92 protein-coding genes, 2 tRNA genes, 1 other RNA gene and 1 pseudogene (2 of these 96 cut by a window edge) are annotated in these 115,343 nt (G+C 64.5%); 30 read left to right on the forward strand and 66 right to left on the reverse strand.

Going from position 1 to position 115,343, the window contains the following annotated elements:
• The 3 genes and pseudogenes from BPSG_RS05910 to BPSG_RS05920 form a co-directional block, all read right to left on the reverse strand.
• Nucleotides 1–155 carry the 5' portion of a YbdD/YjiX family protein gene (locus tag BPSG_RS05910; protein WP_033502177.1) on the reverse strand. Its footprint begins 61 nt before the window's first position, so 155 of the gene's 216 nt are visible here — the first part of the coding sequence; the start codon lies at nt 153–155; its stop codon lies off the left edge, out of view.
• Nucleotides 152–2,509, reverse strand: a complete 2,358-nt coding sequence (locus BPSG_RS05915) for a carbon starvation CstA family protein (protein ID WP_033502176.1) — start codon at nt 2,507–2,509, stop codon at nt 152–154. Before BPSG_RS05915 ends, BPSG_RS05910 begins: the two co-directional genes overlap by 4 nt.
• Before the next feature lie 178 nt (nt 2,510–2,687).
• Nucleotides 2,688–3,428 (reverse strand): annotated as a pseudogene (locus BPSG_RS05920) (ABC transporter ATP-binding protein); the annotation flags it as partial.
• Between BPSG_RS05920 and BPSG_RS08725 the strand changes: the two are divergent.
• Nucleotides 3,366–3,578 carry an ASCH domain-containing protein gene (locus tag BPSG_RS08725; RefSeq protein ID WP_330934873.1) on the forward strand — a complete coding sequence of 71 codons (213 nt, stop codon included), beginning with the start codon at nt 3,366–3,368 and terminating at the stop codon, nt 3,576–3,578. The pseudogene BPSG_RS05920 and the gene BPSG_RS08725 sit on opposite strands and share 63 nt — an antisense overlap.
• Nucleotides 3,579–3,601: 23 nt before the next feature.
• On the opposite strand, the gene BPSG_RS05930 is transcribed toward BPSG_RS08725, so the two are convergent.
• From BPSG_RS05930 to BPSG_RS05950, 6 genes are all read right to left on the reverse strand, one after another.
• Nucleotides 3,602–4,048, reverse strand: a complete 447-nt coding sequence (locus tag BPSG_RS05930) for a GNAT family N-acetyltransferase (protein ID WP_026643217.1) — start codon at nt 4,046–4,048, stop codon at nt 3,602–3,604.
• Nucleotides 4,049–4,124: 76 nt separating this feature from the next.
• Nucleotides 4,125–4,397 (reverse strand): hypothetical protein, encoded by a 273-nt coding sequence (locus tag BPSG_RS08860; protein WP_238548926.1) that lies wholly within the window; start codon nt 4,395–4,397, stop codon nt 4,125–4,127.
• A complete protein-coding gene (locus tag BPSG_RS08865; protein ID WP_225531329.1) occupies nt 4,381–4,689 on the reverse strand; it encodes an AAA family ATPase in 309 nt (102 codons plus the stop codon). The genes BPSG_RS08860 and BPSG_RS08865 overlap by 17 nt, the downstream gene beginning before the upstream one ends.
• Before the next feature lie 65 nt (nt 4,690–4,754).
• A complete protein-coding gene (locus BPSG_RS05940) occupies nt 4,755–5,153 on the reverse strand; it encodes a putative quinol monooxygenase (protein WP_051591936.1) in 399 nt (132 codons plus the stop codon).
• Nucleotides 5,154–5,216: 63 nt separating this feature from the next.
• Entirely contained in the window at nt 5,217–5,522 is a 306-nt protein-coding gene (locus BPSG_RS08870) for a MarR family transcriptional regulator (RefSeq protein ID WP_236822915.1), read from the reverse strand.
• Between the two features lie 266 nt (nt 5,523–5,788).
• Nucleotides 5,789–6,253: a nucleoside 2-deoxyribosyltransferase gene (locus tag BPSG_RS05950; RefSeq protein ID WP_026643218.1), complete on the reverse strand. Its 465-nt coding sequence runs from the start codon at nt 6,251–6,253 to the stop codon at nt 5,789–5,791.
• A gap of 167 nt (nt 6,254–6,420) precedes the next feature.
• Here BPSG_RS05950 and BPSG_RS05955 point away from each other — a divergent pair, with 167 nt between their 5' ends.
• The 7 genes from BPSG_RS05955 to pgl all read left to right on the forward strand — a co-directional run bounded on the left by BPSG_RS05955 (nt 6,421) and on the right by pgl (nt 14,067).
• Nucleotides 6,421–7,878 (forward strand): aspartate ammonia-lyase, encoded by a 1,458-nt coding sequence (locus BPSG_RS05955; RefSeq protein ID WP_026643219.1) that lies wholly within the window; start codon nt 6,421–6,423, stop codon nt 7,876–7,878.
• A gap of 96 nt (nt 7,879–7,974) precedes the next feature.
• Nucleotides 7,975–8,265, forward strand: coding sequence for a FeoA family protein (locus tag BPSG_RS05960; RefSeq protein WP_180325806.1), 291 nt, complete (start codon nt 7,975–7,977; stop codon nt 8,263–8,265).
• A gap of 27 nt (nt 8,266–8,292) precedes the next feature.
• Complete coding sequence (gene feoB, locus BPSG_RS05965; RefSeq protein ID WP_026643221.1) at nt 8,293–10,341, forward strand: ferrous iron transport protein B; 2,049 nt, start codon at nt 8,293–8,295, stop codon at nt 10,339–10,341.
• A complete protein-coding gene (locus tag BPSG_RS05970) occupies nt 10,338–10,661 on the forward strand; it encodes a hypothetical protein (protein WP_236822914.1) in 324 nt (107 codons plus the stop codon). Before feoB ends, BPSG_RS05970 begins: the two co-directional genes overlap by 4 nt.
• A 79-nt stretch (nt 10,662–10,740) precedes the next feature.
• Nucleotides 10,741–12,300, forward strand: a complete 1,560-nt coding sequence (gene zwf, locus BPSG_RS05975) for a glucose-6-phosphate dehydrogenase (protein WP_026643222.1) — start codon at nt 10,741–10,743, stop codon at nt 12,298–12,300.
• Nucleotides 12,297–13,250, forward strand: a complete 954-nt coding sequence (locus BPSG_RS05980; RefSeq protein ID WP_026643223.1) for a glucose-6-phosphate dehydrogenase assembly protein OpcA — start codon at nt 12,297–12,299, stop codon at nt 13,248–13,250. The genes zwf and BPSG_RS05980 overlap by 4 nt, the downstream gene beginning before the upstream one ends.
• A gap of 10 nt (nt 13,251–13,260) precedes the next feature.
• On the forward strand, nt 13,261–14,067 hold the full coding sequence (gene pgl / locus BPSG_RS05985) for a 6-phosphogluconolactonase (RefSeq protein WP_026643224.1): 807 nt from the start codon (nt 13,261–13,263) through the stop codon (nt 14,065–14,067).
• A gap of 112 nt (nt 14,068–14,179) precedes the next feature.
• On the opposite strand, the gene gndA is transcribed toward pgl, so the two are convergent.
• Both gndA and BPSG_RS08470 read right to left on the reverse strand, forming a co-directional pair.
• The gene (gene gndA / locus BPSG_RS05990; protein WP_026643225.1) at nt 14,180–15,634 is read right to left on the reverse strand and encodes an NADP-dependent phosphogluconate dehydrogenase; all 1,455 of its coding nucleotides are present in this window, start codon (nt 15,632–15,634) and stop codon (nt 14,180–14,182) included.
• 41 nt (nt 15,635–15,675) lie between these two features.
• Nucleotides 15,676–16,434 carry a Type 1 glutamine amidotransferase-like domain-containing protein gene (locus BPSG_RS08470; RefSeq protein WP_080699180.1) on the reverse strand — a complete coding sequence of 253 codons (759 nt, stop codon included), beginning with the start codon at nt 16,432–16,434 and terminating at the stop codon, nt 15,676–15,678.
• A 196-nt stretch (nt 16,435–16,630) separates the two neighbouring features.
• Between BPSG_RS08470 and brnQ the strand changes: the two genes are divergently transcribed.
• Nucleotides 16,631–18,109, forward strand: coding sequence for a branched-chain amino acid transport system II carrier protein (gene brnQ, locus BPSG_RS06000; RefSeq protein ID WP_080699181.1), 1,479 nt, complete (start codon nt 16,631–16,633; stop codon nt 18,107–18,109).
• A 21-nt stretch (nt 18,110–18,130) separates the two neighbouring features.
• On the opposite strand, the gene msrB is transcribed toward brnQ, so the two are convergent.
• Both msrB and BPSG_RS06010 read right to left on the reverse strand, forming a co-directional pair.
• Entirely contained in the window at nt 18,131–19,126 is a 996-nt protein-coding gene (msrB, locus tag BPSG_RS06005; RefSeq protein WP_033502175.1) for a peptide-methionine (R)-S-oxide reductase MsrB, read from the reverse strand.
• Nucleotides 19,127–19,131: 5 nt separating this feature from the next.
• Nucleotides 19,132–21,900 carry a heavy metal translocating P-type ATPase gene (locus BPSG_RS06010; RefSeq protein ID WP_033502174.1) on the reverse strand — a complete coding sequence of 923 codons (2,769 nt, stop codon included), beginning with the start codon at nt 21,898–21,900 and terminating at the stop codon, nt 19,132–19,134.
• 208 nt (nt 21,901–22,108) lie between these two features.
• Here BPSG_RS06010 and BPSG_RS06015 point away from each other — a divergent pair, with 208 nt between their 5' ends.
• The gene (locus BPSG_RS06015; protein ID WP_026643230.1) at nt 22,109–22,897 is read left to right on the forward strand and encodes an SDR family NAD(P)-dependent oxidoreductase; all 789 of its coding nucleotides are present in this window, start codon (nt 22,109–22,111) and stop codon (nt 22,895–22,897) included.
• 92 nt (nt 22,898–22,989) lie between these two features.
• Here BPSG_RS06015 and BPSG_RS06020 read toward each other — a convergent pair whose 3' ends face one another.
• From BPSG_RS06020 to BPSG_RS06030, 3 genes are all read right to left on the reverse strand, one after another.
• Nucleotides 22,990–24,822, reverse strand: coding sequence for a DEAD/DEAH box helicase (locus BPSG_RS06020; RefSeq protein WP_033502173.1), 1,833 nt, complete (start codon nt 24,820–24,822; stop codon nt 22,990–22,992).
• A 194-nt stretch (nt 24,823–25,016) separates the two neighbouring features.
• Nucleotides 25,017–26,366, reverse strand: coding sequence for a uracil-xanthine permease family protein (locus BPSG_RS06025; protein WP_080699191.1), 1,350 nt, complete (start codon nt 26,364–26,366; stop codon nt 25,017–25,019).
• Between the two features lie 270 nt (nt 26,367–26,636).
• Nucleotides 26,637–27,761 (reverse strand): YeiH family protein, encoded by a 1,125-nt coding sequence (locus BPSG_RS06030; protein WP_026643232.1) that lies wholly within the window; start codon nt 27,759–27,761, stop codon nt 26,637–26,639.
• A 265-nt stretch (nt 27,762–28,026) separates the two neighbouring features.
• Between BPSG_RS06030 and BPSG_RS06035 the strand changes: the two genes are divergently transcribed.
• Both BPSG_RS06035 and BPSG_RS06040 read left to right on the forward strand, forming a co-directional pair.
• The gene (locus BPSG_RS06035) at nt 28,027–28,290 is read left to right on the forward strand and encodes a hypothetical protein (protein ID WP_033502172.1); all 264 of its coding nucleotides are present in this window, start codon (nt 28,027–28,029) and stop codon (nt 28,288–28,290) included.
• A 128-nt stretch (nt 28,291–28,418) separates the two neighbouring features.
• The gene (locus BPSG_RS06040) at nt 28,419–29,495 is read left to right on the forward strand and encodes an alpha/beta hydrolase (RefSeq protein ID WP_026643234.1); all 1,077 of its coding nucleotides are present in this window, start codon (nt 28,419–28,421) and stop codon (nt 29,493–29,495) included.
• Nucleotides 29,496–29,576: 81 nt separating this feature from the next.
• Here BPSG_RS06040 and ychF read toward each other — a convergent pair whose 3' ends face one another.
• From ychF to BPSG_RS06055, 3 genes are all read right to left on the reverse strand, one after another.
• Nucleotides 29,577–30,671: a redox-regulated ATPase YchF gene (gene ychF / locus BPSG_RS06045; RefSeq protein ID WP_026643235.1), complete on the reverse strand. Its 1,095-nt coding sequence runs from the start codon at nt 30,669–30,671 to the stop codon at nt 29,577–29,579.
• Between the two features lie 81 nt (nt 30,672–30,752).
• On the reverse strand, nt 30,753–31,559 hold the full coding sequence (gene proC, locus BPSG_RS06050) for a pyrroline-5-carboxylate reductase (protein WP_026643236.1): 807 nt from the start codon (nt 31,557–31,559) through the stop codon (nt 30,753–30,755).
• 89 nt (nt 31,560–31,648) lie between these two features.
• A complete protein-coding gene (locus BPSG_RS06055) occupies nt 31,649–32,986 on the reverse strand; it encodes an alpha/beta fold hydrolase (protein WP_026643237.1) in 1,338 nt (445 codons plus the stop codon).
• Nucleotides 32,987–33,092: 106 nt separating this feature from the next.
• On the opposite strand from BPSG_RS06055, the gene BPSG_RS06060 reads away from it, so the two are divergent.
• Together BPSG_RS06060 and BPSG_RS06065 are read left to right on the forward strand one after the other, a co-directional pair.
• Nucleotides 33,093–35,642, forward strand: coding sequence for a sensor histidine kinase (locus BPSG_RS06060; protein WP_051591937.1), 2,550 nt, complete (start codon nt 33,093–33,095; stop codon nt 35,640–35,642).
• Between the two features lie 38 nt (nt 35,643–35,680).
• Nucleotides 35,681–36,379 (forward strand): response regulator, encoded by a 699-nt coding sequence (locus tag BPSG_RS06065; protein WP_026643238.1) that lies wholly within the window; start codon nt 35,681–35,683, stop codon nt 36,377–36,379.
• 64 nt (nt 36,380–36,443) lie between these two features.
• Here BPSG_RS06065 and BPSG_RS06070 read toward each other — a convergent pair whose 3' ends face one another.
• From BPSG_RS06070 to BPSG_RS06090, 5 genes are all read right to left on the reverse strand, one after another.
• Nucleotides 36,444–39,062: an ABC transporter permease gene (locus tag BPSG_RS06070; RefSeq protein ID WP_026643239.1), complete on the reverse strand. Its 2,619-nt coding sequence runs from the start codon at nt 39,060–39,062 to the stop codon at nt 36,444–36,446.
• A 35-nt stretch (nt 39,063–39,097) separates the two neighbouring features.
• Nucleotides 39,098–39,916 (reverse strand): ABC transporter ATP-binding protein, encoded by an 819-nt coding sequence (locus BPSG_RS06075; RefSeq protein ID WP_099309730.1) that lies wholly within the window; start codon nt 39,914–39,916, stop codon nt 39,098–39,100.
• Between the two features lie 151 nt (nt 39,917–40,067).
• The gene (locus tag BPSG_RS06080; RefSeq protein WP_026643241.1) at nt 40,068–40,820 is read right to left on the reverse strand and encodes an energy-coupling factor transporter transmembrane component T family protein; all 753 of its coding nucleotides are present in this window, start codon (nt 40,818–40,820) and stop codon (nt 40,068–40,070) included.
• A complete protein-coding gene (locus BPSG_RS06085; RefSeq protein ID WP_080699185.1) occupies nt 40,817–42,385 on the reverse strand; it encodes an ABC transporter ATP-binding protein in 1,569 nt (522 codons plus the stop codon). Before BPSG_RS06085 ends, BPSG_RS06080 begins: the two co-directional genes overlap by 4 nt.
• Before the next feature lie 165 nt (nt 42,386–42,550).
• A complete protein-coding gene (locus tag BPSG_RS06090; protein ID WP_026643244.1) occupies nt 42,551–43,873 on the reverse strand; it encodes an O-acetylhomoserine aminocarboxypropyltransferase/cysteine synthase family protein in 1,323 nt (440 codons plus the stop codon).
• Nucleotides 43,874–44,171: 298 nt separating this feature from the next.
• On the opposite strand from BPSG_RS06090, the gene BPSG_RS06095 reads away from it, so the two are divergent.
• The 7 genes from BPSG_RS06095 (at nt 44,172) to BPSG_RS06125 (ending at nt 52,149) form a co-directional block, all read left to right on the forward strand.
• On the forward strand, nt 44,172–45,044 hold the full coding sequence (locus BPSG_RS06095; protein ID WP_026643245.1) for a pyridoxamine kinase: 873 nt from the start codon (nt 44,172–44,174) through the stop codon (nt 45,042–45,044).
• A 147-nt stretch (nt 45,045–45,191) separates the two neighbouring features.
• Nucleotides 45,192–45,653, forward strand: a complete 462-nt coding sequence (locus BPSG_RS06100; RefSeq protein WP_080699186.1) for a YraN family protein — start codon at nt 45,192–45,194, stop codon at nt 45,651–45,653.
• Nucleotides 45,653–47,185 carry a YifB family Mg chelatase-like AAA ATPase gene (locus BPSG_RS06105; protein WP_026643247.1) on the forward strand — a complete coding sequence of 511 codons (1,533 nt, stop codon included), beginning with the start codon at nt 45,653–45,655 and terminating at the stop codon, nt 47,183–47,185. Before BPSG_RS06100 ends, BPSG_RS06105 begins: the two co-directional genes overlap by 1 nt.
• On the forward strand, nt 47,182–48,525 hold the full coding sequence (locus tag BPSG_RS06110) for a DNA-processing protein DprA (protein ID WP_026643248.1): 1,344 nt from the start codon (nt 47,182–47,184) through the stop codon (nt 48,523–48,525). Before BPSG_RS06105 ends, BPSG_RS06110 begins: the two co-directional genes overlap by 4 nt.
• A 52-nt stretch (nt 48,526–48,577) precedes the next feature.
• The gene (locus BPSG_RS06115) at nt 48,578–50,437 is read left to right on the forward strand and encodes an FAD-binding protein (protein WP_026643249.1); all 1,860 of its coding nucleotides are present in this window, start codon (nt 48,578–48,580) and stop codon (nt 50,435–50,437) included.
• Between the two features lie 84 nt (nt 50,438–50,521).
• The gene (locus BPSG_RS06120; RefSeq protein ID WP_026643250.1) at nt 50,522–51,472 is read left to right on the forward strand and encodes a succinate dehydrogenase/fumarate reductase iron-sulfur subunit; all 951 of its coding nucleotides are present in this window, start codon (nt 50,522–50,524) and stop codon (nt 51,470–51,472) included.
• A gap of 5 nt (nt 51,473–51,477) precedes the next feature.
• A complete protein-coding gene (locus tag BPSG_RS06125; RefSeq protein ID WP_026643251.1) occupies nt 51,478–52,149 on the forward strand; it encodes an O-methyltransferase in 672 nt (223 codons plus the stop codon).
• Here the strand turns inward: BPSG_RS06125 and BPSG_RS06130 are convergent.
• The 19 genes from BPSG_RS06130 to BPSG_RS06220 form a co-directional block, all read right to left on the reverse strand.
• Nucleotides 52,140–52,916 (reverse strand): LOG family protein, encoded by a 777-nt coding sequence (locus tag BPSG_RS06130; protein ID WP_026643252.1) that lies wholly within the window; start codon nt 52,914–52,916, stop codon nt 52,140–52,142. The two genes, BPSG_RS06125 and BPSG_RS06130, sit on opposite strands and share 10 nt — an antisense overlap.
• Nucleotides 52,888–54,279: a Na+/H+ antiporter NhaA gene (nhaA, locus tag BPSG_RS06135; protein WP_026643253.1), complete on the reverse strand. Its 1,392-nt coding sequence runs from the start codon at nt 54,277–54,279 to the stop codon at nt 52,888–52,890. The genes BPSG_RS06130 and nhaA overlap by 29 nt, the downstream gene beginning before the upstream one ends.
• Nucleotides 54,280–54,392: 113 nt before the next feature.
• Nucleotides 54,393–55,577, reverse strand: a complete 1,185-nt coding sequence (locus tag BPSG_RS06140) for a MalY/PatB family protein (protein WP_026643254.1) — start codon at nt 55,575–55,577, stop codon at nt 54,393–54,395.
• Nucleotides 55,578–55,723: 146 nt separating this feature from the next.
• Nucleotides 55,724–55,797: transfer RNA gene (locus tag BPSG_RS06145), tRNA-Arg, on the reverse strand.
• Nucleotides 55,798–55,854: 57 nt separating this feature from the next.
• Nucleotides 55,855–55,928 (reverse strand) — tRNA-Arg (locus BPSG_RS06150).
• Nucleotides 55,929–56,027: 99 nt separating this feature from the next.
• Nucleotides 56,028–57,359: an ATP-dependent Clp protease ATP-binding subunit ClpX gene (gene clpX / locus BPSG_RS06155; protein WP_026643978.1), complete on the reverse strand. Its 1,332-nt coding sequence runs from the start codon at nt 57,357–57,359 to the stop codon at nt 56,028–56,030.
• Between the two features lie 103 nt (nt 57,360–57,462).
• Nucleotides 57,463–58,119: an ATP-dependent Clp protease proteolytic subunit gene (locus tag BPSG_RS06160; protein ID WP_022858783.1), complete on the reverse strand. Its 657-nt coding sequence runs from the start codon at nt 58,117–58,119 to the stop codon at nt 57,463–57,465.
• Between the two features lie 2 nt (nt 58,120–58,121).
• Entirely contained in the window at nt 58,122–58,709 is a 588-nt protein-coding gene (locus tag BPSG_RS06165; RefSeq protein ID WP_033502171.1) for an ATP-dependent Clp protease proteolytic subunit, read from the reverse strand.
• 51 nt (nt 58,710–58,760) lie between these two features.
• The gene (locus BPSG_RS06170; protein ID WP_051592088.1) at nt 58,761–60,080 is read right to left on the reverse strand and encodes a chloride channel protein; all 1,320 of its coding nucleotides are present in this window, start codon (nt 60,078–60,080) and stop codon (nt 58,761–58,763) included.
• Nucleotides 60,081–60,279: 199 nt separating this feature from the next.
• Nucleotides 60,280–61,668, reverse strand: coding sequence for a trigger factor (tig, locus tag BPSG_RS06175; RefSeq protein ID WP_026643977.1), 1,389 nt, complete (start codon nt 61,666–61,668; stop codon nt 60,280–60,282).
• Nucleotides 61,669–61,717: 49 nt separating this feature from the next.
• On the reverse strand, nt 61,718–63,004 hold the full coding sequence (locus BPSG_RS06180) for an HRDC domain-containing protein (protein ID WP_026643976.1): 1,287 nt from the start codon (nt 63,002–63,004) through the stop codon (nt 61,718–61,720).
• 107 nt (nt 63,005–63,111) lie between these two features.
• Complete coding sequence (pflA, locus tag BPSG_RS06185) at nt 63,112–64,002, reverse strand: pyruvate formate-lyase-activating protein (RefSeq protein ID WP_026643975.1); 891 nt, start codon at nt 64,000–64,002, stop codon at nt 63,112–63,114.
• Nucleotides 64,003–64,144: 142 nt separating this feature from the next.
• The gene (gene pflB / locus BPSG_RS06190; RefSeq protein WP_026643974.1) at nt 64,145–66,520 is read right to left on the reverse strand and encodes a formate C-acetyltransferase; all 2,376 of its coding nucleotides are present in this window, start codon (nt 66,518–66,520) and stop codon (nt 64,145–64,147) included.
• Nucleotides 66,521–66,702: 182 nt separating this feature from the next.
• Entirely contained in the window at nt 66,703–66,897 is a 195-nt protein-coding gene (locus BPSG_RS06195; RefSeq protein WP_022858776.1) for a hypothetical protein, read from the reverse strand.
• Between the two features lie 61 nt (nt 66,898–66,958).
• On the reverse strand, nt 66,959–68,653 hold the full coding sequence (locus BPSG_RS06200; RefSeq protein WP_026643973.1) for an NAD+ synthase: 1,695 nt from the start codon (nt 68,651–68,653) through the stop codon (nt 66,959–66,961).
• A 47-nt stretch (nt 68,654–68,700) separates the two neighbouring features.
• The gene (locus BPSG_RS06205) at nt 68,701–69,864 is read right to left on the reverse strand and encodes a M20 metallopeptidase family protein (RefSeq protein ID WP_026643972.1); all 1,164 of its coding nucleotides are present in this window, start codon (nt 69,862–69,864) and stop codon (nt 68,701–68,703) included.
• Nucleotides 69,865–69,918: 54 nt separating this feature from the next.
• Nucleotides 69,919–70,614, reverse strand: a complete 696-nt coding sequence (locus tag BPSG_RS06210; protein ID WP_230473189.1) for a methionine ABC transporter permease — start codon at nt 70,612–70,614, stop codon at nt 69,919–69,921.
• Nucleotides 70,615–70,619: 5 nt separating this feature from the next.
• Complete coding sequence (locus BPSG_RS06215; protein WP_051592085.1) at nt 70,620–71,879, reverse strand: methionine ABC transporter ATP-binding protein; 1,260 nt, start codon at nt 71,877–71,879, stop codon at nt 70,620–70,622.
• A 138-nt stretch (nt 71,880–72,017) separates the two neighbouring features.
• Nucleotides 72,018–73,001, reverse strand: a complete 984-nt coding sequence (locus BPSG_RS06220; RefSeq protein WP_026643970.1) for a MetQ/NlpA family ABC transporter substrate-binding protein — start codon at nt 72,999–73,001, stop codon at nt 72,018–72,020.
• Between the two features lie 294 nt (nt 73,002–73,295).
• On the opposite strand from BPSG_RS06220, the gene BPSG_RS06225 reads away from it, so the two are divergent.
• Both BPSG_RS06225 and BPSG_RS06230 read left to right on the forward strand, forming a co-directional pair.
• Nucleotides 73,296–74,111, forward strand: coding sequence for a Cof-type HAD-IIB family hydrolase (locus tag BPSG_RS06225; RefSeq protein WP_026643969.1), 816 nt, complete (start codon nt 73,296–73,298; stop codon nt 74,109–74,111).
• 69 nt (nt 74,112–74,180) lie between these two features.
• Entirely contained in the window at nt 74,181–74,717 is a 537-nt protein-coding gene (locus BPSG_RS06230; protein WP_026643968.1) for a peptidylprolyl isomerase, read from the forward strand.
• Nucleotides 74,718–74,741: 24 nt separating this feature from the next.
• On the opposite strand, the gene BPSG_RS06235 is transcribed toward BPSG_RS06230, so the two are convergent.
• The 3 genes from BPSG_RS06235 to BPSG_RS06245 all read right to left on the reverse strand — a co-directional run bounded on the left by BPSG_RS06235 (nt 74,742) and on the right by BPSG_RS06245 (nt 77,958).
• Entirely contained in the window at nt 74,742–77,075 is a 2,334-nt protein-coding gene (locus BPSG_RS06235) for a RelA/SpoT family protein (RefSeq protein ID WP_026643967.1), read from the reverse strand.
• 119 nt (nt 77,076–77,194) lie between these two features.
• Entirely contained in the window at nt 77,195–77,665 is a 471-nt protein-coding gene (dut, locus tag BPSG_RS06240; RefSeq protein WP_026643966.1) for a dUTP diphosphatase, read from the reverse strand.
• Nucleotides 77,665–77,958, reverse strand: coding sequence for a DUF4193 domain-containing protein (locus tag BPSG_RS06245; protein WP_026643965.1), 294 nt, complete (start codon nt 77,956–77,958; stop codon nt 77,665–77,667). The genes dut and BPSG_RS06245 overlap by 1 nt, the downstream gene beginning before the upstream one ends.
• Nucleotides 77,959–78,101: 143 nt before the next feature.
• Between BPSG_RS06245 and sepH the strand changes: the two genes are divergently transcribed.
• On the forward strand, nt 78,102–79,106 hold the full coding sequence (sepH, locus tag BPSG_RS06250) for a septation protein SepH (RefSeq protein ID WP_026643964.1): 1,005 nt from the start codon (nt 78,102–78,104) through the stop codon (nt 79,104–79,106).
• Nucleotides 79,107–79,118: 12 nt separating this feature from the next.
• On the opposite strand, the gene BPSG_RS06255 is transcribed toward sepH, so the two are convergent.
• Nucleotides 79,119–80,390 carry an alkaline phosphatase family protein gene (locus BPSG_RS06255; protein WP_026643963.1) on the reverse strand — a complete coding sequence of 424 codons (1,272 nt, stop codon included), beginning with the start codon at nt 80,388–80,390 and terminating at the stop codon, nt 79,119–79,121.
• A 158-nt stretch (nt 80,391–80,548) separates the two neighbouring features.
• Between BPSG_RS06255 and BPSG_RS06260 the strand changes: the two genes are divergently transcribed.
• Nucleotides 80,549–83,212: a DNA gyrase/topoisomerase IV subunit A gene (locus BPSG_RS06260; RefSeq protein ID WP_026643962.1), complete on the forward strand. Its 2,664-nt coding sequence runs from the start codon at nt 80,549–80,551 to the stop codon at nt 83,210–83,212.
• A 53-nt stretch (nt 83,213–83,265) separates the two neighbouring features.
• Here BPSG_RS06260 and BPSG_RS06265 read toward each other — a convergent pair whose 3' ends face one another.
• The 5 genes from BPSG_RS06265 to BPSG_RS06285 form a co-directional block, all read right to left on the reverse strand.
• Nucleotides 83,266–84,219 (reverse strand): GRP family sugar transporter, encoded by a 954-nt coding sequence (locus BPSG_RS06265; RefSeq protein ID WP_033502186.1) that lies wholly within the window; start codon nt 84,217–84,219, stop codon nt 83,266–83,268.
• Nucleotides 84,220–84,347: 128 nt separating this feature from the next.
• The gene (locus tag BPSG_RS06270; RefSeq protein ID WP_026643960.1) at nt 84,348–89,012 is read right to left on the reverse strand and encodes a DEAD/DEAH box helicase; all 4,665 of its coding nucleotides are present in this window, start codon (nt 89,010–89,012) and stop codon (nt 84,348–84,350) included.
• A 15-nt stretch (nt 89,013–89,027) separates the two neighbouring features.
• Entirely contained in the window at nt 89,028–89,759 is a 732-nt protein-coding gene (locus tag BPSG_RS06275; RefSeq protein WP_051894176.1) for an MFS transporter, read from the reverse strand.
• 21 nt (nt 89,760–89,780) lie between these two features.
• Complete coding sequence (locus tag BPSG_RS06280; RefSeq protein WP_034879117.1) at nt 89,781–90,347, reverse strand: MFS transporter; 567 nt, start codon at nt 90,345–90,347, stop codon at nt 89,781–89,783.
• Between the two features lie 86 nt (nt 90,348–90,433).
• Nucleotides 90,434–91,678: an MFS transporter gene (locus tag BPSG_RS06285; RefSeq protein WP_033502169.1), complete on the reverse strand. Its 1,245-nt coding sequence runs from the start codon at nt 91,676–91,678 to the stop codon at nt 90,434–90,436.
• Between the two features lie 127 nt (nt 91,679–91,805).
• On the opposite strand from BPSG_RS06285, the gene BPSG_RS06290 reads away from it, so the two are divergent.
• Nucleotides 91,806–92,951: a glycosyltransferase family 4 protein gene (locus BPSG_RS06290; RefSeq protein WP_026643957.1), complete on the forward strand. Its 1,146-nt coding sequence runs from the start codon at nt 91,806–91,808 to the stop codon at nt 92,949–92,951.
• A gap of 4 nt (nt 92,952–92,955) precedes the next feature.
• On the opposite strand, the gene BPSG_RS06295 is transcribed toward BPSG_RS06290, so the two are convergent.
• The 3 genes from BPSG_RS06295 to BPSG_RS08330 all read right to left on the reverse strand — a co-directional run bounded on the left by BPSG_RS06295 (nt 92,956) and on the right by BPSG_RS08330 (nt 97,670).
• Entirely contained in the window at nt 92,956–95,295 is a 2,340-nt protein-coding gene (locus tag BPSG_RS06295; RefSeq protein WP_371836406.1) for a DNA gyrase/topoisomerase IV subunit B, read from the reverse strand.
• Between the two features lie 115 nt (nt 95,296–95,410).
• Nucleotides 95,411–96,838, reverse strand: a complete 1,428-nt coding sequence (locus tag BPSG_RS06300; RefSeq protein WP_033502168.1) for an RNA polymerase sigma factor — start codon at nt 96,836–96,838, stop codon at nt 95,411–95,413.
• A 118-nt stretch (nt 96,839–96,956) separates the two neighbouring features.
• Complete coding sequence (locus BPSG_RS08330; RefSeq protein WP_051592083.1) at nt 96,957–97,670, reverse strand: DUF4192 family protein; 714 nt, start codon at nt 97,668–97,670, stop codon at nt 96,957–96,959.
• A gap of 231 nt (nt 97,671–97,901) precedes the next feature.
• Between BPSG_RS08330 and BPSG_RS06310 the strand changes: the two genes are divergently transcribed.
• The gene (locus BPSG_RS06310; RefSeq protein WP_026643954.1) at nt 97,902–99,029 is read left to right on the forward strand and encodes a polyprenyl synthetase family protein; all 1,128 of its coding nucleotides are present in this window, start codon (nt 97,902–97,904) and stop codon (nt 99,027–99,029) included.
• A 69-nt stretch (nt 99,030–99,098) separates the two neighbouring features.
• On the forward strand, nt 99,099–101,165 hold the full coding sequence (locus tag BPSG_RS06315) for a Stk1 family PASTA domain-containing Ser/Thr kinase (protein WP_026643953.1): 2,067 nt from the start codon (nt 99,099–99,101) through the stop codon (nt 101,163–101,165).
• A gap of 73 nt (nt 101,166–101,238) precedes the next feature.
• Here the strand turns inward: BPSG_RS06315 and BPSG_RS06320 are convergent, their stop codons facing one another.
• Nucleotides 101,239–101,949, reverse strand: coding sequence for a lysophospholipid acyltransferase family protein (locus tag BPSG_RS06320; RefSeq protein WP_026643952.1), 711 nt, complete (start codon nt 101,947–101,949; stop codon nt 101,239–101,241).
• Between the two features lie 52 nt (nt 101,950–102,001).
• Between BPSG_RS06320 and BPSG_RS06325 the strand changes: the two genes are divergently transcribed.
• Nucleotides 102,002–102,532 carry a membrane protein gene (locus tag BPSG_RS06325; protein ID WP_026643951.1) on the forward strand — a complete coding sequence of 177 codons (531 nt, stop codon included), beginning with the start codon at nt 102,002–102,004 and terminating at the stop codon, nt 102,530–102,532.
• Between the two features lie 10 nt (nt 102,533–102,542).
• Here the strand turns inward: BPSG_RS06325 and trpD are convergent, their stop codons facing one another.
• From trpD to hpf, 3 genes are all read right to left on the reverse strand, one after another.
• A complete protein-coding gene (gene trpD / locus BPSG_RS06330) occupies nt 102,543–103,592 on the reverse strand; it encodes an anthranilate phosphoribosyltransferase (protein ID WP_026643950.1) in 1,050 nt (349 codons plus the stop codon).
• A 235-nt stretch (nt 103,593–103,827) separates the two neighbouring features.
• Entirely contained in the window at nt 103,828–106,761 is a 2,934-nt protein-coding gene (gene secA, locus BPSG_RS06335; RefSeq protein WP_026643949.1) for a preprotein translocase subunit SecA, read from the reverse strand.
• A 227-nt stretch (nt 106,762–106,988) separates the two neighbouring features.
• A complete protein-coding gene (gene hpf, locus BPSG_RS06340; RefSeq protein ID WP_022858748.1) occupies nt 106,989–107,675 on the reverse strand; it encodes a ribosome hibernation-promoting factor, HPF/YfiA family in 687 nt (228 codons plus the stop codon).
• Nucleotides 107,676–107,868: 193 nt separating this feature from the next.
• Here hpf and rnpB point away from each other — a divergent pair.
• An RNA gene (gene rnpB, locus BPSG_RS08335) (RNase P RNA component class A) lies at nt 107,869–108,229 on the forward strand.
• Here rnpB and BPSG_RS06345 read toward each other — a convergent pair.
• The 7 genes from BPSG_RS06345 to BPSG_RS06375 form a co-directional block, all read right to left on the reverse strand.
• Nucleotides 108,227–108,913: a regulatory protein RecX gene (locus BPSG_RS06345; RefSeq protein ID WP_026643948.1), complete on the reverse strand. Its 687-nt coding sequence runs from the start codon at nt 108,911–108,913 to the stop codon at nt 108,227–108,229. The two genes, rnpB and BPSG_RS06345, sit on opposite strands and share 3 nt — an antisense overlap.
• Nucleotides 108,914–108,928: 15 nt before the next feature.
• Nucleotides 108,929–110,065, reverse strand: coding sequence for a recombinase RecA (gene recA, locus BPSG_RS06350; RefSeq protein WP_022858747.1), 1,137 nt, complete (start codon nt 110,063–110,065; stop codon nt 108,929–108,931).
• A 214-nt stretch (nt 110,066–110,279) separates the two neighbouring features.
• Entirely contained in the window at nt 110,280–110,522 is a 243-nt protein-coding gene (locus BPSG_RS06355; protein WP_026643947.1) for a DUF3046 domain-containing protein, read from the reverse strand.
• Nucleotides 110,523–110,657: 135 nt separating this feature from the next.
• Nucleotides 110,658–111,173, reverse strand: coding sequence for a helix-turn-helix domain-containing protein (locus BPSG_RS06360; RefSeq protein WP_026643946.1), 516 nt, complete (start codon nt 111,171–111,173; stop codon nt 110,658–110,660).
• A gap of 61 nt (nt 111,174–111,234) precedes the next feature.
• Nucleotides 111,235–111,819, reverse strand: coding sequence for a CinA family protein (locus BPSG_RS06365; protein WP_051592082.1), 585 nt, complete (start codon nt 111,817–111,819; stop codon nt 111,235–111,237).
• Between the two features lie 121 nt (nt 111,820–111,940).
• On the reverse strand, nt 111,941–112,594 hold the full coding sequence (gene pgsA / locus BPSG_RS06370) for a CDP-diacylglycerol--glycerol-3-phosphate 3-phosphatidyltransferase (RefSeq protein WP_026643944.1): 654 nt from the start codon (nt 112,592–112,594) through the stop codon (nt 111,941–111,943).
• A 66-nt stretch (nt 112,595–112,660) separates the two neighbouring features.
• Nucleotides 112,661–115,343, reverse strand: partial view of an FtsK/SpoIIIE family DNA translocase gene (locus BPSG_RS06375; RefSeq protein ID WP_026643943.1) — the 3' portion only. It continues 137 nt past the right edge of the window; the window shows 2,683 of its 2,820 coding nt (coding positions 138–2,820); the start codon falls outside the window, past its right edge; the stop codon is at nt 112,661–112,663.

The raw sequence follows: 115,343 nt of genomic DNA on the forward strand, positions 1-115,343 counted from the left end.
GCGCGCTCGCTGAGCGGCTCCTCACCGGGGTGCTCACGTGCGAACCGCTCCACGTAATGCTCGTAGCGCGCTTCGCCGCTGACCTCCCGTGCATACCACACCACGGCGCGCCATGCACGGGCTGCGATGGCTCGCAACTGTGCGGCCGCGTTCATCCGAGCTCCGCCCGGCGCGCAGGGTGATGCTCGAACTCGTGCTGCACCTTGCGCTCGAGTCGAGTGGCGATGAGGCCCGACGGGGCGAACCAGTTCGACTCGAGGAACGGTTCCTGCGAGGTCAGGTGGTCGCCGTAGGCACGGGCCCGCACCGTGGAGACGACCGTCTTGACGCCCACGGCCAGGAACGCGGCCATCATGACGAGGAAGAACACCGAGAGCACACCGTCGAGGTAGGCGTTCGACAGTGAGGCGTATGCGTTGGCGAGTGCCTCGCCCTCAAGCTGGCCGGAGTCAATCGAGGCGCGCAATGATGAAGCGGTGGCGAAATACCCAAGCTGCGGATCGAAGATCTTCTCGAAGTCGGCGGTGAACGTGACCGCCACGTCCCATACCAACGGCACGACGGGGATCCATGCGTACCGTCCCAAGCCGGCTTTGACAACGCAGACGGTGACGAGCATGAAGCAGCCGGCGGAAAGCAACTGGTTCGAGATGCCGAAGATCGGCACCATCGCGTTGATGCCGCCGTTGGCGTCCGAGACGCCCATGTAGAGCATCGTGCCCCACAAGGCGGTGGCGATGAATGTGGTGATCAGATTGCCGGGCCGCCATGTGGGGTCGGCGAATTTCCTGAGTTTGCGCACGTTGCCCAGCAGGTCGCCGATCTGATAGCGGGCCACACGGGTGCCGTTGTCGACGGTGGTGAGGATGAAGAGCGCTTCGAACATGATTGCGAAGTGGTACCAGAACGCTATGGAGCCCTCCCCGCCCAGATAGGATTTGAGGAAGTTCGCCATGCCGATCGCGAATGTCGTCGCACCGCCGGTGCGTGAGACGAGTGTCTCCTCGCCCACGTCGTGCGCGGCCGCGTCAAGTGCCTCGGCGCCGGTGACCACGGTGCCGCCGGATTGCCATTCCACGCGCATGCGTTGGCCTTCGATGTTCTGCACATCCATCCGGCTCACTGCGGCCGCCGCGTTCTGCTCGGGGCTCGCGGAGGCGGAGTAGGCGCTGCCGGCCGTCGCCTCGATTTGCGCGGGTGACATGTTCATCGAGAAATACACGCCTTGGCTGATGGTGATGGCCGCGATGAGCGCGATGATGGCGGTGAACGACTCGACGAGCATCGAGCCATAGCCGATCATGCGGATCTGGTTCTCCTTCTCGATCGCCTTGGGGGTCAATCCGGAGGAGACAGCACCATGGAAGCCGGACAAGGCGCCGCACGCGATGGTGATGAACAGGAACGGGAACAGGTTGCCTGAGAACGTGGGGCCGTTGGAGCGCGATGCGAGCGTGGTGAGCGCCGGCACTTGCACCTGCGGGTTCGCGATGACCACGCCGATGACGAGCAGGGCGAGCGTGCCGATCTTCATGAGGGTGGACAGGTAATCGCGCGGGGTGACGAGCAGCCAGTGCGGCAACGCGGCGGCGGCGAACGAGTAGAGCACGAGCGCCACCACGAGCTGCTTGGCGTTGAGTGTGAAGATCGGCGCGAGCACCGGGTTCGCAGCGATCATGCCGCCGCCGACGATCGCGAGCACGAGCAGCACGAAGCCGAGAATCGTCGTTTCGATCACACGGCCCGGGCGCAGGAACCGCTCGTAGCACCCCATGATCAGGGCGATTGGGATCGTCATGCCGAGCGAGAACACCGCCCACGGCGACGACGCCATCGCCTTGATCGCGACGAGCGCGAGGAACGCCATCGCGATGGCGGTGACGACGACAAGGAACACGGAGATGATGAGGCCGCCGACCTTGCCCATCTCGTCGGTGGCCATCTGACCGAATGACCGGCCGCGGCGCTTGGCGGAGATCCAGAGCATGAGCATGTCCTGCACGGCGCCGGCGAAGATGACGCCGAGGATGATCCACAGCACGCTCGGCAGATAGCCCATCTGCGCGGCGAGAATCGGGCCGACGAGCGGGCCGGCGCCCGAAATCGCGGCGAAATGCTGGCCGAAGAGCACGCGGCGGTCCGCGCGTTCGAAATTCGCGCCGTCCTGCACGCGTTCGGCCGCGGTGGCATTGGCGTCGTCGGTGCGCATGATCTTGATCTGGATGTAATACGCGTAGAACCGGTAGGCGATCGCATACGAGCTCAGGGCCACCACAACGAACCAGATGGCGCTGATCTGCTCGCCGCGCGCAATGGCGAGCACCGACCACGCCAAGGCACAGACGATGGCGATGACCGCCCACAGCAACGCCTTGGGCCATGTCCAGACCATCTTGGGCTTGATGCCGACGGGCAGCCCGGACGAATTGCGGATGATGCGCGCCTCTTCATCCGCGGTATACGCCGTATCCGGCGCAGGTTGTGATGCCGCTGGTGTCGCGGTGGTCATCGTGGAGCCTCCTTGGGTCTTCTTTCGCTTGCAACAGACGGCGGCCGCCCTGCCTCTCTCACAGGGCGGCCGCCGTGCGCAATACAGTAAGAACCGCGGATTACGACATTTTTGATGGTTCAGTATATGGACAGATTTCACCAAGAGATGAAATACCGGCTCCCATCGGCCTCCGGCCTCACGCGAACTGCGAGTTGTACAGCTTGGCGTAGGCGCCTGCCTGGCCGAGCAGCTGCTCATGCGTGCCATGTTCGACGATGTCGCCGTGCTCCATGTACAAGATCAGGTCGGCATCGCGGATCGTGGAGAGCCGGTGCGCGATGACGAAGCTCGTACGGTTCGCCATCAGTGCGTCCATCGCCTTCGCGATAACCTGCTCGGTGCGCGTGCCGACCGAGTTCGTCGCCTCGTCGAAGATGAGCATCGCCGGGTCGGCGAGGAACACACGCGCGATCGTGAGCAGCTGGCGCTGGCCGACCGACAGGTTGTTCGCCTCGTTGTCGAGCACGGTGTCATACCCCTTCGGCAACGTGCGGATGAAGAAGTCGGCATGTGCGGCCTTCGCGGCGGCGATGATTTGCTCGCGTGTGGCGTCAGGCCTGCCATAAGCGATGTTCTCGGCGACTGTGCCACCGAAGAGCCACGTGTCCTGCAACACCATGCCGAATTCACGGCGCAGGCCGTGCCTGCTCATCGTCCGCGTGTCGACGCCGTCGAGCGTGATATGCCCGGCATCCACATCGTAGAAACACATGAGCAAATTGATCAGCGTCGTCTTTCCGGCGCCGGTCGTGCCGACGATCGCCACCTTCCTGCCCGGTTCGGCCACGAAATCGACGTCTTTCATGAGCGGCCCATCACGGTGCTCGTGACCGCCGACGTGAAGATCGAGGCACTCAAAGACGTTTCGTCCCAGCACGTGCTGGATGAGGGCGAAGGACAGTCAAGCGTCGCGCAATGGCGCGAGGAGCATGAGGCATTTTGGAACAGCATCTCATCTGACCGCGGAGGCATCAGGATCGATGATGACACGAAGGTCGTGCTCGAACACTTCACCGTGGAACGATAGGGCGCTTCCACCCCTACAACTTGCTAAAGTCTGTATTGCATGAAATTGCCGTTGTGGACGAAAACGAAGGCGTCATAGAGCTTCACACCCATGTCGGAAGCCGTGATCTGCACGGTGCCGCAGCCATATGCCCTGGCCTCGTCAACGGCTTTGCGCAACAGCTCCGTCGCGATGCCGCGACGCCGGTACCTAGGATCCGTGTACATGCTGGACAACAAGCCCATCCTGCCGCTTGGGCATCCAAAATACGGTGGTTTCTCTACGAACGACACGCCGCTCGTCCCGACGATCCTGTCATCATCCACAGCGAGCCATGACACGAATGTACCATCCTTCATATGGCGTATGTAGTAATCCAGCAGCGCCGGCCGCAAATCGACGTCCTCAGTGGCACCTTCCTCCCGAAACTGCCGTATCCGCAACCCTATGAACGAGTCAAAATCCCGCTGGCCGAGTCTCCTGTATTCCATCACCGTTCCAGCATATCCCCACAGTGTCGCGCCGGCACGCCGATTGGACGGCTGCCCCAAGCAACCGGAAGCGATGCTACTGTTCCTCGTCCGCAAACAGATGATGCAGCAACAGGTCCCTGTGATGGATGAACGATGCGGTGATGCGGTAAGCGTCGGTATCCTCGTAGTTGCACGAGAGAACGCCATCGTCGTCGAATTGAAGAATCTGTGCGCCCGGTAGTCCGAGCAATATCGGCGCATGCGTGGCGACGATGAACTGCGCGCCCTGCCCCGCCAGCCGACGCATATGCGCCAGCATGATCTCCAGGAAGCCCTCACCATGCGACATCTCATGCAATGCAGACATCGCGCTGCGACCCTGATCGTAATCGCGCGCCTGCGTGGCCATCGTGAAGAAAACTTTCGGCACGCAGGAAGAAACTGCACTGCGGAATAGTTTGTTTGCGATAGAGGACCAGCGCATCGGCCAGATTCGAACAGTCGTCATAGGTGCTGAAACGATAGTTGCGTGAGCCGCCCTCGGCACTAAATCCGCACGCCACCGCAATTGCCTCCAGCAACGTCGATTTGCCGCTCCCGTTCTCACCGGTCAGAAACACGACGGGTGAGCCGAACTCCAGTTCATCAAGCGAACGCAATGCGGGAATCCGCTCCACATACGAGTCAGACAGAACATCATGATCGATTCACAACCCAGCGATAATCAAATTCTCCAAGCCATTCCCCCGTCTCTCGCCATCTGCAGCCCTTGCCCTGCAGACAGTACGTAAATCCGATCACCGTCTGATGAATCTCTCGTCAGCGGGGTTGTAGGCGAGACCCCGAACCGTTCCACACTCATATGCAGATCGTATTGGTCACGCAGTCTTGCAATACGCTCCATCATAGGGGATGCATGATGCGCGTCGAGCGCATCCTGACCGGTCCAGCTGTCGACAAGTAGCACCGTTTCTGGATCTTCAAGCGAAACGTAATACTCGTACCGCAGATTGCCCGGTTCCTCACGGATCATGGACACCGTTCCCGACGATGCCATCTCCCGTGCGAACGCACGTGCCTGTCCACCGGTTCCGGTGTATCTCACATTGATTGTTATGGCCATATATCCCTCCCTGTTCCGATCCGCAGCTATATTGCGACATCCTGAGTATGGTGGCGGAGCATGTCAGACCTCAAGGCCGCCGATCCGCCGCTCAAGCGCGCTCATGAACTTGTTAACATAGGCGATCATCGCGCGGCACTCACCGGGCTCGAGCGCGGCCATGGCCTGCAGTTCCGCCTCGCGCACGGGCGTGACCACCTCGTGGCGGTAGCGCTCCCCCCTCGTCGGTGAGATGGATGCGCTTGACGCGTTTGTCGTGCTTGCTGCCCCCCCCAAACGGAGCAGGCCTTGGGATGCAAACACATTGATGACGTTGTTCACCGTCTGGCGTGGCAACAATGTATACGCGCAGATTTCGCGCTGTGACATGCCGTCGTTCTGACAGATGTAATCGAAGATGAGGTACGCGCTGAACGACAGCCCACAGGCCTCCCATACGCGCCGTAGATGAGGTCGATGCGGCGGAACTCCTCGAAGAACGCGGGGAGCTGCGTATCGAGGTCACTGTGGGCCCCCTGCGCGTATTCGATGACATCGGCGCGGGGCGGCTCGAATTCATTTGGATCGCTGTGAGTCATGGGCATGACAGGGCCGGCGGCAGGCACCGGCCCCTCAAGGGTCTTACCGCTCGCCTCTCACTGCTCGTCAAGCTGGATAGGGCGCGCCTGGCCGGAATCCAAGAGTTCCTCAAGCGCCGCGGGGCCGTCAAGCACGGCGGTCGCCGCCTGGTCCACCATGAGGCTGATGCGCGAATTGGGCAGGATGCCCTCGCAGTACGCATATACCGGCTTGCCCAGCGCGAAACCGTAGGCGAGCGCGAAGATCGCGCCGGCGTCCTTGTCGTCGAAGTTGGCGATGACGGCCGCGGAGTTCTTGATGGCCTCGATGCGGTTCTCGAACACCGCTTCCGGACCCGAGACATTCACATCCATGGCGAAACGCGGGCGGTACACGCTCAGATTGCGGTGCTGCAGCACGCGCTCAAGGCGCTCCATGCTCTCCACCTGTTCGGCGGTCTGGTACGGCCCAGCGACATAGAAATCGTAGATGGGCTTGGATGATGTGAAGGTGATGTGCTGATTGGCGTTGAAGTTTTCCATAGCTCTATTGAACCTCCCCTGCGGCAGTGGCCGTCTGAATTGGCTGTAAGCAATAATACGCCCGCCACGCCGTGCGCGCCGCCGCTACAATGTTGGCGGCGGCCGTGCACGCCGATCGACCCCGCGCACATGCGCATACCGCGCCCGCCCCGCGCGAAAGGAGCGCCATGAGCACGTCATCACCAGCATCGTCGACCCCGCGTATGCGCGTCGAGCATGATTGCATAGGGGCGCTCGAAGTGCCCCAGGACGTGTATTGGGGCATCCATACGCAACGCGCGATCGAGAATTTCACGGTGAGCGGCATTCCGGACGGCGCGCATGAGGCGCTCATCCGCGCCTACGCCGTCGTCAAGCGCGCCTGCGCGATTGCGAACGCTGAACTCGGGTTGGTCGACACGCGCAAGGCCGAGGCCATCGAGCAGGCGTGCGAAGAGATTGAGCATGGCGCGCTCGCCGACCAGTTCCCCGTAGACGTGCTGCAGGGCGGCGCCGGCACGAGCCTCAACATGAACATGAACGAGGTCATCGCGAACCGCGCGCTCGAGATCTGCGGGCGCCCGCGCGGCGACTACGACTACATCCACCCCAACGACGACGTCAACCATTCGCAATCGACGAACGACACCTACCCCGCGGCATGCAAGCTCGCGATCTGCGGCGGCCTGACCCCGCTCGCCGAATCCGCCCGGCGCCTGCGCGCTGCGTTCCACGAGCTGGCAGACAAGCACACGAACGACGTGACGATTGGGCGCACGCAACTGCAAGACGCCGTGCCGATGACCTTCGGGCAGGAATTCCACGCATGGGCGACGTTCCTCAAACTCGACCTGCAGGCGATGGACGCGCTTGTGGGGCAATTGTGCGACCTCAACCTCGGCGCGACGGCCATCGGCACCGGCATATGCGCCGACCTGCGGTTCCGCGACACGGTGACGCGCACACTCGCCCAACTCACCGGCCTGCCGGTGCACGCCGCGCTCGACCCGGTGGCGTCGGTGACCGACATGAGCGCCTACATCGCCGCGAGCGCGACACTGAAGAACCTCGCCATCCACCTCAAGAAGGCGGCCGACGACCTGCGTCTGCTCAATTCTGGCCCACGCTGCGGCTTCGAGGACCTGCATGTGCCCGCACGGCAGGCCGGCTCCTCGATCATGCCCGGCAAGATCAACCCCGTGATCCCCGAATGTGTGGACCAGTGCTGCTTCATGATCTTCGGAATGGATGTGACGGTGAATTGGGCCGCCGCGGAAGGCCAGCTCCAGCTCAACGCCTTCGACCCGGTGATCATCCATGAGATCCTCACCGGCATGACGCTCGCGATTAACGCGATGGACATGTTCCGTACGAAATGCGTGGATGGCATCGAGGTCGACGTGGAGCGCGGGCGCGCATATGCCGAACGGTCCACCTCGATCGCCGCGGCGCTCAACGACGCGATCGGCTACGAGCGCGCCGCCGCGCTCGCGCAGGCCGCGGCAGCGGAACACAGCACGGTGCGCGAGGCGGCGGAGGCGCACACCGGGCTTCCACATACTGAGATTGACCGGTTGCTCGACACCGTGTCACTCAGCCGTGGGCTCGGGCAGACATGCCGGGAAACCAAGGATTTTCCCCGATGACGCCCGCATAGGGACGGATCGGCCCTTTGACGTTTGTTCACATTTTTCCGACGCGGGGTATTGACTTCGCCCAATTTCGCCATAACAATCGGCAGCATGAGTTCTGATTCCAGCAACGTGTCACCCGGCATGACCGTGGAGGATTGCCCGTTGCATGTGGACATGGTGATCACGGCGATCGACATCGATGAACGGCACCGTTTCCGCATGCTCGAGCTTGGCCTGCGCCGCGGCACCGTGATCCGCGTGACCCAACGTTCCAATTTCCATGGGCGCGTGGTGTCCAAAGGCACCGAACGCATCGCCCTCGACGGCCAGACTGCGGCGCATATCCATGTGCGCCGCGCCGAGCATCCCGCCAGCCCCACCGCCCCCGCCAACCGATAACCCACCACTATCCTGGAGCCCATCCCGATGGACAATACCAACCATTCCTCGCATTCGCGCGGTTTCGCCGCGCTGCTTCCCCGCGGCAAGGCGCACAGCCACACCCCCGCCAAACCATGCTGCGACACCGGCGGCCACCGGCTGCCCAGCGGCCACACCATGCCGCGCATCGTGTTCATCGGCAACCCGAATGTGGGCAAATCATCCCTGTTCAACGCACTGCTGGGCGCCAAGGCGCGCGTCATGAACGCACCCGGCACCACCGTCCTGCTCGAGGAGGGCGTATACACCCACAACGGCGTGCCATGGGATCTCATCGACACCCCAGGCACCTATTCACTGCTGCCACTCTCACCTGACGAGCGTGTGGCCGCCGAAGCGGTGATGGGCATCAACGGCGAAGCCGCCCCGGACCTCATCGTGGCGGTGCTCGACGCGACGAACATCTCACGCGCCTTGTATTTCCTGTCGATGGTGCTCGAACTCGGCCGCCCCACCGTGGTGGCCCTGACGATGAACGACCTGGCCTCCAAGCAGGGCACCGGCATCGACGCCGCACTGCTGTCGCGCACATTGGACGGCGTGCCCGTCGTCCCGGTCAACGGACGCACGGGCGAGGGCGGCCGCGAGCTTATGGACACCGTGGCCGCAAGCCTCGGCGGCACGCCGCTGCCCGAAGGACTCGAAACAATCGACCCGCGGCATGTGGACGTGCAGCGCTGGGTCGAAGACGGCGCCGACGAACGCTTCGACTGGGCGGCGCGTGTGTTGGATGGCCTCGGCACCAACGCGCGCGACCGTGTGACGTTCTCGGACCGCATCGACCGCGTGCTGCTGCACCCGGTGCTCGGCGTCCTCATCTTCCTGGCGATCATGCTCGGCATGTTCGAAGCAACCACCACGCTTGCGGGCCCCGCGCAGGACTGGGTCGACGGCCCGGTGCGCGATTGGCTCACCGCGCTCATCGACGTGGTGTTCTCGTGGTTCGGGCCGCAAGCGACGCAATCCTGGTTCCATTCGCTCGTCATCGACGGCGTGGTGGATGGCGTGATCACGATCGGCACGTTCATTCCGCCGATGGGCATCATGTTCATCCTCCTGTCGTTGCTCGAGGACTCGGGCTATCTGGCACGCGCCGCGTTTGTAATGGACCGCGCCATGCGCTGCATGGGGCTCGATGGGCGCGCGTTCCTGCCGATTGTGATCGGCTTCGGCTGCAACCTGCCCGCGCTCGCCGCCACGCGCACGCTGCCCGATTCGCGCCAACGCGTGCTCGTGGGCATGCTCGTGCCGTTTTCGTCGTGCACGGCGCGCCTGTCGGTGTATCTGGTGCTGGCCTACGCGTTCTTCCGCGAACAGGCCGGCCTCGTCGTGTTCCTCATGTACGTGTGCTCGATCGTGCTCATCCTGCTGCTCGGCATGCTGTTGCGCGCCGTGCAGTTCCGCGACCTGCGCTCCGAACCGTTCGCGATGAGCCTGCCGCCGTACCAGATGCCGCGCCTCATCGTGCTCGCGCGCAGCGTGCTGCTGCGCCTGTGGGGATTCGTGCGCGGCGCGAGTTCGATCATCATCTCGATGCTCGTGGTGATGTGGCTGCTGCAGTCCATCCCAGCCACGGCCGGCGCCGGGTCGTTCGCGCAGGTCGACGACGTGCACGACTCGGTGTACGGCGTGGTCGCGGACTCGGTGGCCCCGGTGTTTGCACCGGCTGGGTTCGACGATTGGCATGCGTCAGCCGCCCTCATGACCGGTTTTGTGGCGAAGGAAGTCGTGGTGGCGTCGATGGCCCAGTCGTACAGCATCGACACCGGCGACGAAGACGAACAGCAGCAGGGCGAAGGCACACTCGGTGCGGCGATGCGCGAGTCCTTCGACCATGCCTCCGGAGGCCATGGCAAGGCGGCCGCCGTGGCGTTCATGCTGTTCACACTCGCCTACACGCCCTGCTTGGCGACGGTGGCGGAACTCAAACGCCAATTTAACATGCGCATCGCCATGCAATCGATCGGCTTGGGACTTGTCGTGGCATACCTGCTCGCGGTGATCGCCTTCCAGACCCTGCGGTTCATCCTATGAGCGAATTCAGGTCCACACACGCCCCACGCACCGGCATCACGGCCCAGGTCATCCATGATTTGGGCCGGGGCATGACCGTGCGCGAATGCGCGGATGCGCACCACTTGCCCGAGGCGTTCATCGCGCAGATCGTCGAGTTCGCCCGCGCGCGTGGCGAACTCGACGTGGTGGCGCTCGACCGCGGATGCGTGACGAAAGGCATGTGCACGCCCAACCCGGATTCGGTCATCTGCGCATGCTGCCCTCTCGCCGCACCCAACGCACGCCGTACGCCGGTCTGGCGCGCATGGTTCCGCGCGCGCCGGCATACGGACCGGTGATCCAACGACATTCCACCGACGGGGGAAAGCACAAGATACGTCATGGCCGTGCGGCGCGACACGCATTAGTATGGCGGATATGAGTGAACATACAACCCCAACACCATGCGAGCCGCAGTGGCACAATCCCCTGCGCGACCCGCGTGATCTGCGCCTGCCGCGCATCGCGGGGCCCTGCAGCATCGTCATCTTCGGTGTCACAGGCGACCTGTCGCGTAAGAAACTGCTCCCGGCCATCTACGACCTGGCGAACCGCGGCCTGCTGCCGCCCAGCTTCGGCCTGACCGGCTTCGCCCGCCGCGATTGGACCGAGGACCATTTCCGTGACTTCGTCAAAGAGAACGTCAAGGAACACTGCCGCACGCATTTCCATGAGTCCACATGGAAGCAGCTCGCCGAAGGCATCCGCTTCGTGCAGGGCACGTTCGAGGACGCCGACGCGTTCGAACGGCTGAGCAACACGGTGGCCGAGCTGGACCGCGACCGCGGCACCCGCGGCAACCACGCGTTCTACATGTCGGTGCCACCTCGCGACTTCCCGATCGTGGCCAAGCAGCTCGCCAACTGCGGCCTTGCCAAATCGGAAGGCGACGCATGGCGCCGTGTGATCATCGAAAAGCCGTTCGGCCATGACCTGGCGAGCGCCAAGAAGCTCGACGCGGTGATCTCAGAGGTCTTCGACCCCGATTCGGTGTTCCGCATCGACCATTATCTGGGCAAGGAGACGGTGCAGAACCTGCTCGCCCTGCGGTTCGCGAACACGATGTACGAGCCAATCTGGAACGCGAACTATGTGGACCATGTGCAGATCACGATGGCGGAGGACATTGGTGTGGCGGGGCGCGCCGGCTATTACGACGGCATTGGTGCGGCGCGCGACGTGATCCAGAACCATCTGTTGCAGCTCATGGCACTGACCGCCATGGAGGAACCGGTCTCATTCTCCGCACGCGACCTGACCGACGAGAAGACGAAGGTCCTCTCCGCCGTCCGTCTGCCGAAGGATCTGGCCGCGCACACCGCACGAGGCCAGTATTCCGCAGGCTGGCAGGGTTCCGAACCGGTTGTGGGTTATCTGGAGGAAAAGGGCATCAGCCCGGATTCCACCACCGAGACCTATGCGGCCGTCCGGCTGGACATCGACACGCGCCGTTGGGCCGGCGTGCCGTTCTACCTGCGCACCGGCAAGCGTCTGGGGCGCCGCGTGACCGAGATCGCGCTCGTGTTCAAGCGCGCGCCGCATCTGCCGTTCGAATCGACCGCCACGCAGGAGCTCGGCAAGAACGCCATCGTGATCCGCATCCAGCCCTACGAGGGCGTCACGATCCGCTTCGGGTCCAAGGTGCCCGGCGGCACATCGATGGAGGTGCGTGACGTGTCGATGGACTTCAGCTATGGACGTTCGTTCACCGAATCCTCGCCCGAGGCGTACGAACGGTTGATCCTCGACGTGCTTCTGGGCGAACCGCCGCTCTTCCCCACCACGCAGGAGGTCGACTTGTCTTGGAAGATCCTCGACCCGATCGAGGATTTCTGGTCGACCCTCGGCCAACCCCAGCCGTACCGTTCGGGCACATGGGGACCGCAGGAGGCCGTGGAGATGCTGGCCCGTGATGGACACCGTTGGAGGATGCCATGATCATTACATTGCGCGATACGCAAACAAGCACGATCTCCGAGAAGATCGACACACTGCACGAAGAACGTGGCGAAGTGGCGCTCGGCCGTGTGCTCACCCTGCTCATCCTCACCGATGAAGACAATCTCGAAGACGCCCTGCGATTGGCGAACGAGGCGAGCCTCGACCACCCATGCCGTGTGATCGCCATCACCCCGAGCACCCGCCGCATGACGGAGCCCGAGGAGGAGCGCACCTACCTCGACGCCGAAGTGCGCATCGGGGCCGATGCCGGCGCCGGCGAAATCATCGTCCTGCGCCCGCGCGGCGGTCTCATCCACCATCAGGACACGCTCGTCATCCCCCTGCTGGTACCCGACGCGCCGGTCGTGGCATGGTGGCCCACCGAGGCGCCGGCCAATCCGTCGAAGGACCTCGTGGGAGCTATGGCGCACAGCCGCATCACCGACGCGATGCGCTCGTCGAACCCGCTGCGCACGATGGAGGACCTGCGCCGCAACTGGTCTCCGAAGAACGTCGACATGTCGTGGACGCGCCTGACCCTGTGGCGTGCCATGCTCGCCTCGCTGCTCGACCAGCCGCCGCATCTGAGAATCACGTCGGTCACGGTCTGCGGCCCCACCGCATACCTGCCGATGGACCTGCTCGCCGCATGGCTCACCCTGCAGCTCAACGTGCCGGTCTCGATCGAGCGCGAGCCGGACGCCACGGCGATCACCGGCGTGACGATGACGCGCGAGGACGGCGGTGTGCTCAGCCTGGAGCGCCGCCCCGCCGAAGACAGCATCGCCACGATCAGTGTGCCTGGGCAGTCCCCGCAGACGATCCCGCTGCCGATCCGCTCGCTCGGCGATTGCCTGAGCGAGGAGCTCGGCCGTCTCTACCCCGACGAGATCTATGCGCAGGTCGTGACACAGGGGTGGAAGAAGATCCACCCGAACGACGACTGAGAGGAGCACCATGCACGAACGCACATTGATCGTCTACCCGGACCCGCGCCTGCTCGCGCAGGCCGTGGCGGCGCGCACGCTGCTCACGCTGAACGAAGTCCTCGGCACGCCGGGCCGTGACCGGGCCGACATCGCCGTGACCGGCGGCACCGACGGCACCGCGATCCTTGAGTCGATGGCTTCCAGCGCACTGCTCGACATCGTGGATTGGTCACGCGTGCATGTCTGGTGGGGCGACGAACGGTTCGTGGCCGCCGACAGCGACGAACGCAACGACCGCGCGGCCCGCGCCGCACTGTTCGACGCGCTCATCGCCGAGGGGCGTATGGGCGATGCGCAGATCCATGCGATGCCCGCCGACGACCGCAGCGCCGAAGCGCGCGCCCACGCCACCGCACACGATGACGGCGAGGCGCTCGAACACGCGGCCGCACGCTACCAGCAGGAATTGCTGCACGAGCTCGGCGAGGCCGCCGCGATGGACCTCATGATGTTCGGCGTGGGCCCTGACGGCCACTTCGCCTCGTTGTTCCCCGGCCGCCCGCAGCTTGGGCTGGACGGAGACGACGTGCTGGTGACGGGCGTGCAGGATTCCCCGAAACCACCGCCGCTGCGCCTAACGATGACCGTGCCGATGATCGCCCGCAGCGCACGCGTGTGGATGTGCGGGTCAAGGCCCGGCAAGGCCGAGGCGATGGCGCACACGTTCCTGCGAATGCGCGACACCGCGTTCCCCGGATCGTTCGCCGACGCCACGCAGGAAGTGCTGTGGATCTGCGACGGGGATTCCGCCGCGCGGATTCGACAGCGGCAGTAGGCATCCGTGCACGCGGCTGCATCGCGTACACCAACCAAACACCGCTTGTGGGCGGCCACTCCTCGATGAAGTGGCCGCCCACAAGCGGTGTTCAGAATCCTATATCAGAACCTCACTTCGAGGTCTGAATCTCCTCCTGCCCCGGCTCGGCCCACAGGATATGGAACGAACCTGGCTCATCGACACGCTGATAGGTGTGCGCGCCGAACAGATCGCGCTGGCCTTGGATCAGCGAAGCCGGCAGACGCGTCGAACGCAATCCGTCGAAGTAGGCGAGCGACGAGGCGAACACCGGGTCCGGAATGCCGTGCGCGGCGCATGTGGCCACAATGCGGCGCCATGAGGCTTCGCATTCCTCGATGGCCTTCTTGAAATACGGCGCGAACAGCAGCGAGACATCGGCCTGACCGGTCTCGAACGATTCCGAGATGCGGTCGAGGAACTCGGCGCGGATGATGCAGCCGGCGCGCCAGATGCGCGCGACCGCCGCCAGATCGATATGCCAGTCATACACCTTGCCTGCGGCGGTGATCTCATTGAACCCCTGGGCGTAGGCGATGATCTTTGAAGCGTACAGCGCATGGCGGATGTCGTCGATGAACGCCTTGCGCTCGTCGTCGCCCAACTCGATCAGTGCTTGCGGTCCGGCGAAATGCTGCTTCGCGGCTTCGTCACGCAGCTCGGTCTCCGAAGAGAGTCCGCGGGCGAACACGGCTTCGGCGATGCCGGTGACCGGCACGCCGAGCATGAGGGCCGTCTGCACGGTCCACGTGCCGGTGCCCTTCATGCCGGCATGGTCGAGGATCACATCGACAAGCGGCTGGCCGGTCTTCTTGTCTTTCTTGTGCAGCACTTCAGCGGTGATCTCGATGAGGTACGAGTTGAGTTCGGTGCCGTTCCACTCCTGGAACACATCGCCGATCTGGTCCGGGCTCATGCCCAGGCCGCGGCGCATGAGGTCGTAGCTTTCGGCGATGAGCTGCATGTCCGAATATTCGATGCCGTTGTGCACCATCTTCACGAAATGGCCGGCGCCATTGGGACCGATGTGCGTGACGCAGGGTTCACCTTCGGCCTTGGCCGCGATGGATTCGAGAATCGGCTTGAGGCGCTCCCACGACTCATCGCTGCCACCGGGCATGAGGGACGGCCCGAGCAGCGCGCCCTCCTCGCCGCCGGAGACGCCCATGCCCACGAAATGGATGCCGCGGGCGCTCATCTCCTTCTCACGGCGGATCGTGTCCTGATAGAACGCGTTGCCGCCGTCGACGATGATGTCGCCGGGCTCCATGAGATCGGCGAGCTCGTTGATCACATCATCGGTCGGCTCGCCGGCCTTGACCATGATGATCGCCGTGCGCGGACGCTCGAGCGATGCCACGAATTCCTGAACCGTCTTGGCCGGGTAGAACGTGCCTTCATCACCATAATTGTCGATGAGGTGCTCAGTTCGTGCATAGGACCGGTTGAACACAGCCACCTTGTTGCCATGCCGGGCAAGATTCCTTGCCAGGCTCGCGCCCATGGCGGCCAATCCGACCACGCCTACGTTCGCTTGTGCAGTCATGCCATTCCTCCACATCGTATACAACAGTTTCCGTGCCCATTCTAACGGGTCGGGCGCCGAACGTGTCGGGTATCCGCGCATGGCCATAATTCACGCAACGCATGCTCACATGGCAAGCGGCAGCACCGCGCGCGTCGTGAAGACCCGCGCCTGTGTGCCGGCCACCACAAGCGCCTGGTCATTGCGCAGCGGCACAAAGCGCGGATCTGCGGCATGTGCACGTACGATGCGTGCGGCCTCGCGCCCCAACGCCAGCCCGTGCACATGCGGCACCACCCGGTATGCACTGAGCGCGAGACCAGGCACGGGCACCGTCGATTCCCCGCTATCGCGGGCCGCTCGTCCATCGGCGCGATGTAGTCAATCGACGGCGCAGCCGCCACGGCGCCGGCGGACTCCCCCAGATACGGCACGCCCTGTGCCACGCGCTCGCGGATGATGCCGGCCGCCCCACTCGACTGCAGGCAGTGCATGAGGTAGAACGTGTTGCCGCCGCACACGTAGAACACGCCAGCGCGGCGTAATTCGTCATGGATGCGCCAACGGCGCGCATCGGTCAGGTCGACCACATGCACGTCCACGCCCAAGGCACGCCACCACCAGTGCATCAGACGGTTCGCCACACCGTAGTCGGCCGCATAGCTCGCGGTTGGGATGAACGCCATGCGCCGGCACCCCAAGTCGGGGATGAGCCGGCGGATGACCGGCGTCATGCCGACGAGCGACGACATGAGGAAGAGCCGGCGCGCACGACCATGCGCATGAGGGTCGGCGCCACCCCAATCGTCTGCGTATGCCATGCCCCACCCCGGTCCGTTGTGCTGATGGGGCACATCCGTTAATGTGCCTGCACACAGTGTATGCCGCACAAGGCGAACCGCACCACCGTACAGGGTGGCATTTGCCCTCACCGCGCAACCCCAGTGTGCCGGGTGCGGGGCGGCGGTACCCTAGTCCACAGCTTTACCCATACGACACATGAGGACACCACCGGCAATGGCATCGCTTACCCCATCTCAGCACACGCACACCGACGACCCCGCGCACGAAACACCCACCGCTGTGGCACAAGATCTTGCGCAGAGCCGCGAATCCGGATTGGCTCAGGCGCCGGAGTGTGAGCACACCCAGCTGACCGGCAGACAGCGATTCGTCGTGGCCGTCACGTTCTTCTCGATGTTCTTCGGCGCCGGCAATCTCATCTTCCCGCCGCTCGTCGGCGCGTTGAGCGGCCACGCGGCGGTGCCCGCACTGGTCGGCTTCACCATCTCGGCGGTCGGCCTGCCAATCCTCGGGGTGATTGTGGTGGCCCGTGCCGGTGGGTTCGCGCATCTTTCGGCGCGCGTCTCCCGCCACTTCTCACTCATCCTCGGCGTGGCGATCATGCTCACGATCGGCCCGCTGTTCGCGATTCCACGCACGGCGTCGACCTCGTTCGAGATGGCGGTCGTGCCGTTTCTGCCCAGTGGCGCGCGCCCATGGGCGCAATTCGCCTATTCCGTGGTGTTCTTCGCCCTCGCGTTTGTGGTGGCCCAGCATCCTGACCGTTTGACCGCCGTGCTCGGCCGGATCATGGGGCCGATCCTGCTGGTCATGATCGCCGCGCTGTTCGTGGCGTGCCTTGTGGTGCCGCACGGTCCGTTCACCGCACCGACCGGCGTCTACAAGCACGACCAGCTCATTCAGGGATTCCTTGACGGCTACCAGACGATGGACCTGATCGCGGCATTGTATTTCGGCATCGTCATCTCGGCGAACATCAAGGAGCTTGGTGTGCGTGACGAATCACGCAACCGGGCGGAGACCGGCATCGGCGGCCTATGGACCGGCGCCATGCTCATCATCGTGTACGGCGTGTTGGGATTCGTGGGCGCCGTGTCCGAGACCTTCCACGCCATCGACCCCACAACCGATACGGGCGCCACCGTGCTGACGAACCTCACGTCACACGCATTCGGCCCCGTCGGTCTCGCCTTCATCGGCATCGTCTTCGTCATCGCATGCTTCAACGTGTGCACCGGCCTCATCTCCACCTGCAGCTCGTACTTCCACACCACGTTCCCCCGTATGGCCGGCCACCGTGTCAGCTACCGCGTATGGAGCCTCGTGTTCACGCTGATCAGCTTGGCCATCGCCAACATCGGCCTGAGCGCCATCATCGCGCTTTCGGTGCCGGTGCTGGAGTTCCTCTACCCCATCGCAATCGTGCTCGTGGCGCTGGCGCTGTTCGGCCGCGTCTTCACGCAACGCTTCCCACGCGCCTATCTGTGGACCGTTCTGGGCGCCGGCATCGCCAGTGGCGCCAACGCCATCCGCGGATTGGCCGCGGTGTTCGGCGCACATCTCGAATGGCTCGACCGCGCGTGCGCGCTGTTGCCCCTGCAGCAGGTGTCACTGGGATGGCTCGCGCCTGCTGCAGTGGGTCTGGTCATCGGCATCGCCATCAGCATCGCCGAACGCCGGCGCGCACTCTGACTCGGCCGGCGCCGGCGTGGCTCAGGCCTCGGATTGGTCGCGAATCCGCGCGTCCAGGGCCTCCACCAGATCGCCATAGCCTTCACTGGCCATCCGGTCGCGTGGCACAAAACGCAGCGACGCCGAATTCATGCAGTACCGCAGACCGCCGCGCTCTCGCGGACCGTCCGAGAACACATGGCCTAGGTGGCTGTTGGAACCCGTCGCGCGCACTTCGAGACGCGGGTGCATCGGCAGGCTGTAGTCTTCGACCTCACGCACCGACGCGCGGTCGATTGGCGCGCTGAACGCCGGCCATCCGCATCCGGAATCGAATTTGTCGGTCGAGAAGAACAACGGCTCGCCACTGACGCGGTCCACATAGATGCCCGGTTCGAACACACGGTCGTATTCGTTGCGGAACGGCGCCTCTGTGGCGGCGTGCTGCGTGACTTCATACTGTTCGGGAGTCAGGCTCCAGATACGTTCGATGTAGCGTTGGCGCTCACGCATATGGTTGATCACATCCACCGGAATATGGCAATAACCACCCAGATTGACGAGTAGATAATCCTGATGCTCGGGCTCCGCAGGTGTGAAGTTGCGCAACTGCTCCACTTCCACAGCCGGTTCGTGGCCGGCACGTTGCGCGAGTTGCGCCAGCGCCTCCTCATACACCACACGTTGTTCGGCGGCGCGCTCACCGGCCGGATACAGGCCGGAACGGTACTGCGCACCGACGTCGTTGCCTTGGCGGTCGACGCTGAACGGGTCGATGATGTCCAGAAACAGCAGCGTCAACGTCCGCAGGCTCACGCGCTCCGGGTCATAGGCAACGCGCACCGTCTCAACGGCACCCGTTGCGCCGGAACACACCTGCCGGTATGTGGGGCTGGGCGTGTTGGATTGCGCGTACCCCACCGTTGTGTCGGTGACGCCGTCGACGTTCTGCATGGCACGTTCGAGCCCCCAGAAACAACCGCCGGCCATATACGCCACGTGCGCTTCGGTGGCAGGCACCGCATCATACGCGGTCATGGCGCTCACGCCTCGTCCGCGTACTTCGCGGGGTCCTGATCAAAGACCTCGGCGCAATGGGGGTTGCAGAAATAGATGGTTTTGCCGTGGAAGACGCGCGTGTCCGCCGCGTGCTCCGGATCGACGACCATGCCGCAGACCGGGTCAATCGCCTCATGTACATCGTTCATGGTGTGTCCTTTCGTTGTGGCGGTGTTGTCCGCCGCCGGCTTGGCGAGCGCCTGCTCGTCGATGGTGACGGGCGCAAGGCGCCCTGTGGTATGTCTAGGCTTAGCACGGGTCGGGTCGAAGGCATGCAGTCGGTTAGCGTTGAGCACAACCGAAAGCGACGAGAACGCCATGGCCGCACCGGCAATCATCGGGCTGAGCAGGATGTGCCACGCTGGATACAGCACGCCCGCGGCCACGGGAATGCCGAGCCCGTTGTATCCCAGCGCGAAGCCGAGGTTTTCCCGGATATTGCGCATGGTGGCGCGAGAGAGGTCCCAGGCGGTCACGACCGCCATAGGCGAACCGTGCATGAGTGTGATGTCGGCGGATTCCATGGCCACATCGGTGCCCGTGCCCATCGCCATACCCACATCAGCACGCACCAGGGCGGGCGCATCATTGATGCCGTCACCCACCATGGCCACCACATGACCTTGGTCCTGCACCATGCGGATCACCTGCTCTTTGGCTTGCGGCACGACATTGGCCACCACGGTGCTCATGCCGACCTGGTGTGCGATGGCTTGGGCGGTTGTGGCGTTGTCACCGGTGAGCATGACCGTCTGTACACCGCGCGCATGCAACGCCGCGATGGCCTCACGCGCATCCGGTTTGACGGTGTCCGCCACGGCGAGCACCGCCACAAGGGAGCCATTGATGGCGGCGAGCACCGGCGTGGCGCCATCCGCGGCGAACCGTTCCATGACCTTGCGTGCGTCATCGACCTGTTGTGCTGGAAGGGCGCCGTCGAGCAATGCAGCGTTGCCCACATACACGGTGTGCCCCTGCACGGTGGCTCGCACACCTTGCCCGGGTACGCTCGTGAATACACTGGCGTCGGGCAGGTCCAGACCCCGGGCGTGGGCGGCTTGCACAACCGCCTGGGCGAGGGGGTGCTCCGAACGGGCCTCCGCCGCGGCGATGAGCGCGAATGTGGCGTCATCGAGTGGTGTACCGGTGCCCTCTGCGCCGTCTGCACCGCGGTATGCCACCGCTTGTGTGAGTGAGGGGTGGCCTGCGGTGATCGTGCCGGTCTTGTCGAAGACGACCACATCCACAGCGGAGGTGCGCTCCAAGGCTTGGGCGTTGCGGTACAGCACGCCGTATTGCGCGCCCTTGCCGGTGGCGATGGTGATCGACAGCGGCGTGGCGAGCCCCAACGCGCATGGGCACGCGATCACCAGCACACAGATCGCGCAGATGATGCCGTATGCGGGCTGCCCAATCGGGCCCCACAGCCGCCATGCCACAAAGGTCCACAGCGCGATCAGCACCACAGCCGGCACGAATACGGCGGCCACCCGGTCCGCGATGCGTTGGATCGGAGCCTTGGACGTCTGCGCCGTTTTGACGAGCGCGATGATCTGCGCGAGCGTGGTGTCGGCGCCCACGCGCGTGGCCCGGTAGCGAATCGCCCCGGTCGTATTGACGGTCGCGCCGATGACCTCGCTCCCCACATGCTTGGTGACCGGCATCGACTCCCCTGTGACCATCGATTCATCCACTGCGGACGTGCCATCGGTCACCACGCCGTCCACGGGTATGCGCTCCCCCGGCCGGATCTCCACAATATCGCCGGCACGCACGTCGTCAGTCGGTACATCCGTCACCGCACCGCCGCGCACCACATGCGCCGTGTCGGGTCGCAGCCCGATGAGCGCGCGGATCGCGGCTCCTGTGCCGGCACGCGCGCGCGTCTCGAGCAGCTGCCCCAGAATCATCAGGGTAATGATCACACCAACGGCCTCGTAGTACGGCTCGCGCGCGCCTTGCGGCACCAGTCCTGGCCACAGCGTGACGACGAGTGAATAGGCGAATGCGGCGATTGTGCCGACCGAAACGAGCGAATTCATCTCAGGTGCCCGGTGCGCCAACGCCATCCAACCGGTGCGGTGCACTGGCCATCCGCAATAGGACATGACCGGCAGCGCCAACGCCAACTGCAACCACGGACTAGTGACCCATGCGGGCAGCGCGCCGTGGAACCAAGCGCCGACTGCGGGAATCATCGGCAGCATCGCCACCAGCAGCAACGGCACCGTGCATACCACGCCGACGATGAGTCTGCGCGTGAGCTCATGCGCCTCATGCGCGCGCTCGTCGTCCTCGGCCTGTTGCGCGGCACGGATCTGCTCCGGCCCCTGCAGCACACTGCCAGCCTGCGCTTGAGTCTGTGGAGCATGCGCTTCGCCGCCCGAACCGGTGACGCGCAGCTCGCCGTGGAGCATGTTCATGCCGCATGCGAACGGGTAGGTGCCTGGAGCGAGCGCCGGCAGTGTGAGCTGCGTGGTGGCGAACGCGGGCAGCGCGCGGTCGATGCCCAAGTCCGGGAACACGACGTGCGACGAACATTCGCCGCTTTCCTGCCGGTCGAAGTCGAGGCGGATGGGGCTGCCCGCAGGCACCTGCACAACCGCCGGCTCATAGCCGCCCTTCACCATGATGCGCGCGGTCTGCACACCGTGGTCCTCCACCGACTGCGCGGCGCGGCGGGGCGCGAAGAAGAACCACACCAGCGCCGCACTGAGCAGCACCGCCACCACGACGATGATGACATTGATCACCGGACACCTCCTGTTGCACCGTGCGCAGGGAGCGCACCGCTTTGCATGCTTCTTCTTGGTACAGCAGCGCGGGCGCGCCCCATATTCCATGTCCGCGTGTTGCCCATGACACACGCGCCGTTGCCGCGCAGCTGAAAACCGCCGGCACACCGCATGCACTGGCTACGCTGGAGCATGGAACCAGCCGAACCATGAAGGAGGCACCACCATGACCACACTGATCACCGGGGCCAGCGGAGGCATCGGCGCACAACTCGCGCTCCTGTGCGCCCAGCATGACGACGAATTGCTGATCACCGGCCGCGACGCCGACAGGCTCGCGGCGGTGAAAGCCAATCTGGAACGCGAATACCACGGCAAGGTCACGGCGATCACGCTGGACCTCGCGCAGCCCGACGCCGCCGAACGCCTGGAACAGTACACCGTGGAACGCCACATGACGATCGACACGCTCATCAACGCCGCTGGATTCGGGGACTGGACCACATTCCTCGGCATGGACGACGACCGCATGCGCGCGATGATGCAGGTGAACATGGTCACGCTCACCGAACTGTGCCATCGGTTCGGGCGCAGGATGCGCACGCGAGGGCATGGGCGCATCCTCAACATCGCGTCGGTCGCCGCGGCACTGCCGGGGCCCTATATGGCCATGTATTACGCGACCAAGGCGTTTGTGCGCTCATTGAGCGTGGCGCTCGCCTACGAGCTGCGCGGCACCGGCGTCACCTGCACCGTGGTGTGCCCAGGCCCGGTCTCCACCGGCTTCGAGCGCGCCGCCAACATGCATGGCAGGAATTTCTTCACGATGGTCAAGCCGTCCACACCGCAGGCGGTCGCACGGTTCGCCTACGCCAAGATGCAGGCCGGCAGCGCACTCGCCTATGCGGGGGCGTTCGCCAAGATGACCGCATTCGGCGTGCGTGGTGTGCCAACGCGCCTTGCCGCGCGGTGCGCCGCGTATATGAATGGCGGCGAGCCGCGCACGTCACGGTAAGGCAACTCCACGTCTCGGATTCATCAACAAGGCCGTACAGCCGCATGATCGCGTGGCTGTACGGCCTTGTTGCGTTGCTCCATGTCTGGAGATTACGAGCGCGAGCGCGTGCGGAACGGCGCCGAAGCCTTGTGCTTCGTGTGCCGCTTGCGGTTCGCGGCGGGGCGGCCCTTGCGGCTCGCATCGCGTGCTTTGAGGCGGCGCTCATGGCGTTTGACCGCCTCATCGCGCTCGTCGCGCACGATGCGCTGCTCCTTGCGTTGGATGCGCTTGGCGCCGTTCTCGTAGTTGCGCTTGCCTTTGCCCTGCTTCTTGTGCTTCTTCGACGCCTTGCCGGACGGTACGCCATCACGGCCCCGTTCGGCGTCATGCTGCGCTGGGTGGTCGTCGCGCACACTGCGTACATCGCCGAGGAACCGCTGCGCGAACTCACGCTGCTCCTCGGTGAACTGCTGCCGCTGGCTGTCGCGGCGGTCCTGCGCACGTTCGGAACGCGAACGCTTGCCGCCCTTCGGGCTGCGTGAGCGCCGCGGTTCACGCTCCGCCCCACGGTCCTCGCCGCGGCGTCCACGGCGGCGATTGCGGGACTTGCCCGGCGCGCCTTGGCGCTCGGCGCGCTTGAGCGGAGGCAGCGTCCAGCCTTCGACGGGCTCCGCAGGCGTGCCTACAAGCTCGAGCACTTGCGGCGAATCAGGCTTGACCTCGAGCGGCTTGACGTCGATGCCCGCCTGATGCAGCAGTTTGCGCGCATAGCGGCGCTGGTCCGGCGTGATCACGGTGATCACGTCGCCGGCCTTGCCGGCCCGCGCCGTACGGCCGGAACGGTGCAGGAACGACTTAGGGTCGTCCGGCGGGTCGACCTGCACCACGAGTTCCACACCACTGACGTCGATGCCACGCGCGGCCACATCAGTGGCCACGAGCACGTTCACCGAACCCGATTCGAAGGCCTGCAGGTTGCGGTCACGCTGGTTCTGGTTGAGGTTGCCGTGGAGCTCGGCCGCCGGAATGCCCTGCTGGGTCAGTGATTTGGCGAGCTTCTGCGCCTGGAACTTCGTGCGCGTGAAGAGGATGCGGCGTCCGGACCCGGAGGCCAGCTTGCGCACGAGGGCGGGCTTGTCGTTGCGCGTGGTGAGGAACACATGGTGGGTCATCAGATCGACCGCGGATGTCACCTCGTCGACGCTGTGCACCTTGGGGTCGTTGAGGAACTCGTCCACGACCTCGTCGACGCCATGGTCGAGCGTCGCGGAGAACAGCATGTGCTGGGCGTCGGGGGAAATCTGCTTGAGGATGCGGCGGATCGGTGGCAGGAAGCCCATGTCCGCCATCTCATCGGCCTCGTCGAGCACCACGACGCGCACATCGTCCAAGGTCAGCGCGCCCTGTTCGATGAGGTCCTCCAAGCGGCCTGGGCAGGCCACCACAATGTCGGCGCCGGCCTTGAGGTCGTTGATCTGTCTGCTGTACCGCACGCCACCGTACACGGTCGTCGTCGTCATGCCATACACATGGGCGAGCGGCGCCACCACATCGTTGATCTGGTTCGCCAATTCGCGCGTGGGGGCCAGGATCAGCCCACGCGGGTGCGGCGTCGCGTCGCTGTGGCGCAGAGCCTTGACGCGGTCGCGCTGCGCTTTGCGCACTGCCGAGCGGAAATCCTCCATCGAAACGCCGTCGTCGTACGTCACGTCGCCCAGACGGGTGACGAGCGGCAATGTGAAGGCGAGGGTCTTGCCCGAGCCGGTGCGGCCTCGGCCGAGCACATCACGTCCGGCAAGCGAATCCGGCAGGGTGTCCTGCTGAATGGGGAAGGCGGTTCGTTTGCCTTCGTCGGCCAGCGCATGCACAAGCGGGCCGGGCACGCCGAGTTCGGCGAACGTCATCTCAGGCTCGTCATAGTCGGCCTGTTCTTCGGAAGTCATCTGTAAATCGGGCACAATGGCCTTTCATAAAAATCGTTGAATAATTCGCGCGATATGCGCAAACTCGTCAACTATATCCGAAGGCCGCTACGAACCACACACCGCGCACAGCGGCGCCTCGGGGCGCATATACGGCGGCGCGCCGCGACATACGCGGATGTCGCGGCGCGCCCGTGAGAGGAAGGGCAGACCGGTCAGCGGTTCTGGTCGCCGTCTTCCTGGATGGGGTGCAATGGTTCGGACGGCTTGCCTTGGTCACGCACGACCGACGAGGTCTTGGGGATTGCGCCTGTCGCGCGCCCGATGGCCTTGAGGCCGTGGTACAGCACGAGCACGGCGATCGAGCCGATCGCGATGCCGTTGAACTGCACGTCGGAAAGCGCGAACTGGAAGTTGGCGATGCCGATGATCATGACGATGGCGGCGGTCATGATGTTGAGCGGCTTGCTGAAGTCGACCTTGTTGTCCACCCAGATCTGCACGCCGATCATGCCGATCATGCCGTAGAGCAGCGTCGTGACGCCGCCGAGCACACCGGCGGGAATCGAGTTGATGACCTCGCCGAACTTGGGGCACAGCGAGAGGATGAGCGCAAAAGCGGCGGCGCACCAATACGCGGCGGTCGAATAGACCTTGGTCGCGGCCATGACGCCGATGTTCTCGCCGTATGTGGTGGTGCCGGAGCCGCCGCCGAAGCCGGCGACGGTAGTGCCGAGGCCGTCGGCGATGAGCGCGGTGCCGATCTGGTTGTCGTAGTCATGGCCAGTCATGGCGGCCACGGACTTGACATGCCCCACGTTTTCAGCGATGAGCACGAGCACGACGGGCAGGAACATCGGCAGCACGGAGAAATCAACCTGCGGCAGGTGGAATTTGGGGAAGCCGATCCACGAGGCGTCGGAGATCGCGGCGAAGTCGACCTGTCCGCGGAAGCACGCGTACGCGTAGCCGATCAGCACGCCGATGAGGATATTGAGGCGCCCCAGCAGGCCTTTGAACAGCACGGCCACGAGCACGACCGCCAACAGCGTGACGAGCGCGGTGTCTGGCGCCGTCTGGAAGTTGGTCCACACCGTGGGCGCCAGGTTGAAGCCGATGATCGCGACGATTGCGCCGTTGACCACAGGCGGCATGATGCGGTCGATCCATATGGCGCCCGCGTATTGCACGGCCACGCCTATCAAGGCCAGAAGCACACCGGTGCACAAGATGCCGAAACTTGCGACGGCGATGCCTTTGCCGGAGCTGTACACGGCCGTGATTGGCGCGATGAAGCCGAAGGAGGACCCGAGGTACGACGGCAGGATGTTCTTGTTGATCAACAGGAACAGGGCCGTAGAGAATGCCGTGAAGAACAGTGTGGTGGATGGGTCGAAATGGGTGAGAATCGGCACGAGGAATGTGGCGCCGAACATGGCTACCACATGCTGCGCGCCGATCTCAATCGTGCGCGGCCAAGTGAGGCGCTCGTTGGGCTCGACGACCTCCCCCGGTCCCAAGGTCTTGCCATTGCCGTGCAGTTTCCAATGGAACATGCCCGCCATCGAAAGGTTGGTCATAAGGTCTCCTTGACTGATCGATACCGACTTGCTCGGTATTGTTCGCGGCGCCACGTGGAGGCAGATGCATGCGCCCTACGGAAAAACGCCATCGTCATTGTAAAGCCCCCACGTCACGAACCGGGCAGGAGCGTCGTTACAAAGCCCGCGATGGCGCCGTCACGCCCGCAGACAACAGTGGAGCCCACATCCCGGGAACGGGATGTGGGCTCCACTGTTGTCTGCGGGCAACCGCTCAACGGCCACCCAATCCACTCACTTCGCGGGGAAGAACACGAGTGCGAGGCCGATGCACAGCGCCACGAGGATGACCGAGGCGATGAGCGAGGCGCCGAAAGGCTTGACGCCCCTCTTCAGCGCTTTGAAGTTGACGTTGATGCCCAGCGCGGCCATGGCCATACCGAGGAAGACCTTCGCCACATCGTTGCCAAGCACGTTGACGAACTCAGCCGTGGAGGGCCATGCCTTGAGCATGAGCGTGCCGATCGCGGCGGTCGCGATGAACCCGAGCATGAACCACGGGAACGCGACCTTGCGCTTGCCGCCGTCGGCGGGGACCTCACCGTGCTTCTTGTCCCACCAGATCGCCACGATGATCGCGACGAAGACGAGCATCAGCACACGCGAAAGCTTCATGATGTTAGCCATGGTGGCCGCATCCACAACACCCTGCTGCGCGGCGAGCCGCTCGTTGGTGAGACCTTCGCCGGCGGCGACGGCGTGCGCGATCTCGTGCAGGGACCCGCCTGCGACGAAGCCTTCCTGGGCCTGCGTGAGGCCGAACAGCGGGAGCACGGCAATCTCGAGGAGCGCAAAGATCGTGCCCATGATTGCGACGATCGCGATGGCGGTGACCTCGTCGTTCTCCTTTTCCTCCTCACGCTTCGGTGAGACCTTGATCGAACCGGAGACGCCCATCACGGCGGCCGCGCCGCAGATGCCGGTGCCACACGCCACAAGGATGGCCATGAGCGGGTCGACCTTCATCAGCCGGCAGATGCCGTAGGTGATCAGCACGGTGACGAGCACGACGCCGGCTGCGAGCGGCAAGCACTTGGCGCCGGTGGTGAACAGCAGCTGCAGGTTCAGCTTGAAACCGAGCAGGATGATGCCCAGACGCAGGAACTTGTTGGCGATCAGGCCTGCGGCGTCCTTGACGCCCGCCTTGCGCTCGGCGTTGTCTTTCGTGTACCACGCGCGGATCGGGAACTGCACGATCATGCCGATGAGCAGCGCGATGATCAACGCGCCCAGAATCTTGAACCCGTTGAACTGCGCGAGCCACATGCCGATTCCGGTGGCGGCCAGGGTGACGATGACAATCAGCAGCATCTGCTTGGTGGCAATGCGTTTGCTCCATTTGATACAAAACTCTTTCACACGCCCTATTTAAATACGCCGCTTGCGCCCCACACAAAAACACCGAGTACGACCCCAAGCCGCCAAAAGAACAGGAAAACATTGGATTCCCAGCATCTGACGGCATTCCCCGCTTTGCCGAAGAGCGAACAAATTTGGCACATTGTGTACTACATATACCTGATTGTTGCCTGTGAGGATTGGCAGACTACTCTCAGCGAACACACGCAACTCCCCCATAATGTCTGCGTATGATGAATATTAATGCACAAGGAAAGGCATCACAATGACTGACAATAACGAAACCAATGAAGAATCCATCAGCATGAACAATGGTCAGGCCAATGGCGGCTCGACATGCGGCGCTTCCTCGGATGGCGACCTCGACTTCCAGGGCCAGGCCGATCACACTGAAGCAAGCGAGCAGGCGGAAACCAAGGACCACAAGTGTGGCTGCGGCAAGTCCGACCCCTCTAACGACTTCCCGAAGTCGCAGGAGCCCAGTGGCGACGGCACCGGCATCAAGGCCGGCGGCGAACAGGCTGAGTAACCAGACCCCACGCGACACACCACACACCATGCGGCCGTGTTGCGGCAACGAATCACCCCCACCAGTGCGATACTGGTGGGGGTGATTCGTTGCCGCAACACGGCGCGCACATAGAGAAAGGCCCCACGATGCCATCCATCCCTTACCGTCTTGTCCGCTTCGACGACGAGCCGTTCGCGATCGACCCGGTCGAATTCGACCGCGGCATCACCGAAATCGCCAGGTACTGGACCGAGATCGACGACGATCTGGCCGATACGGATCCAGACCGTGCCGCACGCATCCGCGAAGACCGCCTCCGCATCGCGAAATTCGACTATGCGCGCACGGGCTATTGGCATGACCCGGAAAGCATCGACGCGATCTGCGACATGCCATACCTGCCCGACGGCGGCTATGACGCCGAAGCCGGCGAATCGCGCGGCCATCTGCTCGACCTGTATCTGCCCCACAGCGCCATGGTGCGCGGTGGCGCCACATTGCCGGTGTTCATCGACATCCATGGCGGAGGCTTCACGTACGGCTACAAAGAACTCAACCGCAATTTCAACATGCATCTGGCGGCGCGGGGATTCGCCGTGTTCTCGTTGAACTACCGGCCCGCACCGCAGACCGACCTGCGCGGCCAGCTCGCGGACGTCCAGAACGCTTTGGCATGGATCCGCGACCATGCCGGCGATTGGCCCATCAGCCCGCACAACATCTTCCTGACCGGCGATTCGGCGGGCGGTGCACTCGCATGGTACACGCTGCTCATCGAGCGCAATCCCGATGCCGCCCAGGCGTTCGGCATCGCATCCCCATCGAGGCTCCCCATCGCCGGCGCCGCGCTCGTCAGCGGCGTGTTCGATCTGACGGAACGACCCGATGCGCCCAGCGCACGCACACAACTGGAACAGACCGTAGGCCGCGAATTCTTCGACGGCCTCGACGGCGCGATGCCGCTCGCCCCATTCGCGGCTGCCGCGCAGACGGCATTGCCGCCACTGTACCTGCTAACGAGCAGCGACGACTTCATCCAAGCGGAGACGCTCGGGCTCGCCACGGCCCTGGCATGCGCCGGACGCGATTTCGAACTCCACGATGTCAAGGTGGCACCGACCGAGACGCTCGGCCACGTGTTCCCCGTATGCATGAGCTGGCTCCCCGAAAGCCAGCGCGCGCTGCAGCAGATCCACGATTTCACCTACCGCAACTGCCGGTGACCCCCGATCCAAGCGCAACACGGCGGGCCGGCGGCGAACATGTCTTCGGCGCCGGCCCCGCCGTGTTGCGCTTGCGCTTGGTTATTTGCTCACATTGAACTTGAACTCGGTGATGTCGCCGTCCTGCATCACGTAGTCCTTGCCTTCGAGGCGCAGCTTGCCCTCTTCTTTGATCTTGGCCATCGAACCGTCGGCCGCCACAAAATCGTCATAGGAGACGACCTCGGCCTTGATGAAGCCCTTTTCGAAGTCGGTGTGGATGACGCCTGCGGCCTGTGGGGCGGTCCAGCCCTTGTGGATCTGCCAGGCGCGCACCTCCTTCTCCCCTGCGGTCAGGAAGGTCTGCAGGCCGAGGATGTCGAAGCCCACGCGTGCGAGCTGGTCGAGGCCCGATTCGCTCAGGCCGGCGTCCTCGAGCATCTCGCGGGCATCGGCTTCGTCGAGCTCGGTGAGTTCCGCCTCGAACTGCGCGTTGAGGAAGATCGCCGGGGCCGGGGCAACCGAATCGGCGAGCTTCTTCTTGAACTCCTCATTGGTCAGTTCGGCGTCGTCCACGTTGAATACGTAGATGAACGGCTTGGCGGTGAGCAGGTGCAGGTCGGCGATGTCGTTCTTGTCGATCTCACCTGCCTGGGCGGCCTGATCGATGGTCCTGCCCGATTCGAGGATTGCCTTGGCTTTCTGCACCGCCTCCACGTAGGATGGCTCGATCTTCTTGCCGCGCAGGTCCTTTTCGAGTTTGGGCAGGGCGTTGTCGATCGTCTGCAGGTCGGCGAGGATGAGCTCGGTGTTGATTGTGTCGATGTCGTCGGCCGGGTCCACATGGCCGTTCACATGCACGATGTCGTCGTCTTCGAACGCGCGCACGACTTCGCAAATCGCGTCGGCCTCGCGGATGTTGGCGAGGAACTTGTTGCCCAGACCTTCGCCTTCGGAGGCACCTTTGACGATGCCGGCGATGTCGACGAACGTGACGGTGGCCGGCACGATCTTCTCGGTGTGCACGAGTTCAGCGAGCACCGGCAGGCGCTTGTCGGGAAGCGGCACCACACCGGTGTTGGGCTCAATCGTGGCAAAGGGGTAATTTTCCGCAAGCACATTGTTGCGGGTCAATGCGTTGAACATGGTGGATTTGCCCACGTTGGGCAATCCGACGATTCCGATAGTAAGAGACATGCGACTCAGCTTAGCGCCGCCGCTCGTCAAGAGGGGCCGGGCGCGAAGCATGCGCCCGGCCCCTGTGCAATACGTATGGTCTCAGCGCTGTTCGATGGCGTCGACGGCCTTGATGACGGCCCCACGGAACGCGCTCTCCTCCAACGAGGCCACGCCCTTGATCGTGGTGCCACCGGGCGAGCACACGGCGTCCTTCATGGCGCCCGGATGTTCGCTTTCGCTCATATAGAGGGCGCCGACACCCTCGATCATCTTCGCCGCCAGACGGTAGGCGGTGGCGCGCTGCAACCCGTATTTGACCCCTGCGTCACCCAAGGCCTCCATGTACATCTCGGTGAAGGCGGGGGCGCATCCGGCGAGGCACATCGCGATGCCCATGTGCGCGGTGTCCACGCGCTCGATCAGCGCGATCGAACCGAAAAGCGCCTCGAAACGGTTGCGCTGTTCGGGAGTGAGCGTGTCGACGTCTTCGGTGACGAGCACACCCTTGCCCACCGCCATCGGCGTGTTGGGGATCGTGCACTGCACATGGATGAGCTCGCTCATCTCGCCGAGCATCCGCTGGAACTTCTCGAGCGTCCACCCCGCCGCGATCGACACGACGAACTTGTTGTCGTCCACCAGCGTCTGCACGACCGGCTTCATCACCGCTTCCACCTGGTACGGCTTAATCGCCACGATGATCACGTCGGCGGCCGCGGCGACCTCGATCGGATCATGGACGGCGCGAGCGCCCATGGCCTTGGTGGTGGCGAGGAGCTTGTCGTAATGCGCCGCGCATGCCACGATCTGGTCGGCGCCGACGGTGCCCGATTCGATGAGGCCGCGTGCAATCGCCTGCCCCATATTGCCAAAGCCGATGAATCCGATGGTCGTTGAATCGGTCATGATATACGTCCTTTGCGTGCGGTTCTCCTTGGGTTGTGGCGCGGGTTCCGCCGTGCCACAACCCATGGTAAGGCACACCGCGTGAACTTTTAGAACATGGCCCGCAAATCGCCGTTCGCGCATGCCTCGTCGAACAGGTGGCGGAACACGACGGCGCCGTGCACGCCGTCGTGTTCGAACTCGTTCGTGACCCACGCATGCGCGTTGCCGATGCGGCTGAGTGTGTCGAGGCTCAATGACGCATCCACATACATGTCGTCGAAATACACGGCGGCGCGCAGCGGCACTTCGTTGCGCGCGAGTTGGCCCTCGTCGTAGATCACACCGAAATGCGTGTCCTGCATCATTGTCTCGACGGCGCCACGGAAGGGCTTGAGCTGCTTCTCCTGCTCGAACATCCACGGGAACACGGCCTCACCGGTCAGCAGCAGCGGGCGCGCGCCGGTGCTGAACCGCGGCATCGTGTCGCGCACGCGCTGGGCGGCCCAGTCAATCGGGCGCTCAAGATCGCCGTTGGCGTAGATGAACTCCTGCAGCGGCCAGTACAGCGGGTGCGACGCCGTGGCCGATTCCACGCCGCGCAGGAACTCGTCGCTGATTGGCGAGCTCGCCGAGGCGCTGCCGTCGCCGGCGGCGAACGCCTCGTCGAGCAGCCAGTGCACGCGTTCGAAGCTCGGTTTCATGCCGAATGACGAACCGAGTGTCTGCAGCCGCTCCACGGTGAGCGGATCGCCGTTCGGCAGCGGCAGCGGGTCGGCAGCCAGACGGTCCGCGAGCACGGCGAGGCGTGCGCGGTCCTGTGGGTAGCGCGCATAGAACTGTTCCGTCTTGCGTTCCATGCGCGGAAAGGTGTGTTCATAGACTTCGGTCGCGTCCGCGGGCACGTGCGGAATGCCGCCTGTCGTGAAACTGGCTGTAAGCGCGTCCGGGAACAGCGAAAGATATGTGAGGGTCAGAAAGCCGCCGTAGCTCTGCCCGAGGCTCACCCATCGGCTGCCCGCGAATTGCGTGCGGCGCAGGTGCTCGAAGTCGCGCACGATCGAGTCGGCGAGGAAGTGCTTGAGATAATGTGCGCCCTCTGCCGCATCCATTGCGCCGATCGTGTTCGAGTCGACGCGCGCGGAACGCCCGGTGCCTCGCTGGTCGGGCAGCACAACGCGGAAGTGCTTGATCGCCTCGGCGATCCAGCCGTCCGACTGCGGACTCAACGGCCGGGGGCCGGCGCCTCCCGGACCACCCTGCAGGAAGATGAGCAGAGGAAGCTCGGCATGGATCTTCTCCGGCGCGTCCACCACGCGGTAGAACAGCGTGGTGCTTGGCCCGTTGAACCCTTGGCCGGGCACATGGCCAGCCCAATCCAGCGGCACGTCGATCGCGTGTTCCTGCACATGCAACCCGGGCAGATAGTATTCGTCAAGCAATCCCATGAATCGGCTCCTGTTCATTCCTGTGTGCGCCGGCTCTGCACGACGCCGGCGCTTCTCATCCCACAGTACTATTGCGTTGCGCCCGGTACGCGCTAGGGTGAGAGGCATGACGAAGCACCCCGCCACTTCCGCGCATATGCCACATGCCGCCACGCTGCTGCAACGCATTCGGCAATGGGACAGCTGGAACCGGCGGTTCGCGGTCGATTGCCTCGTCGCCGCGCTGCTGTGCGGCATCTGGTCGTTGTTCGGCGCCGGTTTCATGGACGCGCAGTACGCGTTTGTGCGTGTGCCGGACCCTTGGATGCCGTTGTGGAACCAAGCGTGGTCCGTGGCGTTGACGCTGCCGTACATCCTGCACCGCATCCGCCCCACCATCGCCGTGCGGTGGTTCCTCGTGACCGTGGTAGCGCAGCTGATCGTCGGCCCCGGCATGCTCATGGCCGATTTCATGGCGGCGGTCATGTTGTATTCCGGACTGGTGTACGGCACGCGCGCGCAGGTGCGCAGGTACCTCGTGACCGCCGCGGTGTTCGACGTGCTCGTCTCGGTGGTGTCCGCCGCCCGGCAGTTCGTGGTGTCGTATGACTGGACGCGGTATGGTGCGCCCACGATGCACCAATTGCTGTGGGGTGATCACCAGTGCCTGAACTACACCGAAGTGGACGGCGGCACAGTGTGTTCCGAGAGCATGGCGTATGGCGGCATCGTCAGCACCTCCCTCACCCTCGCCGTGCTCATCACCATCGTGCTCGTGTTCGCCATCGTGTCCGGCTTCTGGCAGCGTGCACGCCATCAGACGATCACACTGCTCCATGAGCGCAATGCGGCGATCCGCGCGCGCGAACAGGAGGAGCAGCTCATCGCGGCGTCCGCCGAACGGGCGCGCATCGCACGTGACATGCACGACGTGGTGGCGCACACACTATCGATCATCATCATCCAGTCCGACGGCGGCCGCTATGCCGCCGTGCACGACCCGCAGCTCGCCCGTGAGACGATGCTCACGATCCGTCACGAGTCACAGCGCGCGCTTGATGACATGACCCACTTGCTTGGCGTGTTCAACAACGCCCCCACATCCGACTACCACGACATCGACGCACTGATCAACCAGGCACGTTCGGTGAACTCGGCCATGCGGCTGACCCGCACGATCAGCGGCACTCCACAGCCCGACGGACTCTCCCCCGCCGCGAGCGAGGCGCTGTACCATGTGGTGCAGGAGGCGCTCACGAACATCCGCAAATACGCCGGACGCGACGTGCATGTGGAGGTAACCGAGCAGTGGGGCGACGGCGCGCTGTCGATCACGATCGATGACGACGGTCGCGGTGTCTCGGCCTCGCTCGACGGGCACTCGCCCGGCTATGGTCTCATCGGCATGCGCGAGCGCATCGACGCGGTCGGTGGCACGGTGACGAGCGGACCGCGCCTTTCGGGCGGCTTCAAGGTGAGCGCGCGCGTGCCGTTGCTCAATGCAGCATCCGGGCAGGAGGCGGCCCCTGCCTTCGCCGCACCCGCCGCGGCTGTGCAGGACGACGGCTCCGCACCGGCTGCACCCAGCGCTGCCGACCCCGAACCGGCCGCACAACACCGCCCGCTCCCCCTGCGTGTCGCGGACTGGGCGCGCACACTGCGGAGCACGCCGGTCGCGCACGGGCAGCAGGACGCGCACGCCAACTGGATTGTGCGCCTGTCCCATTGGTTCGAACACCATTACGTGCTCACCGACACATTCATCACCTTCGCATTCATCATGCTTTTCTGCGTCATGGGCGCCGACATCACGTCCAGCATGGGTTCCGATCCACCCACGCTCGGCTGGCTCGAGCGCGTCATGACAGTGCTGCTGCTGGCTCCGCTCGCCTTGCGGCGGCGGTTCCCGCAGACCGTGGCGGTCGTGTTCGCCGCCATCTGCTTCGTCCAACTGCTGTTCCTGCCCTCGGTGTACATGGCCAATCTAGCGGCCCCACTCGTCGTCTATACGGCGGCGGTCTACGGCAAGCACGGCAACTGGAAATGGCTCGTACCGCTGTGCACGCTCGACAGCATGGCCTTCGCGTGCAAGGTGCTCGCGTTCAACCGTTGCCACTACACGCTCTTCGGCATGCTGACCGGGGGCGCGCGCACCGAATACTGCGCGGTATCGCTGCGGCTCTCCCCGCTGCAGATCGTCGTGATGATCACCGCCATCACGTTCGTCTGCTGCATGATCGCCATGCTGCTCGGCCTGTGGGCGCGCGTGAACGGATCCAATCCGCAGGTGCTGCAGGCACGCGCCGACGCCTTGCGCGCCGAGCAGGAAAAGGCGCGCATCGCCGCAGCGAACCGCGAACGCGACCGCATCAGCGCCACGATACAGGGTGAGGTGAGCGAGACGCTGCATGCGGTGATCGACCAGACGTCGCAGGAACTCGACGAGATCGACGGGCAGATCGCCGCAGGCGAGACGCCTTCGCCCGAGTCGATCAATGCGGCGTTCGCGGCGATCGGCGCGCAGGGCCGCGCGGCGCTCGCGCGCATGCGGCAATTGCTCAGCGTGCTGCGCGAGACCGGGTCCAGTGACGACCATGCCGACGTGGACGCGCATATGACGATGCCGCTCGCGCCCGTCGCCGCGATGGCGCAGCGGGAAGACGGCGCTGACGACTAGGCGCGCGTTCATGCACGCCGCCGGTTACAGTGGTGGGTATGAGTGACGATTCGAGAATCCGCATTGTGATCGCCGACGATCAGGAACTGGTGCGCGCCGGCTTTACCATGGTGATCAACTCACAGCCCGACATGCAGGTCGTGGGCCAGGCCTCGAACGGCGATGAGGCAATCCGGCTGGCGGAACAGCTCACGCCGGACATCGTGCTGATGGATGTGCGCATGCCGGGCATGGACGGCATCACCGCCACGGAGCACATCACGCGCATGGATAACGGCGGACGCCCGATCCGCGTGATCATCCTGACGACCTTCGACCTCGATGAATACGTGATGGCCGCCATCCACGCCGGAGCTTCCGGATTCCTACTCAAAGACACCGAACCGGAGACCTTGCTGCGTTCAATCCGCACCGTGTACCAAGGCAATGCGATCATCGCGCCGACGGCGACCAAGCGGCTCATCGAGAAGATGCTCGAACCCAACTTCCACATGACCCCGGCCGCTCCGGCACCATCGGCCGACTACACCGATCCGGAACTGGAGACGCTCACCGATCGCGAGCGCGAGGTGCTCGTGGAGATCGCCCACGGATTGTCCAATCAGGAGATCGCCGACAAGCTGTTCATCTCATTGCCCACCGTCAAAACGCACGTAGCGCACATCCTGCAGAAGATCAATGCGCGTGACCGCGTGCAGGCGGTCGTGTTCGCGTATGAGAATCATCTCGTGCAGTAGTGCGCTACGTGCGTGCCTGCCAGGGGCAGACAGTTCCCTGGCAGGCACGTATTGTGGTCGGCGATCAGGCTTCGGCAAGCGCCTCCACCGGTGGTGTCTTGGCGGCGCGGCGTGATGGGAACACGCTCGCCACAAGCGCGCAGACGATGGCGATCGCGAGGATGATGCCGTAGGTGCGCCAATCGACTGGGTACACCACGGTGGCGATAGAGCTCATCACCATGTTGATGCCCAACCAGCCGAACAAGGTGCCGACGACCATGCCGACGACGCTCGAGACGACCGAGATGAGCACCGCTTCGATGGCGAGGGAGGTGCGCAGCTGGCCGCGCGTCATGCCGATCGCGCGCAGGGTGGCCGATTCACGGGTGCGTTCGATGACCGAAAGGCTCAGCGTGTTGGCCACACCGATGACGGCCACGATGACGGCCACGGCGAGCAACGCCACAAGCAGCATGAGCATGGCGTTGACCATGGTCTCCCACTGCTGGCGTTCCGCCACCGGCCCACCGAGCTGCACGTTCGGGTACGCTTCGAACACCTTGGTCAGGTCGTCGAAGGTCTGTGAGAGTGGCACGTTGGCGCCCCCCAGTTTGAGCAACAGCATGTGCCCGGAATCCTGGAACGTACCGTCGGCGAACTTCGACTCGTTGACGAACGCCACGACGGGCGTGGTCTGGGTCACACGGCGGAAGTCGCGCTGGGTGACGGCCAGGTCGGCATGGTTGCCGTCACGCATCCGCCCCTCCTCGGCGTTGGTGTCGACCACCTGTTCCGTGAGCGCCACACGTCCATCGGCGAAGGTGAGCCGCTTGCCGTCATAGGCGTCGTATTGCGGCATGAGCGCATGGCCGGGAGCCATGTCGACACTGCCCAGATCGATGTTCATGACATCCTGCAGCGTCTGAATGGACGGCACACCGACGACAAGCGTATCCATGGTCTTGCCATCCGGGGTCTCGTAGGTGGCCAATGCGGTGGGCACATACAGGCTGTGCTGCACACCCTTGACCTTGGCGGCCTTGTCGGCGGCCTGCTGGGGCACGTTGCCGCCCTGCACCACCACGTCGACGCTGTAGCGTTCGTCAAGCGCCTGGTTCATCGTGGCCTTCGCGCTCGCCGCGCCTGTGGCGATTGTGGAGACGAGGGTCACGCCGATGAGCAGCGCCGTGCCTGTCGCGGCGATGCGCCGGGGGTTCTTCTGGATGTTTGCATCGGCCAGCTTCGCCGAAGGGCCGCACAGCGAGACCAGCGCGCCCGCTCCCTTCATGAGCCACGGCATCCAGAAGATCGCGGTCAGGGCCAGACCGAGGAACGAGAACATGCAGCCACCCACTGCGGCAAGCAGGGCGGAGTCTCCATGGTCTTTCTGCATCCACAGGGAGAAGCCCACAAGACCCATGCCCATCAGCAGGATGAACAAGCCGATGACGGCACGGCCGACCTTCATCTTGCGCTGGTCGGTCAGTTCGAGCGGACGCATGGCCTCCAGCGGCGTCACGCTCGTCGCGGAACGCGCGGCCCCGAGCGAGGCGAGCACCGTGACCAGCACACCGAACACGATGGGCACTATCACGACCTGCCAGTCGATGATGATCTTGATCTGCATCGAGGCCGAGGCCAACACGCCGGACGCCCCAACGGCGGCGATGAGGCCGATGCCTGCGGCCACACCAAGGGCCGAGGCCACGAATCCCAGAATCGCCGCCTCCTCGAGCACGGAGATATACAGCTGCCGTTTGGTGGCGCCGATGGTGCGCAGCAACGCCAGGGTCTTGCGGCGCTGCGCCACGAGCACCTGGAAGGTGTTGGCGATCACCAAGGCGGCCACCACGAGCGCAAGCACGCCGAATGCAAGCAGGAACTGCTTGGTCACATCCGTGCCGTCGCTGCTCATCTTCTTGATGGCCTCATCGGCCGCCTGTTGGCGCGAAAGCAGTCGAAAACCCTGAGGCAGGTCCCCGATGATCGTGGCTTTGGCATCACCGAGCGTGGTGGCGTTGGCGGTATCGATGGAAAGGTACAACTGGGTGGCGCTCATCTTGTCGAAGGAAGCCGTGCCGGAGAGTCTGGCGAGCAGACCGTCCGAGGCGACCGAAGCTCCGCCGTAGAATCCGTAGGCGTTATGGGGGTCATCGGTGAGCCCCACGATGGTCGCGGCGAACCCTTCGGGGTGGGCTTCGTCCGTGTTGGCGGACGAATTGACCACCATCGTGCCTCCCACCTTGAGGTTCCACTGCGAGGCCAGACGCTGTGGCAGCGCGAACGTGTCGGGCTCGTCGGGCTTCGGGGCGCGCCCCTCCACGATGGACACCGGCAGCAGCTTGGCGTCGCGGCTCGTGGCGATCACCACACCACTGGCATGGCGGTCCTGCGAGCTGTAGGTGATGGGGCCTTCCACATTGGGGCGCGCGCACTCCACACCATCGACCGCTTCAAGACGGTCGATGTGGAAGTCGCCCACCGTGTTCTCATACACACTGTCAGGGGCGTTCTGTGCGGGCGTCACCGCATAGTTGGCGTCGCCGTACAGCACGGTCTGTGTTTCGGTCATCGACGCGTCCAACGCGTTGCTGAACAGCAATGTGGCAGCGATGAACGCGGTGCCGATGAGGACCGCGATGCCTGCGGGGATCAGCATCCTCACGTTCTTTTTCATCATTTGCATGGTTATGGACCACATGGTTGGTATCCCTTTGCTCTTCCGTTCGTCTCTCATCACGCCTGCGGCGGCACCGGCGGCACCGGTCCGCGCGCGGCGCGTTCACGCTCCTGCATGAGCAGGTCGCTCATCTGGGCGGCGGTCGGCGCGTTCACATCCGCCACGATCTGCCCGTCGGCGAACACAATCGCCCGGTCGGCGTACGAGGCGGCCACGGGGTCGTGGGTGACCATCACGATCGTCTGGCCCAGCTCCTTGACCGAGCTGCGCAGGAAGCTGAGCACCTCGGCGCTCGAGGCCGAATCAAGAGCGCCGGTCGGTTCGTCGGCGAACACGAGTTCGGGCTTGGTGATCAGGGCGCGGGCGATCGCCACACGCTGCTGTTGACCGCCAGACAATTCGTTCGGATGGTGGCTGAGACGGTCGCTCAGGCCCAGGGTGCGCACGAGCTGGTCGAACCACTGCACATCCGGCTTTTTGCCGGCGAGCGTCAACGGCATGAGGATGTTCTGCTTCGCGGTGAACATCGGCAGCAGGTTGAAGCTTTGGAAGATGAACCCGATGTCATGCCTGCGCAGCATCGTCAGCTGCTTGTCGTTCAATGTGGTCAGATCCACACCTTGGAACATGATGTGGCCCGACGTGACGCTGTCCAAGCCGGACAGCGTGTGCATCAACGTCGATTTGCCCGAGCCGGAAGGGCCCATGATCGCGGTGAAGCGGCCCTTTTCAAAGGCCACGTTCACATGCCGCAGCGCATGCACCGTGCTGTCGCCCTTGCCATAGTCCTTCACCAGGTCCACCGCCTGGATGGCCACCGGATCGCCGTGCTCCACGAATCGCTGGGATGGCGCAGCCTGCATTGCCGTCGTCATTGCTTTGTCCTTTCCATCAATGCGGGCCGCTCCCGCATCACTACCAGTCACCGTACCGGCGTAATCGGGCGCCCAGTATCGTGCCTGAGATGGAAAAAGCGGTGGGTCTCATCCTTAAGGATGAGACCCACCGCAATCGACCAGCGCGGATTCACCAGCCCAACGCGACCATCGCGGCCACCCCGGCGGCCACAAGCACCACGATGAGCAGCACAAGCCAGTCGGCAAGCCGCATATGCGCGGGTCGCATCACCGTCGGCTTGGCCGAACCGGTGTGCATCTGCGCCCCGCGGGTGAGCGCCGCGACCGAAGCCCGGCGCTCGCGCAGCCGCAACGCCGCCCATGTGTCGCCGAATGCGGCAAAGCCCCCGCCGGCGCCGCGCGACGCGCGCATGAGCCTGCGCTCGCGGAATACGGCGAACCATTGCGGCACGACGTTCACCGCACGCGCCATGCGGCGTGCGGCGGTCAGCGGCAAGTGCAGCCCCGTCAGACCGCGCACCCAGTCGGCGTGACTCGTGGTGAACAACGTGAGGAACAACGCGAGCACGATGTCGGCGATGCGCAGCACCACCACAAGGCACATCATCAGCGTCTGCGATGTGACACGCCACCACCCCAGCTGCCACAGCACACCGGTGCCGTAGGCGTTCATCGACAGCAGCATGATGACGGCCACAAGCGCGCACAGCGGGCCGAGCACAGCCCACAGGCGCCCCACATGCCGCGCCGGCACATGGTCGGTGAGCAACATGACGTGCATGACGACCAGCATGGCGGCGAGGAACATCCAATTGCCCCACACACTGCACAACACGACCACCACAAGCGTCATGCACAGTTTGATGCGCGTGTCAAGCGCATGGAACCACCCTGTGGCCGGCAGATAGAACTGGCCGTTCATCGCGCCACCCCCTTTCCGTTCGAAGCGGCAAGCACGCCCTGCACGGGCGGCGGCGCGAGGAAGCGCCGGCCATTCGCGCGCACGCGGCCGTACGAGACGAGGCGGCCTTGGTCGAGCCGTGCCGCATGCGAACAATAGCGTTGGATCAGATCGGCGTCTTCGGTGGCGATGATCACCGTGGTGCCCTCCTGGTTCATGCGGGCCACGGTGTTGAGCAGCCGCGATTTGAGCCGGTGGTCGAGTCCGGCCGCTGGCTCGTCGAGCACGAGCACGGGCGCATGCATCACGAGCGCGCAGGCGAGGGCCACGGCGCGCTGCTCGCCGCTGCTGAGCGCGGCTGCGGGCATGTCCTCCACGTCGTAGAGGTCGAACAGGCGTACCATCTCGTTGACGCGCCGCGCCACTTCATCGTCGTCGACGCCGAGCGCGCGCGGACCGAAGCCGATTTCCTCACGCACCGACTGCGCGCAGAACATGTCGGCGGGGTGTTGGCCGACCACGGCCACCTGCTGCGCCATCTGCACGGGGGTGCGCGACGCGACGTCGACGCCATTGACCACAATCTGGCCGCGGTCGGGGCGCAGTTCGGCATTGATGAGGCGCGTGAGCGTGCTCTTGCCCGAACCGTTGCCGCCGGTGATGGCCACGAAGTCCCCCTGCTGCACAGCGAACGCCACATCGTCGAGTTGCGGCGCATTGCTGGGAGGCGAATCCGCGTACCGCGCGTGCACATGGTTGAACACGACGGCGGGGTTGCCCGCCGCGTCCGGCTCGTCGGACTCGATGACGAGCGGCGTGGTGTCCTGATCGGAGACGATCACACCGACCGATTCGAGCAGCGAGCGCTCGCGGGTGAAGATGTCCGCCGTGGTGCGGCGGATGATCTCGCCGTTGACCATGAGGAACACCGCGTCGGCGCGCTGTGCGAGGAAACGCGTGTCCTGTTCCACGAGCACGGCCGTCATACGCGTGCGCCGGCGCATCACGTCGATCACATTGACGAGGTCTTCGTACCCCTCCTCATCGAGTAGGCTCGCCGGCTCGTCCACGATCAGCACATCCGGTTCGCCGGCGATGGCCGCGCCGATGGCGACACGCTCCATCTCACCGGTCGACAATGTGGCGGTGTCGCGCTCGCGCAGGTCCTCGATGTGCAGCATGGCGAGCACGTCATCGACCCGCGCCTCGATTTCGTCGGGTTCCACACCGCGGTTCTCCAAGGGGAACGCGATCTCCTCGGCCACGGTGGGGCTCGTGAGCTGGGCGCGTGGATCCTGGCCCACGTAGCCCACGCGCAGGGACAGGTCGCTCACCGTGGTGCTTTTCACATTCATGTCGGCGATGCGCGCATATCCGTTGAGCGAACCATTCGTGCAATGCGGGATGATGCCGGCGAGCGCCTTGACGAGTGTGCTTTTGCCCGATCCGGTGGGGCCTATGACGCCGGCGAGCGCGCCCTGCTGCACATAGCAGCTGGCATCACGCAGCCCTTGGATCGGCTCTCCCCCGCCACCGGGCGCCGCATACCGCCATCCCAGATTCATCACAGTGATAATGTCGGCCACACATGCTCCATCCAGATAACCGCCCGCTGTTTGCGCAGACGTGCGGGAACAGCGGCGAATCGATACCAGCGAATGACACTGTTATATCAGACAACGGCTACGTGGCTGGCTGGTTGTGGCGACGGGCACAATGCGTGCGGATGGCGGTGAAGCGGCTCTGTGCCATTACTGGGCGAACCCGCTTGCACGCACCGCTTCGAATCCACGGCGCAGGTCGGCGAGGATGTCGTCGATGTGCTCGGTGCCGATCGACAGGCGGATCGTGCCCTGATGGATGCCCTGATCTTCGAGCTCGGCCTCGCTTTCCTGTGAATGCGTAGTGGACGCGGGGTGGATGACGAGGCTCTTGGCGTCGGCCACATTGGCCAGGAGCGAGAACAGCTCGAGGTTGTCGATGAACACGCGCGCCGCGTCTTTGCCTCCCTTGATCTCGAACGTGAAGATGGACCCCGCGCCGTGCGGGAACGCCTTGGCATAGCGCTCATGGTCGGGGCGCCCTTCGATGCTTGGGTGCGAAATCGACTCCACTTCGGGCACGGTCTTCAAGTAGTCGATCACCGCGAGCGCGTTGCTCACGTGCCGCTCCACGCGCAGCGACAGTGTTTCGGTGCCCTGCAGCAGCAGGAACGCGGCGAACGGCGAAAGCGTCGCGCCGGTGTCGCGCAGCAGGATCGCGCGGATGCGCGTCACGAACGCGGCCGGGCCGAGCGCCTCATAGAAATTGAGGCCGTGGTACGAGGGGTCGGCTTCGGTGAGTGTGGGGAACTTGCCCGGCACGGCGGCCCAGTCGAAATTGCCGCCCTCCACGATCACACCGCCGAGCGTCGTGCCATGGCCGCCGATGAACTTGGTGGCCGATTCGACCACGATGTCCGCGCCATGCTCGAGCGGACGGTACAGGTACGGGGTGGCGAACGTGTTGTCGACCACGACGGGCAGATGGTGGCGGTGCGCGATCTCGGCGATCGCCTCGAAGTCCGGGAAGTCGGCGTTCGGATTGCCGAAGGTCTCGAAATACACGAGCTTGGTGTTGTCCTGGACCGCGTCTTCGAAGGCCTGTGGGTCGTTCACATCGACGAAGGTCGTGGTGATGCCGTCGCGTTCCAAGGTGTGGCGCAACAGGTTGTAGGTGCCGCCGTAGATGTTCTTGGCGGCCACGATGTGATCACCGCTCTGCGTGATGTTGCGCACCGCGTAATCCACGGCCGCTGCGCCGGATGCCACCGCGAGGCCAGCCGTGCCGCCTTCAAGCGCCGCGATGCGGTCTTCGAACACCCCTTGCGTGGAGTTGGTCAGGCGTCCATAGATGTTGCCTGGGTCGGCCAGCCCGAACCGCGCCTCGGCATGGTCGAAATCGTGGAACACGTAGCTCGTGGTCTGGTAGATCGGCACGGCGCGCGCATCGCTCGCCGGGTCGGGCCGCTCCTGCCCCACATGCAGCTGGAGCGTTTCGAAATGGTAGGGGTGCTTGGCGTTCGTCTCACTCATGGCGTGGTTCCTTTGCTTCGGATGGGTGTCTGGGGTGGGTGCGGCGCGGGGTGCCACCGCACTGCTGGACATGACGATACGGAACCGTTGCGGCGCAACGCAAGCGCGGCGTTATCGCGCTTTCCTATACCTCGCTATCATGGCGCGACGGACCGCGCCAAGGCGGGGCACTGCCACCATCGCGACACGCCGGTGGCGCGGATGGGCGGCGGACGGCGTGATGCACACACATGGCTATAATCCGGCACTGACAGCCGATGGCGCAGCCACCGGGAACCATACGGCAGAAAGCAGCATCATGAACGAGACCATCCTGTACCACCGCAACCGTGAATACATTCCGCGCATCGCCGCCGTGCACGACATGTGCGGCTATGGAAAATGCTCGCTGACCGCGGCTATCCCAATCCTTTCAGCCGCCGGCTGTGACGTGTGCCCGGTGCCGACCACACTGTTCTCGGCGCACACCAAGTTCCCCGTGTTCACGATGACCGATACGACCGACATGCTCGAAGGCTATCTAGATGCATGGCAGAAGGAGGGGGTGGACCTCGACGGCGTGTATTCCGGGTTCCTTGGCGCCCCCGAACAGGTGGCCGTCATCCAGCGCCTGTACCGCGAATACCCGAACGCCCTACGCCTTGTCGACCCGGTCATGGGTGACAACGGCGAGATGTACCCCACGTACACGGCCGAACTGTGCGAGGCGATGGGCGCGCTCGCGGACGGCGCCGACATCCTCATGCCGAACCTGACCGAAGCCTCGATCCTGACCGGCACCGCCTATGCGGGCGCTGACCTCGACGACGTGCAGGTCAACGATCTGCTGCAGGCGCTGCTCGACTTGGGCGCACGCAACGTGGTGCTCAAGGGCATCGACCGCAACGACGGGCGCATCCGCAACTTCGTGGCCAATGCGCAGGCGGGTGTGGACGCCAGGGAAGAGATCGTCAACGAAAAACTGCCGTTCATGTGCCACGGAACCGGCGACGCATTCGCCTCGGCGCTGATCGGCGCCGTCATGGCCGGTCTCGACCTGGCGGCCGCATGCCGCCTCGCGAGCGTGTTCGTGTGCAATGCGATGCTCAGCACACGCCACCAGCCTGATTACGAGAACCGTGGCGTGAGCTTCGAACTGTGCCTCGGCGAATTGACCAACCTCGTCGACTGACCCCAGCGGCCTGTGGCCGTCCACGCCCATTGTGGACAACGGTGGACGACACCTGATCCGTCCACACCGCGCAGCCGAAACGGGGCGTCCGACCACAGGGGCGCCCCACGCTTGCATCGGGTGCACGCATGCGCTGAACTGGGCTGCATGACTATTGCAACACCAGTATCACCAGCCATCCGCACGCTCGACGACGCACACAGCGACCTCACCTTCGCGCAGTGGTCGCACCGTTTGACCGACCCCGCCCTTCCGGCCCGCGCATTGGGGCGTTATGGCGAAGCCGCCACATGCCAATGGCTGCGGGAACGGTCCTGGCATATCCTCGACGTCAATTGGCGCACCCGCTATGGCGAGATCGACATCATCGCGCTCACCCCACACCGCACCATCGTGTTCGTGGAGGTCAAGACGCGCCGCACCACGCGGTACGGACTGCCGCAGGAGGCCGTGCATCCGGCGAAGCAGATGAACCTGCGGCGCGCCGCCACCCAATGGCTGACCCAACAAACCCCCAAGGTTCCGCACATCGGCATCCGCTTCGATGTCATGGCGGTGCAGGTGCACTGCGACGAAGTGCACATGCACCATATTCCGGAGGCGTTCTGATGGCCATCGGCGGGGCGCTTTCCGTGGGACTCATTGGGCTGAAGGCGTTCATCGTCCAACTCCAGGCGTTCATTTCGCCGGGGCTGCCCTACTTCTCGATCATCGGATTGCCCGACGCCTCGCTCAGCGAGGCGCGCGAACGGGTCAAATCCGGCTGCACCGCGGCCGGCGTCGCATGGCCGCAGACCCGGGTCACCGTCAACATGTCGCCGGCCTCGCTGCCCAAACGTGGGTCGAGCCATGATCTGGCGATCGCCGCAAGCGTGTTGAGCGCGCAAGGGATCATCGACCCCGAGTGCCTGACCGACACGGTGGTGCTTGGCGAACTCAACCTTGACGGCACCGTGCTGCCGATCAACGGGTTGCTGCCGATCCTGCTGCATGTGCGCAACCAAGCGGTGCGGCGTGTTGTGGTGCCCCGCGCCAACCGCGACGAAGCCGAGCTTGTGGATGGTGTGGACGTGGCTTATGTCTCGCATGTGGGCGAACTGATGGAGATGTACGGCGCACAGGCCAAGGTCGCCGCGCCACGCGCCTCGGTGCCGGCCGACAGCGCAGACCAGGCGTTCGCCCCTATGGTCGATGTGGGCGACATGCGCGACGTCGTCAATCAGGATGGAGCCAAGAGGGCATTGCAGACCGCGGCGGCCGGCGGCCACCATGTGCTGATGATGGGGCCGCCCGGCACCGGCAAGACGATGCTCGCCTCCCGCTTCCCCGGCATCATGGCGCCATTGACCGAGGACGAACAGTTCGAAGTGGCGTCGATCCGCTCGTTGAGCGGCACCCTGCGCTCGTTCGGCATCAGCGATGTGCCACCATTCGAGGCGCCGCACCACACCGCCACGGTGCCCGCCTTGGTGGGAGGCGGTTCCGGATTGGGCAAACCGGGAGCGGTCACCCGTGCGCACCGTGGCGTGCTGTTCATGGACGAGGCCCCCGAGTTCGCCCCACGCGCGCTGCAGACCTTGCGCGAGCCCCTCGAATCAGGTGCGGTCGCGGTGTCACGGGCCAAAGGCACCACGTTCTACCCCGCCCGATTCCAGTTGATCATGGCGGCTAATCCCTGCCCATGCGGGTTCGGGTATGGCACCGGCGAGCGCTGCACTTGCCGTGAGCGCGACCGCATCCGCTATTTCAACCGTCTATCCGGGCCGATCCTCGACCGCATCGACATTCAGGTGGAGGTCAATCCGGTACGCAGGATCGGCGCGTTGTGCACCGATCCGGGGCCTTCGAGCGCGCAGATGCGCGAGCAGGTCGTCCATGCGCGCAGTGTGGCGCAGGCGCGCTTCCGTGCGCAGGGATGGACGTGCAACGCGCAGGCGTCCGGCGCATGGCTGCGCGAGCATACGCCGTCGGCGGTGCTCGCCATGGTCAATGCGGCGCTTGCCTCGCAACGGTTGAGCCTGCGCGGCGCGGACCGTTCGATGCGTTTGGCATGGACACTGTGTGACCTCGACGATTGCGGCGAGCCGACCGTGGACCATATGGCCCAGGCGATCGCCCTGCGCACCAAGGAGTTGACATGAGCGGCGCGGCGGCACATGCGCGGCTCGTCGACCGCTGCGGCGAGCGCATGGCGAGGTGCCTGCTCACGTATTGCATCGATGGTGCGGACGCGCTGATGATGGCGCTGCTCAAAGGCGCGCCACATGCGCTCGCGGTGTTCACCCTGCTCGTCGAGGGCCTTGATGGCCATGACGACGCCGAACGCCGCCACGCCGAACGCGCATTGGACCATCTGTTCAGCCAAGGGGCCGCACGGTGGGGCTGCCACGTGAAGCCCCAAGGATTACAGGCCTTCCACCGCGCCCTTACACGCTGGCGTGCCCGCTTGCAGTCCCTCCCCACATGGGAGTATGACGCATTGACCGCATGGATGACGCATGCGGGCACGCAATGGGTGGTGATTCCGGGCGATGACCTGTGGCCCGAACGCCTTGGCGACTTGGCGGTCCGTTCGGATTGGGCTCCCCCATTGTGTTTGTGGGGCATCGGCGACCAGCATGCGCTTGCGGCATGCTCGTCGCCCGTGGCCGTTGTGGGGTCGCGCGGCGTGAACGAATACGGCAGGCATGTGGCCGGCGAGATTGCCCACGAGGTGGCCACACAGGGGCACACCGTGGTTTCGGGCGGCGCCATGGGCACCGACGCGAGCGCGCATTGGGGCGCATTGCGCGCTGTGGACACGGTGGGCGACGAGCGAGCCGGCCGCACGATCGCCGTGTTCGCCGGCGGCCTCGACCATATGGGTCCCACGTGCAACCAACGGCTGTTTGACGCCATACGCGCCCAGCATGGCGCGCTCGTCAGTGAGATGTGCCCCCAGACCGTGCCAGAGGCGCGCCGGTTCCTGCTGCGCAACCGCATCATCGCCGCCTTGTGTCCCACCGTGGTGATCGCACAGGCGCGCCGGCGATCAGGGGCCTTGAACACCGCGCATTGGGCGGCCGAACTCAACCGCGAGGTCTATGCGGTCCCCGGCAACATCACCGCCCCTGACAACGCGGGCTGCAATGAGCTCATCCGCAACCAGCAGGCGATCCTGCTCGCCGGCACGACAGTCGACGACCTATGCCATGCCGCGCATGTGCCCCATCTGCCGAAGACAGATCCGGCTCCAGACGCACCGGTACACGACGACGCCGGCGCAGGAGGCATGGCATGCGAACAAGCCGTGCTTGGCGCCCTTGAGCGCATGCGCCGCACCGGACGCCATGCCACACCGGACACGCTCGCCGAAGCGCTGCAGGCGGATGGCAGCGCCGTCTTGAGCCCCGAACAGGTTCATGCCACACTCGGCCTGCTCGAACTGCAGGGGCGCATCAGCACCACAGGGGGGCGGATCACCGTGTGCACGGCCAAGTAGTCCCCGCACATGACCATATACATTCGCCACGCCTTGTGCGACAATACCGAGTATGAGTCCGAAGCACATCGAAGAGTTATATGATGCCGTCATTGTAGGAGCGGGGGCCGCGGGCCTGTCCGCAGCGTTGGGACTGTACCGGAGCGATGCCATGCAGGCATTGCGCGCCCAAGGGTCGGAACCGAAGATCCTTGTGGTGTCCAAGCTGCAGCCGTTGCGCTCGCACACCGGTTCGGCCGAAGGCGGCATCGCCGCCAGTCTGGGCAATGTGGAACCGGACAACTGGCATTGGCATTACTTTGACACCGTCAAAGGCGGCGATTGGCTTGTGGACCAGGATGCCGCCCGCGTGCTCGCCCAGGAGGCGCCGCAGACGGTGATCAACCTCGAACGCTCCGGTGTGGCGTTCTCACGCACCAAGGACGGGCTCATCGCCCAGCGCCGTTTCGGTGGCCACACCAGGGAATTCGGCCAGGAACCGGTCAAGAGGGCCGCCTACTCCGCGGACCGCATCGGCCACCAGATCCTGCACACCCTCTGGCAGCAATGTGCGGCATACGGGGTGCAGTTCGCCGAGGAATGGTATGTGAGCGACCTCGTGCTCGATGAGACCTGCAGCCGTGTGGCCGGCATCGTGGCCTACGACACCCATGCCGGCACCACGCACGCCATCGCCGCCACGCATGTCATCATGGCCACCGGCGGCGCAGGCCGCCTGTTCCACACCACCTCCAACTCATACGACCTGACCGGGGACGGCATGGCGCTTGCCCTGCAGGCGGGGCTGCAACTCGAAGACATCGAGTTCATGCAGTTCCACCCCACCGGACTGGCGCACACCGGCATCCTGCTCTCCGAAGCCTCACGTGCCGAAGGCGGTGTGCTGCGCAACGCCGACGGCGAGGCGTTCATGGCGCGGTATGCACCAGAGCACAAGGACCTTGCCGCGCGAGATGTGGTCAGCCGCGCCATGCGCGCTGAAATCGAAGCAGGCCGTGGTGTTGCCGACCCCAAGGACCCGCTGGGTCCCAAGGATTGCCTATGGCTCGACCTGACCGGGCTCGACGCGCAGCATATGCGCGCCGTGCTGCCGCAGGTCGTGCAGACCGTGGAGGACTACGCGGGGCTCGACCCCAGCCGTGACTATATTCCTGTCAAACCCACCGCCCACTACACGATGGGCGGCATCCCCACGACGCTCAACGGCCAGGTCTACACGTGGTCCGATGACGAGCGCCATATCGTCGACGGCCTGTATGCGGCCGGCGAATGCGCCTGCGTCAGCGTGCACGGCGCCAACCGCCTCGGCGGCAATTCGCTGCTCGACGCCTGCCTGTTCGGCACCCGCGCCGGCGCGATGGTGGCGCTGCGCCTGCTGGACCGGCCCGCCGCCGCATCTGACGTGGACCCCGCGCTGGCCGAGGCGCTCGATGCCGCGCAGGCGTGCCGAGACGCGCAGATCACCGACATGCTCGCCACGACTCCCCCCGACGACGTCGAAACAAGCGAGCAGCCCACCGACAACGCCTACCAGCTCATGGCCGATCTGGGTTCGGTGATGGAGGCCGGTGTGGCTGTGACGTGCGACGACGCGTCCATCACGCAGGCGCTGCACCGTCTGGAAGCGGATCTGGAGCCGCGCGCGCACGCATTGCGCACACACAGCGACGCACGCACGTTCAACCAGGAGATCACCGCGATCTGGGAGGCGCGCCATCTCGTCGAACTGGCCCGCACCATGCTCGCGGCCACCAGCGCCCGCCATGAATCGCGCGGGTCGCTCTACCGCACCGATTTCCCGCAGCGCGACGACACCGGGTTCTTGGCACATTCGATGACCGCCGCCGGGCAGACGCCACTGTGGCAGCCGGTGCACATCGTCAACATCGAACCGGGCACGCGCGCCTACTGACGCCCTGATCACGACCACACATACCACCCCCACCACGTGCACCGCATGTGGCACACTGGTGAGGGTTTTTCCGGAAAGGCGACTATGCATCACGACGATTCGCGCAGCGAGACGGTGACCCTGCGCATCCATCGGTTCGCGCCACGCCCACAACGTGACCGCGACCGTGCGCGCGGCGGCAGCCCCTTCGCGCGCAAAAGCTCACCATTCGGCGATTCCGGCTCACGCTCCGCACGCCGTGCGCGCGGCAAGCAGTGGGTGCAGGACTACCAGCTGGAAGTGCGCCCCGACGACACACTGCTCGACTGCCTGCTCACCATCAAACGCGAAGTCGATCCGACGCTCGCATTCCGGTATTCGTGCGGGCACGGCATGTGCGGATCGGACGCCGTGGCGGTCAATGGCACGCCGACGCTCCTGTGCAAGGCGAAAGTGCGTGACTGGATCCAACAGCTGCCCGGAGCCACGCACGACGACGAAGGCTTCCGCCGCACCGGCGACGTCGATGACGATGCACAGCCCGGCACCCAGACAACCCCCGTCGATGCACCGTCCGACGGCACGATCGAACTGGCGCCGTTGCCCGGTTTCCCCGTGCAACGCGACCTCATCGCCGATATCGACTCAATGCTCGAACAGATCACCAGGCTCAAGCCCTATCTGATCGCGGACGGCGCGCTCGCCACCACGGTCGACGGCAAGGTCGACGTGTTCGAATACCTGCAGAAGCCCGAACAACTCGCGCAATACGAGATGCTCACCACATGCATCACCTGTGGCGTCTGTGAAGGCGCCTGCCCGGTCTATGCAGGCGGCGAAGCGTTCATCGGCCCCGCTGCGCTCATCAACCAGGCCCGGTTCGTCAACGATTCGCGCGACATGGCCACCGCCCAACGCCTCGAGGCGATTGACTCCGCGGACGGCATTCAGGCCTGCCAGTCGGTGCGCGCCTGTTCACGTGAATGCCCCGTCGGCATCGATGTGGGTGAAGAGATCTGGCAGCTCATCGCCAAGGTCAAGGAACGCGAGGTGTGAGCTTCATGGACAAACGCAGCTATATCAACCATGCCAAGGCGTGGGAGTGCATCGAGGACCATGAGGCCGCTCGCGAGACACCATTCGTGCGCCATGCCCGCACGTTGGCGCAGCAGGCGCAGCTGCCCGCATGCTCCGCGGCGGTGGGCGGCCTGCTCAACACCTACGAGACGCTCACACACGCGTCGTCGGTCATCGTGATCGGCACCGGTTCGCTCGTCGAAACGGCCCAGCTCGTCGAAGGCCTGCACGGTGAAGGCAAGCTTACGGCGGTGGATTCCTCGGTGCAGGGCGGCGCGCAGGTGCGCATGCTGCTCAAGTCGATGGAAGACGACACGCGCACCACGCTGCGCATGGTCAGCGCGCAGCCAGGCGTGTATTTGCAGCGCCTCAACGGCGCAGACTACGACCTGATTGTGGTGTGCGGCGATGCCTCGAACTATGAGCCGGCCTATGAGCAGGCGCCGCGGCTGCTCAAGCATGGCGGCACCATCGTCTTCACCGATGCGCTCGCCATGGCCTCACCCCATGCCAAAGGCGGCCTGACCAACCCGGCGGACCGCAGTCCGAAGGCCATGATGATGCGCGGCCTGCTCGACCGCATCGAAGACGACGAACGGTTCGTCACCGCGCTGACCCCAGCCGGCACTGGCCTGCTGATCGCCGGCTACCGCTGACGGATCAACCCGCTCAACGCCACATCCACAGCCTCGTCCGCATCATCGGTGATCGTGACGAGGCTTGGGTCGAGTGGTGAAATCATGGCGCGCTGCGCGAGTGTGCCATTGACCCAATCGAACAGGCCTTGCCAATACGAACTGTCGTACAGCGCGATCGGAATGGTGGCCGCCTTGTGCGTCTGCACGAGTGTGAGCAGCTCGAAGGTCTCATCGAGTGTGCCGAAGCCGCCCGGGCAGACGATGACGCCCGACGAGTACTTCACGAACATCGTCTTGCGCACAAAGAAATACCGGAACGTCATGCCCAGATTGACCCATTCGTTGATCCCCTGCTCATGGGGCAGCTCAATGCCGAGGCCAGCGGATTTGCCGCCTTCGATCGAGGCTCCCTTGTTCGCCGCCTCCATGATGCCCGGCCCGCCGCCGGTGATGACGGCCACGTTGCGCCGCGCGATCTGCGCGCCCATGTATTGCGCCGCCTGATAGACCGGGTCGGCGGGATCGGCGCGCGCCGACCCGAAGATGCTGACGGCGGGGCCCAGCTCCGCAAGCGAGCCGAACCCATCCACAAACTCCGCCTGGATGCGCAGCACACGCCATGGGTCGCGGTGGAGCCAATCGATGGATTCATCCGTCTTGAGCAGGCGTTCGGTGGTGCTTTCCTCGGGGATCATCTGCCCGCGGAGCAGCACCGGACCTTGCCGGTAGGTCTCGCCGAGCGGCGAGCGTTCGTCGTCAGGATGGTTGGTGTGCGGAGTGTTCATGTGTGCCCTTTCCAATGCGTTGGCTGAGCACAACAGTACCATCGGGCAACGTGGTCACGCTTTCGTCCCCCGGCTCGTCCGCGCTTGCCGGGGCCGCCGGCTCATTCGCCGTGGCGAGTTCGAAGCGTTTGGATTGCCGGCTCAGCAGCACACCGGAGATCGCCGCGGCGATCAGCGAGGCGCTGAGCACGCCGAACCGTGCTTCAGCCGAAAGCTCAGCGTTGGCGTAGGCAAGCGACGCGATGAGGAACGAGACGGTGAAGCCGATGCCACACGCCACGGCCGCCGGAAACATGTCGCGCACACGCAGCCCCTTGGGCATCTTGAGCGAACCGAGGTGCGTCGACACCCATGCCACGATCATGATGCCCAACGGCTTGCCGACGACGAGCGCCACGATGATGGCGATGACGACCGGCGAGACGAGCAGCATCGGCGTAATCGCATCGAAATGCACGCCGGTGGCGAAGAACGCGAAGATCGGCAGGGCGAGCAGCGCGGAGAACGGCTGCAGCTTGTCGGCGTAGCGTTCGGCGCGCGGCGAGCGCTCGCCGAACATCGAGCGTGCCGGCGTGAGCAGGCCGACGAGCACGCCGGCGAGCGTGGGGTGCACGCCCGCCTCGTACATCATGACCCATGCGAGGATGCCGATGACCGCCACACCGAACCATGGCACTTTGCGCATGCGCACGAGGAAATACCACGCGGCCGCGCAGATCGCGATGCCCACGAACCAATACCAGGAGTTGAGCGACGAGAAGAACACGGCGATGAGGATGATGGCCAGCAGGTCGTCCACCGTGGCAAGTGTCATCAGGAACGCGCGGATCGAGCCGGGCAGCGCCTTGGCGAACAGAGCGAGCACCGCGAGTGAGAACGCGATGTCGGTCGCCGTGGGAATCGCCCAGCCATGCGCGGTCTCACCGAACGGGAAGAGCGACCCGTTCGCGATGAGCAGACTGCCCGGGTCTCCTGCGCCCCACTGGGAAAACACCGCGATGACGCCGATGAACAGGATCGGCGGCACGATCATGCCGCCCACCGCGCACAGCATCGGCACAGCCGCTGCGCGAATGTTCGACAGTGAGCCAGTGGTGAGCTCCTGACGCAGTTCAAGACCGACGGTCAGGAAGAAGATGGTGAGCAGGCCGTCCTGCGCCCAATGACCCAGACCCATGTCGATGTTCGTGCCGGGAATGCCCACATGCCAGTGCGACAGGTGTTCGAACCCCGCGGCAGTGGCCGGGATGTTGGCGAGGACAAGCCCGGCGAGCGCGAATCCGAGCATGATGAGACCCGAAATACGGTCCGAAGCCGCGATCCTGCGTATGGTGGCCCATGCGCCATGCCTGCCTGTACTCATTGTGCCTCCCGAATCCGGACCATCCCGGCCGCCTGTGCTGTATGTCAAAAACCATTCCATTATGCCGCAATCGGCACCCAGATGCACGGGCGCGCAGCATTATGCACAGGTTCTTAACGATTGGCGAGTGCGGCGTGCATCCGTTCCAGCACATCGGCGAGCATCGATGGCGGGCATGCCAGATTGACACGTTCGAAGCCTTCGCCTTCCACACCGAACAGCGCGCCCTCGTCGAAATACACGCGGGCTTTGGTGCGCATGAAGTCCCGCAACTCATCGGCGCCCGTGAAGCCCAGCCCACGGCAGTCGAGCCATGCGAGATAGGTGCCTTCGGGCTCGACGAGCGCGATGCCGTTATGCGCGGTGGCGAACGCCCGCACGGTGGCGAGGTTGGCGGCGACCACGTCGAGCAGTTCGTCGAACCAGCCTTCTGCTTCGTTGTATGCCGCGATGCACGCGACGAGCCCGAAGTGGCTGACCGTCATGCCACCGATGTTCTCGGCGGCCACGTCGAAACGCGTTTTGAGCTCCGGATCACGGATGATGGTGTTCGAGCACAGCAGACCGGCCAGGTTGAATGTTTTCGTTGGCGCGGTGAATTCGATGCACTGGCGTGCGATATCATCGCCCAGCTCCCCCATCATCGTCACCGGATGCTCGGGCCACGAGAAGTCCGCGTGAATCTCGTCGATGAGCAGCAACACGCCGTATGTACGGCACAATGTGGCGATACGGCGCAGTTCGCCGGCTGTCCAGACGCAGCCCACCGGGTTGTGCGGGTTGCACAGCAGCATCGTGGTGCAGCGTGGATCGGCGAGCTTCGCTTCCAGATCACCGAAATCGATCGTGTAGGTGTGGGTCGCTTCGTCGTAGGCAAGCGCGTTGTTGAGGATCGTCAGCCCATTGTGTTGCGCGGCCGAGGTGAACGGGTAGTAGACCGGCCGTTGGATCACAATCGCGTCGCCGGGGTGCGTGAACGCGCGCAGGGCCGTATTGACGGCGGGCATCACACCGTCGGAGAGCGTGACCCATTCCGGGCGCACCTCCATGTGGTGCCGACGCGCCATCCACCCGGCGAGGGCAGCGAAATACTCGTCGGTGGCGTAGTCATACCCGAACACGTCATGCTGGGCCGCATCCACGATCGCCTGTACGATCTGCGGCGCCGGTTTGAACTCCATGTCGGCCACGGACATGGCAATCACGTCGTCATTGCCCTCGCCCATGTCGTCTTCGATCAGCTTCCATTTGATCGATGTGCTGTTGCGCCGTTCCACACGCGTCGTGAAGTCGTACACGACCTGCCCTCCTGACCGTCCGTCTGTGTATGCGCACGCCCCATGCGCCCGTATGCGCCTTCAGTGTAATGCGCGCGTGTGAACTCGGCGGAACGGCCCGGAAATTGGCAAACCCCTTGACTGCATACGCAATCAAGGGGTTATTGTGCGCGAGACAGGATTCGAACCTGCGACCTGCTGATCCGTAGTCAGCTGCTCTAATCCACTGGGCTACTCGCGCAGCACCGCTGCCTCCGATGTGACTGACGCTATGCGCGCCTCCACTGCAACGGCTGAGTGCGCGAGACAGGATTCGAACCTGCGACCTGCTGATCCGTAGTCAGCTGCTCTAATCCACTGGGCTACTCGCGCATGTTGCTTGTTTCAGGCAACTCGAAAAAGATATATCACTTTCACAGAAAACACAAATCTCGGCGTGTCGTCTCCTGCTGTGCCATTCGGACCGCTCCCTTATTGGTTGATGCGTAAGCGGGGGCGCTGTGCCGACACATACTGCGGTTCGGCAGTGCCATCCACCGCGTTGGCGTCCACAATGACCTGCGCGATATCGCTGCGGTTGGGCAATTCGAACATCGTGGTCTCGAGAGTGCGTTCGATGATGGAACGCAGGCCGCGCGCGCCGGTGCCTTTATCGAGCGAAATCCGGGCGATGCGGTCGATCGCGTCGTCGGTGAAGACCAGATCCACGCCATCCACATCGAAGAGTTTACGGTATTGCTTGACGAGCGCATTGGCCGGTGTGGTCAGGATCTGCCGCAGCTCGTCAATCCCGAGTTCATTGAGCGCCGTGACAACCGGCAGACGGCCGATGAATTCCGGCAACAGACCGAATTCCGCCAGATCATCGGCGGTGACCATCGCCAGCAGGTCTTTGGGGTCGTACGTCTGGGTGCGCCATGCGGCGCCGAAGCCGGTCTCATGCGCGCCGACCCTGCGTTCCACGATCTTGTCGAGGCCTACAAAGGCGCCCCCACAGATGAACAGGATGTCGCGCGTGTCAATCTCCACGCCATCAGCTTCGCCACGCTGCTTGCGTGCATTGTCCATCGGCACATGCACCGTGGTGCCCTCGAGGATCTTGAGCAGCGACTGCTGCACGCCTTCTCCGGAGACGTCGCGCGTCATGGCTGTGTTGTCCCCGCCCTTGCGCGCGATCTTGTCGATCTCGTCGATATAGACAATGCCGCGGCGCGCTCGGTCCACATCGCCGTCAGCCGCCTGAATGAGCCGACGCAACACCGTTTCCACGTCGTCGCCCACATAGCCAGCCTCGGTGAGCGTCGTGGCGTCGACGATGACAAAAGGCACCTGCATGGCCTTGGCCAGCGTCTGCGCCAGATAGGTCTTGCCGACACCGGTGGGACCGAGCAGCAGGATGTTGGATTTGGCCACCTGCACGTCTTCGAGCGGGTCGATGATCCGGCGTGCCTCCCCGGTGAGCAGCCCCGGATCCTGTGTGCCGGGGTCATGGGCGTCGAGCGTGCCGAGCCTGGTACGTTTGAAATGGTTGTAGACCGCCACGCTGAGCGTGCGTTTCGCCGCCTGCTGGCCGACCACATAGCGGTCGAGCACCTCGTTGATCTGGGCGGGTTTGGGCAGGCGTTTGACTTCGAGCCGGGCGTCTTTCGAACGCTCCTCGGCGATGATGTCCACGCACAGCGCCACGCATTCATCGCAAATCGCCACGCCTGCGCCGGCGATGAGCCGGCCCACTTCGTGTTCGCTTTTGCCGCAGAACGAACAGCGCTGCACGCCGTCGTTGTAGCTGACCACCCGTCCCATTGGTCACGCCGTCCTTCCCGTGGGCCCCTGATGTGCCGCGCGCCGGCGGCCACGCAGGCGCGCGGCGCGCGGCACATCACGATGCCATGCGCATGGTTTTGCGTTACTGTTTGCCGCCGCGCGGTTGCAGCACTTCGTCCACGATGCCGTAGTCCTTGGCTTCCTGGGCGGTGAGGAACGTGTCCACTTCGATGTCCTTGCGCACGCGTTCGAGCGGCTGTCCGGTGCGTTCGACAAGCGTGTTCTCGAGCCATTCGCGCATGCGGAGCATCTCGCGCGCCTGAATCTCGATCTCGGTGGCCTTGCCGAAGCCCTGGTCGATCGCCGGCTGGTGGATCAGCACGCGGGCGTTCGGCAGGATCAGGCGCTTGCCCTTGGTGCCCGCCGCAAGCAGGATGGCCGCGGCCGACGCCGCCTGGCCGAGGCACACGGTCTGCACGTCGGGCTGGATGTAGTTCATCGTGTCGTAGATCGCCGTCATCGCGGTCATCGACCCACCCGGCGAATTGATGTACATCATCACGTCGCGGTTCGGGTCGAGGCTTTCCAGCACGAGCAGCTGCGCCATGATGTCGTCCGCCGTCGTGTCGTCGACCTGCACACCCATGAAGATGATGCGGTCGTCGAACAGGCGCGTGTACGGGTTCTGACGCTTGTATCCGTACGGCGTCTTCTCTTCAAATTCCGGTACGACATACCGGTTCTGCGGACCGGCGAGACGCTCGGCGCGCGCTACGAATTTCGCTTCTTCAGATGCCATGCTCACTCCTTGGTGGTGTTCATGGTGTCGTGCGTGGAGACGAGCTTGTCTACGAAGCCGTACTCAAGCGCCTCCTGCGCAGTGAACCAATGGTCGTATTCGTTGTCGCGGTAGATTTCCTCGACCGTGTGCCCGGTCTGCTCCGCGGTCAGCTCGGCGAGTGTCTTCTTCATGTTCATGATGAGCTCGGCGCTGATGCGCACGTCGGTCGTGGTGCCACCGATGCCACCGGAAGGCTGGTGCATCAGTACACGCGCGTGGGATGTCAGGAAACGCTTGCCTTTGGTGCCCGAGCTCAGCAGGAACTGGCCCATCGACGCGCACATGCCGATGCCCACCGTGGCCACGTCGGGTTCGATGAGCTGCATCGTGTCGTAGATTGCCATGCCCGCGGTGATCGAGCCGCCCGGCGAATTGATGTACAGCCAGATGTCGCTCTTCGGGTCCTCCGCGGCGAGCATGAGCATCTGCGCGCAGATGCGGTTCGCCATGTCATCCTTGACTTCCTCGCCCATCCAGATGATGCGGTCCTTGAGCAGCCGGTTGAAAATCGGGTCGGAGGGGCCGGCGGGCATGTCTCCTTCGGCCATGGTCGGTGTCAGTATTCCACTCACCTTGTCTCCTTTGCGGTTGTTGTGCAGTTACACATTACTTGTTTCAAACGACGGGAGGCCGTTTCTATTCCCGGCATGGCGCCCCGCCACGAGTGTGCCGGTCACCGTGGCCACGGCGCAGGCGAGGGCCACCGGCACGTACAGGTTCGACGGCGCTTCGGTGAGTTCCATGACGAGCGTCATGGCCATGAGTGGCGCGTTCTGCGAAGCGCTGAGCAACGCACAGGCGCCGATGAGCGCATACACGCCGATCGAATTGGTGCCGAACAGTTGCAGCCACACAATGCCGAGCGCGCACCCCATCGATGCGCCGAGCGCGATGCCCGGCGTCAGGACGCCACCGGAGGCGCCTGCGCGGATCGTCATCAACGTGACGACCGCTTTTACGGCGAACGAGAGCAACAGCAGCGGAATGAACGCGAGTTCGGGGCGCCCCGCGAACCCCATCTGCGCGGTGGCCCGGCCATTGCCCATGACCTGTGGGATCCAGATGGCGATGGCCACGGTGATGCAGCCGGCGAGCGGCAGCTGCCAGAGGATCGCCGCACCACTCGCCTTATGTGATTCGGCCCATTGCGCGCCGCGGCGGAACCATGCGCCACACACGCCCACCACGAGTCCTGCGATCAGCGCGAACCCCATGAGGTCCGGTGTGAAGATGGCGTCCACCTGCCCGATCACATAGAACGTGTGCGTGCCTTTGATCAGCGTGGCGACCCATGCGGCAAGCGCGGCGCAGGCGAACGAAAGACCGACGGTCACGGCGCTCACATTGACGAGCAGGATCTCCACGGCGAAGAACCCGCCGGCGAGCGGTGCGTTATAGACGCCGGCGAGGCCGGCGGCCGCGGCGATTGCAACCACGGTCTGCAGATCGGCGCGGTGGAGCCCCGTCCACCGACAGAGCCGTTGCGCGAGCATGGCGCCGAGTTCGCGCGGAGCGACCTCACGGCCGACCGACAGGCCGCAGCCGACGATAAAAATCTGCAACAGCACATGCGCCACGGTCTGCCACACCGGCATCAGCGTGCCGCGCACCGCCTGCCGCACGGACGGCACAGCCTGCGTCTTGGTGCGCAGCAGCCACCACAGCAGCGCCGCGCACGAGGCGCCGATGATGAGCGACAACGCACGGCGCACAGGGTGCGTCAGGAACGGCCCGGGCAATTCAGGTGTTTCCACAAAGCCCAAGGCAATGTGCTCGATGGTGTAGAGCAGCAACGTGAGCGCGCCCGCGCATGCGCCGATGAGCACACCGAGCACCAGCACCGTCGTGATCAATGCGACGGACCGCGACCCCAGCGGCTTGCGGTCCGGATCGAGGTCGTCGCCGCGCGCGCCGGCCATCTGGAATTCGTCGTTGTCCCAATGGCCCGCATGTGCCCCGGGCTGCAGCATGGCCGTTCCCTTTGCCACCACGGTCGTCCTTTCCGTTCGCTGTTCGATGGTGGTACGCAATGGTCCCGCCGGCGCTGTGCTGGCGCGGGCGGGACCATTGCCTTACGGCAGTCAGCCAACCATGAACGGCGGTTCACCCGCCGGCATGTCAGGCGTTCTCTTCGTTGGAAGCGTTGAGTGAATCGGCCACGGCCGCAGCGGCAGCGGCGGCGGCGACGGATTCGTTGTCGCCCACGGCGGCCTCGGCTTCGGCCTCATCAGAGCCAAGGAACTCGCTCAGGTCGAGCGACTCGCCGTCCACGGTGAACGAGACGGCGCGCATGCCGGCGAGCAGGCCCTTGGAACGGGCCACTTCCTCGACAGCGGAGCCAATCTGGCCGTTGCGCATGATGGCCTGGATGAACTGATTCGGATCCATGCCGTACTGCTGTGCGATCGACGCGAGGAAGTTGAACACGTCGCTCTGCGACACCTCGACGTCCATCTTCTCGGCGAGCGCATCGAGGACCATCTGGTCTTCGAGCAGCTTGTCCACGGCCTCTTCCGCTTCCTTCTTCTGGTCCGCGGTGGCCTTGTCCTTGTCGGTGCCCATGCTCTGCAGCTGCTGCTCGATCATGTGCTCCTTGACGCCCTTCGGCGCCGGGATCTCGAGGCCTTCCTCGATGCGCGCGATGAACGCGTCACGGGCCTTGGTAGCCTGCATGCCGAGCGCGTCGGACTCGATGTTCTTCTTGATCTCGTCCTTGAGCTCGTCGAGCGTGTCGAACTCAGAGGCTTCCTGCGCGAAGTCGTCGTCGAGTTCCGGCAGTTCCTCGGCCTTCACGGAGTTGACTTTAACCTTGACGAGGGCCTTTTCGCCTTCGTGCTCGCCGCCTTCCAGCGTGCTTTCGAACGAGGTCTCCTCGCCGGCCGACAGGCCTTCGAGGGCTTCGTCGAGACCGTCGAGCATGGTGCCCGAACCGATCTCGTAGCTGATGCCCTCCTGGGAATCGACGGACTCGCCGTCGATCTGCGCGTCGAGGTCGATGTTGACGAAGTCGCCGTTCTGGGCCGGGCGGTCCACACCCACGAGGGTGGCGAAACGCTGGCGCAGGGCCTCAAGGCGGTTGTTCACGTCTTCGTCGGTGATTTCGGCCTTCTCGACCTCGATCGTCATGCCGTCAAGGTCCGGCAGCTCGAAATCAGGACGGCGCTCAACGGTCGCGGTGAACTTGAGCTTCGTGTCGTCGTCCGCGTTCTGAGGCAGTTCCACGACTTCGATCTCCGGCTGTGCCATCGGACGGATCTCCTTGGTCTGCAGCGCCTGCGAATAGAAGTCCGGGATGGCCTTGTTCACGGCTTCGCCGGCGACGGCGCCGAATCCAACGCGCTGGTCGACGAGCTTGCCCGGCACATGGCCCTTACGGAAGCCAGGAACGGTGATCTGCTCGGCGATTTCCTTGCGAGCGGTGTCGAGGTACGGCTTGAACTCTTCCTGGTCGATGGTGATGGTGAGCTTGGCCTTGGTCGGCTCTAGATTCCTAACGCTGATTTTCACGCTGTATGCTCCTGATACGTATTGTCAATGCTCTGCCCGGAGGCAACCGTTACATGATACCGCGAGTCAGCGACGCTGCCAACAGATGAATCTGCCATGGGCGGGCGCCCTGTTCCTCAAGGAATCCGGCCACATCGCGCGCGGCCGGGTCGTCGGTCCAGCACAGGTTGCGCACGATCTGCGGTTTGATCAGCACATCCGGCGGCGTATGCGTGTCTTGCGAGACCTGGTTGATGAGCGCCCGGCACGCCTGCAGACGCCTGAAGCGGTCCGGATGGTGCTTTTGCCAGAGTTTCATGGATTTCGGCGCGTTCACCTGCGTGGCGCCCCCTTCCGGCGCCGGCATGACCGGCAATTCGCCCTCGGGCAATTCCAGCGCGCGCTGGATGGCCTGCTTCCACACGCTCGGCTTGACTTTGCGCTGGATCGGCGCATACCGCTCGAACATCTTGTCCTGGTTGGTGCCCAAGTGCATGCGCACGCGCTCGTTGAGCGAGCGGATGGCACGGAACTGCCTGGCGTTGTGCGGTTTAGCCTGTGCGGCTTCGATGATCGACGAGTCGGCGAGCAGCAGGCTCGGGGCGATGTCGTACCGCCGGGCGAGCTCGTCGCGTTCGGTCCACAGTTCCTTGGCGATGGCGAGTGCGCGGCGGTCGCGTTGGATGGTGTTGATGTGCGATATGCGCAGCCAGGGCACCGCATGGGGGCGCCGGGGGTGCAGCTCCGTGCGCAGCACATACTCGAATTCCTGACATGCCCATTCCCATTTGCCCGCGCGTTTGAGGTCGAGCGTCATCTTGTGCGCGAGCGGGATGAGCAGTTCCACGTCGAGCGCCGCGTAATTGCGCCAGTCGCGCGGCAGCGGCCGGTACGACCAGTCGGCGGCGGAATGCTCTTTCGCAAGCGTCATGCCCAGATAATGCTCAGTCACATAGGCGAGACCGAAGCGGTGGAGCCCCAGGATGCGCGCGGCGATCTCGGTGTCGAACAGCGCGTGGGGCGTGAGCGAGAGTTGGGCGAAGCCGGGAAGGTCCTGCTTCGCGTCGTGCAGGATCCATGTGGCGTCACCGACGGCGCGATTGAACATGCCCCAGTCCACACCGATCGCGTTCAACGCCATCGGGTCGAGCAATCCGATGCCGGCGCCGTCGCGTTTGAATTGGATGAGCCAATCGTCGTGGCCGTAGCGGTACCCCGACGCACGCTCGGCGTCGGCCGCGAGCGGACCGGACACCGCTGACAGCCTGTCGCAGTAGTCTTCGAAGCCTTCCAGGGTGTCGGTCACCTGCGGGACGCCTTCCCGGGGTTCCCGCAGCAACACGGGCTCGTCGTTCACGCGCGCTCTCCTTGTCGGTGCATCGGACTTGTCACAGACAAATCATGTAACCACTCCCCGACAGTCCACATCACCGGCCAAAGGTGGCCAAGCGGGCGCACAACCGTTTAATACACGGTGAATCCGTAGGATTCGAATTGCTCCTTGACACGTTCCTTGCACGCGCGCGACGGCCCCTTCTGGTCTTCGAGCGGGTACGGGATGCGCATCTCATGCCACTTGGGGCGCCCGAGCTGGTGGAATGGCAGCACGTCGATATGCTCCACGCTGTCGCCGAAGGACTGGCAGATCCGGGCCACCTTGTCCACGTTCTCCTCGCCGTCGGTCAGGCCGGGCACGAGCACGAAACGCACCCAGATCTTCTTGCCTTTAGCGGCGAGCCGTTGGCCGAAGTCGATCGTGGGCTGCAGCACGCCGCCGGTCACCTTCTCGTAGATGTCGGGGTCGCCGGATTTGACGTCGAGCAGGCACAGGTCGATGTCGTCGAGCATCTCGTCGGTGTAATTGCGGTTGAGGAACCCCGAGGTGTCCAGGCACGTGTGCACCCCCATCTGCTTGGCCGCGTGGAACACGCGCGAGACGAAGGCGGGCTGCATCATCGATTCGCCGCCCGAGAACGTGATGCCGCCATGTGTGACCTTGAACAGGTCCGCGTAGCGTTCCACTTTCTTGATCATGGCGTCGAGGAACACCGGCTTGCCGTCGCGCATCTTCCACGTGTCCGGATTCTGGCAGTACTGGCAACGCAATGGGCATCCGCTCATGAACACCGTCATGCGCGTGCCCGGCCCGTCGACCGACGTATTGATGTCCCATGAGTGCACGAAGCCGATGTCGCCGGTCTTCAGCGCGCGGATCCGGTCGCGCCGGTCGAGTCCGACCGGTGATTCGAAACCGGACAGGCCGCCCATGAGTGTTTGGCTGGCGTATTCCTTCGATGTTTTGAGCATGTGCTGCGTTGTCGTGCGGAACCCGGTGCTCTGCGCGTTGTTCTCCATGCCGGTCACCTCCATTGGCGCTAAGGCCCCCTTTCACCTTACGGTGGGATGCAGGGGCGGGCGTGTTGTTCATCGATTGCGTAACCAATTGCAAAGGGCGGAGCCAATGGCCCCGCCCTCATGCGTTCACGTCAGTCTGACGTCAGTCCTCCACGGCGCCCTGATGGAAGGTGCGCGAGATGACGTCGAGCTGCTGCTCCTTGGTGAGCTTGACGAAGTTCACCGCGTAACCGGAGACGCGCACAGTCAGGTGCGGGTACTTCTCCGGGTGCTCCACGGCGTCTTCGAGCTGTTCCTTGCGCAGCACGTTGATGTTCGCGTGGTACAGGCCGTGGCCGTTGCCTGCGTCGAGGATGCCCACCAGGTTGTTGATGCGCTCATCCTCGTCACGGCCCAGGCCGTCGGGGGTGATCGTGTTCGTCAGCGAGATGCCGTCGAGCGCATCGTTGTAGTCGATCTTGCCGACCGAGAACATCGACGGGAGCATGCCGTGCGAGTCCATGCCGTTCTCCGGATTCGCGCCCGGCGCATACGGCGTGCCCTTGACGTGGCCCGAGGGGAAGGAACCGGTGTTCTTGCCGTATTCCACGTTCGAGGTGATCGTCAGGATCGACTGCGTCGGCACGGCGCCACGGTAGACCGGCAGGCGCTTGACCTGACCCATGACCGTGGAGACGACCCACTTGGCGATGTCGTCGGCGCGGTCGTCGTCGTTGCCGTAGAGCGGGAACTCGCCTTCGGTGCGGTAGCCGACGATCAGGTCGTCATCGGCGCCTTCGACGTACTCGAACTCGTGGCCCGGCATGTCCTTGGCGTCCTTGTTGTAGATCGGGTACACCTTGGCGTACTTGCAGGCAGAGAGCGAATCCGCCGCGATGGACAGGCCAGACATGCCGCAGCCGAGCGTGCGGTAGACCTCGCGGTCGTGCAGCGCCATCTCGATCGACTCGTATGCATACTTATCGTGCATGTAGTGGATGATGTTGAGCGCCTCGACGTAGGTCTCCGAAAGCCATTCGAGGGCCTTCTCGTAGTTCGCCTTGACCTTCTCGTAATCCAGGGAGCCGTCGGCTTCCGGCGTGATCGGCTCGATGTGGCCCTTGTCGATGACCTGCTGGCCGGTCATCTCGTCACGGCCGCCGTTGATCGCGTACAGGAGCGCCTTGGCGGAGTTCACACGGGCCGCGAAGAACTGCATCTGCTTGCCCACGCGCATCGGCGAAACGCAGCATGCGATGGCGGCGTCATCGCCCCAGTGCGAACGGATCTCCTTGTCGGACTCGTACTGGATGGCCGAGGTGTCGATTGAGATCTTGGCGCAGAAACGCTTGTAGCTTTCCGGCAGCTTCGGATCCCAGAAGATCGTGATGTTCGGCTCGGGGCCCGGTCCAAGGTGCTCGAGCGTCAGCGTGTTGAGCAGACGGAACGAGGTCTTCGTGACGAGCGTGCGGCCGTCGTCGCCGAAACCGGCGTCCGACCAGGTCGCCCAGTACGGGTCTCCCGAGAAGATCGAATCGTAGTCCTTGGTGCGCAGGAAGCGCACGATGCGCAGCTTCATCACCAGGTTGTCGATGATCTCCTGGGCGTCCTGCTCGGTGATCTTGCCGCTCTTGAGGTCGCGATCGAAGTAGATGTCGAAGAACGTGGAGACGCGGCCGAAGCTCATCGCGGCGCCGTCTTGGCTCTTGACGGAGGCCAGATAGCCCATGTAGGTCCACTGCACGGCTTCCTGAGCGTTCATCGCCGGGCGTGCCAGGTCCAGACCGTATTCTTTGCCTAGGTTGATGAGCTTCTTGAGGGCCTTGATCTGCTCGTCATGCTCTTCGCGGTAACGGATCCAGTGCTCGATCTCGGTCTCCGAGAAATCGTTGCGGTACGGGATCGCGTCCTTGTCGCGCTGCTTGAACTTGATCAGCGCGTCCACGCCGTACAGGGCCACACGGCGGTAGTCGCCGATGATGCGGCCACGGCCGTAGGCGTCCGGCAGACCGGTGAGAATCTTGTTGTGGCGGGCGAGCTTGATGTTCTTGGTGTACACACCGAACACGCCGTCGTTGTGCGTCTTGCGGTATTTGGTGAAGATCTCCTTGATCTTCGGATCCGGCTCCTTGCCGGCTTCCTTGATGGCCTGCTCGACCATGCGCCAGCCACCGTTCGGCATCATCGCGCGCTTGCATGGCTCGTCGGTCTGCAGGCCGACGATCACATTGTCGACCTCGGCGGAATCGATGTAGCCAGCGGGGAACGCGTCCACATCCGCCGGGGTGTGGGTGTCCACGTCGTACACGCGCTGCTTGCGCTCGACAGCCAGGTAATTGTCATCCAAGTACTTCCACAGATGCTTCGTCTTGTCGGTGGCATCGGCGAGGAACGATTCGTCGCCCTCGTACGGGGTGTAGTTCTTCTGGATGAAGTCGCGAACGTCGATGTCCTTCTCCCAGTTGCCCGGCACAAAGCCTTCCCAGGCCTGCTCCTTGACTTCTTCTGGGGAGAGAGCGGTCGCATCAACTGCTGCCATTGGTACTCCTTGATGTTGGTTCTCTTTTGCTCAGCGCGTCCTCGCGCTGTCGACTCCTCCATCGTACGCGTTCTTTACCGGCGAAAAGCGTCGAAATGGCGTGAGCTAGCTCACAAATGCCGTTTTTGGCTGTGAACTAGCTCACGAATGGTGTGGAGAACCGGCACAACGCCGTCTGGAGACTACTTGGCGCCCCAGCTGTTCCACTGGTGGTCTTCGTCGTCCCACTGCTTGTTGCGCGCTTGGGCGGTCTTCAACGCGTCCATCGCGGCTTCGCGCGTGGGGTACGGTCCGATCCGGTTCTGCATCGGCGACTGCGGCCCGAGCTCCACCTCGCCGGTCGCCGTGTTGTAATACCACTGCTGTGGATCTGTCATGTTGGGCCCTTTCCTCTTTGGATGTCCGTATGCCGCGCGACCGCACGACCGCTATTCCCCGCTATTCACGGAACGCGCTCGTGACGGGCAGGCGGCGGTCGCGGCCGAATGCGAGCGCGCTGACCTTCGGCCCGAGTGGGTACTGGCGGCGCTTCCATTCGGCGCGGTCGACAAGGCGTATGACCGTCGAGACGGTCTCGTCGTCGAATCCGTCGGCGAGCAGGTCGGCGCGGCCGTGCGCGTGCTCGATGTATGCCTCGAGCACGCGGTCGAGCAGCTCGTACTGCGGCAGCGAATCGCTGTCCTTCTGCCCGGGGCGCAGTTCGGCGCTGGGGGCCTTCGTGATCGAGTTGACGGGGATCATCACACCGCCGGGCAGCTGCACGCCGGCGTCTCCCGCCTCGTTGCCGACGACGTGCAGCCCGCCAACGCCCATGCCCGCGGCGGCCGCGCTGTTGCGCCAGCGCGCCAGCTGCCAGACCTTGGTCTTGAACACGTCTTTGATCGGCGCGTAGCCGCCCACCGCGTCACCGTAGATCGTCGAATAGCCGCAGGCGAGCTCGGACTTGTTCCCGGTCGCGAGCGCGAGCACGCCCTTGGAGTTCGAGTAGGCCATGACGATGACGCCGCGGATGCGCGCCTGCAGGTTCTCCGCGGACACGCCGTCCAGCGCGAGCTGCTGCTGGAACGCATCGTACATCGGTTTGATCGGCTGCACGTCGTAGTGCGCCCCGATGTTGGCGGCCAGATCGGCGGCGTCGTCTTTCGAGCCTTGCGACGAATACATGCTCGGCATCGAGATGCCGTACACATTGCCGCCGCCCACCGCGTCGGCCGCCATGGCCGCCACGAGGGCCGAGTCGATGCCGCCGGACAACCCCAGGCACACGCCGGTGAAGCCGTTCTTGGCCATGTAGTCCTTGAGTCCCAGCACGCATGCGGTGTACACCTCTTCGTCGGGATCCATGCGCGGCGCGACATCGCACGCCTCCTGGCGGTCGCGGTCCGTGTCGAGTGTGAAGTACGCGAGGTCCTCCATGAACATCGGCGAACGCTGGAGCAGCGTGCCGTCCGTGTCCACCACGAAAGTGCCGCCGTCGAAGACGAGGTCGTCCTGGCCGCCCACCTGGTTCACGTAGATCATCGGCGCATGCACTTCGGCGGCGCGCCTGCGGGCCAGGTCGAGCCGGGTCTGGGTCTTGCCCTCCTCGTACGGCGACCCGTTGATCGTCAGCAGCACGTCGATGTGCTCCGCGGCGAGCTCGGCGACCGGGCCGCCGTCCTGCCAGATGTCCTCGCAGATTGCCAGCCCCACGCGCACACCGTCGATCGAAAGCACGACGTGCCGCTCACCGGCGGAGAAAATGCGGAATTCGTCGAACACGCCGTAATTGGGCAGGAAGTGCTTGTCGTACCCGGCCCACACCAAGCCGCCGTGCAGCACCACGAGTCGGTTGCGCGGCTTGCCGTTGGCGTGGTCGGTGCCGACGGTGCCCACCACCACGTACAGGCCTCCCATGCCTTCGCTTTCGAGCTGTGCGGCCAGTTCGTTGGCTTTGTTCCATGCGGCTTCACGGAATGTGGCACGCAGGGCCAGGTCTTCGATCGGGTAGCCGGTCAGGGTCATCTCCGGGAAGACGACGACGTCGGCGCGCTCACGCGCCATGCGGGTGGTTGCGATGACTTTGGCGGCGTTGCCGTCCAGATCGCCCACGCAGGTGTCGATCTGCGCAAGCGCGAAACGTGTTGTGCTCATGCTCCCCTAGTGTATCCGCTCACCACGCGTTACGCGTTTCGAATGATTCACCGGGCGCCGCTTACGCGCAGGGCGTCAAGCACGTCGAGCGCGGCGTTCGCGTAGAAGTCGGCGCCTGTGCGCACCGTCTCGTCGAACCCCACGAAGCGCGGGCTGTGCCAATCGGCGCATCCGGGCGTGCCGTTCGACCCGACAAATGCGAACACCGGGCGGGTGACCTTGGCGTATTCGGCGAAGTCCTCGCCGGCCATCGACGGCATGATCGGCGCGAGGCTCGCGTATTGCGGGATATGCGCGCACACCGGCTCGATGAGCGCGGGGTCGCTGACGAGCGGGTCCTGGAAGTCGTCCCAGTCCACGCTCGCGGCGATGCCGTAGGCCGCCGCCGTCTGCTCGACGATCGTGCGGAACCGCTCGGCCGCCAGATCGCCGTCCTCGCGGTGGAAATAGCGCACGGTGCCTTGGAAGCCGGCTTCGGCGGGCACGACGTTCCACACGTCGCCCCCATGCACTTCGGTCACCGAGACGACGAGCGGGTGGAACGGCGTGACATTGCGGCTCACAATGGTCTGCAGGCTCATGATCATCGAGGCCATCGCCTCGAGCGGGCCGGTGCCTTTGTGCGGATAGCCGGCATGGGTGCCCTGCGCGTGCAAGGTGACGCCGAAGCGTACGCAGCCGGCCATCATCGGGGCGGTGCCCGCGGCGAGCGTGCCGGGCGCGTAATTGGGATTGTTGTGCGTGCCGATGATCGCCTTGACGCCGTCGATGAGCCCCGCGTCGATCACGGCGCGCGCGCCGAGCCCCAGCTCTTCGGCGGGTTGGAAGATGATGCGCACGGTGCCACCGATCAGTTCGCGGTGCGCGCTCAACCAGAACACCGCGCCCAGCAGGCTCGCCATGTGCAGGTCGTGCCCGCAACCGTGCATGACGCCGGGGGTGACGGACGCGAAGTCGAGCCCGGAATCCTCGTGGATCGGCAGGCCGTCGATGTCGGCGCGCAACGCGACGGTCGGGCCTGCGTGCGCACCGGTGATCTGCGCCACGACACCGGTCTCCATCGGGTTCGCGAGCACGTCGATGCCGCGGTCGCGCAGCACACGCTCCAGATAGGCGCTCGTCTCCGTCTCGTGGAACGAACGCTCGGGGTGCGCATGCAGATGGCGGCGGATTGCGATCAGTTCATCGGTGAGCGCGATGCGCGCGGTGATGGATTCCATCATGGGTCCTTTCGGCGAATGGGTGAAGTCGGCGGGCGGGCGCGCTCAGCGGCGCAGCAGACGCTTGGCGATGGCGTTGGCGATGGCCTGCACGACCTGCACCAGCACGATCATGATGATCACGGCCGTCCATGTGACGGTCTGGTCGAACTTCTGGTAGCCATAGGCGATGGCGAAGTTGCCGAGGCCGCCACCACCGATGTAGCCGGCCATGGCCGACATGTCGAGCACGCCGATGAACAGGAACGCGTATGCCAGGATGAGCGGGGCGAGCGCTTCGGGGATGAGCACGGTGCGGATGATCGTGAGCTTCGATGCGCCCATCGCGCGTGCCGCCTCGATCACGCCGTGGTCGACCGGCACAAGGTTCTGCTCCACGAGGCGCGATGTGGCGAAGGTGCACATCACGACCATCGGGAAGATCGCCGCCGTGGTGCCGATCGACGTGCCCACCACCTTGATCGTGAGCGGCTGCATGGCCGCCAGGAAGATGATGAACGGGATCGGGCGGATGATGTTCACCAGAATGTCGAGGATGCGGTAGACGACGCGGTTCTCGAACAGGTTGCCGGGACGCGTGCCGTAGAGGATGACGCCGAGCACAAGGCCGAGCGCACCGCCGATCACGATCGTCACCAGCACCATCTGCAGGGTCTGCACGACCGACTGCGCGAGCAACGGCCGCAGCACGGTCCAGTCGCTGCGGCTCGCCAACGCCGCACCTGTCTGCATGGTCAGCATCTGCATCATGCACACTCCTTGTTCTCGGATTGTTCGTCTTCGGGGTTCATCTCCACCACGTCGTCGACCTGTTCGAGCATCTCGACGTCGTTGGCGAGGGTGTGTACCTCGCCGTCCGCATCGGCGCCTTCGGCGGGCACGGCGAGCTGCGCGCGCGCCACCGCCTGCGCATAGTCGACCGGATCGGCCCGGGTGCCGAAGTCCACAATGTCGCTGTCTTGCGCAAGCTGCGTGAGGAAGCTCCCGATATGCGCGTCGTCACCGCTGAATTCGTAGGTGACCGCGCCGATCGCCACACCCTGCACGGTGTCGATGCCGCCGTACAGCAGACTGCTGTGCACACCGTAGCGCGCGATGAGCTCGGAGATGTTCTGCCCGGACGCCGGCACGAGCGTCGCGCCGGCGGCGTCGGTGATGTCACGCTGGCGGATCACGACGGTCACGAGTCGGCCGGGCCACTGTTCGTGCATCGTCTCGACGCGCGCCGGGTCCGGCAGGCCGTCCATGGCCGTGGTGATGAACCGCTTGGTCACCTCCTGCTTCGGCGCGGCGAACAGGTCGTACACATCGCCCTGTTCGACGACCCTGCCCGCGCTCATCACGGCCACGCGGTTCGCGATCTGCTGCACGACGTTCATCTGGTGCGTGATGAGCACGATCGTGATGCCGAACTGTTCGTTCACACGTTTGAGCAGGTCGAGCACCTCGGACGTCGTCTCCGGGTCGAGCGCGCTCGTCGCCTCGTCGGCGAGCAGGATCTTCGGGTTCGTCGCCAACGCGCGCGCGATGCCGACGCGCTGTTTCTGGCCGCCGGAGAGCTGGGAGGGGTATTTGTTGGCATGGTCGGAAAGCCCCACGAACTCGAGCAGCTCCGCCACGCGCTTGTCCTGGTAGTCCTTGCGCCAGTGGTCGAGCTTGAGCGGGTAGGCCACGTTCTGCGCGACCGTCTTGCTGGAGAAAAGATTGAACTGCTGGAAGATCATGCCGATCTTCTGGCGCACCGGCCGCAGTTTCGATTCGCCCATCGCCGAGACACGCTCGCCGAGCACGGTGACCAATCCGCTTGTGGGCTGCTCGAGCGCGTTGATCATGCGCACGAGCGTGGATTTGCCGGCGCCCGAATACCCGATGATGCCGAAGATGTCGCCGGCGCCTATGCTCAACGACACGTCGTCCACGGCGCGCGTCGACTGTTTGGAGCCGCGCTGCCTGAACTCCTTGCTCACATGGTCGAACACGATGATCGGTTCGCTCGTCTGTGTCATGATACTGCCTTCCACCTGATGGCCCGGCCGCCTGTGCAGGCCGTGGCCGGCGTGTGACGATGCTACAACAGTGGGGCCGAACGGCCCGTGCGCCATTGTAGCGAACGGTGCCGCTCGGCCCCACTGTGGGCACGGGCGTCAGTGCTGCTTGATGTCGTTTTCGATGTCGGTGAGGTACTGCTGCAGCTGCGCCGTGGTGAACTTGTCGGCGAACACGGCGGTGCCGCCGGACTCCTCCTGCAGGGCGTCGAGCACCGGCTTCGTCTGGTAGATCTCGACGCACTTCTTGTACACCTCGTTGTTCACATCATCGGCGCGCACGGCGAAGATGTTGATGTACGGGCGTGACTCCTCGGATTCCGCGTCGTCCTGGTAGAGGGCGTCGGTGGGCTTGAGGCCGGCGTCAGCCACGTAGTCGTTGTTGATCACGCCCGCGGACAGGCCGCTTGAGCCCGCCTTGAGCGTGTTGGCGATCTGTTCGGCCTTCATGGGGACGACCTTGACCTTGGAATTCGCGGTGTCCACGTCCTGAGGGATCGTGAACGCCGTCCAATCACCCTTGAGCGTGATGAGCCCCGCGGCCTTGAGCACGCCGAGGGCGCGCGCCTGGTTGGTCTCGTCGTTCGGAATCGCCACTGTGGAGCCTGCAGGCAGCTGGGAGATGTCGGTGTACTTGGGCTTGTCGCCGTCGAACGCCGAATACAGGCCGAGCGGGTAGATCGCCACACCGCCGAGCGGCTGCAGGTTCTTCTTGTTCTGCACGTTGTAGTTCGCCAGATACAGCAGGTGCTGGAACTCGTTCATGTCGAGGTCGCCCGCATCGAGTGCCGGGTTTTCGCTCGTGTAGTCCTGGAAGTCCTTGATGTCGACGTAGATGCCCTGCGCCTTGGCTTGCTTGGTGAACTCCACCCACTGCGGGTCGGTGGCGCCGACCACGCCGATCACGACCGGGTTCGTCTCCGAGCCCTTCGGCGCATTGTCGTTCTTGTTCATGGCACGGTAGCCGAAGAAAGCGGCCACGGCGAGCGCCGCGACCACCACGACCGCGATCACGATGTTGCGTGCGCGGTGGTTGACGCGCACCGGTTCTTCGGTGTTGAACTCTGGGGTGTTGGATGGCATGGTGTTCCTCTGTGCTGTATTGGGTATCTTCTTGGCTTCTTCCGGCGGGTGCGCCGAACAACGTGTCCAACAATACGATGCCTGCCGCACGCCACACGCGGGCTGGGATATAGGGTTTGGTTATATAATCCGTTCAATCCTTGGTATCGTGCCGATTGCGCTTTCGCCGAACATTGCGGCGCCTGCACTTGCAGCCAGAATACGACTACAATCATCTCACATAGTGACCAATCGATGGCGGGGCGACGTGGACCGAAGGACCCCCACTCCCCCACGCGCGCTACAGTGACACCCATGATCACTGCACCAGATCCGACCGCCCCCGACATCCGCGCGGCGTTCTTCGACATCGACGGTACACTCACGAGCTTCACGACGCACGCTGTGCCCCAATCCACGGTGGACGCCCTTCATGCCCTGCGCGCGCGGGGCGTGAAGACCTTCATCTGCACCGGCCGCGCGCCCTCGCAGACGCCGATCGTGCTGGACGCGCTGCCGGTGGAGTTCGACGGCATCGTCGGCGTCAACGGCCAGTATTGCTGGGATGCCAACGGCGTGATCGGCGCCGAGCCGATGAATCCAGGCGACGTGCGCACGATCCTCGACTGGCTTGACGCGTACCCGAGCGTCGTCGCCTGCTTCAGCGAGGCGGACGCCACCTACTTCAACCGTGACTCCGCACAACTGCGCGCCATGTGGGTGTCGCTCGGCAAGACCGCGCCGCACATCGACTTCATCGACCCGCGCACGCGCACGAATCCGATCTACCAGATCAGTCCGTACATCGACACCGCGACCGAGGCCGAGCTCGTCTCGCTGTGCCATGCCGTGCGCGGCGTGCGCTGGCACCCCGACTTCGTGGACCTGATCCCCGCCGACGGCGGCAAGAACAGGGGTATGGAGCGCATGCTGCACCATTACGGCCTGACGCGCAGCCAATCGATTGCGTTCGGCGACGGCGGCAACGACATCGACATGCTGCGCTACGCGGGGATCGGCGTGGCGATGGGCAACGCGACCGACGAGACGAAGCAGGCCGCGGACTACGTGACCGGCAGTGTGGACGACGGCGGCATCGCGCAGGCGCTGCGGCATTTCGGCGTGCTCTGAACCGCATGCCGGCGGGTTGTTTTCCGGAGGGCTCAGCGGGCAGCAGGGACTGTGCTACGGTGAGAGGCTATGACAACTATTATCATGCACACCTCTGAAGGTGATATCCGTATCAATCTGTTCGACACGAAGGCTCCGCACACCGTGGAGAACTTTCTGGGCCTGGCCACCGGCAAGAAGGAGTGGACCGACCCGTTCACCGGCCAGCCTTCGCACGAGAAGTTCTACGATGGCCTCACGTTCCATCGCATCATCAAAGACTTCATGATCCAAGGCGGCTGCCCGCTGGGCACCGGCACTGGCGGCCCGGGCTATGACTTCGACGACGAGATCGACCCGACGCTCAAGTTCGACCGCCCGTATCTGCTCGCCATGGCCAACGCCGGCCTGCGCCGCGGAGCCGACGGCAAGGTGCATGGCACCAACGGCTCGCAGTTCTTCATCACCACGGTGCCCACCCCGTGGCTCGACAGCCACCACACGATCTTCGGTGAAGTGGCCGACGAGGAGTCGAAGGCCGTGGTCGACAAGCTCGACGCCGTGGCGACCGACGGGCAGGACCGCCCACTTGAGCCGGTCATGATCGAAGCGATCGAGCTCGTCTGACCCAAACGGTGTCGTGACGTCGCGTCACGACACATGGCCATGGATGCGGCGCATACGTGGTTGCGCCGCATCCTTGGCCCCGGTAAGCCTGTAGACGTCGAAGACGCCGTCGATCTTGCGAACCGCCGAAAGCAGTGTGTTCAGATGCTGTGGGTCGGCCATTTCAAAGCTGAACTGGCTCGTCGCCACACGGTCGCTGCCCGTGGCGATCGACCCCGAGAGGATGTTGACCCCGTGGTCGGAAAGCACGCGCGTCACGTCGCTGAGCAGATGCGGGCGATCCAGCGCCTCGACCTGGATCTTGACCATGAACAGGCCTTTGGCGCTCGTCCATTCCACTTCCACCACGCGCTCCGGCTCCTTGCGCTGCAGATTGATCATGTTCAGGCAATCCACGCGGTGCACAGACACGCCTTCGTTGCGTGTGATGAATCCGATGATGCTGTCGCCCGGCACCGGCATGCAGCAGCGTGCGAGCTTCACCCACACATCGCTGACGCCCTTGACCGAGATTCCCGGCGTGCCATTGTCGCGCTTGCGCTTCGAGGCGCGCAGCGGCAGCACCTCCTCTTCGGCCTCTTCATTGACCTCATTGGCGCCCGCGTCCTTGACGAGGTGCGAGATCACGTTCTGCGTGGAGATCTGCCCCTCGCCGATTGCGGCGAACACGGCCTCGGCGTTCGGCATGTTCACGTCGTCGGCCACACCGACCATCGCCTCGGGCGTCAGCAGGGCTTGCACGGGCAGGTTGCGTTTGCGCATCGCGCGCGTCAGCTCGTCACGTCCCTCCTCGATCGCCTCGGAACGGCGTTCCTTGCTGAACCACTGGCGGATCTTGTTGCGCGCCTTGGGGCTCTTGACGAAGCTGAGCCAGTCGCGTGACGGGCCGGCCGTGTCCGACTTGCTCGTCAGCACCTCCACGGTGTCGCCGTTTTCGAGTTTCGTGTCGAGCGGCACAAGACGGCCGTTGACGCGCGCGCCCATGGTGCGGTGCCCCACCTCGGTGTGCACGGCATAGGCGAAGTCCACCGGCGTGGCGTCCGCCGGCAGCGAGACGATCTTGCCCTTCGGCGTGAACACGTAGACCTCGGCCGCGCCAAGGTCCTCTTTGAGTGAACCGAGGAATTCATTGGAGTCCGGCGTCTCGCTCGTCCAGTCGGCGAGCTGCTGGATCCATGCCAGATTGTCGGATTCACTGAGCTCTTGGTTCTCACCACGCTGGCGATCGGTCTTGTCGGGCGTACTCAGCGCACGGCCCGCCTGCCCGTTCGCCTTGTATTTCCAATGTGCGGCGATGCCGAACTCCGCACGCCGGTGCATGTCCCATGTGCGGATCTGGATCTCGACCGGCTTGCCGCCCGGCCCGACCACCGTGGTGTGCAGGCTTTGGTACATGTTGAGCTTGGGCATGGCGATGTAGTCTTTGAAGCGTCCCGGCACCGGGCTCCACCGCGCGTGCACGGCACCGAGCACGGCGTAGCAGTCCTGGATCGTATCGACGATGATGCGCACGCCCACGAGGTCGTAGATGTCCGAAAAATCATGGCCGCGCACGATCATCTTCTGGTAGATCGAGAAATAGTCCTTCGGTCTGCCGGTCACATAGGCCTCGATGTGCAGGTCCTTCAGATCGTCGTGGATCTCGGCCACGATCTGCTTGAGGTAGACCTCGCGCTGCCCCGCGCGATGTGCCACGAGCATCACGATCTCGTTGTAGATCTTCGGGTAAAGCACTTTGAAGCTCAGTTCCTCGAGCTCCGTCTTGATGGCGTTCATGCCGAGGCGGTTGGCGAGCGGCGCGTAGACATCGAGCGTCTCGCGCGCCTTCTTCTGCGCGCTCGACGGCTTAACGTAACGCCAAGTGCGCGCGTTGTGCACGCGGTCGGCGAGTTTGACGACGAGCACGCGCACATCGCGGCTCATCGCCACGACCATCTTGCGGATCGTCTCCGCCTGCGCGGAATCGCCGTAATCCATCTTCGTCAGCTTCGTGACGCCATCCACAAGCCCGGTCACGGTGTCGCCGAATTCCGCACGGCACTCGTCGAGCGTGTAGTCGGTGTCTTCCACCGTGTCGTGCAGCAGGCCGGCCGCCACAACCAAGGGCCCCATGCCCAGGTCGGCCAGGATCTGCGCCACGGCAATCGGGTGGATGATGTACGGCTCGCCCGATTTGCGCCGTTGGGAGGAATGCTGGCGCACCGCACGCGCATAGGCGCGCGAGAGGATCTCCATGTCTTCGTCCGGATGGTGCTGACGGCAGATCGACAGGATCGGCAGCAGCGGGTCCAACGGGTTCTCGCTGATCTCGCACCCCAATATGTTCGCAGGCTGCATCTCATGCTCCGCGTGCGCCATATGCTCCTCCTGTCCCTCTGGTCCCTCATGCGCGCACAGCGAAGCGCAGTGCGCGGACGTCATCATTGTACGCGCGCGTGCGCCATGTGCTGCCGGTACATGTCACCGCCGCACGCCGCTCACACGCCCGTCGAGCCGAATCCCCGCTCGGCGCGGTCGGAACCAGGCAGTGCCTCGGCGGGCACGAACCGCGCCTCCACATACCGCTGGATCACGAGCTGCGCGATGCGGTCCCCCGGTTCGAACACCACCGTGTGCTCGGCGTCGAGGTTGATCAACGGCACCATAATCTCGCCCCGGTAGCCGGCGTCAATCGTGCCTGGGGCGTTGAGCACGGTCACGCCCTGCTTCGCGGCAAGCCCCGAACGCGGGTGCACAAGCCCCACATACCCCGCCGGCAGCGCGATGCGCACGCCGGTGTGCACGAGCGCGCGTTCGAACGGCTTGAGCTCCACATGTTCGGCCGCGCTCAGGTCGGCGCCCGCGTCGCCCGCGTGCGCGTACCGCAGCTGCACCGGGTGCGCCGGGTCGACGGCGCACACCAGCACTTCGGTCTGTTCCGGCTCGTTGTATGCGGGGTCGAACGTCATCAGGCCGCACACTCCTTGCACACAGGCTGGCCGTCGTCGGTGGTGTAGGCGAGCTGGCTGCGGTGCTTCACCAGGAAGCACTGCGAGCAGATGAACTCATCGCCCTGCATGGGGATGACGGTGATTGATGCGTCCTCATTGCTCAGATCGGCGCCCGGCAGCTCATAGTCCTCTGCGATGGCATTCTCGTCGTCATCCATGTCTGCGGCGGAATTCTGCGAGTTCTTGCCCAGTGCCTGCAGCGACTCCTCGTCCTCGTCCTTGTTGCGCGGGGAATCATAATCCTGTGCCATTGCGATTCCTTTCGATTGGTATGGCTTCGCCACACAATACACGGGTTTTCCCCGCATAGAATACACGATGTTGCGTAAACGGAAAATCCGACACGTGGGGCACAATGGAAACTGTTCACATTGTGGAAGAAACGAGGTGTCCTGTGCCAGCGGAATCATACCCGATTGCCCAGTTCGATCATGTGACCGGCGAAGGGGCGCTCGTCTTCTCCACAGACCACGGCTATTTCACCGTAGAGCTCAACGACGCCTTGGAACGGGCGATCCTCGAAGCCAAGCAGATTCGCGCCGAACAGCATGACGACAAGCCGGTGCACCAGCAGAGCACGCTGCCCATCTCACAGATCCAGGCGTTGATCCGCGCGGGCGCGGACCCCGATCAGGTGGCGCGCAAATACGCGCTCAACGGCGCGCTCGTGCGGCGCTTCGCGGCCCCGGTGGAATCCGAGAAAAACTATGCAATCGAGCAGTTCCTGCGGGTGCGCGCACCGAAGGAATCGCGCGTGCGCACCTTGGCCGAGCTCATCGAGCGCACACTCGTGGCCGCGCGCATCCCGCGCGAATCCGTGCAGTGGAAAGCCACGCGCCGCGGGCTCGAACCATGGCGCATCATCGCGTCGTTCCAATCCGCAGGCCACCCGATTCACGCCGAATGGTCGTGGAACATGCACGACAACACGGTGGTGTGCATCAACAACGCCGCACGCAAGCTCATCGGCGAGGCGGACACCACGCCGGCGGTGGGCATCGGCGACCAGGACGCGGCGCTCAATGAGGCGTTGCCCAACGCCGCCAATCTGCCGGGCGACTCCGCACGGTCCGCGCGCATCGAGATGACCGTCTCCGCTTGGAACGAACAATCGCAACCCACGCAGGGCGAACAGCGCAGTGAATCCACCCAGCGTGCGAGCAGCACGGAAGACCCCATTCCCGCCACACCTCAGGAACCGGTGCAGCAGCCTGAGGCCGAAGCGACAAAACTGGCCGACGATCACGCGCCGTCGTTCGACACCCCGGATGTCATCGATGTGCACGTCGAAGCCGTGCAGACCGAGCAGGCACAGCCCGTCAAACCGGCCCACCGCGGGCGCCGCTCCCCCATCCCCAGCTGGGATGAGATCATGTTCGGCAAGGCGCCGAAGGACTGAACCTCCTACAAGTCAATCCACCAGATCGACGATGCACGGCACGTCCATTTCGAGCATCGTCTGCGAGCCGTGTACACCCGGCATACCCATCGCGCCTTCCGTCTGCGTGCGTGAATCGACAAGTGTCACGTTGCGCGCGGCCTGCACGATCACGTCGCCGAGCACTTCGCGCGTGTGCGCCGAAACGGGCCCGAACAGGCCGGCTTCGACCGCCTCGTCCTTCGTGCGCACCCACGCCTTGCCCGTAAGCCGCGTGCGCCAGCGCTCGGCAAGCGCCCTGACGTCACGCCCCTCGTCCGCATACAGCATGACCGACCTCGGCTCGCCGCCGACCATCGCCACGTCTTGCGTGAGCCGCGGGTCGAGCGCGATGTCGATGCGTTCGGACGGGTCGGCGGCCACCATGCCGTGGTCGGCCACCACCACGATCGCCGTGCCACGCGGTGCGAGCCTGCGCAACGTGTCGAGCTGGTCGTCAATCTTTTCGAACTGCGCGACCCATTCCTCGGATTCCCAGCCTTCGGCGTGCCCGGTCTTGTCCACATCGCGCAGATACAGGTAGGTCAATCCCGGCTCCTGTGCGCTCTGCGCGGCGGCGCGCACGCGGGCGAGCGGGGTGTCATGCCCAATGTATTGGGCACCGCGCAGGGTGGCGCGAGTCAGTGGCGACGATTTGAAGCGCGTCAACCCCACGCTCGTCACACGCACGCCACGGCCGGTGAGCAGTTCGAACACCGTGGGCTCGTGTTGCAGCTCTTCGGGCGGCTCCGCACCGCGGAACTGGATGAGTTGGCTCATCTCGCCGGTGCGCGCATTGCGTTGCATATAGCCGGTCATCGCCGTCAACCCTGGGCACGTGCCGGTGCCGAACGTGGCCATCGCGGCCGTGGTGGTGCTCGGCGCGCATGTGGAGATGGGGCGCTGGTTGCTGGGCTCTTTCATGAGCGCGCGCAGGTAGTTCGCGTGCGCGAGGCGCATCGCGAGGTTCCAATAGCCCAGGCCGTCCACAAGCACCACGACCGCCGCGCGCGCCTGCGGAATGCCGAGCGCGCGCTGCAGGGCGGCCGGGTCGGCGTGCACGGCCGTCTCGACCGGCGCGCCGATCGCCGCGGACAGCGCCGGCAGCACCGATGAAATGTGGAGCGCGCCACCGCGCGGCTGCGAGCATGCCGGCGTGAACGGCGCGGGCACGTCCATGTGCTGCGCGGTGTCCAGCGCGTCGCCGTAGTGCGCGGTCGGCACAAAATCCAGCAGGGTGTGCAGGTCTGGGACGTCTATGCTCATGCCTTCCATGATGCCGCGGTTGATGGACGCGTGGGGGCACTCTGGCGCGTGTCTTCCCCCTGCCACCCGACTCCGCGCCGTTCGCCCTGCGCCGCCGCCCGGACCGCACGGATTGCTAGAATAGGACGGTTCACGTCGTTCTCGGGAGGGCAAGCAGCATGGTTTCGCGTCGCAAGTCGCAGGCAGCGGCGGCATATGATCCGCGCACGGTCAAGGAGCACATCGTCGAGACGCCCCTTGGCGAGGAGATGAGCAAATCATTCCTCGAATACGCGTATTCGGTGATCTACGCGCGCGCCCTACCCGATGCGCGCGACGGCCTCAAGCCCGTGCAGCGGCGCATCATCTACCAGATGGGCCAGATGAACCTGCTGCCCACGCGTCCATACATGAAGTCCGCACGTGTGGTGGGCGAGGTCATGGGCAAGCTGCATCCGCACGGCGACTCCGCGATCTACGAGGCCATGGTGCGCCTCGCGCAGCCGTTCGCGATGCGCCTGCCACTCGTGGACGGCCACGGCAACTTCGGCTCGCTCGACGACGGACCGGCGGCCTCGCGGTACACCGAGGCGCGCCTGGCGCCGGCCGCGCTCGGCATGAACGGCGACATCGACGAAGACACCGTGGACTTCACGCCAAACTACGACAACAAGCTCAAGGAGCCGGAAGTGCTGCCCGCGGCAATCCCGAACCTGCTCGTCAATGGCGCCTCGGGCATCGCCGTCGGCATGGCCACCAACATGGCCACCCATAACCTCGGCGAGGTCGTGGCCGCCGCCAAGCATGTGATGCGCCATCCAGGCGCCGGTCTCGACGAGCTGATGCAGTATGTACCGGGTCCGGATTGGCCCGGCGGCGGCATCGTGATCGGCCGCGCGGGCATCCGCGACGCCTATGCGCAGGGCCGCGGCTCGCTCACCACGCGCGCGGCGACGCATGTGGAAAATGTGACGGCCCGCAAGAAGGCGATCGTCGTGACCGAACTGCCGTACATGGTGGGGCCCGAACGCGTACTCGAGCGCATTTCGGAAGGCGTGAAGAACCATAAGCTCGAAGGCATCTCCAATGCAATCGACCTGACCGACCGCCACAACGGCACGCGCATCGTGATCGAACTGAAGACCGGCTTCGCCCCGGCCGCCGTGCTCAGCCAGCTATTCAAGCACACCCCGCTGCAGGAGAATTTCACGATCAACAATGTGGCGCTCGTCGATGGCCGCCCGCACACCATGGGTCTACGCGAGATGCTCGACGTGTGGATCGAGCACCGCCGCGGCGTGATCCGCCGGCGCAGCGAATTCAGGCGCGCCAAGGCGCTCGAACGGCTGCACTTGGTGGAGGGCCTGCTGCTCGCGCTTGTGGACATCGACGAGGTCATCCAGGTGATCCGCTCGTCCGAAGACGCCGAGACGGCGAAGACACGACTGATGCAGGTGTTCGACCTCGACGAGGTCCAAGCGCAGTACATCCTGGACCTGCGCCTGCGCCGCCTGACGAAGATGAGCCGCATCGAGCTGGAGGCGGAGCGCGATGACCTGCGCCGGCGCATCGAGGAACTGGAGGCGATCCTCGCTTCCGCCGATTCGCTCGACGCCGTGGTGATCCGAGAGATGGACGACGCCGTGGCCGCCTATGGCTCGCCGCGCCGCACCGTGCTGCTCGATGAGAACGAGGATGGCTCGTTGACCCCCGTGAAGACGCACGGTGACGATTCGCTGGCTGATTTTGCACAGTCCGCCGCGCTCAACGCCGCGAAGGTCTCCGACGCCGCCGCGGACGTGGCCGCCGCCAAGAAGGCGAGCGACGCCGGCATGGCCCAGGCGTTGCAGATCGAGGACGAACCGTGCGTCATCGCGTTGAGCGCGACCGGGCTGATCGGCCGCATGGACCCGAAGGCCGCGGATGCATGGAGTTCGCGAGACCCCGCCGCCGTGCAGAGCGGCAATGATGTAATCGTCTCGATGATCCACGCGAGCACGCGGGCCACCTATGGCCTCGTGACATCCGCCGGGCGTTTTGTGCTGGCGCATGCGGTGGAGCTTCCCTCCATCGCCGTCACCGAGCCGTTGAGTCTGGCTGGCGGCATCGATGCGGCCGAACTCGTGGTGTCGACCGAGCATACGGAACCGGTGGACGGCGAACGGGTGATCGCGGCGGTCGCCATCCCCGGCAAAGGCGAACCGCTCCCCTTGGCTCTTGGCACACGCCATGGCGTGGTCAAGCGGTGGAACCGCGAATCACCCACGACGATGGATTCGTGGAGCATCATCGACCTCAAGGACGGCGACGAATTGCTCACCGCACGGGAAGCCGCCGACGGCGACCGTGTGGTGTTCGTCTCCTCTGACTCCTCACTGCTGACCTTCGACGCCAAGCTGGTGCGCCCACAGGGACGTACGGCCGCTGGCATGGCTGGCATCCGCCTTGCCGAGGGATGCACGGTCCTGACATGCGCTATCGTGCCTGCAGCGCAGGTGGCATGGCATGAGGCGCAGACCGATGATCAGGGCGCGGTGACCGAAGCCGCACATGGCGCCGTCGTGCTCACGGTCGCCGGCGATGCCGACGCGTTGCCCGGTACCGAGAACGGATCTGCGAAGCTGACGCCGTTCAGCCTCTACCCCACCAAGGGCCGCGCGACCGGTGGCGTGCGGTCGCAGCGGTTCCTCAAGGGCCAGAACACACTCGTCAAGGCCTATGTGGGCGACTATCCGCTCGTGGCCTGCACCGAGCATGGCCATCCGGTGGCATTGCCACAGCCGGACATGCGCCGCGATGGCTCGGGCACCGAGCTCACGGCACCGATCACATACATGGCATGATATAGGAAGGGGGGCCTGCGGCGGTCTGCCGCAGGCCCCCTTGTGTTATGCGATCAACGCGTGGTGAACATGCCCATGAGCACGGCACCCACGGTAATCAGTACCGTGCCAAAAAGAATGAACGCCATCTGGCGTTTGGATTTGTGTTCGTGCAGGATCACGATGCCGCCATACGTGGAGACGATCACGCCGAGCTGCGAGAACGTGGTGGCGATGGCCTGCCCCACATGCGGGCTCGCCGCGCAGATGAAGACGAGCACATTGCCGACGGCCCACGACAGGCCGGTGATGATGTTGAGGGCGGTCTTCTTGGCCACGATGAGCTGCGTGTTCTTTTCGATGAACGTGATGATCGCGAGCGCTGTGAGCACCTGCCCCACCGCCTGTGGCAGGATGACCGAGGTCATGTAGTACAGGCCGTCGCCGCCGGTCGCATTGTAGATGTCGTCGCCGATGAAGCCGGTTTTGTGCAGCAGGTTCGGGAACAGGAAGTACATCATGAAGCCGAGCGTGGAGAACAACAGTGCGGTGAGCCCGGCCCGCACGTCCTTCGGCGAGCGTTGCACGGCGCCTTCGGTGTGGTCGCGCGCTGAGCACATCACCGCACCGGCGGTCACGAGGATGATAGCGAGCATGCCCACGGCCCACACATGGAGCGTGGTCCACTGTTCCAGCACAATGGCGGCCATGAGCGCGTTGCCGACCACTTGACCAGCGGTGGAGATGGGCATGGCGACCGATACACCGAGGGGTTTGAGTGCGGAATACTGCCCGAACGAGCCGATTGTCCAGAACACTCCCGAACACAGCCCCACGACCCAGATGCGTGGATTGTAGGCGAAGGCCCAGCCGGCGTGGGGCACCACATAGCACAGCGACACCGCAATGGCGAACAGCAGTGCACCGATGGTGGTGCCCAAGGTACCCTGACTCGGTTTGCTGTCGATCTTTGCCGTGATGATGCTGTTGGATCCAAGGAATACAGCTGGTAGCAGCGCGAGCAGCATGGTGGTCAAGGCGCACGTCCTCTCGTGTTGGGGGTGTGCCATCTGCGCACACCGCAATGTCGCGCCAGTCATTGTACGGCCGCTCGCACCGTGTTCCTTCCCCGCTTTTGCTCACAGCATGCGGAACTTCACCTATAGAGCTTCATGCCTTGCGGGCTAGGAGCGAAGCCGGCTGCCCGTAGCGCCACGGTGACGCCACTGCGCTGGGTGAGCGGAACGCCATTGCAATCCTTGAGTGTTACACTTCCGCCCATGTGGCGGTGCAGCATGTCCGCAAACGCCTTGCACGCCTGCTCCTGCAATGACTCCACCCCCGTGAACATGACCAGGCGGCCGGATTTCACGCCGATGTACAGCAGTACCTCGCCACCGCGTATCACGGCATACGATTCGGCTTTGCGTATCGGTTTGGCGGCGGTCCCAGACTGTGCCCCGGCTGCGTCGTGCTGCTCGGCGGTCATTTCGATGGGCGCTGGCCATGCGATGGCCGAACCGTACATATTGGCGGGATCAGTTGCGTCCACGGCCACCGTGCTCGACGGGCCGTTCGCATACTCGCGTAGCACATCCACCGTCTCGCGTTGGGCGAATTGGGCCGCGCCAAACCCGCGCACGAACATGCCGCGTGTCAGGATGCCCTGCTCTTCCATGCGTTTGAGCACCGGGTAGATGGCGGATAATCCACCGGGGATCCCCACCCGCTCGACGACGGGTTGGCTGACCACGCCGTATCTGTCCAACAGCATATCCACCAAGTCGATCGTCCGCTCTTCCGGCGTGCATGGCTCTCCGGCCGCCGTGACCAGCGACCAGAGCCCCGTGAGCGCCACGGGTTGGGCGATGCGTACGCGTGCGCGCCTGCGCGAGGAGGATGGCATGCGTGCGCTCACCGTGCCACTGGCTGCCGCACGGGCCACGGCGAATGCGCTGTTGGTGATGCGGCCCTCGCGCACCAATCCCCACAATGCGTCTTCGAACGCGGCAGTCGACCATCCCGCCGCCACCAATTCGCCTGTTGCGGGCTCGATCATCGACTCAGGGTGTTGTTCCCATATCACGCGGGCACGCTGCTCGAGCTGGTTTGCCGCATAGGCGCCACCTTCCTCGAACACCCGCACAATGGCGTCGGCCATACCCATCTCGTTTTCCGGCTGGGGCCCCTCACCGGACGGTGTGTTGGCGTGCGATGCGCAATGCACCTGCAATTGCACCGAATCGAACGGATAGAACGCCACTGCCCCCAACCGCTCCTTGCCGGCGGCTGGGCCGGCGCCAGTCCACACCACCTCGCCGCTGGCAATCAGTTCGTCCAGCAGCGCAGGCCGGTAATCACGCACACGCACCGGGAACACCGATTCCTCCCATACGTTGATGGGCAGACTGACACCTTCGAGCTGCTCCACGACGCGCATCACGCCATCCACGCCTTCGTAGCGTTCGCCACCAAGGGATCCCACACCCTGCCGGTCAAGCACAAAGGACTGGAATTGCGCCGGTTCCACGGGCTTGACCGCTTTACGGGCCTTGGCGAGCGACTTCGACCGGATGCGCTTGAGCACATCGGCGTGCACCCATTGCGGCACATCCACCGGAAGCCGGTCGTCGAACCTGCCGGTGAGCATCTGCCCGGACGCATGTAGCTCGTCAAGTTCGTGGACCGCCGCCTGTGCGGGCATGCCCAGATCGGCGATCATCTGGTCGGCGGTGAACGGCGCGTGTGTCACCGCATAGCGGTGCACACGCCCGCGCACATCCCCCTCGTCAAGGTCGTTCCAGAACGTGCGCTCGGCGAGCTGGGCCGCGACCGCATCGATCACGCCGCCGTCGAGCACCGAAGACACGTCATCGGAACCGAGCAGGCGTTCCAACACCTGCGGATCCATCGACAACAGCTGCGCATTGCGTTCGGCCTGTGGCACATCGTATTGGTACATGACCGACCCCACGAACCCGAACAGCAGATGCTCGGCCATGGGTGACGGCACGGCCGTCTCCGCGTCATGCACATCGATCAGTCCCGCCTGCATACGGGTGAGCACCTCACGCAGGGCGGGCACGTCGTAGACGTCCTGCAGGCATTCGCGCGCGGTTTCCAACAACAAGGGGAAATTCTTGTGGGCGCGCGCCGCCGTGAGCAGTTGCGCCGCCCGCAGACGTTGCTGCCACAATGGCACGCGTTTGCCGGGGTCGGTGCGCGGCATGAACAGCGCGCGTGCCGCACACTCGCGGAACCGTGCGGCGAACAGCACGCTGCCCGAGACCTGCGCTTCGACGATGCGTTGGATGTCGTCGGGGTCGAACGCGATGAGCGACGCGATGTCGATACGGCCGTCGCCGTCTGGCAGACGGATGAGGATGCCGTCATCCGCCGCATAGATCTGCCCGTCAACGGCATAGCGCTGCAACAACCGGGCGTTGATCGCGAGCGCCCATGGCTCGTGCACGCGCCTGCCGAATGGCGTGTGCACGACGATGCGCCAGTCGCCTTCCTCGTCGCGGCAGCGTTCGATCACCACATGCGTGGCGTCGGGCACCACGCCGGTGGCGGCGCGCTGCTCGGCCAGCAGCCGTGCCAGGTTGTCGATGGCGTTGGCGTCGAGGCCATCTTGGACAAGGCGGGCCTGCACGGCATTCGTGAAGCGCGGGCCGGGGGCGTGCGGGGCATCGGGGTGCGTCTGGCCGGCGCCCACAAGCCCCTGCGCCACGTCGTGCACCCATTGGCCTTGCGCCAGACCGAAACGGTAATCGCGGCCGTCGCCGTCGCCATGCCAAAACGGCAGGCGCGCGCTGCGCCCGGGGGCCGGCAGCACGATCACGCGGTCGTTGGTGATCTCCTGGATCTGCCAGGATGTGGTGCCCAAGGTGATGATGTCACCGACGCGCGATTCATACACCATCTCCTCGTCGAGTTCGCCGACGCGCCGCGGGCCCGTACCGGCCTCGCCTTCGGGAAGCACCACCGTGTAGAGGCCGCGGTCGGGAATCGTGCCGCCACTGGTCACCGCGAGGCGCTGCGCCCCTTGGCGGGCGGCGAGCATGCCGGATTCCTCCTCGAACACGAGTGGGGGCCGGAACGCGGAGAACTCCTCACCGTTATAGGCGCCGGTGACCATGCCCACCACGGCGTCGAACATGTCGCGCTGCAGCGTGCGGTACGGGGCGGCACGGCGCACGGTGCGGAACCATGCATCGGCGCTGATCGGCTCGAGGCTCGCGGTGGCCACCGTCTGCTGCGCGAGCACGTCGAGTGGGCTGTTGGGCACACGCAGCGGCTCGATGGCGCCGGCGAGCATGCTTTCGACGCTCGCGGCGGCGCCGATGATCTGTTCGCGCGTCACCGGGTAGATGAGTGCATGCGACACCCCGCCCACGCGGTGGTCGGCTCGTCCCACGCGCTGCAGGCCGGACGACACCGACAGCGGCGGCGCCAACTGGATGACCAGATCCACCGAACCCATGTCGATGCCGAGTTCCAGACTGCTTGTGGCCACGACGCATTTGAGTTTGCCCACTTTGAGCTGCTCCTCGATCTGCTTGCGCCGGTCTTTCGACACGGAGCCGTGATGCGCCATCGCGATGGCGTCCTGCGGCGCCACAGGGCCGACGAGTTTCGTCGTCGATCCGATGAGCGACCCATAATGCGCCGGCTCGTTCGACAGGTCGGGGCTTTTGCCCTGCCGCTCCAGGTAGAGGTCGTTGAGCTGGGCCGTGAACCGTTCGGCGAGTCCACGCGAGTTCACGAAAACGAGCGTCGTGCGGTGTGCAAGCACCTCATCAAGCACGCTGCGCTGGATCAGTGGCCAGACCGAGGCGGTGGGTTCGGCGCTGGCAGCGACCGTCGCCGGAGCCCCACTCCCGGCTCGGGCTGTGCTCCCACCTCGATGGGCGGCCGCCGATGGCGTTGCGGCTGCCGGGCGATCGGCTTCACGGGCCTTGCGCTCCGCCAACCGCTGCATTGCCGGCGTGACGCCGGTGATAGAGCCGGAAGACTGCGGTGTATGGGGCTTTGCGGCGTCCGCCTTGCCGGCACCGTCGCCCATGCGGCTTGCCGGCTCCACGACCTTGAGGTCGAGTGCCGGCCTGCCGCTCGCTTGGGCGATGGTGACAGGCCTGCTGCCACCGAGGAACGCCGCGGCTTCATCCACCGGGTTCACGGTGGCGGAAAGTCCGATGCGCTGTGGCGGTGTCTCAAGCCGGTCGTCGAGCCGTTCCAGGCTCAACGCGAGGTGGGCCCCGCGCTTGGTGCCGGCCACGGCATGCACTTCGTCGAGGATCACCGTCTGCACGGTGTCGAGCACGGTGCGGGCCTTCGATGTGAGCATCAGGTACAGCGATTCCGGCGTCGTCACCAAGATGTCCGGCGGCCTGCTGACGATTGCACGCCGTTCCTGCGGCGTGGAATCGCCGCTGCGCATGGCGATCGAGACCTCGGGCACGGCCAGGCCCATGCGCGCATATTCCTCACGGATGCCGTTGAGCGGCGTTTCGAGGTTTTTCGCGACATCCACGCCCAACGCCTTGAGCGGTGAGATATAGAGTACACGCACGCCTTTGCGTGGGCGCTTGCAGCCGTGCTTGCCACCGGCCGCACGCGCCTTGCGGGCGATGATGCCGTCGATCGCCGCGAGAAACGCCGAAAGTGTTTTGCCCGAGCCTGTGGGCGCGATGACGAGCACGTTCTCACCATTATGGATCGCCGGCCACGCCAGACGCTGCGCTTCGGTCGGCTCACCGAAGCCACGTTCGAACCATGCCCGTGTGGGGGCGGTGAAACTCTCCAAGCATTCGTACATATGTTCGATTATCGGTCACTCACCGCGCGCATGCAAGCGCGCCACGCGCACCACACGCGCATATGCCGCAAGTGCGATCACCGTGAATCCCAGCAGATACCACGGCAGGGCATGCATCGACCCCGACACGCGTTCCACCCCGGCGAACAGCACAGGGCTGACCAAGGTGGCCAGCGAGACCGCAGCGGTCTGCATCCCGATCATCGCCGGCGTGCGCGCCGCTCCAAACAAGCGCGGGGTGGCACGCACTACAGCCGGTGCAATCGGCGCACAGCCCACGCCCAACAGTACCGGCGCGGTCAATGCGCGCCACAGGCCGGCCATCGGCACCACCATCAGTACAACCGCACCGAGCAGCACGGCGATGCCGCCGACGACCATCCACACATCGCGCACCTTGAGGGCCACAACGCCCGCCACCACGGAGCCGGCGACCAACCCCACAAAGAACAGGTTGGCGTAGACGCCCGCCGTATGGATGGACATACCGCCGGCGTGCACCATGTAACTGCTGGCCCACAGCATCGTCGTCTGTTCCACCGAGGTGGTGGCGAACATCAAGACGATCACAGCCACCGCCGCAGGCATGGCCATAAGCGTACGCACCACATGCGGCCGGCGCATGTCGTGCCGCCAATCCCCCTGCGCGTACGGCGTCTCACCCAGCTGGGCCATCTGGGCGGCGGTCAGATGGTCACGCCATCGACGTGTGCCTGCCGCAAGCACCACGGCGAGCGCAAGCTGCACAAGGCCGATCGTGCGGTACGCTCAGCGCCAGTCGGCGCCGTCCGCGATGATCCAGCCAAGCACCGTGTGCCCCACGAGCGCACCGAACGCGGCCCGGTCGTGCCACGTGTGAGCGTCTCGACGCGTGTGCCCCACGAGCGCACCGAACGCGGTCGTGGCATGCAGCCAGGTGATGCGCGCGTTCGCCGAACGCACGGCCACATACGCGTTCAACGCCACCACAAGCATGCCCGATCCAATGCCATACGGTAGCGCGAATACGAGCAGCACCCAATAATGCGGTGCGAATGAGAACCCCAACAGCGCAAGCACGGTGAGTGCCACGCCCATGTCGACCGTGCGCCCGGAACCGAACCGGCGCGCCACCGGCTCCGCGGTTATCGCCGCCGCGGCGGAGCCTGCGGCGAGGACCGCGGCGATGCCGACCACGGCCACGAGCGGCGCGTGCACCCCCGCGCCCATGGCCGGCCAGGAGGCGCCGAGCAGTACCTTGGGCAGACCGATGGCCAGGAATCCAAGGATGACCTGCAGCGAGACGCCGGGCGTGCCAGCGCGCACGATGCCCCCATGTATCTGTTCGTGTGCCATGGTGCCCATCGTAAAACGGCGTGCGCCGGTCTGCCCACCCGCGCACGCCCAGTGCGAACGACGACCCACTGGCGGCGCATCCCTGCTCAGTGTGCGGCGGAGTCGGTCACGGAGTCGGACTTGGCATGGGTCTTGGCGCGCAGCCACTCGTGCATCACGATGAGGGCCGCGGAGAACAGGAGCAGGAACCATGGCAGCAACGCCAATGTGGTGGCCTGGGCGATCACGCCGAAGATCGGCGGCACAAGCATCGTGCCGATGTAGGCGCATGCCATCTGCACGCCCACAATGGCCTGCGAGCGGCCCGCCCCGAAATAGGTGGGCGTGGAATGGATCACGCACGGGTAGATCGGCGCGCACCCCAAGCCAACCAGCACAAAGCCCGCCACGGTGTTGACGATGCCGGGGATGGGCAGCAGCATGACCACAATGCCCGCGAACAACAGCACGGCGCCAAGCCGGATCATCTGCGGGTCGCTCATGCGCATGGTCAGGAACCCGCTGAGGAAACGCCCCACGGTGATGCCGATGAAGAACAGGCTCGCCAGATTAGCGGCCTGACTTTCCCCGATGTGGTCCACGCCCACCATGTAGCTGCTGGCCCACAGCATGGCCGTCTGTTCCACCGCGCAATAGCAGAAGAACATGATGAGGATCTGCACCGCGCCGGGGATGCGCAGCACGTCAAGAAGCCCCAGTGGCTTGCGCTTCGCCGGCTTCTTCGGTTCCACCGAGCCATCGCCGTCCGGCATCGTCACAACCTCTTCCGGCTGCGCGGCCGATCCGCGGGTGCGCCACAACGGCAAGCTGAAAATCAGCACGGCAGTCAGCACGACCTGCAGGATGCCCACGGAGCGGTAGCCCCACTGCCAGCCGTCGCCGTGCGCGAGCGTGAAGCCCATGATGTATGGGCCGATGAGCGCGCCGAGGCCCCACATGCAGTGCAACCAGCTCATGTGCCGGCTCGTGTAGTGCACGGCCACGTAGTTGTTCAGCGCGGCGTCCACACCGCCGGCACCCAGTCCGTAGGGGATCGCCATGAGCACGAGCACACCGTAGTTCGGCGCGAACGAGAACCCGAACAGCGCGGCGGCCGTCATGGCCACGGAGACCGCGGTCACGCGCCCCGCGCCGAAGCGCAATGTCAGCCGGTCGCTCAACAGCGCGGAGCACACCGTGCCTGCGCTGATCACCATCGAGATGCCGCCCGCCCAGCTCAACGGCGCGTGGATGTCCATGCTCATCGTGGGCCATGCCGCGCCGAGCAAGCCATCAGGCAAGCCCAGCGAGATGAAGGCCAAGTAGATTATGGCAAGCAGCAGATTCACCATGCGCGTCTCCTCGTCATCGTCGCCGAACCGAAATCAGTGAACGCATAAATAATATTCCGCGGGTAAGAAAATACGGCGTCCACTTCGAACGGACTCGAAATGCGCGCATGCCACTACACTGGCCCATATGGCCCTGACTATCGGATTCGTGTTCGACGACACCCTTGACGCACTGGACGGCGTGCAGCAGCACATCATCACCATCGGCACCGAACTCGCCCGGCGGGGGCACGACGTGCACTATCTTGTGGGTGAAACGCATCATTCCCCCGTACCGCAGACCGTCTCGCTCGCACGCAATGTGATGGTCTCGTTCAACGGCAACCGCATGCGCATTCCGCTGCCTGTATGCAAACGCGAGATCCGCGCGGCGCTCGCGCACAACAACTACGACATCCTACACATCCAGGCGCCGTACAGCCCGCTGTTCGGCGGCCGTGTGCTCGAATGCGCGCCGCAGTCGACGGGCGTGGTCGCCACGTACCACATCGCACCCATCGACCGGCGGGCGCGTTATGGCGGCCGCGCGCTCGGACTGATCAATGCCCATTCGCACCGGCGCGTCGACGAAGTGATCGCCGTGTCGCAGGTTGCCGCGCAATACGCGCAGTTCACCGCCCACACCCACGGCACAATCATCGCCAACCCGGTGAACGTCGAGAAATTCGCCACGGCCGCGCACAGGGCCACGCGCGACGCCGCGCATCCGCACATCGTGTTCCTGGGCCGTCTGGTGCCTCGCAAAGGCGCGCAACTGCTGCTCGACGCGCTCGACTACGGCGAGAGGCACGGCATGTTCCCGATGCCCGGACTGCACGTCACGATCGCCGGCGACGGCCCGCTCATGGACGACTGCGTTCAGCGCGCCGCCCGGCTGCGCACGCCGGTCCAGTTCGTAGGCACGGTCGACGAGGGCAAGACGGACCTGTTGGCGAGCGCCGATGTGGCCGTGTTCCCGGCCATCGGCGGCGAGACGTTCGGCATCGTATTGCCGGAGGCGATCGCTTCCGGCGCGGGGGTGACGCTCGCCGGCGACAATCCGGGCTACCGGTGGACGATGCGCGGCGATGAGGATGCGCTGTTCTCCGTGGGGCCCGACCATGCGCGTGTGCTCGCCGAGCGCATCACGCGCGCGCTGACCGATGCACCGTGGGCGCGGCGGCTGCATGCGCGCGAGGAGGCGCTGCTCGACCGGTACAACGTGCAAGCGGTGACGGACGAAGTCGAGCAGGTGTATGCGCGCGCGATCGCGGACCGCCGCGCCCGCGCATGAGCGATCAGGTGTCGATCTTCGAACGGTCGAAGTCGTCGGCGTTGTCGACGATGAACTGGCGGCGCGGCGGCACTTCGTCGCCCATGAGCAGGCTGAAGATGTCGTTCGCCTGCTCCGCGTCTTCCATGCGGATGCGCCGCAGCAGGCGCGTGCGCGGGTCCATCGTCGTGTCGGCGAGCTGGTTCGCGTCCATCTCGCCCAGGCCCTTGTACCGCTGGATGTCGTCGGCGTAGCCGATGTGGTCGCGGTCGAGCTGGGCGAGTTTGCCGGCGAGCTCGTCGTCCGAATACGTGTAGATGTATTCGCCCTTGCGCGGGCCGGTCAGGGCGATGCGGTGCAGCGGCGGCACCGCCGCATACACATGCCCTTCTTCGATGAGCGGACGCATGTAGCGGTAGAACAGCGTGAGCAGCAGGGTGCGGATGTGCGCGCCGTCCACGTCGGCGTCGGTCATCATGATGATCTTGTTGTAGCGCGCCTGTTCGATGTCAAAGGAAGCGCCGGACCCTGCGCCCACCACCTGGATGATCGCTGCGCATTCCTTGTTGGAGAGCATCTGCGCGAGCGACGCCTTCTGCACGTTGAGGATCTTGCCGCGGATCGGCAGCAGCGCCTGGAACGCGGAGTTGCGCGCGGCCTTGGCGGTGCCGAGCGCCGAATCGCCCTCGACGATGAACAGCTCCGCCACGTCGTCGTTGCCCGGCTGGCAATCCGAAAGCTTGGGGGGCATCGACGCCGATTCGAGCGCGTTCTTGCGGCGCGTGACTTCTTTGGTCTTGCGGGCCTGGATGCGCGCGTGCATCTCGCCCACGATCTTTTCGAGCACGCGCGCGGACTGCTCCTTGTACCCGCGCTTGGAGCCGGTGATCATCTCGGTGAACTGCTTGTCGGTGATGCGCGCCACGACCGGCTTGACCGGCGCGGTGCCGAGCACGTCCTTGGTCTGACCTTGGAACTGTGGTTCGGCGATGCGCACGGTGACGACGGCCACGAGGCCGGCCAAGATGTCGTCACGCTCGATCTTCATCTTCGAGTCCTTGAGGTTCACCTTGAGCTTGCGCGCGTTGTCTTCGACCGTCTTGCGGATCTGCTTGGTGATCGACTGCAGGAAGCCGTCGACGTGCATGCCGCCGCCGGGCGTGGCCACGACGTTCACGAAGCTGCGCACCGTCGTGTCGTAGCCGTTGATCCACCGCAGGGCGATGTCCACGTCGCATGTGCGCGTGATCTTCTCGGCGTGCAGGTTGCCGGAGTCGTCCACGACCTGCGTCTCCTCATGGTAGGTGCCTTGCCCGGCGATGCGCCAGACGGTCGACACAGGTTCGCCATGCGAGAGGAAATCGACGAAGTCAACGACGCCGCCGGTGTGGCAGAATTCCTCGACGCGCCGGTGCCCCGGTGTGGGCGCACTCGTGTCCACTGGGGTGGCCACCGGCTCCAGCTCCACCACGGAGCCCGCTTCGGCGCGCTCCTGGTCGAGCTCCGCATCGTTGCTGGCGAAATCCAGTTGTTCCTGCGACTCGTCGTGTGCACGCTGTCCGTCGTCAATGGATTCGGCTTGGTCCGCCTGGGCCTGCGCGGCATCCGTCTCCACAAGCTCGTCCACAGCCGCGTCGCCGGTCTCGTCGATGTGCTCGTCGACCACGGTGATCGTCAGTCCGGGCACGAGGAAGCTCGTCTGGCGCACGCGGTCGATGAGCTGGTCGTAATCGAATGCCGCCGAGGCGTTGAAGATCTCGGGGTCGGCCCAATAGCGGATGCGCGTGCCGGTCGTCTTCGCCGGCACCTTGCCGATGACCTCGAGTTCGGTAGGCCTGTTCTTGCGCGTCTTCTTGAACGGGGCATCCGGCGAGGGGTGTGCTGGGTCGGCGTCGGTGTAGACACCCGGATGGCCCTGATGGAAGGCCATGTGGTACGTGTGGCCGTTGCGGTCCACCTCCACGTCGAGACGTGAGCTCAACGCGTTGACGACCGACGAGCCCACGCCGTGCAGGCCACCGGCGGCGTTGTATGAGGCGTTGCCGAACTTCGCACCTGCATGCAGTTTGGTCAGCACCACTTCCACACCGGTGAGCTTCGTCTTGGGTTCCACATCCACCGGAATGCCACGGCCGTTGTCGGCGACTTCGATGGAGCCGTCTTTGTGCAGCGTCACGGTGATGTGCGTGCAGGCGCCGGCGAGCGCCTCATCCACGGCGTTGTCGATGATTTCCCACAGGCAGTGCATGAGCCCCTGGCTGTCGGTCGTGCCAATGTACATGCCGGGGCGTTTGCGGACCGCGTCGAGTCCCTCGAGCACGGTCAGCGAATCCGCACCATAGTCTTTCTTCGCCATTGCCTTCATTCTCCATCCATATGGCGCATGCCACGTCTCATGCAAAGGAGAGCGCAGCCCGTGGGCTCGCTCTCCTGGCGTCGGCCACGCCCGCCGGCGTGGTCCATGTCGATGCCGGAAGGCATCACTGATCGAGGAAGTCGCGCAGCGTCTGCGAGCGCGAGGGGTGGCGCAGCTTCGACATCGTCTTCGATTCGATCTGGCGGATGCGTTCGCGCGTCACGCCGTACACGCGGCCAATGTCGTCGAGCGTCTTCGGCTGGCCGTCCTCAAGGCCGTAGCGCATCTTGATCACACCGGCCTCGCGCGGCGACAGCGTCTCGAGCACCTGCTTGAACTGTTCCTGCAGCAGCGAGAACGCCACGGCGTCGGACGGGGCGATTGCATCGGTGTCTTCGATGAGGTCGCCGAACTCGGAATCGCCGTCCTCGCCGAGCGGGGTGTGCAGCGAGATCGGCTCACGGCCGTACTTCTGCACTTCCTGCACTTTTTCGACCGGCATGTCGAGCTCGCGCGCCAGCTCGTCCGGTGTGGGTTCGCGGCCCAGGTCCTGCAGCATCTGGCGCTGCACGCGTGAGAGCTTGTTGATCACTTCCACCATGTGCACGGGCACGCGGATCGTGCGCGCCTGGTCGGCCATGGCTCGGGTGATCGCCTGACGGATCCACCACGTGGCGTACGTGGAGAACTTGAAGCCCTTCTTCCAATCGAATTTCTCGACGGCTCGGATCAGGCCGAGGTTGCCTTCCTGGATCAGGTCAAGGAAGAGCATGCCGCGTCCGGTGTAACGCTTGGCGAGCGAGACGACGAGGCGCAGGTTCGCCTCGAGCAGGTGGTCCTTGGCCTTCTTGCCATCGGAGGCCGCCCACTTGAGTTCGCGCTTGCGCTTGAAGTCGAGGGTGTCGCCTTCGGTCTCGAGCAGGTGCTGGGCATACAGGCCGGCCTCGATGCGTTCCGAAAGGTCGACTTCCTGTTCGGCGTTGAGCAGCGAGACGCGGCCGATCTGCTTGAGGTAGTCCTTGACCGGGTCGGCGGTGGCGCCCGATGTGACCACACGCCGCTTGGGGTTCTTGCCGGTGGGCGCGAGCGTCTCGTCGTCATCGTCATCACGGACCACGAACGCGCCCTTGGCTTTGGGCTCCTCGGGCTTGGGCTCGTCGTCCTCATCCTCGTCGTCTTCCACCGCATCGTCGTCGGTGTCGTGCTCGTCGTCTTCGTCGTCGTCCATGTGGTCATGGTCGTCGACGTCGTCGAGGTCGTCGTCGAGGTCGATGTCCTCCTCGTCGATCATGACCTCGTCATCGTCGACGGGCTCGTCGTCTTTGGGCTTCGACACGGACTTGCGCGCGGTGGTCTTCTTCGGCGCCTTCGTCTGCGAAGCGGCTTTGGCCGTCTTCTTCGCCGTGCTCTTGCGGGTCGTGCGCTTGGCCGGCTTCTTGGCCGTGGTGGCCTCGTCTTCCTGCTGCGCCTCGTCCGCCTTCGTGGAGGCGGCCTTGGAGGAGGCCTTCCCCTCAGACTTCTTAGCGGCGTTCGACGTTTGCTTCGTGACCAAACTGTTCCTCCTCCATATTCATGGTTGAGCGACCCGCTGCAAGGCATACTCCCGCCAAAGGCAAATCGCTGACTATTGGAGTTAACCATGCAACACGGACGATTATTCCCGTGCTCCATCACATCGCCTCCCCTGCCGTGCACGCCTCTTTCGGTGCCTTCGGCATGCACAGCCATGCCGGGTGGATATCACGCAGCAGCGCCGCGATCACAATGCCCGCGAGCGTCGCGTCGTCGTCCATGGCCACCGCCTGCATCGCCATGGGCATGGCCCGGGCGTCGCCGATCCACCAACATGCATACGCCGCCATGGCGAGCGGCTGCGCGCAATATTGGTCCGGCACGACCTGCGCGCACTGTTCAAGCGCCGCGATGCCGCGTTCCACCCGCACACAGTCGGGTCTGGCCTGCGGATCGTCGAACGCCTCGGTGAGCATGCGGCCCATCGCGTCCCCGCTTGCCCGCGTATGCGGATGCACGGCGAATTCCATGATCTCCTCGCCGCTGCCGTGGTCCGTGCCCATGATGAGCATCATGATCAGCGCGTCACGCATCGCCAACGAATCGGTGGCCGTCACCGCCAATTCGCACAACGCCTGCGCCTCGCAATCCAATTCGTCGAATCGCGGGTCCTCAATCCATGTGCGCCATGTGTCGAGCACCGGTTCGAACCACAGCCGTGACGCCTGCGCCACACCGAGTTCGCGCCGCTGTCGCCTGAACTGCTCGTCGAGCGCTTCGCATGCCAGTTCGTCGCGTTCATCGACGAGCCGCTCGTTGAGGGGCTCGCGCGGCGTCGCCGTGACGCGGATGCCCAGTTCCTTGATTTCCATCGTGTGCCTCGCTTTCCGCCTGCTGGCCGGCCGGTCGCCCCGCGTGGCACCGTCGCCGCGCGTGCCTCAACTATCGGGCCTTGCCCGCGCTCCCGTCCACCCCGATCGACCCCTGTGGTCGGACGCCCTTCCATCCACATTTTCCGCGGGCGAACACCACCGGCCGCCGTGCACCCTGCAGCCATCAAACCGGCCCCGGCAATGTCGCAACACTGTGCGTGAATAACCTCTATGGCACTCACACGTCACGACCCGCAGCACATCGAAACCCGCATCCGTGAACTGGTGCGCCAATATGTCGGGCTTGGCTCGCGCCATGGCGTGCCCGCGGCGCTCGAGCCGGTCATGGACATGGTCGTCGGCCAGGCCGCCGCATCCAGCGAAGGCGGCAAACGGTTGCGCGCCCTGCTGACGATGGACACCTACGCGATCATGGCACCGCTGGCCCCCGGCGAACCGCACAGCGAGCAGGAACAACGTGCGCAGGCCGGTGCAGTGCTCGACCTGGCATGCGCGATCGAGGTGTTCCAGACGGCCGCACTCGTGCATGACGACATCATCGACGATTCCGACATGCGCCGCGGCAAACCGTCGGCCCACCGCGCGCTCGCAATGCGCACCAACGAATCGATCGGTATGGGCCTCGGCCTCATGCTCGGCGATCTACTCGCCACCGCATGCATCGCGATCATGGACGCATCCGCCTCTGCGCTGCCCCATGCGCAGGATGTGCGCGCGGCGTTCATCGCGATGCACCACGACGTGGAAATCGGGCAGGTGCTCGATCTGGCGATCGAACGCATGCCGCTCGACGACCCGGACGCGCTGCGCGGCGCCTCGGCCGAGGTCTTCCGTTGGAAGACTGCCAGCTACACCACCATCGCACCGTTGCACTTGGCGTTCCTGTCCGCCGGCATGAACCAGGCTGATGCGGCGCACCATGCCGAGGCCATCGGCCTGCCGCTCGGCGTGGCGTTCCAGCTCGCCGACGACCTGCTCGACGTCGTCGGCTCGTCGAGCGCAACAGGCAAACCGGTGGGCGGCGACATCCGCGAAGGCAAGCGCACCGTGCTGCTCGCCGACGCGCTCGCCGGCGCGAGCGACGCCGACGCCACGCGGTTGCGCGCGCTCTATGCCGCGCCCAACCGCACCGACGCACAGGTGCGCGAAGTGATCGCGCTGTTCGAGCGCACGGGCGCCATCGCCGCCTCCCAGGCGCGCATCCGCAGCAAGTGGGAGCAGACCGTGCGCGCAATCTGCGAGATGGGACTCGACGACGGGCGCGAGGAACAGCTTGCGGCCGTCTGTGCGCGGTTTGTTCCCGGAATATGCACGGCGCGCGGCGCAGACACCATGTAGAATGACGTTCGACATTGGCCATTGATTCGTGGTGCAGTACGCATCTTCGTGAAGGACGACACAGCAAGCATGAGTGAAGCTGCAAATATGCCCGAAAACAAGCTGATCGACGGGCGCTACCGCATTGTGCGCAAAATCGCGGACGGCGGCATGGCCACGGTCTATCAGGCGGTGGACGTGCGGTTGGGGCGCGATGTGGCGCTCAAGATCATGCACATCCAACTCGCGCAGGGACCGCACCGCGACCAGTTCGTGGAACGCTTCCGACGCGAGGCGAACTCGGCGGCCGCCATCGCGAACCCGCACGTCGTGCAGGTGTACGACACCGGAGAGAACGACGGGCTCGACTACCTCGTGATGGAATATGTGCACGGTGTGAACCTGCGGCACGAGATGCAGACGAAGCGCACCTTCAGTGTGCGCGAGACGCTGCGCGTCGTCTCCGAAACGCTCAATGGCCTCGCCGCGGCGCACCGCGCAGGCGTCGTGCACCGCGACATCAAACCCGAGAACATCCTGATCAACGACCGCGGGCGTGTGCAGATCACCGACTTCGGCCTGGCCAAGGCCGCCTCGCAGGCCACGCTCTCCTCAACCGGCATGCTGCTCGGCACCGCCGCCTACCTTGCGCCCGAGATGATCGAGAACAATCTGGCCACACCGCAGGGCGACTGCTATTCCGTCGGCATCATGGCGTGGGAGATGCTCACCGGGCAGGTGCCGTTCCTCGCGGACAATCCCGTGACGATGGTGTTCAAGCATGTGAACGAGAACGTGCCGTCGGTCGCCACGGTCTGCACCGGGATCGACCCGCAGGTGGCGCGGTTCATCTCGTATCTGACGAACCGCGACGTGAACGACCGCCCCGCCGACGCCTCGCAGGCCCTCGACCGTCTCAACGCCCTCATGCGCACTCTTCCGCCCCAGGCCCTGCAATACCGCTTCGACCCGGATGCGCCGGCACCGAACGCCACAACGGTGCTGCCAGTGGGCGGCAAGGCTCAGACAGGACCCACCGCCGCGAAGCTGAACGACCGCACACAGGCCGTACCGATGGCGGGTGCCGCGACGGCCGCTTCGACGCCGTACACACCACGGCCGTCTGCACCGCCCACGGCCGCCAACGCCGATGCCACGCCGACCCAAGTGCACCATGGCATGTCCACGGGCAAGCGCTGGGCAATCGGCGTCGCCATCGCCGCCGCGGTGTTGGCTCTGGGAGGCGCCGCGGGATGGGGATGGTGGTATTACGCCGGTCCGGGCAGCTACTACGAGATGCCGCAGATTGAGGCGTTGCACTGCCAGAAGAACGCGCCGTGCAAGATCGCCGGTGTGCCGTGGGCCGATTACGAGAAGGCGCTGAAGGCCGCCGGCATTGCGTACGAGACATCCAAATCGTACAGCGACACCGTGCCGGAGGGCGACATCATCTCCACCGACCCCGAATTCGTGAACGCGCATGTGAGCAAACGCGGCGACCTGCAGAAGGTCCGTGTCATCGTCTCGCAAGGCGTGCAGCAGTCGACGGTGCCGGACGACATCATGTCCTCGACCGACCCGCTCGCCTCGCTCAAACGCGCCGGGTTCACCAACATCGTGCATAGCGCCGATACGGACGAGTGGTCGCTCGATGTGCCCGAAGGCGAGGTCATCTCGATCACGCCGGAGGCCGGCACCACCGTCGACCACAACGAGCCCGTCGATGTGGTGCTCTCGAAGGGCCCGATGCCGGTGTCGATGCCCGAGGTCGTCGGCAAACCCGCGTCGGACGTGAAGGCGGCGCTCGAAGAGGACAAGCTCACCGTGACGACGAACGAGGAGTTCAGCGACACCGTGCCCGCCGGTCAGGTCATGTCGAGCTCCGAAGACGCCGGCGCCCAGCTGCACTGGGGTGACTCGGTGCATCTCGTGGTCTCGAAGGGCCCTGAGATGGGGACAGTTCCAGATGTGATTGATAAATCCCCGAGCGAGGCAACTAAAATCCTTGAAGAGGCAGGCTTCCGAGTCAAAGTCGAGAAAAAGTTGGGCATAGAAGTGCTCCATCGTGTCATTGAACAGAATCCCGCAAAAGATTCTTCAGTCAGACTACGAGATACTAATGGAGACCCCACCGTTATTACTATCAAAATTGTATAGTTCAAATAAGTAAGAAGGTGCGGGAACAGTTTTTTGACTGTTCCCGCACCTTCTTGTTCATAATTTCATTTGGCTACTCGGCTTTAGCGGCGTCAAGCGTCTGCTGTTCCTCCTGCATCTGCTTCTTGACGACCTGCGCATATTCGGGCACGTATTCCTGACCGCTCATCTGCTGGATCTGCTTGACGACGCGGTCGGTCAGTTCGCGCAGCATCTCGTGGGTCACCTGGTCGGACGGCGTCTTCGGCACATCGATCGGTGTGCCGTAGATCACCGTGCTCTTGCCTTTGCCCGGGATGATCTGCCCGGGCTTCTGGATCTCGCGCGACCCGATGATCGCGGTGGGGATGATCGGGCAGCCGGTTTCCAACGCGAGGCGCGCGGCACCGGTGTGCCCCTTGTACAGGCGTCCGTCGGGGCTGCGGGTGCCCTCCACATGGATGCCGAACAGCTCGCCGCTTTCGATGATCTCGCGCGCATGCTCGAGGGCGCCGAGCGACTTCGAGCCGCCGGAACGGTCCACGGGGAACACGCCGACCGACGTGAACCACCATTTCTTGAACTTGCCCTTGAGCCCCTTGCCTTCGAAGTATTCGGCCTTGCCCATGAAGTGAATCATGCGCGGACATGTCAGCGGCAACAGCGCGTCGTCGATGACGGCCAAGTGGTTCGCCGCGATGATGCCACCGCCCTGACGTGGGATGTTCTCGAGACCCACTGCGGTCGGATGCATGCGATGCCGTGCGATCGGCCCCAGCGTCTTCACGAAAAACCAATACAGCATGCGTCGGTTCCTTCCCCTGCGGTTGACTGTCCGCTTGATTACAGTAGTGCGTATGACTGACCACAACAATAGCAGCACAGGCGACTCGACAGGGGCCGCAGGGTCATCGGGCGGCTCGGGTGACGATTGGGAGGCGTTCCTCTCCGAACATCAACATGAACTGCACGACATCGAGCATTCGAAGACCGCCCGCAAGTTCAACAAGCACGCCGAACGGCAGGAAAAGCAGACGCTCGTCTCGGTGCACGACCTGACGAGCGACGCATTCGTGGGCGGTGGGGGCCCGCGCGACTACCGCTCGAGCTGGCTCGACACCGACGACGTGATGGACCAGTACGGCGCCGGGTTCACTCCCCCGAACCCGGACCTTTCCGACATCAAACGGTCACGGCTTGTGTTCGGCCTCATCTTCATGATTGGCATCGTCGGCATCATCGCCACCGTGTTCATACCGCACATGGCCTCCGTGCTGGGCGTGGTGTTCGCGCTGTGCATCCTCGTGGGTGCCGGCGGACTGTTGGCCCAGCACAAAGGCCATGACGAAACGAAGTGCGACGAATTCGACGACGGCGCGCGCGTGTGACCGCGGTGGTTCAGCCGCGGTGCGACTGGGCCACCGCAATCCATTCGTCGAGCAATGCCGCCGCCTTGCCTGAATCCACCACCTGCTGCGCGATTGTGTAGGCTTCGCGGAAACGGTCTGCGAGCGCGCCGTTGGACACCAGACGACCGTCGGCGACAATCGCCGAGGCGGCGTTCAGCAGCGCGGTGGAACGGAACGGAACCGGCTTGCCCGCGAGCAGGTCGCGCACGGCCTGCGCGTTCTGTGCAGGTTCGCCGCCGCGCAGGTCCTCGATGACGACCGGATCGAGGCCCAGTTCCGCAACCGGGTCGAACGTGGTTTCACGCACGTCGCCATCACCGAATTCCCAGACGCTGATCGGCCCGGTGGGAGCCATCTCGTCGAGCCCCTCGTTCGACGTGTAGACCATGCCGGTCTGCCCGTTCGCCGCATAGACGGCAGCCATGACCGGGCTCATCGCACGGTTCGCGCAGCCGATCGCCATATGCTTCGGCTTTGCCGGATTGGTCAGGGGACCCAGCACGTTGAACACGCAGGGCACGCCAAGGGCCGCGCGCACCGGCCCCACAAAACGCATGGCCGGGTGGAAGGTCTTGGCGAAGGCGAAGGTGATGCCCACCTCGTCGGCCACCGCGGCCACGGCCTGCGGATCGAGGTCGAGCGGCAGGCCGAGCGCCTCGAGGCAGTCGGCGGCGCCGCACTTCGAAGAGGCGGCACGGTTGCCGTGCTTCACGATCGTCACGCCCGCGGCGGCGGCGATGACCGCGCCCATCGTGGAGAGATTGACCGTGTGCATGCCGTCACCGCCGGTGCCGACGATGTCGGTGCATTCCGCCTGCACGTCGAGCGGCACCGCATGCGCGACCATCGCCTTGGCGGCGCCGGCCACCTCCTCTTGCGTCAGGCCAAGCTGCTGCTGCGTGGCGAGCACGGCGCCCACCGCAGCCGGATCGGCGTTGCCGCGCATCAGGTCATCGACGAACCACTCCGTCTCTTCCGCGGTCAAATGCTCCCCACGCACGAGTTTGCTCAGATTCGACTTCCATGTGACCTGTTCCATAGCGCTCCTTACGGCTTGCGGCACAATGCCGACGTTGTTACGCACAGTCTAGGAAACCCATGCAACAAGCATGTCTCCACGCCCATATCATGGGCATGCGCCCCACAACCGGCACCGAGCACGGCATCCAGGTCAGTCCGCTGTAGACGGGCGATTATATGGGAGGGCTCCGCAACCAGTTGGCTGCGGAGCCCTCCCATGTCGTTTATCAGTGGCTGGTCACCTGTGGGTCAACTCACTGCTCGTTCTGGCCGTGGCACATCTTGTACTTACGGCCGGAACCGCACGGGCACGGCGCGTTCTTCGAGGTGCCGGGGAACGTACGGCCGTCGGCCCACGGGGTCTTCAGCTCCTCGTTCTTAGGGCGCTTCGACGCCGGCACCTTGCCTTCGGCGTGCGACATCGGGGCCGGGCCCATCAGTCCCGATTCCGGAATCGCCTCATCGTCGTCATAGGCTTCCTTGATCGATTCCTCGTTGGCGGCGGTGAGCACCTCGTCGGCGTGGTCGTCACGCTGGTCGGGCTCTTCCGGCTCGTGCAGCTGGGTCTCGTCGGATTCGACCTCGTCCTGCTCCTCGACGTCGTCGCCCATCGCGACTTCCGCCTGGTCCACGGCCTGGTCGTCGCGCACATCCTGCTGGATGTCCTCGTGATCCTCGGTCTGGGCCACGCTGTCGAGGTCGATGTGGAACAGCAGCTGCACCGACTCCTCCTTGATCGCCTCGATCATGGAGTTGTACATCTGGTAGCCCTCACGCTGGTATTCCACGAGCGGGTCGCGCTGGCCCATGCCGCGCAGGCCGATGCCGTCCTTGAGGTAGTCCATCTCGTACAGATGCTCGCGCCACTTGCGGTCAAGCACGGCGAGCACCACGCGGCGCTCGAGTGTGCGCAGGCCCTCCTCGCCGAGCCTGTCTTCGAACTGGTCGTACTGGTTGAGCGCATCGTCCACGAAGAGCTTCTTCACCGCTTCCGCGGCCTTATCGCCCTTGAGGCCTTCAGCCGCCTTGCGGGCGTCGTCTTCGGTCACCGTGGTCGGGAACAGCTCCTTGATGGCGCCCACCATGCCGGCCCAGTCCCAGTCCTTCGGCTTGTCGGAACCGCGGTTCGCACCATGCACATAGCTCGCGACGGTGTCGGAGATGAACATCTCGATGTCTTCGTGGATGTCCTCGCCCTTGAGCACCGCCTGGCGCTCCGCGTAGATGACAGTGCGCTGCTTGTTCATCACGTCGTCGTACTTGAGCACGTTCTTACGGATTTCGAAGTTGCGCGATTCGACGGCCTTCTGTGCATTGCGCACGCCCTTCGACACGCTCTTCGACTCAATCGGCTCGCCTTCCGGCATGCCCTTGGCCATGACGCGCGCCACGAGCTGTGTGTTGAACAGGCGCATCAGGTCGTCTTCGAGGCTCAGGTAGAAGCGCGATTCGCCCGGGTCGCCCTGACGGCCGGAACGGCCGCGCAGCTGGTTGTCGATACGGCGGGATTCGTGGCGCTCGGTGCCGAGCACGTACAGGCCACCGAGGTCCACGACCTCCTGATGCTCGTCCTTGACCTGCTCCTTGATCTGCTTGAGGGTCTCAGGCCAGAGCTTCTCGTACTCCTCCGGCGTGTCTTCCGGCGAGTAGCCTTCTTCCTTGAGCTTGGCGTCGGCGAGGAACTCGACGTTGCCGCCGAGCATGATGTCGGTACCACGGCCGGCCATGTTGGTGGCCACGGTCACGGCGCCCTTGCGGCCCGCCACGGCCACGACGGCCGCTTCCTTCTCATGCTGCTTCGCGTTGAGCACCTTGTGCTCGATGCCCACCACGTCGAGCAGCGACGAGACGACTTCCGACGATTCGACGGACGCGGTGCCCAGCAGCACCGGCTGGCCCTTGGCGTGGCGCTCGGCCACGTCCTTGACGATCGCCGCGAGCTTTTCCTTCTTGGTGCGGAAGATGAGGTCGTCCTTGTCCTGGCGGATCATCGGGCGGTTCGTCGGGATCGGCAGCACGCCGAGCTTGTAGGTGCCCATGAACTCGGCGGCCTCGGTCTCGGCCGTACCGGTCATGCCCGCGAGCTTGTCGTACATACGGAAGTAGTTCTGCAGCGTGATCGTGGCGAAGGTCTGGTTCTCGGCCTTGACCTCCACGTGCTCCTTGGCTTCGATCGCCTGGTGCAGGCCTTCGTTGTAGCGGCGGCCCGGCAGGATACGGCCGGTGTGCTCATCGACGATGAGCACTTCGCCGTTCGTCACCACGTAGTCACGGTCGCGCAGGAACAGTTCCTTGGCCTTGATCGCGTTGTTGAGGTAGCCGATAAGGGCCGTGTTGTTCGGCTCGTACAGGTTGTCGATGCCCAGGTAGTCCTCGATCTTCGTGATGCCCGGGTCGAGGATGCCGACGGTCTTCTTCTTCTCGTCGACCTCGTAGTCCTCGTCACGCGTGAGCTTGAGCACGAGCTTGGCGAACTGGCGGTACCAACGTGTCACATCGCCTTCGGCGGGGCCCGAGATGATGAGCGGCGTACGCGCCTCATCGATGAGGATCGAGTCGACCTCGTCGACGATGGCGTAGTGGTGGCCGCGCTGCACGAGCTCGTTCTTCTCCCACGCCATGTTGTCGCGCAGATAGTCGAAACCGAACTCGTTGTTGGTGCCGTACGTGATGTCCGCGTTGTACTGCTTGCGGCGCTCCGGCGGCTTCTGCCCGGTGACGATGCATCCGACGCTCATGCCGAGGAAGCGGTAGATGCGCCCCATGAGCTCGCTCTGGTAGCTCGCCAAGTAGTCGTTGACGGTGATGACGTGCACGCCCTTGCCCTCAAGCGCGTTGAGGTAGCTCGGCAGGGTGGCCACAAGGGTCTTGCCTTCACCGGTCTTCATTTCGGCGATGTTGCCCCAATGCAGCGCCGCGCCGCCCATGAGCTGCACGTCGAAGTGGCGCTGGCCGAGCGTGCGCTTCGAGACCTCACGCACTGTGGCGAACGCCTCGGCCATGATGTCGTCAAGCGAAGCGCCATTGTCGAGCTTCTGCTTGAATTTGGCGGTCTGGCCCTTGAGCTCTTCGTCGCTCAGCGCCGCGATCTGGTCCTCGAGGGCGTTGACCTCTTTGGCAACGTTCTCAAGCCGCTTCACCTGGCGGCCTTCGCCCATACGGAGGGCTTTATCTACGATGTCTACCAATTTCACTCCCTTGGTGTGCTTGGTCTGATGACTAACACAACTAACAATAATCCTGAGAGCGAAATTGTTCCCAATTCCTCGGCCTTTTTACGAAACTATAGTGTTGTTGACACAAAACCCACGTATTTCCTGACAGAAGTGACTTCGTTTGCATGAGCAACGCCACCCTGCTTCCTCGCAGGGTGGCGTTGCTCATGCCATGCGCCTATGCGGGCGCACCAGACCACTCAGGCGTTCTTGGCTTCCTGGGCCTTCTTGACATTCTCCGGGGTGTCGATCTCGAAGACGCCGTAGCTCCAGCCGTGACGGTGGTAGACGACCGATGGGCGCATCGTGTCTTTGTTGACGAACAGGAAGAAGTCGTGGCCGATCAGCTCCATCTCGTAGAGCGCCTCGTCGATGCTCATCGGTTCGGCGACGTGCAGCTTACGGCGAATCACGATCGGGGTGTCACCGACGTGCACTTCGATCGACTCACCGGGGCCGAGGTCGGAAGCGACAGCGGCGGCCGGGCTGTTGGCGTCTGCAGCGTCGCCCATGATGTCTTCCTCTTCCTCGGACGGCGGCACGAACTGGCCGGCGTCCACCGGCACCGGGCTGTAGTTCTTGCGATGGTCCTTGCGACGGTCGCGTGCGCGGCGCAGGCGCAGCGTGAGCTTATCGAGGGCCAAGTCGAGCGCGCTGATCTCGTCAGCGCTCGAAGCCTCGGCGCGCACCACGGTGGAGCCGGCGATGACGGTCAGCTCGACGCGGATGGCGGTGTCATGCATACGCGGATTGCCCTCGTGCGACAGCACAATCTGCACGCGCTGCGCGTCGGGGGCGATTGCGGTCACACGATTCATCTTGCTTTCGACGACGTCACGGAACTTCTGCTTGATCTGAATGTGACGGCCGGTAAGAACGATATCCATGTGGACCTCCCTAGACTCAAGCGGCTTTCGCCGCTATATACGGACCGATACGGCGAAACCGCCGTCCGGATATGACCCATTGTAGCCGACGCCTCGCGGCGAAATGCACACCATGCCCACGGTTGGACTGTTTTGAGGCTATCGGCGCCAATATGTGGACCACGGGTCCCTCCCGATGCTACAATGCAAAGGTTGAGACCTCTCGATGGCCGCGACCGCGCTTGCGCGGTTGAGGAACTTCCGGGCTCCGCAGAGCACGATGGCGGATAACGTCCGCCCAGGGCGACCTGAGAGATAGCGCAGCAGAGAACAGACCGCCGGCACATGTGCCGGTAAGGGTGAAACGGCGGTGTAAGAGACCACCGGGCCGCTGGCAACAGTCGGCCGCATGGCAAGCCTCATCGGGAGCAAGGCCAAGCAGAAGGCGTTTGAGGGCTGCTCGCCCAATGCCTTCGGGTAGGCTGCTAGAGCCTGACGGCGACGTCAGGTCGAGATGGATGGCCATCCGTGCCCATAGGGCACGACAGAACCCGGGGTATGAGGGGTCTCACTTATTCCTCGCTTGCATCGGCCGAGAACAAGGCATGGGCAACTTCGCGCAGCACTTGGGGATCATGGCCTTTGCGGCCGCCTGCACCCCAGAACCTGCGGCGCCGCACCTCCACACTGCACGCACGCGCCTTACGCGCCACGCTACGGCCCAATTCCCATGCGGCTTCGTCGAAGACGCCTTGTTCGGCCGCCTCCTGCGCCACGGATTGGGCGATGGCGCGGTCGACGCCTTTGCGAGTGAGCTCGATGACCGCGCCGCGCATGCCCATCATGCGGCTGACGCATGCGCGCACCACCATGCGCGCATAGTCCTCGTCGTCAAGCAACCGCAATTCGACAAGACGGTCGATGACCGCATCGATGACCTGAGGCTCATACCCGCGCTCCGCAAGCTTGCCGCGCAATCCGCCGGTCGAGCGTGCGGCGGCGTCGAGGAGCCTCAGTGCGGCCTCCTTGCAGGCCTCTTCGTCCTGCGGGGTCTCGGTGAGCGTATAACCGAATCCGCTCCCCCGCCGTACGCGCACGGCATCACACCCACCCTTGGTATGGCGCGCACCGCCATCACGGTGCTTGCCACTGCGGGCCGTGGTGGGTGTGGGCGAATGTGGGGTGGCCGGTTCAGGCGTCTCGGCGGCGCCAGCGCCAGCCACCCCATGTTCACGCAGAAATTCCTCGGCGGAGATCATGCCTGCACCTTGCGGTCAGTTCTTCTTGGGGGCGTCTTCCACCGGCTGCCCCTCGATTGTGGCCTCGACCGTGTCGCCCTGCGCGAATTCGTCTTCGCCGGCAATCAGGCCGTACGAGACTTTGACCTTGTGCTCGATCTCATCGACCACGCCCGGGTTGTCTTTGAGGAACTTGCGCACATTCTCACGCCCCTGCCCCAACTGGTCGCCTTCGTAGGTGAACCACGACCCTGACTTCTTGACGATGCCGGTCTCGAGCGCCATGTCGAGCACGGAACCTTCACGCGAGATGCCCTCGCCATACAGCACATCGAACTCTGCGGTCTTGAACGGTGGCGCCATCTTGTTCTTCACCACCTTGACCTTGGTGCGGTTGCCCACGGCGTCCTCACCGTTCTTGAGCGTCTGGATGCGGCGGATGTCCATACGCACCGAGGCATAGAACTTGAGCGCCTTGCCGCCGGTGGTGGTCTCGGGACTGCCGAAGAAGACGCCGATCTTCTCGCGCAGCTGATTGATGAAGATCGCGGTCGTGTTCGCCTGCGCGAGCGCGCCGGTCATCTTGCGCAGCGCCTGGCTCATCAGACGCGCCTGCAGACCCACGTGACTGTCACCCATGTCGCCTTCGATCTCGGCCTTCGGCACGAGCGCCGCCACGGAGTCGATGACGATCACGTCGAGCGCACCGGAGCGGATGAGCATGTCGGCGATCTCAAGCGCCTGCTCGCCGTTGTCCGGCTGCGAGACGATCAGTGAATCCGTATCGACGCCGAGATTGCGCGCATACACCGGGTCGAGCGCGTGCTCGGCGTCGATGAACGCCGCGACGCCGCCATTGCGCTGCGCGTTGGCCACCACATGGAGCGCAAGGGTCGTCTTGCCCGAGGATTCCGGGCCGTAGATCTCCACCACGCGGCCACGCGGCAGCCCGCCGATGCCCAACGCCATGTCGAGCGCCAGCGAACCGGTGGGAATGACCTCCACATCCTGTTCGGGCCGGTCGCCCAACCGCATGGCCGACCCCTTGCCGAAGCTCTTCTCGACCTGTTGCAATGCGGTGTCAAGGGCCGCCTGACGGCGTGGATCGATCTTCGGTGCCTCGCCGTCCTGCGCCGCCGCCTTGGTTTTGTCTGCCTTCGTCTGCGTAGCCATCGCTTGGTTCTCCTTCATGTTCTGCCGAATGGTGTGCCCATACGCTAACGCGCCATGCAGCCGCCATCAACTTGTGCAGGGGCATGTGGTCGGACGCCCCGCCCATCCACAATGGGCGCGACCGGCACTCCGGCAAGCCCTGCGTGCTGCGCTCCATCATACCCGACAATGCGAACATTTGTTCGAATGTGTGCCATGTGCGGCGAGTCGCGGATCAGCCGCGGAAATCGACCGGCAACGGCGGCGCCGTATGGTCCTTGCCCCAGCGCTTGCTGTCTGGAATGCCCATCTGGTCACACAGCACGTTCCACACCACACGCGGCTCCTCACCGCGCTCCAGCGCCTCCACAACGGTGGCGCCGCCGAGCTTGGTGAGCCCTTGGTCGTGTGCCAGCGCACGCCCGTAACTGCGCCCGAAGACCTCTTCCAACAATTGCCAAAACTCACGTTCACGCATAGCCCACCACTGTATCGCACGCATCCGCCCACCATACATATGGCTTGGCGCCGTGCGCCCGGCCGGCAGCGTTGCGGGTTCCCGCTGTACTGCCGGCCGGGCGCACGGCGCCAAGCCATAGAGATAGGTTGAAAATCAGCCTTCGACCGAATCCAGGTAATCCGCGACCATGCGCAGCATCTGGGAAGTGCTCAAACCCAGCGACTCGGAGATGGACGCGAGCAGTTCGGAGCTCGCCTCCTTCTGGCCACGCTCGACCTCGGAGAGGTACCCGAGCGACACACCGGCCTTCTCGCTGACCTCACGCAGCGTCTTGTGGTCATGGGTGCGCAGGTCGCGCAGCACATGGCCAATCGCCTCGCGCAACGACACTTCCTTGACTTCCCCATTGGCCTCATGCTTGCGCAGCAGCGCCCGAGGCTTCACGCTTTCGGAATCCTCCTCCTGCCACATGCGCACAAGCGCCGCCTGACGTTCATCCTTCGCCTTCTTGGCTGCTCGCGCACGCATCACCTGCTGCTGGGCGAACATCACCGCCCGGCGCTGTGCGGGGGTCAGCTCACGCATACGAGCGGATTCCGAACGTGCGGGTGCCGGCGCCTCTACCTTCTTGACCTCGGCTTGCACTTCAGTGATTGTCATTCGTTCCATGGCAGTCACACCCCTTTCACATTGTTCTGCCTACACTTCTTTACTGTTTCAGTATCAGGAATTATTCCTGTGAAGAACCTGAGAATTCCCTCAGGTTTTCCAGAACACACCCGATTGTCTTATGTCTAATAACCTCCCGGGAACCTTGCAAATTCAACTCTACTGCATAGTGTGAAGATTCTATGGAGACGGCAGGAATTTCAGGAAAAGACACGCCGATATAGACCAATCCTGCGGGTTTTCCGCCGTCAGGCCCCGGTCCAGCCACCCCGGTGGTGGATAATCCGATTATCCGAGAGCGATATTCCGATTGGCTGAACAGTTGTGCCGTGCGCTGGGCCATTTCGATGGCCACCTGTGGGTGCACCGCCCCTTCCCTCCGTAAGAGTTCTGCATCTACGCCGAGCACAGAGGCCTTGGCGTGGATGTCATAGGTAACCGCCGACCCGAGGAACACCTGCGAAGCGCCGGGGATGCGCACAAAGGCGTCGGCGAGCAGACCACCGGTCAGCGACTCCGCACACGCAATCTTCACATCCCGCTCCCGGCACCATTCCAATATGGCCGCGGCCTGGTCATCGCAATACGCCTGCAGCTCCTCGACACTATCGAGATCCCTTGGATCGATTGTGGATACATCGTGCATCGCGCACCTCTTTCTCTGCCTTGGGTCCCATCGCCCGATTGCGGCACGCCTCCATATATACAAACATCCCGCGCGCAGGGCCGCCATGCGCGCGGGATGCAGAACGCAGCACTCCGGGCAGTTACCGGGCCGCGCGCTTCTTTGCGGCCATGACGCCATGCACATACTGCCATCCTGAATACAGGCACAGGATGAGCGAGAAGTAGATCAGCATGTAGGTGACGACGAAATAGATCGAGAGCCACAGTGGCTGCGCGCCCCCATGCCACAATGTCCACACCGGGAACATGAGCAGTCCGATGCCAAGGCACTGCGCGAGCGTCTTGTATTTGCCGATCTGCGAGGCGGCGATGACCTTGCCGCCATGGTCGATGACGAAGAAGCGCATCACGGTGATGCCGATCTCACGCAACAGGAACAGGCCGGTGACGATCCAGCCGACCCACACATTGCCCAGCTCGCCGTAGCAGGCGGCCACCACAAGGGCGCCGAGGGTGAGCAATTTGTCGGCAATCGGATCCATCAGCTTGCCCAGTTCGGTCACCTGGTTGTATTTGCGCGCAAGCCAACCGTCGAGTTTGTCGGTGGACGCAGCGATCAAGAAGATGATTGCGGCCGCCCAGCGCATGCCCACATTGCGCAGTCCCCAAGGGCCAGCCGCAATGTACAATCCCAAAAACACCACAACAAGGATGATGCGGCTGAAGGTGACGAGGTTCGGCGGTGAACTCCACCCAGCCCACAATGACTGTTTTTCATCTGTCTGCTTTTCCATGCGCTTCAGGATACTCCCCAGCCGTCACTTTCCATGCCGTGCATGTCCTGCGGCGCCAACAAGCGACTACATGTCGGCATCATTGGCGGCCGGTTCGGCCGCCGTGGGCGTGATCGCGTCGGTCTCGCCGCGGATGAACGCGAGCACCTGCGGCAGGTCCTGCGGCTGCACAAGCACTTCGCGCGCCTTGGATCCTTCGGATGGCCCCACCACCCCGCGCGATTCGAGCAGGTCCATGAGGCGGCCCGCCTTGGCGAAGCCGACGCGTAGCTTGCGCTGCAGCATCGACGTGGAGCCGAATTGCGAGCTTACCACGAGCTCGGCGGCCTGCAGCAGGTCGTCCATGTCGCCGCCGATGTCTTCGGTCGGGTCGAGCGCGCTCTTCTCCGACTCCTTCGCCATCTGCTCGATGTCGTCGCGGTAGTGCGGCTTGCGCTGTGTGCTCACGAATTCGACGGCGTCACGAATCTCGGACTCATTGACCCACGACCCCTGCACACGGATCGGCTTGGCCATGCCCATCGGCATGAACAGCGCGTCGCCTTGGCCAATCAGCGTCTCGGCGCCGGTCGCGTCGAGGATGACGCGCGAATCGGTGGCCGACGACGTGGCGAACGCGAGCCTCGACGGGATGTTCGCCTTGATCAGGCCCGTGACCACGTCGACCGACGGGCGCTGCGTGGCGAGCACCAAATGCACGCCGGCAGCGCGCGCGAGCTGCGTGATGCGCTGAATCGAGCTTTCCACGTCGTTCTTCGCGACCATCATCAGGTCTGCCATCTCGTCGACGACGACGAGCAGGTACGGGTACGGCGCCACCTTGCGCTGCGATCCGGCCGGAGCGTGCACCTTGCCTGCGCGCACCGCCTCGTTGAAGTCCTTGACGTGCCGGAATCCGAAAAACTCGAGGTCGCTGTAACGCGCGTCCATCTCTTTGACGACCCATTCGAGCGCTTGGGCCGCCTTCTTCGGGTCGGTGATGATCGGCGTCAGCAGATGCGGGATGCCAGCGTACGCGGACAGTTCCACGCGCTTGGGGTCGACCATGATCATGCGCACCTGATCGGGTGTGGCGCGCATGATGATCGACGTGAGCATCGAGTTGATGAAGCTCGACTTGCCGGAACCTGTGGCGCCGGCCACGAGCAGATGAGGCATCTTCGTCAGGTCGGCCGTCACAAAATGCCCTTCGACGTCTTTGCCCACGCCGGCGAGCATGGGGTTGGGGTCGCTGACCGCCTTCTGCGAACGCAGCACATCGCCCAGATGCACGATCTCGCGGTCGGCGTTGGGGATTTCGATGCCGATCGCGCTTTTGCCAGGGATTGGCGACAGGATGCGCACGTCCGAACTGGCGACGGCGTAGGCAATGTTCTTCTGCAGATTTGTGACTTTCTCAACCTTCACGCCCTGGCCGAGCTCCACCTCGTACTGCGTGACCGAGGGGCCGCGCAGGAACCCGACGACCTTCGCGTCGACCTTGAACTGTTCGAAGGTGTTCGAGAGCGCGCGGATCACCTTGTCGTTCTCCGGTGTGCGCGTCGCATGGGGCTTGCCCTTGGCGAGCATGGCGAGGTCGGGCAGTTGGTACGGCCCATCATCAGCTTCGGTGCCTGTGGCCGCCACTGCGGCGGCGGCAGACGCAGTGCCTGCGGCTGGAGCGCCGGCGCCGCCGGATGCGCCACCCGCCGCAGCCGGCGCGGCGGCGGTCGAACGCGCGACGCGAGGGGCAGTCGGCGGTTCGGAGATGACTTCCCCTGTTTCGGGGGCGACGAGCAGCGTCTGCTCCTGCGCGTCCATATGCGCCCAAGGATCGACAGTGGGCACGGCACCTGACGGCATCGGCCGTGTGTGCTGCTCAGGCAATGCGGACCACGAGCTCGAATCGATGCTGCGCGTGGCGTCGTCACCATAGCCGCCGCCGCTGCTCACCGAGCGCAGACCACTGTCGAGCCGCGTCTCGGCGGCTTCACCGTGACGGCTCGCCGCGTTGAGGAACGCCTCGTCCCCAGCGTAATGGTCGAGGCCGGCGTCGCTGTCTTCATGCCTATGGCGGTGGAACAGACGCGCGAAGAAGCCCGGCTTGCGCACGGCTCCCGACTCCTCGTCCGAGCCATCGTGTGCGGGCACACCATCCGCAAACGCGAGCGTGTCGTCGCCCACGCGCACCTCGTTGGGGAACTGACGGTCGTCTTCGTCGTCGGTCCGCTTGCGTGGCGCTTTGCCGGCGAGCGAACGCACGGTGTCTGGGATGTCGGTCACATGCGTGCGTGTGATGAGCAGCACGGAGAACAGCGCGGACACGACGAACACGATGATCGCGAAGGTCTGCGAAAGCCCCCAGGCGAGCGGCGAGCCGATGACGAACCCAAGCAGGCCGCCGGCGCGCTGCAGGTTGCCCCACGAGAACGTCTTCGTGTCGGCCGCCATGACCACGTCGATGATCGAGCACACCGACCACAGCAGCATCGCCCAACCGGCGATGACGCGCGGGTTGCCTGACCCTTTGCCCGCATTGCGCATGAGGCGCACGGCCACAAGGATCAGCAGCACCGGCACGACGATGCTCATCACGCCGAACAGACCGGCGGCGAACGCGTGCAGCACATGGCCGAGCGCGCCGTCCACGCGGAACCACTCGGATCCGATGAAGAACACGGCGAGCACGATCATCACGAAGCACAATCCGTCGCGACGGTACGCCGGGTCGAATTCGCCGGTGCCGCCAGCCCCACGCACGCCGGCGCCA

Source organism: Bifidobacterium pseudolongum subsp. globosum, assembly GCF_000741295.1.
Classification (GTDB): Bacteria; Actinomycetota; Actinomycetes; order Actinomycetales; family Bifidobacteriaceae; genus Bifidobacterium; species Bifidobacterium globosum.

Bases quoted from the DNA above. Each gene is read 5' to 3' on its own strand.
- pgl (WP_026643224.1), top strand. From the start codon at position 13,261: ATGCACGAACGCACATTGATCGTCTACCCGGACCCGCGCCTGCTCGCG.
- BPSG_RS06040 (WP_026643234.1), top strand. From the start codon at position 28,419: ATGCCATCCATCCCTTACCGTCTTGTCCGCTTCGACGACGAGCCGTTC.
- nhaA (WP_026643253.1), bottom strand. From the start codon at position 54,279: ATGAGTACAGGCAGGCATGGCGCATGGGCCACCATACGCAGGATCGCG.
- BPSG_RS06230 (WP_026643968.1), top strand. From the start codon at position 74,181: ATGACAACTATTATCATGCACACCTCTGAAGGTGATATCCGTATCAAT.
- BPSG_RS06245 (WP_026643965.1), bottom strand. From the start codon at position 77,958: ATGGCACAGGATTATGATTCCCCGCGCAACAAGGACGAGGACGAGGAG.
- msrB (WP_033502175.1), bottom strand. From the start codon at position 19,126: ATGACCGCGTATGATGCGGTGCCTGCCACCGAAGCGCACGTGGCGTAT.
- BPSG_RS06070 (WP_026643239.1), bottom strand. From the start codon at position 39,062: ATGTGGTCCATAACCATGCAAATGATGAAAAAGAACGTGAGGATGCTG.
- BPSG_RS06255 (WP_026643963.1), bottom strand. From the start codon at position 80,390: ATGAGCATAGACGTCCCAGACCTGCACACCCTGCTGGATTTTGTGCCG.
- BPSG_RS06345 (WP_026643948.1), bottom strand. From the start codon at position 108,913: ATGATCTCCGCCGAGGAATTTCTGCGTGAACATGGGGTGGCTGGCGCT.
- BPSG_RS06120 (WP_026643250.1), top strand. From the start codon at position 50,522: ATGCATCACGACGATTCGCGCAGCGAGACGGTGACCCTGCGCATCCAT.
- zwf (WP_026643222.1), top strand. From the start codon at position 10,741: ATGAGTGAACATACAACCCCAACACCATGCGAGCCGCAGTGGCACAAT.
- BPSG_RS08330 (WP_051592083.1), bottom strand. From the start codon at position 97,670: ATGGAAATCAAGGAACTGGGCATCCGCGTCACGGCGACGCCGCGCGAG.
- BPSG_RS06320 (WP_026643952.1), bottom strand. From the start codon at position 101,949: ATGCTGTATTGGTTTTTCGTGAAGACGCTGGGGCCGATCGCACGGCAT.
- BPSG_RS06095 (WP_026643245.1), top strand. From the start codon at position 44,172: ATGAACGAGACCATCCTGTACCACCGCAACCGTGAATACATTCCGCGC.
- BPSG_RS06055 (WP_026643237.1), bottom strand. From the start codon at position 32,986: ATGGGATTGCTTGACGAATACTATCTGCCCGGGTTGCATGTGCAGGAA.
- recA (WP_022858747.1), bottom strand. From the start codon at position 110,065: ATGGCTACGCAGACGAAGGCAGACAAAACCAAGGCGGCGGCGCAGGAC.
- BPSG_RS06080 (WP_026643241.1), bottom strand. From the start codon at position 40,820: ATGAACGGCCAGTTCTATCTGCCGGCCACAGGGTGGTTCCATGCGCTT.
- BPSG_RS06075 (WP_099309730.1), bottom strand. From the start codon at position 39,916: ATGACGACGGCAATGCAGGCTGCGCCATCCCAGCGATTCGTGGAGCAC.
- BPSG_RS06100 (WP_080699186.1), top strand. From the start codon at position 45,192: ATGACTATTGCAACACCAGTATCACCAGCCATCCGCACGCTCGACGAC.
- BPSG_RS05960 (WP_180325806.1), top strand. From the start codon at position 7,975: ATGAGTTCTGATTCCAGCAACGTGTCACCCGGCATGACCGTGGAGGAT.
- BPSG_RS06035 (WP_033502172.1), top strand. From the start codon at position 28,027: ATGACTGACAATAACGAAACCAATGAAGAATCCATCAGCATGAACAAT.
- BPSG_RS05915 (WP_033502176.1), bottom strand. From the start codon at position 2,509: ATGACCACCGCGACACCAGCGGCATCACAACCTGCGCCGGATACGGCG.
- BPSG_RS06285 (WP_033502169.1), bottom strand. From the start codon at position 91,678: ATGGTGAATCTGCTGCTTGCCATAATCTACTTGGCCTTCATCTCGCTG.
- BPSG_RS06310 (WP_026643954.1), top strand. From the start codon at position 97,902: ATGGCACTCACACGTCACGACCCGCAGCACATCGAAACCCGCATCCGT.
- feoB (WP_026643221.1), top strand. From the start codon at position 8,293: ATGGACAATACCAACCATTCCTCGCATTCGCGCGGTTTCGCCGCGCTG.
- BPSG_RS05970 (WP_236822914.1), top strand. From the start codon at position 10,338: ATGAGCGAATTCAGGTCCACACACGCCCCACGCACCGGCATCACGGCC.
- BPSG_RS06210 (WP_230473189.1), bottom strand. From the start codon at position 70,614: ATGCTGACCATGCAGACAGGTGCGGCGTTGGCGAGCCGCAGCGACTGG.
- BPSG_RS06220 (WP_026643970.1), bottom strand. From the start codon at position 73,001: ATGCCATCCAACACCCCAGAGTTCAACACCGAAGAACCGGTGCGCGTC.
- BPSG_RS06315 (WP_026643953.1), top strand. From the start codon at position 99,099: ATGAGTGAAGCTGCAAATATGCCCGAAAACAAGCTGATCGACGGGCGC.
- BPSG_RS05950 (WP_026643218.1), bottom strand. From the start codon at position 6,253: ATGGAAAACTTCAACGCCAATCAGCACATCACCTTCACATCATCCAAG.
- pgsA (WP_026643944.1), bottom strand. From the start codon at position 112,594: ATGGAAAAGCAGACAGATGAAAAACAGTCATTGTGGGCTGGGTGGAGT.
- BPSG_RS06215 (WP_051592085.1), bottom strand. From the start codon at position 71,879: ATGACACAGACGAGCGAACCGATCATCGTGTTCGACCATGTGAGCAAG.
- BPSG_RS06200 (WP_026643973.1), bottom strand. From the start codon at position 68,653: ATGAGCACAACACGTTTCGCGCTTGCGCAGATCGACACCTGCGTGGGC.
- BPSG_RS06225 (WP_026643969.1), top strand. From the start codon at position 73,296: ATGATCACTGCACCAGATCCGACCGCCCCCGACATCCGCGCGGCGTTC.
- BPSG_RS06365 (WP_051592082.1), bottom strand. From the start codon at position 111,819: ATGCACGATGTATCCACAATCGATCCAAGGGATCTCGATAGTGTCGAG.
- pflB (WP_026643974.1), bottom strand. From the start codon at position 66,520: ATGGCAGCAGTTGATGCGACCGCTCTCTCCCCAGAAGAAGTCAAGGAG.
- BPSG_RS06265 (WP_033502186.1), bottom strand. From the start codon at position 84,219: ATGCTGCTCGCGCTGCTACCAGCTGTATTCCTTGGATCCAACAGCATC.
- BPSG_RS06130 (WP_026643252.1), bottom strand. From the start codon at position 52,916: ATGAACACTCCGCACACCAACCATCCTGACGACGAACGCTCGCCGCTC.
- BPSG_RS06015 (WP_026643230.1), top strand. From the start codon at position 22,109: ATGACCACACTGATCACCGGGGCCAGCGGAGGCATCGGCGCACAACTC.
- brnQ (WP_080699181.1), top strand. From the start codon at position 16,631: ATGGCATCGCTTACCCCATCTCAGCACACGCACACCGACGACCCCGCG.
- BPSG_RS06280 (WP_034879117.1), bottom strand. From the start codon at position 90,347: ATGGCACACGAACAGATACATGGGGGCATCGTGCGCGCTGGCACGCCC.
- proC (WP_026643236.1), bottom strand. From the start codon at position 31,559: ATGACCGATTCAACGACCATCGGATTCATCGGCTTTGGCAATATGGGG.
- BPSG_RS06160 (WP_022858783.1), bottom strand. From the start codon at position 58,119: ATGGCATCTGAAGAAGCGAAATTCGTAGCGCGCGCCGAGCGTCTCGCC.
- BPSG_RS06060 (WP_051591937.1), top strand. From the start codon at position 33,093: ATGACGAAGCACCCCGCCACTTCCGCGCATATGCCACATGCCGCCACG.
- BPSG_RS05940 (WP_051591936.1), bottom strand. From the start codon at position 5,153: ATGGCCATAACAATCAATGTGAGATACACCGGAACCGGTGGACAGGCA.
- BPSG_RS05955 (WP_026643219.1), top strand. From the start codon at position 6,421: ATGAGCACGTCATCACCAGCATCGTCGACCCCGCGTATGCGCGTCGAG.
- BPSG_RS06115 (WP_026643249.1), top strand. From the start codon at position 48,578: ATGAGTCCGAAGCACATCGAAGAGTTATATGATGCCGTCATTGTAGGA.
- BPSG_RS05930 (WP_026643217.1), bottom strand. From the start codon at position 4,048: ATGGAATACAGGAGACTCGGCCAGCGGGATTTTGACTCGTTCATAGGG.
- BPSG_RS06195 (WP_022858776.1), bottom strand. From the start codon at position 66,897: ATGACAGATCCACAGCAGTGGTATTACAACACGGCGACCGGCGAGGTG.
- BPSG_RS06290 (WP_026643957.1), top strand. From the start codon at position 91,806: ATGGCCCTGACTATCGGATTCGTGTTCGACGACACCCTTGACGCACTG.
- BPSG_RS06235 (WP_026643967.1), bottom strand. From the start codon at position 77,075: ATGGCGCACGCGGAGCATGAGATGCAGCCTGCGAACATATTGGGGTGC.
- BPSG_RS06325 (WP_026643951.1), top strand. From the start codon at position 102,002: ATGACTGACCACAACAATAGCAGCACAGGCGACTCGACAGGGGCCGCA.
- gndA (WP_026643225.1), bottom strand. From the start codon at position 15,634: ATGACTGCACAAGCGAACGTAGGCGTGGTCGGATTGGCCGCCATGGGC.
- BPSG_RS06125 (WP_026643251.1), top strand. From the start codon at position 51,478: ATGGACAAACGCAGCTATATCAACCATGCCAAGGCGTGGGAGTGCATC.
- BPSG_RS06360 (WP_026643946.1), bottom strand. From the start codon at position 111,173: ATGGAACGAATGACAATCACTGAAGTGCAAGCCGAGGTCAAGAAGGTA.
- dut (WP_026643966.1), bottom strand. From the start codon at position 77,665: ATGACGTTCGACCCCGCATACAACGAGCCGGAACAGACCGAAGTGCTG.
- BPSG_RS06170 (WP_051592088.1), bottom strand. From the start codon at position 60,080: ATGGCCGGCGCGCGCGGCGACGACCTCGATCCGGACCGCAAGCCGCTG.
- BPSG_RS06105 (WP_026643247.1), top strand. From the start codon at position 45,653: ATGGCCATCGGCGGGGCGCTTTCCGTGGGACTCATTGGGCTGAAGGCG.
- BPSG_RS06110 (WP_026643248.1), top strand. From the start codon at position 47,182: ATGAGCGGCGCGGCGGCACATGCGCGGCTCGTCGACCGCTGCGGCGAG.
- BPSG_RS08870 (WP_236822915.1), bottom strand. From the start codon at position 5,522: ATGTCACAGCGCGAAATCTGCGCGTATACATTGTTGCCACGCCAGACG.
- pflA (WP_026643975.1), bottom strand. From the start codon at position 64,002: ATGGAGAACAACGCGCAGAGCACCGGGTTCCGCACGACAACGCAGCAC.
- hpf (WP_022858748.1), bottom strand. From the start codon at position 107,675: ATGGATATCGTTCTTACCGGCCGTCACATTCAGATCAAGCAGAAGTTC.
- BPSG_RS06025 (WP_080699191.1), bottom strand. From the start codon at position 26,366: ATGGCGGGCATGTTCCATTGGAAACTGCACGGCAATGGCAAGACCTTG.
- BPSG_RS08860 (WP_238548926.1), bottom strand. From the start codon at position 4,397: ATGTCTGCATTGCATGAGATGTCGCATGGTGAGGGCTTCCTGGAGATC.
- BPSG_RS08470 (WP_080699180.1), bottom strand. From the start codon at position 16,434: ATGGCATACGCAGACGATTGGGGTGGCGCCGACCCTCATGCGCATGGT.
- BPSG_RS06020 (WP_033502173.1), bottom strand. From the start codon at position 24,822: ATGACTTCCGAAGAACAGGCCGACTATGACGAGCCTGAGATGACGTTC.
- BPSG_RS05980 (WP_026643223.1), top strand. From the start codon at position 12,297: ATGATCATTACATTGCGCGATACGCAAACAAGCACGATCTCCGAGAAG.
- BPSG_RS06260 (WP_026643962.1), top strand. From the start codon at position 80,549: ATGGTTTCGCGTCGCAAGTCGCAGGCAGCGGCGGCATATGATCCGCGC.
- BPSG_RS06165 (WP_033502171.1), bottom strand. From the start codon at position 58,709: ATGGCCGAAGGAGACATGCCCGCCGGCCCCTCCGACCCGATTTTCAAC.
- BPSG_RS06355 (WP_026643947.1), bottom strand. From the start codon at position 110,522: ATGCGTGAACGTGAGTTTTGGCAATTGTTGGAAGAGGTCTTCGGGCGC.
- BPSG_RS06270 (WP_026643960.1), bottom strand. From the start codon at position 89,012: ATGTACGAATGCTTGGAGAGTTTCACCGCCCCCACACGGGCATGGTTC.
- BPSG_RS06090 (WP_026643244.1), bottom strand. From the start codon at position 43,873: ATGAGTGAGACGAACGCCAAGCACCCCTACCATTTCGAAACGCTCCAG.
- BPSG_RS06295 (WP_371836406.1), bottom strand. From the start codon at position 95,295: ATGAAGGCAATGGCGAAGAAAGACTATGGTGCGGATTCGCTGACCGTG.
- trpD (WP_026643950.1), bottom strand. From the start codon at position 103,592: ATGGAACAGGTCACATGGAAGTCGAATCTGAGCAAACTCGTGCGTGGG.
- ychF (WP_026643235.1), bottom strand. From the start codon at position 30,671: ATGTCTCTTACTATCGGAATCGTCGGATTGCCCAACGTGGGCAAATCC.
- BPSG_RS06065 (WP_026643238.1), top strand. From the start codon at position 35,681: ATGAGTGACGATTCGAGAATCCGCATTGTGATCGCCGACGATCAGGAA.
- clpX (WP_026643978.1), bottom strand. From the start codon at position 57,359: ATGGGACGGGTGGTCAGCTACAACGACGGCGTGCAGCGCTGTTCGTTC.